We start from the raw sequence: 110,935 nt of genomic DNA on the forward strand, positions 1-110,935 counted from the left end.
TGCTCGCCCAGGCCTGGGACGGTGGCGGGGCACCCCTGCGACCCGTGCCAACTTTAGAGCAGGCGGCGATCGCGACCGGCCACATTATGCGCCAGGAAGACACCGACGGCCTGGTGCGCCAGCTTGAACCCCTACGGCAGGGCCAGCCGGCGCTGGCGGTGGCCGCGCTCCAGGCCTACAATCTGGTGGCCGCCTCAATTGCCCTCCCCGATCTTAGCCAGCCTCTGTGGCTCAACTGGCCTGGCCCAGCGGATCAAGTCAGCACCTATTCCTTTGTCGATGTGCTGCAAGGGCGAATTCCGACCCAAACCTTTCGCAACAAAATTGTGCTGGTGGGGGTCACGGCGGCTGGGCTTGACCCGTTAGTCACTCCCTTTGACCGGAATCCGCCCACCAGCGGGCTGTACCTCCACGCCACCGCCCTTGACAACCTGCTGCAGGGCAACTTTCTGCAACCCCTGAGCAGCCGTCGCCTGTGGTGGCTGCTGCTGGTCAGCAGCCCCGGCTTTAGCTGGCTGATGTCAGGCTGGAACACCCGCCAGCAGCTGATGGCCATGGCGGGCCTCTGCGGTGGGTGGGCCGTGCTGAGCCTGCTGCTGTTTCAAATGCACCTCTGGCTGCCCACCGCCGCCCCGGTCACGCTGTTCGTTACCACCGCCATTGCGGTCGCCCTCAGCGATCGCCTCCGAGAAGACTATCTGCTGCGCCGTCAGGTGGCCTACCTGTGGCACCACTACCACCAGGATCTGGTGACCGCTGCCCTATCCCCCGACCGTGCCCCAGATTCGCCCCCAAAGCCGCCGCTGCCTCGCACCCGGGGGGCGGTGTCCCAGGTGGTACAGCTGGCCGACTTGGCCCGGCAGCTGGGGCGATCGCAATCGATGCAAATTGCGATCGCCCGCACCCTACCCACGGGGCTGATCGCCTTTGACGGAGATGGCACCATCTGGTTTTGCAACCCTGTAGCCATCCAGCTGTTTCAGATTCAAGTGGGCAGCTCAGCCGATTCGGCCGTGGTTCCCCACTGGCTCAACTTGGCCCAGTGGCAGGTCAGTCTAGAAAACCTCAAGCTCGGGAATACTACCAAGTACAGCAACCTGTATCGGGGTAATCGCTGGTTTGACCTGAGCCTACAGCCGTTGCCAAATAACGCAATCCCCCCCCAATTTCCCCAGTCGTCCCCGGGTTTTCTGCTGCTGTTAGAGGAGATTACCGAGCACAAACAGGCCGAAGCTGCGCTGCAGCGCGCCAAGGAAGCCGCCCTTCGCGAGGCCGAGCGCAGTGCCGCCGCCAGCCGTGCCAAAGGCGATTTCTTGGCCCATATGAGCCATGAGTTGAGAACGCCATTAAACGTCATTCTTGGCTTTACCCAAGTGATTAGCCACGATCAGTCCCTTCATATTGACCACCGCACCCACCTCAAGATCATTAATCGCAGCGGTCAGCACCTCTTGGGCCTAATCAACGATGTCTTAGAGATGTCTAAAATTGAGGCCGGCAGAGTTCAGCTCAATAAAACCAGGTTCGACCTATATCACCTGCTAAATGATCTAGAAGCTATGGTGCGCTCAAAGGCCCAGGCCAAGCACCTGCGCCTGACCTTTGCACCTGCTGCCGATTTACCCCGCTACATTGCCACCGATGAAGGTAAATTACGTCAAATCCTGCTGAATCTGATCGGCAATGCCATCAAGTTTACAGAGGCCGGCAGCATAACTCTGCGAGTAAACCATGCCGCCGCCCCCCAGCCCGCCTCTCCTATTACCCTGAGCTTTGAAGTCGAAGATACCGGCATTGGGATTGCAACAGACGCCCTGGGTCAACTGTTTCAGCCCTTTACCCAATCTAGTTCAGGGCAGCATGCCCACGAAGGAACCGGGTTGGGGTTGGCCATCAGCCACACCTTTGTGCGCCTGATGGGGGGAAATATTATGGTGTGTAGCACCGTCAACCAGGGCAGCACCTTCAAATTTCACATTCAGGCAGATCTGGCCGAAGCTCCATCGCCGATGCCTTCACTGCCCAAAGGTCGGGTCATATCCCTGGCCCCTGAACAGCCCGCCTACCGCATTTTAATTGTCGAAGATCAGTGGGAAAATAGCCAGCTCTTAGTCAAATTGCTGACTCCCCTGGGGTTTGAGCTGCGCCATGCCAACCACGGTCAAGATGGCGTTACCCTCTGGAAACAATGGTGTCCGCACCTGATTCTAATGGACTTGCGCATGCCCATAATGGGTGGAATTAAAGCGACCCAAATCATTCGCGCCATTGAATACGACAGAGACATAAAAAGTAGTCCAGCCAGCCGAAGTATGCCAGGTCTAAACGAACCCGATCAAACCTATATAGGGGCGCCGCCGCTGCCTGGCCATGGCTCTAGCCGCACCAAGATTATTGCGCTGACCGCCAGCACCTTTGAGGAAACTAAAGCCAATGCGATCGCCATTGGCTGCGACGATTTTCTGCGCAAACCAATACAGGAAGACCTGCTGCTTGACAAACTATCTGAACATTTAAACATACGCTACCTCTATCAATCAGAAGACTCTGCTGAGACACCGACTGCTTCGGTTTATCCAACTATCTTGTCGGCCAAAGATTCAGCCAGCCTCTTTTTGGCTATGTCCAAAGAATGGACTCAAGAGCTGCATGACTTAGCCGTTAAGGGAGCCGACAGTCCTATCCTCAAGCTGATTGCCGAAATCCCCGATGAATATTCCTCCATTGCTCAGGTATTAACGTTCTGGGTAGAAAATTTCCAGTTTGAAAAAATTATTCAAATCACCCATACGAAGCCCTGATACACCACTCTCTATGGCAAAACGAGTCTAGAATGCGATTCAACTTTCCTCAAAAACTACCTTCCCATAGTCCCTGCAGAATGCCACTACGGCTGATTTTAGTAGTGCCTTTTGTCTTTCAAATTACTTTGGCTGTGGGGTTGACAGGGTGGCTCTCTTTCCGCAATGGAGAAGAGGACATCAGCAATTTAGTCGTTCAGCTCCAGCAGGAAATTAGCAATAAAATTGCCCACCATCTCGAAGATAAACTGGTCATTCCCATTAAAATTAACCAGCTGAACTCAGACGCGATCGCCATTGGCACCCTAAGTCTGGCAGATTTTAACGCCCTGGGAAGAACTTTCTATCAGCAAATGAAAATTTTTGACGTCGGCTACATTAACTTTGCCAATCCCCAGGGAGAATTTATTGGGGCTGAGCGTTTAGGCAGTGGCGAAATTTTGATGAATGAAACCCGGTATCCTTCCCTGTCAACCATGTCTGTTTTCAGGCTTAACGGCTACGGGAATCGCGTCGATTTAGAGGGCATTGTAGGCAATCAGCCTCCGGTTGTAGAAGAAGCTTGGTATGCGGATGCCGTCGCGGCTCAAAAACCTATTTGGAGCCGTATTTATCAGTGGGACGATAAGCCAGAGGTATTGTCCATTTCCTACAGCTACCCTATCTACGATGCTCAGTCCCATTTGGTGGGCGTGATTGGGGCCGATTTACTGCTTTCAGACCTAAATGATTTTTTGGTTAGCTTAAAATCTAGCGGCGCAATTTTTATTGTTGAGCGCAATGGATTGCTGGTAGCCAGCTCAGATCCAAAACCAAAACTTTTGCCAAACGAGAATAATGCGGAACGGCTAGCTGCTATCCACAGCAGCAATCCCTTAATTAGCGAAACCACAAACTACCTACACGATAAACTTGGCGGCCTTGATCAAATCAAAACTAGCACTCAACTCATATTTTCGATCGCCGGACAGGAAGAGTTTCTCCAGGTTACTCCTTGGAGTGACGCCTACGGATTAGACTGGCTCATCATTAGCGTAGTGCCAAAGTCTAGCTTCATGGAGGAGGTCTATGCCAGCACGAAAACGACTATTTTACTCTGTCTCTTGGCGCTCGTATCGGCTATTCTATTTGGCCTGATGACCTCCCGATGGATTAGCCAGCACATTCAGTATCTAGTTAAAAACACCCAAGAAATTGCTAACGGCAATCTCGACCAAACTATTGAAATTCAAGCCATTGAAGAACTAGACGATTTAGCTCAGTCCTTTAATCAAATGACCGCCCAGCTCAAAACATCCTTCTCTGAACTAGAAAAGCGGGTGGCTGAGCGCACGGCCAAACTGCTGGAGGCAAAAAACGCCGCAGAAGTAGCCAATCGTGCTAAAAGCGAGTTTTTGGAGTCGATGAGCCATGAGCTACGTACGCCCCTCAACGCTATTCTCGGCGTCACTCAGCTGGCTCAAAGAAACGCTTCTCTCGATCCAGAAGTTAAAGAGCAGCTGAAGGTTGCCGATCGCAATGGAAATTATCTGCTGTCGCTAATTAACGATCTGCTAGAGATTGCTAAGATTGGCAAGCATCAGATCGGCTTAGCTGGAAACAAATTGGATTATGGGCTAAGGTTAAATTCGGTTGATCTGTCCCCATTTTATGAAACATCTGTAAATTGGAACCTGAGGGCCTACTTAGCTCAAATGCCGCCGGAGTGGATTGAGCAGCTGAACGATGCTGCGGTCAAAGGCTTTGACCAAGATATCTTTAAGCTGGCCGACGGAATTCCATCGGATATTGCACCTTTGGCCGTTCATTTAAGGGCCTGGGCCGCAGACTTTCAATTTGAAATCATTATTGATTTGATTCAGACCTATAGGGAGAACGGTTCGGATCTGACTTGATTTTTTTATGACAACGGCTTTCATACCTGAACATCGTCAAAATTTGATTACAAATATAATATGAATAGTGATTTAAGGGATGGGCTGCGAGGAGATATTCTGCTGGTGGATGACACTCCAGACAATTTGCGTGTGCTGTCTGCTATGCTAACCAACCAAGGCTATGAAGTTCGCAAGGCTTTGAACGGGCAGCGGGCGATCGCATCCGTACAGTCAGACCCGCCTGACCTGATTCTGCTCGACATCAAAATGCCTGGTATGGATGGTTACGCCGTTTGTCAGAACCTCAAAGCAGATCCCAAAACCTGCGAGGTTCCGATCATCTTTATCAGCGCACTGGATGATGCCTTAGATAAGGTAAAAGCCTTTGCTGTCGGGGGAGTTGACTATGTCACCAAGCCCTTTCAGGAGATGGAGGTATTGGCCCGCATTGAGCATCAACTTTGTATTCAGCGCTTGAAGCAGCAGTTAATAGATCACAACCAAGAACTGGCCCGCTCTAATCGAGAACTCGAGCAATTTGCCTACGTGGTTTCCCACGATTTGCAGCAACCCCTACAGAGTATTACAGGCTTTGTTAAAATTCTTATTCTGAAGTATCAAGACAAACTAGACGACACAGCACTTAACTATCTCAACCGAATTTACAACTCTGGAAACCGCATGCAGAGGCTGATTCAAGATCTGCTGTCCTACTCTAAGGTGAGAGACCAGGCGGAAGAAATGCATCCGATTAATTTCGACATAGTGCTCAAACAGGTGCTCGACAATCTGGATGCTACCATTACCAGTAACCAGGTAGAGATAGTATCTGACCCCCTTCCCACAGTCCTGGGCCACGAAACTCAGCTGATTCAGCTTGTGCAGAACCTGATCAGCAACGCGATAAAATTTGTTGCCCCTGGGATTTTGCCTAAAGTTGAAATATCCGCCACTAAGCAAGCAAACGGCTGGCTCTTTGAGATCCGCGACAATGGAATTGGCATTGAACCTCAAAACCTTGAGAAGGTTTTCGATATCTTTCACCGGACTAAGTCAGCCAAAAACTATCCGGGCACGGGCATTGGCTTGGCCACCTGCAAAAAAATTGTGAGAAACCACGGTGGAAAACTTTGGGCCGCATCTCAACCGGGCATAGGTACAGCCTTCTTCTTTACCTTGCCAGACTATCCATAGGCCTAGACCGCCTGCCCGGCATTGGTGGCGTAGTCGTATTTAATGGCCAAATGCTCGGCTATTTTTTCAAGAATCACATGGGGCTTGAGGGGTTTAGACACAGCATCGTCGCAGCCGACAGCCCGAGCCGTAAGGTATTCTTTCTCGGCATTGTCCGTGAGGGCAATGATTTTGGTGGGCACGAACAGGTCTGCCGGGGTTTCAGGTAGGAGCTGATTTTGCTCTATGGTTCGGAGGCGGTGCGTCGTTTCGTAGCCGTCCATGGCTGCCATGTGAGCGTCTATCCAGATTAGGTGAGGCTGCCAATCGGCCCAGACATGGATGGCATCCTGGCCGTTGGTTACCACCTGGATCTCAAACCCAAGCGGCAGCAGCAGCGTCTGAAGCAGAACTCGACTGGTCCAGTCGTCTTCCACAATCAAAATCCGGCAGATCGGTTGACCAGGGGCCAGCGCCACCACCCGCCGCGCCCTCTGGGGTTTGGTTGCAGTGCCCTCCTTCGCCCTGCCGAGCATGCCGTCGACCATGGCAAGCAGGTGCTCACCATGGCTGAAGATATTGCTCAACCCGTCCCGTTGTTGGTCAGATAGGTTTGCTTCCCGGGAAAGCTTCTGGCTGAACTCCAAAATAGCGTTGATTGGGGTGCGTAGCTCATGGCTCAGGTTAGTGAGAAAGCGGCGACCAATCCGGTTGAGGGCTTCGGCGGATTCTTTGGCTTTGCAGAGTTCAGCCGTGCGGGCGGCAACCTGGCGATCGATGCTTTCGGCCAGGGTGGTCAGCCGCTGCACCGTCCAGGTGAGGCGCACTGCGGTGAACTGAGCGTTGATCAGATAGTCGTCGGCGCCCTGACTTAGCCAGATCGGGGCATCGTTCTCCTGAGTGCTCTTAAGCAGCACGATCACTTTAGCGGTGGGCCACTGGGCCGTTACGGCAGGTAAACTCTTGATTCCCGCACTGCTGTCCAGCAAAATTAGGCTGGGCGGATGGGTTGAGTCTAGATCAAAGCTATCGCGGCTTTCCCAAAATATTAGGCGATAGCGGCTTTTATCTCCTAGCCACTGCTGAAAGAGGGAGACATTCGCCCAGCCGCAGGCAATGCACAGAACTGTCGTGGGGGCTGTAACTGAGGAAGATTGCATAGGGTTATTAGGGACAGGGAGAGCATGGCCGACTTTCTAAAGACTTAGAAAAATCGGCCATGACACGTCCACTGATCTAGAAGGTCGACTTTCAGGAACTTTTACATCATGGCGGTCACCTGTGACAATCCTGTGAAAGCGAGACTCATTTTTCCGGGTTTTGAGTTCTGGCTGGAGCCGAGGGTATTGGGGTATGGCAGCGCGCAGCTTTTCGCCCATGGCGATCGCAGCAACAGCGCCCATCGGTAATCTAGCCTTTGCCGATGGCTTCTGAGCGGACCTTGATGGGTGCCGCCCCGATCTATAGCTGTAGCCAGTCTGGTTAAGACATGCCTCCTATGGGTGTTCAAACGTTTGAACGCCCATAGGGTTTCTGGATGTCCTAACCCATGTGACTATTGCCATATCTGATCTATCTATTGGCGGCAAATAGTAGCAAACCCTAAAAAGAGCGACAGCTTTGCCGCTAAAGGGTTATCCAAAACAAAGCCCCCGACCTGTTACAGGCCGGGGGCAATAGCTAGAGTGCATCTGCTGCTAAACCCAGCGACAGATGCAATTTTTGCGGGCTACTTTAGCCCCAGCTATGGAGCAGAGCAACGGTGTGATGGATAGAGGAACCGCGATCGCCGAGGACGACAACCAGCGGGAGACATAGCAAAAGAATTACTCTTCGCCTTCTGCGTTGCCATCGCTGTCGAGCTTGACCAGGCGAATATGCTTGTACCCAAGCTTAATTTCAAACTCATCGCCGGTCTTAAGACCCATCTCCTGGGTGTAGGCTGCCCCGATTACAATTTGACCGTTCTTGTGAACGGTAACGCTGTAGGAGGCTTCCCGACCCCGACCATCCTTAGACTTTTCTGGCTCCAGCTGAATGCCCTTGGCCGACAGCAAAGCGTCATAGAACTCAGCCAGGTTTACACGGGTTTGTCCGTCTTTGCTAACGGTATAGTAGCCGCATTCCTTGGCCAGTTCTCGCTTAGTCAGCCCGTCATTCTCTTTGACCTTAGCCAGAAGTTCCTTGCCTGTCAGAGATTCCTTATTTTTTACTGCCATAACCTAATTGTCCTACAGAGAATGCCAAAACTTTGGAATTTGAGAATTTACCACCTTATGCTGCCAGTCAGCCAGCTCTTTCCATTTTCGACAGCTTGGTTAGAACCTAGGGAAAGAAGACTGAGAACAGCCACAATGCTAAATCTGATTGTAATTCCTTATTTCTATTTAGGTGCAACTTTAAGCATGAATTTCTGCCGCAAATAACAACGCTAACCGTTCGAAGGCGCGTAGTGGGCTGACAAAAATCAATTTTAGCCTCAGCGTTCTGCACCTGATTGGCAGCGGCCAACGGGCGGAAATGCCTGTGACCTCGGCAGAAAATAGGGCAGGAATCGGTAGATTGTGGCGGCGGGGAGGAAAAATAGAGGGCGGTGTGCCCCGCGTTTTTGGGGCCTATATTTGGGCTGGGGAGAAGGGGCGATCGCAGGTTTTCTAGGCAGCCTTGGGGTCGACTGCTTGGCCTATTTCCAATGTAGGTTGAATGAAGCGCAGGGTCACCCAACACGAGCCGATCCTCAGATCCGGCCTGACCTCAGCTAGGCCAGAAAAGCCCGCCCTAGCTGGGGTCAGCGTGAGAAGATGACCTGAAAACTACTGCGTCAACACCGCTTTGTGGGTGAAAGCGCCCTCGCCATCGACATCATAGATAATCGGTACGCCCGTGGCCAGCTCTAGGCCGGCCACCTCATCTTCGCCGAGGCGATCGATATACATCAAAATCGATCGCAGGGAATTGCCGTGGGCCGCAACCATCACATTTTTTCCGGCCCTGAGTTCTGGCAAAATAGCCTGCTCAAAAAACGGCACCGTCCGTTTGACCGTATCGGCCAGACTTTCGCCCCCCGGCGGACGCACATCGTAGGATCGCCGCCACAGATGAACCTGCTGCTCGCCAAATTTTTGCGCCATTTCGGCCTTGTTCAGCCCCTGCAAATCGCCGTAGTAGCGTTCATCTAGGGCGGGGGAGCGAATCAGCTTTAGCTCGTCTTCGGGTTGACCGATGTGGTGGTCCCACCCGTGCCAGTCGGGTTCAGCCGGGTCGTGCCAGAGGTAAAGCATGCGCCCCCCGCGCACCTCATGGCACTCGGTCAAACACACGATCGCCGTTTCGATCGCCCGAATCAGCATGCTGGTGAAGCAGATGTCAACGGCGTAGCCCCCGTCGCGCAGCTTGCAGGAGGCGACAGTGGCCTCGGCTCGACCGCGATCGCTGAGGGGCACATCCACCCAGCCCGTAAACCTATTGGCTGCATTCCACAGGCTTTGCCCGTGGCGAATCAGAATGAGTTTAGCCATGGGGCCGCAGAGGAAAATTTAGGGGAAATTAGGGGTCAGGAGCATCGCCCCCCATGGGCTGAGGCAAGGGGAGCATGTCCATCCTCACCTTAGCCGATTGGGGGCGCTGGTCGGCTGCCCTAGGGCTGCATGGTAAACCACTGGCGGGCCAGCAGGCCGAGTTCGCCGCTGGCTTTGAGCTCTGCGATCGCCCGGTTAAACGGCTCCACGTAGGGCGATCCCTTGGGAAACGCGATCGCAACGGGCATGGGGGGCAGCTCTCCCAGCACGTCAAATTCCAGCGTGGGGTTGTTTTCCAGGTAGGCTTCGGCCACCAGCTCTTCTAAAAAGGCCACATCCACGGCCTGGGTGCGCACGGCGGCGACCATCTCGTTGACCTGATCAAAGGCCTTAATCTCAATGTCAGTCCCCGCCGCCTGCAGCGCCAGGGCGGACTGCTGCTGAATGCTGCCGCTCTGGACGGCGATCGTGGCCCCGGCCAGATCGGTGAGGGTGCGCAGGGGGTGCGATCGCCGCGATACCAGGGCCAGGCGCGATTCAAAATAGGAGTCTGAAAAATCTACCAGCGCGGCCCGCTCCGGGGTGGGGGTAATGGCGGCAATGGCAAAATCCAGCTCGCCCGACTGGAGCGCGGGCAGCAGATCCTCAAAGGGGCGCTCCTGCAGGCTGATCTCAAACCCCAGCCGCTGGGCAATGGCCTTGGCCACCTCAATATCAAACCCGACAATGCCGCTGGGCGGGTCGGCGGCGTACTGGTAGGCAAAGGGCACATAGTCCGCTTCGGTGCCCATGGTGAGGGCTGCCCCTGGGGTCGCCGGAGTTTGCCCGAAGCCGGGCAGGGGCGCCAGGCCCACCGCCAGGCCCGCCGCCAGCAGCGCCGAGCACACCCACCGACGGCGATACAACATAGAAAACACCGTCATGGGCAAGTCCTCCAGGGGCGACAATGGGGCCTGAACGGACGGATTATAGCGGCAGATAGCAATCCTGGTCTATATCACCAGCCAAGACCACGCCTCGGCTTTGACAAGGTCTATATAGAGCTATATCCGGGTGCGTCTGGATAAAAGATCCGCAGGCCAGAGGGCTCTACAGGCCCAATTGGGCTCAATTCGGGCAGAGGGGCCGTTTCTTGCCAGGGAATTTTGGCGGGGAATGGCCCTGACTTAAAGCGGGGGGGCATGGCTCACCCTACAGTAGATAAAGGGTTCTGGCGATCTTCGGGCGGCAATGGCAGGGCCATTCATCCACCAGTGGTTCTTAAGCTGGCGGGATGAGTGGCAGGGGCAACCTCGTAAACCCAGGGTCATCGAACAGCATGAGGAGAGACGGCTATGGTCAGGCGAATTTTGTCAGTGGTGCTGGGGGTCTGTCTCTGCTGGTCCCTCTGGGCGTACCAGGGCCGATCTCAGGCCAGCGGATCTGTGGCCGAGGGCCGGGGGGGCGCCGTCGCCACGGCGGATGCCCAGGCCACCCAGATCGGCATCGATGTGCTGAGGCAGGGGGGCAACGCCATTGATGCCGCTGTCGCCAGTGCCGCCGCCCTGGGGGTGGTAGAACCCTTCTACGGCGGCATTGGCGGGGGCGGGTTCATGGTGATCTATCTGAAGGACAGCGATCGCGTCATCACCCTGGATAGCCGCGAACAGGCCCCCGCTTCGGCCCAGGTGGACATGTTCCAAGACCCCGACAGTCCAACCGGGGCGGTGCTGCCCTTTTTCCCCAACCGCATTTCCTCGGGGGTAGCGGTAGGGGTGCCGGGCACGCTGCTGGGGTGGGACGAAGCCCTGCGCCGCTACGGTACGCTCTCGCTGGCGGAGGCCCTAGAGCCTGCGATCGCCCTGGCGGAGGCGGGCTTCGTGGTCGATGAAACCTTTGCGGGCCAGGTGGCCCAAAATCAGGCCCGGTTTGCGGCGTTTACCTCTACCCAAGCCTTATTTTTGCCCGGCGGTGCTCTCCCCGCCGTCGGCTCTCGCCTCAAAAACCCTGACCTGGCCAAGACCTACCGCCTGGTGGCAGAGCAGGGGGTGAATGCCTTTTACCGGGGCGACATTGGCGCGGCGATCGTTCAAACCGTGCAGCACCCGCCCACCGTTGCTCGCCCCCCGTTTCGCGTGATTCCCGGTGGCCTCACCCTGGCAGATCTCGATCGGTACGATGTGCGGGTGCGGCCCCCCACGGTGACCAACTACCGGGGCTACACTCTCTACGGCATGGGCTTGCCCAGCAGCGGCGGCATCACCAGCGGGGAAGTGTTCAGCATTTTGGCCGGGTTTGACTTAGGTCAAAGCAATTCGGGACCGGCAGACCTCGCGAACCGCGCTGAAGCCTGGCACCGGGTGATTGAGGCCGAGCGGCTGGCCTTTGCCGATCGCAACGCCTACCTGGGCGACCCAGAGTACGTCGATGTGCCCCTGCCCGGCCTGCAAAGCGCCGACTTTATTCAGACGCGGCGGGCACTGATTGGCGATCGCGCCCCCGACCCGGTTCAAGATTTCCGAGCGGCACCGGGCAATCCGCTGCCCTACCAGCGCGACCCCAGCCCAAGCCTGACCAGACTCCCACCCGTCGCCCAATCGCCAGGGCAGAGCGGCACCTCCACCACCCACCTGGTGACCAGCGATCGCCGGGGCAACGTGGTGTCCTACACCTTTACCATTGAGTCGATTGGCGGCTCTGGCATTGTCGTGCCGGGCTATGGCTTTCTGCTCAACAACGAGCTGACCGACTTCGACCCCACCAGCCCCCACCCCAACGCTCCGGAACCCGGCAAACGCCCCCGCAGCAGCATGGCCCCCACCATCGCCCGCAGCCCCAGCGGCGACATGTTGGCCTTTGGCTCCCCCGGCGGCTCCACCATCATCACCACCGTGGCCGGTATTGCCGTGAACTTGATCGACTTTGGCCTGACGCTGCCCGAGGCGATCGCCGCCCCCCGCATCTCCCAGCGCAACGGCGGCACCACCCAGGTCGACAGCAGCCTGGAGCAGACGGCGCTCGGCCAGGCGCTCATAGCCCTGGGACACGATCTAGAGCCTGTGCCCGAGATTGGGGCAGCCGTGGGGCTAATCAGCCGCCCGGACGGCTCCATAACCGCTGCCGCCGAACCAATTCGTCGCGGCGGCGGCACGGCGATGGTGGTGGAACGGTAGGGCGACCCGCAGCTCTGTCATAGGGTTTCTGGACGTCATAACCAACGTAACTATTGCTATATAGCAGCCGACGGGCAGGTTAGGACATTTCTCAGAGCCAGCGTTCGAACGTTCTCAACGCCTCTCAGCGCCCTAATCAGTGTCATAACTATCGTGACGAAGGCCATAGGTCTGGCGGCTTTAGCGCATAAGCAAAATTAATGCAAGAAAATGTTGCGGCTTTGTTACATATCTGTTACATTAGTTCACATAAAGAAACATTTAACCCCTAGGAGGGCCTGAGATGTTCACCACCACCCAACTCGACAACGGTACGCTCAACAACTACGCCGTCGAACCCGCCATGTACTTTGCGTCCTATCCCTCCCCAGAGCAGCAGCGAGGGTATGTCGTGCAGGCCACCGCCGCCGCCCTTTTTGTAGCTGGCCTGCTGCTGGTTTCCTTGGCCGTGAGCTAGACCCATACCGGGTTTGGCAAAGCTCTCGGCAATCTCTGCGAAAAAGTCGAAATGGTTGCCACTGTGGTTCTGCTAGTTAGCAATACTGCGATAACTAGCAGAACCACAGTATGAGCGGGCAGGCGATCGCCCTTCACTCCAAAGCAGTTGCGGGTTTCTGCAATCGCTCTGGAGTTGCCAGCAAAACGCGCCAGTCACTCATTCCCAGGCCAAAGCAAACGGGCAAAAGCTCGGCTGTCTGGCCTAGATATCACTGCTCCAGCGGCAAATCCGCCGATTTTTAACACCCCTGGTGGCTACCACTGGGGGTGTTTTGTAGCTAAAGAAATGCACTGTACCCAGCCAACCGCACGCCCCCTGGCACGGCTGGGCAGAAATCAGGCCACCGCTCCAACTTTCCTGGCTCCCCTGCTCCCCTGCCCCTCTGCCCTCCTGCTCCCCTGCTCCCCTGCTCCCCTGCTCCCCTGCCCCCCGCGATCGAAAACACCCAATAAACCTGTGCCGCAGCCTCCTACGTGACAAAGCCCAGCAGCATGTCCCAGAGTGATGCATTGTGTTCAGCGGCCTTGAGAATGTCGTCCCACAGCGGGGGTGGGGCCTGAATCAGCGTGTCTTGGATAATGATGTGTGCCCAGTCCAGCTGCATGGGGTCGGCCCCGTCTACCCCTGCCGCCTGCATTGCCCTCAAAAACTCTTCCGCAATCAGGCCGTAGCCAATGGTGGTGGGGTGAACGCTGTCGAGGCTAAACAGGCCCCCCTGAAGCCGGGTTGCGTTGTGGGTGTCAAACCTTAGAATGCTGGGCACCGGATTCAGGCTCAGTAGGGGATGGTCGGGGCGTCCGTGGCGCCGACAGTATTCAATTAGGGGCAGGCCGGGGGCATCGGTGCTGTTGTTGCGCTTGACCGCCAGGGTATCGAGCATGGCCCCGGTATCGACAATGGTCCACCCCTGGCCCTGGCGCCCCACAACCTCGCGAATGGTTGCGTTGAAGGCATCGACCCGCTGATCAATGGCAATCACCTGGGCTTTGGACAGGTGGCGACGCTGGGGCGGACTGTCTGTATTTTGGGCGGTGTCAAAAAACGAGCCGTAGTACTCAAAATACTTGCCGTCAAAGGCCCCTAAGCCCTGAGTGATGGGCGGAATGGTGACATGGGGTACGGTGCCCACAAATACCTTGGTCGTGGGGGGAATGATCTTGGCGACGGTCTCGACTAAAACGGCAAAATCTCGCTTAAACAGGTTCGGGTTAGTCAGGTTCCAGGCGCGGCGGGCCACGGGATCATTGAGCTGGCCGGTTTGCTCCAGCTTTTGCACATCCGCCTCGGTCATGTCTTTGAGGTCTAGGTTGACCACGGTGCCGAGGCAGTCGTTGGCCCCCAGCCAGAGAATGAGCGCATCGAGCTGCCCGTCTTGCTGCACGATCGCCTTGAGGTTGTGCAGCTGGGTCCAGGTGGCTTTTCTGTTGTCAAAATTGGGGTTTAGCACCTGCTTGGCGGTGCGGTACATGGGCGCCGAGGGCAGACCAAAAAAGTCGTTTTCGAGCCACCCCTCGTCGCGACGGATGGTTTTATCGCAGTAGGCCGAGGTGACGGTAAAGCTGTCCGCCACCCGAAAGCCCCAGACCGCCAGGTTGTGGTAGCAGCCGCCGTAGGAGGCGGGCCGCGATCCGGCCCCCCGCTCGTAGAGGTCTTCGACCCCGCCGACATACTGGTTGAGCAAGACCGGAAACCGCACCACCCACTCCCAGGCATCAATGTCCTGGCCCAGGGTCTGCTCCATCGATCGCAGTAGATCTTCAATATTGATGGGTAAACCGCTGCCCGCAAAGGTTGGAATAGGGAACTCGCTGGGCACCTTCAGGCCCATAGCCCTGGCCATCAGCGTGGGATAGGCCAGGTCGGTGCGGAAAATAGCGCCGCTTTGAAAGCCCTGGGTCAAGCTGTCGCCGATGGCAACAAGTTTAGCCATTGGGTTACGTCTCCTGAACGACTCAGTTTCGCAGCCGCCTGGGAACCAGATTTAGGGGCAGAGGGCCAGCCATTCCTAGACCTTGGGCTGCCGCCAGTTTCAGTTCAGCTCGCCCAGGCGGCTGGGGGGCCAAAACCGAAATACAGCGCGCCCAATCAGGTGATCTTTGGGCACAAAGCCCCAGTAGTGGGAATCGAAGCTCTTATTGCGGTTGTCGCCCAGCACCAGGTAAGAGTCGGGGGGAACCGTCACCGGCCCGTACTGGTAATCGGGTTTGGCGGCGATGTAGGGCTCCTTTTGGGGTTCACCATTGACGAAGAGCTGGCCGTTTTTGACCTCAATGACGTCGCCGGGCAGCCCCATCAGCCGCTTAATGAAGGCCTCTTTTTGGCCCAAAGACTCGGGGGGATGGAACACCACAATGTCGCCGCGCTGAGGATCGGTAAAGTCGTAGCTGACTTTATCGATGATCAGGCGATCGTTGATCTCCAGGGTGGGCAGCATCGACTCGGAGGGAATATAGCGGGCTTCGGCAACAAAGGTCCGCAGACCAAAGGCCAGCAGCACGCTCAGCCCCAGGGTTTCAACGGCTTCACGCAAGACCCCCTTAACCCTCGGCGCAGGGGAATTCTGAGGATCAGAAGGGGGGCTGTTGGCGTCGTTCATGGGCGGATAGGTAACTAGGTAGGTGAGCTAGAGAAACGGGGTGAGCAGGCATCGTCCAGAGGCCATGGCTGGCCAGGCCAAAATGCTGCCGACTAGATCTGATTCAATCTTAGGTGCCTGAATCCTATAGTAGCCCCGAGTGCCGTAACCGCGATCTAAGATTGAAAGCTGATCAGGGTCTGGGCACGATCTCGATTGGTAATAGTGCAGGACAGCACGAAACCATCTTCGTCGGTGATGATGCTGATGGTTTCGGGCAGTACAACGCGGTGGGCGTAGGTGGCTTCCCCCACCCCCTGGGGTCGTCCCACCGTCACAATCAGATCGCTGCCGTCGATGGGGCGATCGTAGGTAATGGAATACAGGGGAGTGTGACGCAGTACTTCAAAATCCCCCATCTGTTCATCTAGAAGCGTCAGCGTAATCAGGCGGCCCCGATTTTCGTCGGTGAGCTGCTCAAAAAATTCTGACCACACCACCGAGGGAATGTCGAGCTGATAGCGCTTGTAGGACAGGTCCAGCGGCATCCTTCACCTCCTAAATTCCAAAACGAATGGTCCCAATGATCTGCCCCAGCTTAAGAGCGAGCTGTGTCATTGCCGTGGCGATGATATGACGGCGAGGTGTTATGGGCCGGGGCTGAAGCGGTTTTTTAGGGCGAGTCTGGAGCCGCAATATCTCTGAAATGGCGCTGACACATATTCGCCATACCGGCTAACTACCGTTGGCACCAATTCGATCGCTTTCCTCTCACACTAAGGAAAAGACGCTATGGAAATTTCTGTGCGCGAACGCCAAATTCTGCCCACTGGCCTGCGCCCCAGCCAAAGGCCACCCCGGCAGGCTAGGCGCTTTGAGGTCCTGCGCCACGGCGAAATGGGCAAGCTTTTACTCGAAAAGGGTCGCTACCAAGAGGCCCTGGTCCAGGTCGAGCAGGCCCTGGCCCTCAACCCCCACGACGCTGAAAGCTGGTGCAGCCGCGCCGACGTCCTGGGCTGCCTGGGCCGCTACGAAGAGGCCCTGCAAAGCCTGGAGCAGGCCCAGGAGCTGGCTGGATTTGCTAGCGCGCGGCTGTGGGTGCAAAAGGCGGTGCTGCTGATTTTGCTCAATCGGCCCAAGCTGGCGCTGACCTGCTGTAACCAGGCCCTCTGGCGATCGCCCAGCCACACCCAGGCCTGGCTGTTCCGGGGCGTGGCCCTGCACGGGCTGGGCCGATTCAAAGCCGCCTATCGCAGCTATCAGCGCGTGCTCGAACCGGCTGCGCCATCCTCTGCCAACTCGATTCGGAAGCTGTGCCATGACCTTACCATTGATCACCAGGCTAGTTAATTTTGTGCAGGCGGAGTTTGGGGTATCCAATGCGGAGGTCTCCGCCGCCCTGCACCACGAGGGCGGTGCCGCTCATCTGCCAATTGTTCTCTGGCAGTATGGATTTATTAGCCTGCGCCAGCTGGAGCGGCTGTTTGACTGGCTGGAGGCAGAGCGAGTCCAGGTATAGTCGTAGTCACAGTCCTCCTATTAGTTAGGACATCCTTCAACCCTGCGAGCGCTCAAGTATTTGAACGCTCACAGGGTTGAAGGTTCGGTTGATTGCCCTAAGAATAGATGCCGCTGATGATGCATACAATTGCCAACGTGGTCAAAGGTTACGGTCCGGTGGGGCAGCTGGCATCCCCAGGGCCGGTGATTTTTGAGCTGGGGCCGATTACCTTTCGCTGGTACGGCCTGCTGATTGCCACGGCGCTGCTGCTGGGTATCGCCCTGGCCCAGCGGCTGGCCCAGCGGCGCGGCATTGACTCAGAGCGCATCGATGAACTGGCGATTTGGCTGGTGCTGGGGGCGCTGCCGGGGGCGCGGCTGTACTACGTGCTGTTTGAGTGGCAGCGCTACGCCGATCGCCCCCTCGACGCCCTGGCGATTTGGCAGGGGGGCATTGCCATCCACGGGGCCATTCTAGGGGGCGCGATCGCCACGCTGCTGTTCGCCCGTCGCCACCGGCTCTCGTTTTGGCAGCTGGCAGACGTGGTTGCCCCGCCGCTGGTGCTGGGCCAGGCCATAGGCCGCTGGGGCAATTTTTTTAACTCCGAAGCCTTTGGTCGCCCCACGGCGCTGCCCTGGCGGCTGTACATTCCCCCGGCCCAGCGCCCGCCGGGGCTGGGCGATGTGGCCTACTACCATCCCACCTTTCTCTACGAGTCGCTGTGGAACCTGGGGGTGCTGGGCCTGGTGCTGGGCCTATTTTTCTGGGGCCTGCACCACCCCCAACGGCTGAAGCCTGGCACTATCTTTCTGGCCTACTTTGCCGCCTACAGCCTGGGCCGCTTCTGGATCGAAGGTCTGCGCCTCGACAGCCTCATGCTAGGGCCGCTCAAAATGGCCCAGGTGGTCAGTTTGGGGGGCATTGTCCTGGCGGGGGCGGGGTGTCTGTGGCTGTATCAGCTCAAGCGCCCCCTACCTGACGTGGTGGCCACTGAATCCACGGCCAGCGGCTAAAACTGGCGGCGCGAAAAAATTAGGCTGGCTATAGCCAGCAGCAGCCCGGTATAGAGAACGCCGTAGAGGGCGTGGCCCAGCAGGACGGTGACGGAGGGCAGCAGTTCCATACCGTAGGCCGCTGTGTTGCGCAGGTTGAGGCGCTCCAGATCGGGCAGCACCAGGTAGAGCGTGTTGGTCAGGCGCTGTACTGCTGGGCTGTCGCTGAGCTGGCCAAAGGCCACCATATCTTTGCTGAGGTGCCCCATCAGGTAGACCGCAAAGGTCAGCAGGGTGGCGAGCAGTGAGCTGGTAAACACCCCAAATAAAATGGCCACCGCCACCAGCAGGGCTGCCTCTAGGGTCATAAACCCCAGGGCAATCAGAATGCTACCCAGGGAAAGGGATACCCCGCTAGCCCCCAGCACCAGCAGAAAGACCAGGCCCAGGGCGGCAATTAAGACCGCCAGCACGGCGGTGAGGCCCAGGTGCTTGCCCACAATAAACTCGGCCCGGCTGACGGGCTTGGCAATGAGCACAAGCACCGTGCGCTTTTCGATTTCTTTGTTGATCAGCCCGGTGCCCACAAACACGGCCACAACTACGCTCAGCAGGTGAATGGCCGCCAGCCCCAGGTCGATCAACATTTTGTTTTCGGCCCCGGCGGCGATGCCGGGCAGCAGCAGCCTGGCCATTACCATCAGCAGCGCAAACAGGGCCACCAGGTAGAGAATGCGATCGCGGATCACCTCCAAAAAAACCGTATGGGCAATTACTCCCACTCGAGATAGAACCATGGATTTCAAGCCCTTTTTTAACCTCATAGTGGCCTCGTAATGGCCTTATAACTGGCCCCTCAGCTAGCCGCTGGCCTGGGTTTCCCTAGGGTGCCCAGCCTGGCGCGGCGTTTCCAGATCGCAGGTAAGGTTAGACCACTGGGTCGTACTGTAGCCCGGCGAGGCATTTTCTGGAGCCAGGCCCGCTCGGCTGATGGGCATAAGCTGGCAGGTTTTTTCCAGGTAATAGCCATTGGGGCTGGCGGCTGGCCCCGACCAGACCGCCCACAGCTTGAGGGTGTAGCCATCGCCATTGGTGGAGGGCTGAAAGTCGAGCTGCCAGAGCGGATCTTCGAGCGGAGAGGTTTCGCTCATTTGGCTGTGCAGCTGCTGGCGCAGCAGCTGCCGCTGGCCCTCAAGGTTGAGCAGCCACCGCTCCACCGAGGGCCAGGGCTTGTTGTCGACCTCCTCGCGCAGCAGATCTTCGGCAACAGTCAAATGGGTTACCCCGGCGGACAGGGCCGTGGTTTGGCCCGGGATGCGATAGACAAAGGCGCTGTGCTCAACGCTGTCGGCGGCCAGACTGGGGTAGTCGTGCACCCAGGCTTGAATGCGGAAGTAAAACTGAAACCAGCTGCTAAACAGCAGGCTGAGGCAAAACAGCAGAGCCAGTTGCTGGCGCACAAAGGGCTGAGGCTTTTTGAGGCTAAAATCCCAGCTCACCAGGCTCGGCACGGCCACCACCGCAAAGGACACCAGGGGCCAGACCACCAGGGCAGGCTGGAGCCACCGGCCTCCCCAGGAGCCAAACAAAAAGATGCAGACAATCCCCCCCGACACCCAGGGCGCGATCGGAATACCAAAGGGGCGAACTTTGTTGGCCTCAAGGGCCCAGCCCACCCCCAGGGCCAGACAAATCCAGCTCAGGGTAGCCAACAGCCCCACCGTAAATTCCGTGGCGCTCACCGCCCGCGCCAGCAGCGACATCAGCCATGAAAACAGGCTGATGTAAATGACGGTCTGCCAGGCGAAGTAGCGCGGCGGCTTCAGAAGCTTGCCCAGGTCCTCTAGGGTTTGACGGAGAAAGCCTACCATCCCATGACCCCTGGCTGGTTGACCAGCAGCAACAGCAGCAAAATGGCCGTAAAGCTAATGGCATTAGCCTGTAGCACCGCTAACGCTCGCGGCGAATGGCCCCGCTGCCCTTCAATCTGGGCGCGTCGGGCGCGATCGTAGCGCTGGCGGCGGTTATCTTCGATCGCCTCGGGGGTTGTGTCTATGGGCTTTTGCCCCAGCAGCTGTAGCAGCCAAATCAGGCCCTGGAGCTTAATCCAGTAGGTGATAAAGAAGGCGGCGATCGCCGTTACCACCACCACCACCGGCAGCACATCGCGCCAGCTGTTCTCGTAGAAGCGGTTGAACAGCACATAGCTAATAATCTGGTTGCGCAGGTCCGGGGGCAGTACCGCCTCGATCGCCAAGAAGGCCACCCACCCCAGGCTGGTGGCCAGCAGGTTGACGGTGGCGGCGTACTGCATGCTGATGCGGTAGCCCAGGCGCAGCCGCTGGCGCAGCACCATGGCCTCTAGCACAATCGCCACCATCAGCAGCAGACTTTGAAAGGCGACCGCCCGCAGCGGCATAATGCCAGGTTCTGAGAGTACATCGTTCAGTGGCATGGGGCGAGTGGCAAAGGCTAGTTCCTAACCGGGGCGTCCTGGTGCACTATCAAGGGTATAACCTCAGCTGGGCTTTAGCTAAGATTTTAAAGCGGCCCTATTCACAACTACGCAATACGCAACACCCATGGTTAGAACCGGCATTGGTATTCGCACCGCTCAGCAGGGCAACGAGCGGCTTACGGGGCAAATCCACGTCTACGACGGCGAAGGTAAAGGCAAGTCTCAGGTGGCCCTGGGGGTGGTGCTGCGCTCGATCGGGCTGGGCATTCAGAATTTTTTAGAAAGCCGGGTGCTGCTGCTGCGGTTTCTCAAGGGGCCGGGCCGCACCTACGACGAAGACGCTGCCATTGAGGCTCTACAGCGGGGCTTTCCCCACCTGATCGACCAGGTGCGCACCGGCCGGGCCGAGTTTTTTGGCCCCGACGACATCACCAAGTTCGACCGGCAGGAGGCCCAGCGGGGCTGGGATGTGGCCAAGGGGGCGATCGCCTCGGGCCTCTACTCGGTGGTCGTACTCGATGAAATTAACCCGGTGCTCGACCTGGGCCTGCTCGATGCCGACGAGGTGGCCAAAACCCTGGCCAACAAGCCCGACCACCTGGAGATTATCGCCACCGGGCGCGGTGCCCCCCAGCCCCTGCTGGATGTGGCCAACCTGCACTCGGAGATGCAGCCCCAGCCTCAGGCCGAGGGCATTGAGGGCATTGAGGGCATCGAGATCTACACCGGCGCGGGCAAAGGCAAGTCGACCAGCGCCCTGGGCAAGGCGCTCCAGGCGATCGGCCGGGGCATTAGCCAAGACCTGTCCCACCGGGTGCTGATCATCCAGTGGCTGAAGGGGGGCAATGGGTATACCGAAGACGCGGCGATCGCGGCCCTGCGCAAAATCTACCCCAACCTGGTCGACCACCAGCGCTGCGGTCGCGACGCCATTGTCTGGCGCGGGCAGCAGCAGGAAATCGACTACGTCGAGGCCGAGCGGGGCTGGGAAATGGCCCGCACCGCGATCGCCTCAGGCCTTTACAAAACCATCATTCTCGACGAGCTAAACCCCACCGTAGATCTGGAGCTTTTGCCCGAAGAGCCGATTGTGCAGGCGCTGCTGCGCAAACCTCGCGACACCGAAATCATTATTACCGGACGCTGCAAAAATCGACCGGCCTACTTTGAACTCGCCAGCACCCACTCCGAAGTGTTTAACCACAAACACTACGCCGAAAAAGGCATCGACCTAAAACGCGGCGTTGACTTCTAAACAACTTGACAGCAGAGCATTTTAGGCCCTCGGCATTGATGATCACGACTGTCCTAAGCGTCTTGGTCGCAGCTATAAATTGGGGGCGGTATTCTAGATATTGGCCATGGCTACAAAGCAGGGTCGCACTGAGGGTTATAGCCACCGAGGGGTAGGTTAGGAATTTCTCAGAGCCAGCGTTCGAGCGTTTGAACGTTCTCAAAGGCTCTCAGTGGCCTAACTAACGAGACGAAGGCTATGTACCACCCAGGTTGGACTAGCCCATAGGTTGAGCCAGGGTGCGGTGTGATCTCCGTCAGCGCCAAGGCCCTGCTGGCTCACAATCTGGCTCCAGAACTATCACCAGTTAACCAGTACCGGCGTCACCCACCAACCTGGGCCTTCAGGCGAATATAGAGTCATCGAGACATCCCCCCGTCACCCAGGAGCCCCCAACGATGCAACTCACCTATCGCGGCCAGTCCTACGAAGCTTCTACCTCTAGCGTTGAGGCTACCCCCACTGGCGAAACGGCAACTTTCATGGGCCGTCCCTACGCCCGCAAGCAGTTTAGCGTCACGCAACGTCAGCAGCCCGCAGAACTCACCTATCGCGGTGTTCACTACGCCCGATAGACCACCGATTTCCTCCAAAACAACAACGACCCTCCTACCCCACTGGCAACAGCGGGGTTTTTCTTAGTTATAGCCATAGTCACGTTGGTTAGGACATCCAAAAACCCTATGAGCGTTCAGACATTTGAACGCTCGAACGCTCAAACGCTCAAACGTTCATAGGAGACATGTCTTAACCAGACTGGCCGCAGCTATAACGCCGCGCTAAACAACTGAAAAACCGAGGTTTCCCCGAAGATTGAGCCCGTAGATAGACGAATATGGGCGTCAATGCACGGATACTGGCCCTGCCCAGGGATAAATTATGAGTACGCCTTTATGATTACGGTTCATCACTTAAATAACTCGCGCTCCCAGCGGGTGCTCTGGCTGCTAGAGGAGCTTGAACTGCCCTACGAGGTCAAGCGCTACGAGCGTGACCCAGAAACGATGCTGGCCCCTGCCTCGCTGAAAAAGGTGCATCCCCTCGGCAAATCTCCGGTAATTACCGATGGCGACCTGACGCTGGCTGAGTCGGGGGCCATTGTTGAGTACCTGGTCGATCGCTACGGTCAGGGTCGGCTGGCACCTGCGCCCGGCACCCCCGAACGCCTGCGCTACACCTACTGGCTGCACTACGCCGAGGGCTCTGCAATGCCCCCGCTGTTGCTAAAGCTAATTTTCGACAAAATTGAGGAAAACCCCATGCCGTTTTTTGCCCGCCCGATCGCCCACTCGATCGTCAGCCGGGTCAACAGCTCGTTTATCGAACCGCAGATTACCCAGCACCTGGACTACATGGAAACCGAGCTAACCAAACATAAGTGGTTTGCCGGGGACGAATTTACCGCCGCCGATATTCAAATCAGCTTTCCCCTGGAGGCGGCCGCCGCTCGGGCCGGGCTGGATGCGAGTCGGCCAAACCTGCTGGCCTTTTTGAACCGAATTCACGATCGCCTGGCCTATCAGCAGGCCCTGGAGCGGGGAGGCGAGTACGAGCTTTTGAGTTGAGTAGAGGCCTGGGCTGCGGGGCAGGCCATAGCGCTGAACAGCCGTTTTGGGCGGGCTTCCCAACTTTTTCAGACATCGCGAGAGCCCGCACGCTTAATCGCCCCTCTCGACAGCGTGATTTGTGCTGCCAGAGCGCAACCCCTGGGCCGAGCGCAGATGGTTGTTTGGGCTTATCTGTTCTGCACCTGTGGCGGGGGTAGGCGATAATACCCTCGGTTTCTCTGCCCGCCCACCCATGCTGCAATACGTGCGATCGCGCCTGCTGCCCTACCTGCGCACCCAGGTTCTCCCCTCCAAGCCCGCCCAGCTGCTGATTCAAACCTGGCTCAAGTGGGATCGCGACAACGTCCCCGGCATGGCGGCGGCGCTGTCGTACTACGCCCTGTTCTCGCTGTTTCCGCTGCTGCTGGTCATACTCAGCGTCATTGGGGCGCTGGTGGGGCCAAATACCGAGGTGTTTGAAGCCATTCAAGACGTGATTGGGCGCTATCTGCCCCCGGAAGTGCACCACCTGATTAAAGACACCATCATTGCCCTCAACGAAAACAGCGTCGGGGCGGGGCTAATTGGGTTTGGCCTGCTGCTGTTCGCCGCCAGCACCATCTTTGCCATCCTCAAGCGATCGGTAAACAAAATTTGGGAGTCGCCCAGCCGCGTCAGCGAAGCCGGATCGCCCGTCAAGATGGTGACTTTTTTCATTCTCAACAAGCTGTCGGCGTTTTTGCTGGTGCTGGCTACGGCCCTGCTGCTGCTGGCCTCCCTGGTGTCGAATATCGTCATCAAGGTAGTTCTCGCCCTGGTCAACACTTTTCAGGAGACCTTTGCCCTGATCGAAATCGACGAGGCGATCCTCAGCCGCAGCCTGGAGGCGAGCTGGTCGTTTTTGGCGCTGGGCTTTGCGATCGCCGGACTGTTCAGAATTTTGCCCTCCATTAGGCTCTCCTGGCGCGACATCTGGCCGGGGGCACTGCTCACGACCCTGCTGCTGGCGGGGTTGCAGTGGCTGGTTAGCAACAGCGTGATTAGCCTGGGCAGCCGCTTTGTCTCCTACGGCGTGATCGGCAGCGTGATGATTCTCATGCTGTGGATTTTTCTGGCCTGCCAGATTTTCTTTGCGGGCTGCGAGTTTTCGTTTGTCTACGCCCATATGTTTGGCACCAGGCGGCGGGAGGCGAGGTTGGGAGAGTAGAGGGGATGGGGGGGATGGGGGGGATGGGATTGGGATGCTAGGGCCATGACGTTTCCGGTGTATTTGGGGGTGGGGGTTTTTAAGCTGCATCCCCATCTTGTGTTTGAGGTGGTGGCCTACGGGGTGGCGATGGCGCTGCTGCGCCGCAATGTGAAAAGCGACTCTATTCCTTTGAGCCAGCGCAGTTCTGTGGTGGTGGGTGGGCTGGTGGGGGCGCTGCTGGGGGCGAAGATTCTGGTGTTGCTCCAGCATATCGACCTGCTGGCGGCGGATTGGCGATCGTGGCTGCTGCTGGGGATGCAGGGCAAAACCGTGGTGGGGGCGCTGCTGGGCGGCTTAGTTGGGGTGGAGGTGACGAAAAAAAGGCTGGGTCTGAGGCAGTCTACCGGCGATGCCTTTGTGTTTCCGCTGCTGGTGGGCACGGCGATCGGGCGGGTGGGGTGCTTTTTGACCGGGCTGAGCGATCGCACCTACGGCACCGTTACCGCCCTGCCCTGGGGGGTGGATTTTGGCGATGGCTTGTCCCGCCACCCCACCCAGCTCTACGAAGTTGGCTTTTTGGTTTTGCTAGGAATTCTGCTGGTCTGGCACAGCCGCATGGATCGCCCTTCGGGAGAGCGCTTCCAGCTGTATCTAGTCGGCTATCTGGGGTTTCGATTTGTTGTGGACTTTCTCAAACCCGACTTTCACCCGCTGATGGGGCTAAGCTTTATTCAACTCGCCTGCCTGCTGGGGGTAGCCTACGGCCTGCGTCAGCTGACTCGACAGACGGTATCCGTTTCCTAGTGCTTTCCCCATGCCCACCCGCCCCTACCTGTTCTACGCCCTCACCAACAGCCTTTGCTCCCGCTGCCTGGGTAAGGTGGAGGCCAAAATTGTCTTCCAGGACGGGGGCGTGTACCTGCTCAAGCACTGCCCCAGCCACGGGCGCGAGGAGGTGCTGATCGCCGACGATGAGGATTATTACCGGCAGACCCAGGCGTTTATCAAGCCGGGGGATATGCCCCTGCGGTTTAACACCCCCATTCGCTACGGCTGCCCCTACGACTGCGGCCTCTGCCCCGACCACGAGCAGCACAGCTGCCTTACCCTGATTGAGCTGACCGATCGCTGCAACCTGAGCTGCCCGATTTGTTATGCCGACTCGGGAACCGGAGACACTAACGCTGCCCACCAGCCCCGCCTGCACCGCTCCCTGGCCGAAATCGAGCGCATGCTGGATGCGGTGGTGGCTAACGAGGGCAGCCCCCAGGTGGTGCAGCTCAGCGGCGGCGAACCCACCCTGCATCCCGAGTTCTTCGAAGTGCTGGATCTGGTCAAGGCCCGGCCTATTCAGCATTTGATGATCAACACCAACGGGCTGCGGATTGCTCAAGATACAGGCTTCTGCGATCGCCTCGCCCAGTACAAACCCGGCCTCGAAGTCTATCTCCAGTTCGACAGCTTTGAGGAGCATGCCCTGCGGGAGCTGCGGGGAGCCGATCTGCGCGCGACTCGCCAGCAGGCGATCGATCGCCTCAACGACCTCAACCTCTCCACCACCCTGGTGGTCACCGTCAAGAAGGGCCTCAATGACCACGAAATTGGTAAAATCATCGACTACGCCCTGGCCCAGCGGTGCGTGCGCGGCGTCACCTTTCAGCCGATTCAGGCGGCGGGACGGCTGGAGGGGTTTGAGGCAGGGCGCGATCGCTACACCCTGACCGAAGTGCGCCGCGCCATTTTAGAGCAAAGCCCTCACTTCAAGCCCCAGGATATTTTGCCGGTGCCCTGCCACCCCGACTCGCTGGCGATGGCCTACGCCATCAAGGTCAAGGGCCAGGTAGTGCCGCTAACGGGGATGTTCTCCACGCCGACCTTTGTGGAGATGATGCCCAACTCGGTGCTCTACGAGCAAGACCCAGCGCTCAGGCAAAAAATTTTCGAGCTGTTCTCCACCAGCCACTCGCCGCAGTCTTCGGCCAACGCGCTGAAGCAGCTGCTCTGCTGCCTGCCCCAGGTGCCCGTGCCCGGCGGCATCACCTACGAAAATATTTTTCGGATTATGATTGTGCAGTTTCTCGACGCCTACAACTTCGATGTCCGGTCGGTGAAGCGATCCTGCATTCACATCGTCCACCCTGACGGCCGCCTGATTCCCTTCGACACCTACAACCTGTTTTACCGGGAGGGTAGCATTGGAGCGGCTAAACTGGCCGAAATTCAGTCTGCCACTCCGGAACCGGTGCTATGACCCCCTCTGAACCCGACAACGAGATTCTAGAGATCGTTAAGGGCATGCTGCTGCTGCTGGGCTGCCATGCGATCGCCGCGGCAGTCATTTTTGGTCTGGGCTTTTTGGTAGCGTTGGTAGGGCAGGGCGGCTACGGCTTTGTGATGGTTTGGCTGGTCGGGGGCGTAGGCTTTTTGTTTTGGCAGCTGCTCTACGCCATTCCGCTCATCCTTAGACTCCGGCGGCGGGGGCATATGGCCATGGCTAAGGGCGTCATCATCGCTGCCGTGCTGACTGCCCTGGTCAACGGCACCTGCTTTGCTGCATTTTTTATGGGCGGGCTCTAAGCCAGGCAGGGCAAAGGACACTTTGCCGTGAAAAGTTCAGGCCCACGGCCGCGATCGCACCGCGACACTATGCCCGCCCTGGATCACCATTCTGCGCCTGCCGCTGGCGAAGCAAGCCTAAATCCTGCCGACTCACCCGCCCCTCATAGCAGCAGCCGAGTAGGGTAACCTCAGTTTGGGATAACGCTGTCCCCTCCTTGGAGGGGTGCCCGAAGGGCGGGGTGGGTTAAACCTACGGCAAAATACAAGCTTCTAGATAGGGTGAGTTGCCATGCTGGCATAGACAACCCACCCCTACCCCTCCCAAGGAGGGGACAGTGGGCCTGCTTTGCCAAGGTCTTTTCTTATCCCGAACTCAGGTTAGGGTAGGACATTTCTCAGAGCCAACGTTTAAACGTTCTCAACATCTCTCAGTGTCCTAACTTCCTAACTAGCGGGACGAAGGCTATATCTATTCCCCACAGTAGGCAATCAGGTCAATCTCCACGTCGCCATAGCCCGCCAGGGCCGTGACCCCTACCGTGGTGCGGCTGGGCTGCGGGGCGCTGCCAAAGTACGATTGGTAAATGGCATTGACCGTTTCGTAGTGGCGGAAATCGGTGACGAAAATACGCGCCATCACGACTCGGCCAAAGCCGCTGCCCGCGTGGTTGAGTACCATGGTCAGGTTCTCCATCACGCGGCGGGTCTGCTCCTCAATAGAGCCTTTGACAACCTTACCCGTATCCGGGTCTTCCGCCAGCTGCCCGGTGACAAACAAAAAATCTCCCGCCCGCACCGCGTGGGAGTAGGGGGCCACGGGAGGCAGTACGTTATCGGGCAGGGTGATGAACTCTAGCATGGGAGTTAATGGTAGAAACAGCCGCCCTATAGTGTCCCCTATATTGCCTAAGAGAGAGCCAACATCGAGGTTAAAACAAAATATCGGGGGCTAAATCGCTCAGATTGACGGTGTAGATACGACTGCGATCGCCGTCGTTGCTGCTCCAGAGGTACTGTGTGGGCGATCGCCCCTGGGCATCACGGGCAGAGCCTCGCGGCACCACCGCTGTGGGGCGCGGTAGGCCGGTCATGCGGTTGATCACCCGACCCTCGTCATTAATCAGCAAAAACTCTCCGTCCTGGCTGAGTAGGCCGTAGCCCACCGCGGTTTCAAACAGCCAGCGGGGCGCTATCTCAACCCGGTAGCGCAAAATTCTAAAGGGCATTAAATCTACAACCAGCACCGCGTTGGGGCAGTTTTCTTCTAAGGCTAGATAGCGGTAGGGCTGGCTGGTCGGCACCAAGTTATAAATGGGGACCGAGGCCGAAATAGCGCCCATATAGGTGCCTCGGCGAGTGACTCCATGGAACAGGGTGCGACTGCCCCGGCGCATCACCAGGGCTGCATGGCGGTTGTCCAGCCCAATCAGGGTAATCAACGCATCCCCCGGCTGGATGGAAAAAGCCGCCGTCACCGGGACCGATATTTTGACCACCTGGTCCGGCGGCATGGTCAGCTGGCGCATTGACACCTTCATCCAGTCGCCGTCCGCCGCCGCCGTGGCAAACCAGCGACCGTTGGGGGCAATGGCTACCCCGTTGGGGTCGATGCCCTGGGCAATACAACCCAGGCCGTGGGTCATCGACAGCAGGTGTAGGGACTCGGTAGTGACCAGGATGCCGCCCTGGGGAGTGGGTAAAAAAGCTTTTACCGGGGCCGATAGCGTAAACCCCTGGCTCTCTTGGGGTGCCGCCATGCCCTGCTTGGGCCAGTGGTAAAACCACACCTGCTGCTGACTACAGGTGACCACCAGGTGGCCCTGGTGGGGGAGGGCCACTAGACCCATGACCGTCGTCGGGTGGGGGAGGGCCACAAAGGGCAGATCTGAAGCCAGGTCAATCTCAGGTAGTGCCTTAGGAAAGGCTGGCTGAGCCAGCAGCTCCTGGGTCTGGTAGGTGTCGTATATTGCCATCAGATCGGCGCGCATTGCTCGGGCTGTGGCGTAGCGCTTTGGCAAGAGCTTTTGCAGGGCCTTGCGCAGCACCTGGCTGAGGGGCTCTGGCAGGTGCGCAGGTACGATTGGATGGCGGTTCAGGTGGGCGACCATCAGCTCCATGGGAGTGCCCGAGAAGGGGCGCTGACCCAGCCATAGCTCGTACAAAATGATGCCCACCGCATAGAGGTCGGCAGCGGGGGGGTGCTGATTGTAAAATCGTTCTGGAGCCATGTAGGCGGGCGACCCTGTATGGCCCACATCGGCTTCAGTCGCCTCCTGGCTAAGCCGGGCGATGCCCAGGTCGGACACTCGTGCCGCCCAGCCGCCCGGAGTTAGCTCCATGAGAATGTTTTCGGGCTTGATGTCGCAGTGCACAATGCCCTGGCGGTGGGCGCACTCCAGGGCGGCGAGTATGTCGAGGGCAAAGCCCAACACCTCTTGCACCGTGAGAATGGTATCGCTTTCGAGCAGCGATCGCAGGGTACCCGCCTCGCAGTAGTCGAGCACCAGCTGCCGTCCGCTGGTGGAGTGCTCAAGGGCGTGGCAGGTGACAATGCTGGGGTGCTCAAGGCTAATTAAAAACCGCAGCTCCCGCAAAAATTTGTGGGTGGATAAGCGGTCTTTGTGGAGGTCTTTAATGGCCACCAGCTCCCCGGTTTTGCGGTGGATGGCGCAGTAGACCCGGCCAAATTGCCCATGGCCGACTAGGCCTAGAATGCGATACTGCGATCGCCTGATCTGCCGGGTTAGGGCCACCGCTCGCTCACCCCTGCTGCATGAGGGTTTGCATAATCGCCTGGTGGGCCTGACCGTTGGCCACCATACCCTCTACGGGAGCAAGCCGCTTTTCTAGACCCAAAATAAAGCGATTGCAGTCATCGCCTTTGGCGGTGCAGCTGGTTTGTACGCAGCGCAGCTCGCGCCCGGTGAGCTGGGTAAAGAAAATTTCTAAAATGCCGCGCTCGAGGTCTCCCGAGGGCTTTTGGCCCTGGGGTGCGGCGGCGGTAAAGGGCGAATGCCAGATCTCTACGCCCAGAAAGCCGCGATCGCGGTAGGCAATATCCAAATGAATTTGGCCCCAGCCGTGGGTTTTCCAGCACTGCTGTAGCGACTGCAAAAATTCAGCCATCGACAGGTTGGCCAGGGGCTGCTTGTAGTAGTCAGCCAGCTCCTCGCAGAAGCGAGCGTAGAAGTTTTTGCCCCACCAGCGACCGCAGTTGTAGAGCACCAGTCCCGAAGCCTGGCCCGTTTCTTTTTCAAGCCCGGCATAAATAGCCTGTAGCAGCGGTTCGGGAATGGCCAGGAGGCGATCGCCGCGGCGATTTTCGAGCAGCCCCAACTCGGTCGAACCCCGCACGTAGAGATCCTGGGCAAAGTAGTTGCCGGGCAGCCGGCCATCAACGAGTAAATCGGCAACAGAAACCATAGGTAACGTCCTTTACAGGATAGAAGAGGTGGTGGTTAGACCCGACCAACGGGCAGCCCCAGGCGACGGCTCTGAATGGCTGAGCAGACTTAGAGCAACCCGGCGAGGGTAACGGTCTCGCGAGTGTTGAGCATTAGGTTTTGAGCTTTTTCAAGGCTGGGTTTGAGCAAGTTGAGCTGGGCTGGCGAAAACACCTTGCCCAGCTGCTGGTACAGCAGCTGAAACAGCTGCTGGTCGACGACCTGAGTCTCGTAGGCCTTAACCATTTCTGGCAGCCAGCCCTGGAGGCGATCTGCCACAAAACCATCGTCGTCGAGCAGCATGGCCATGGCAGCGTAGCGCAGCACCATCAGCCCGTTGCGCACGCTTCGCTCGACCAGAGGCTCGGCATGGCCAGCCTGCTGCTGCAGGGCATCGGCAATTGGCTGCATAATGGCAACTTCCTGGTCGCGCAGGGTGCGGTAGACCGCCATGCGCTCCGGAATCGAACTCACGTACTGGCTCAGGGTGCTGAGGTCGCTGGCATCGAGGTACTGCTTATCGGGCGAGTTAAATAGGGCGTCGAGCTTAAAGGTCATGGCAAAATCCTCTGGGAGGGGTGCAGGGTGGGTAGGGCTGTCTGCCTACGGGGCGTGGGTCGCCCATCACTGGGGTTAACCAAACAGGTCAGAGAACCCGTCTAGGGTCAAGTCGAGGTCGGAGGTTGCAGTAGCCGGAGCGGCCTCTAGGGGGGCGATGGGTACCCCAATGGTGGGCTGCCCGTCCCAGGCGATGTGCTCAAAGAAATCGCCAACGGTCATGGTCATCGTCGATTCTGACCGGGCCGCAGCCCCTAGCTTTGGCGCAGTGAGTACCGTCCTGCCGTCCCAGGGCACCGCCTGAAAGAAGGCTCGTACCGTTTCCTTCAGCCAGGGTTGAGCAGCCTCGGAGCTGTTCGTGGCGTGGGAGAAAGTGCTCATTGGCCGCCCTCCCCAGACCGCAGCCGCTTCTCAATGTCGCGGGCGTTGGCTCCTTCGTTCATCCAGAAGGCGGCGGCATCAATGCGCTCGCGGCCCCCCAGCAAAAACTTGCAGTAGGTCTCGCCCATGGAGTAGCACTGAATTTCAATGCAGCTCAGCTGCTTGCGGACCATTTCGGTAAAGAATCCGGCAAATAACCCGGCATACAGGTGGCAGACGGGCTTGCCGACATCGCCTAGAGTGCGGGCCACGGCGGAGTCAAACAGATTGATGAACATAAAGCCCTGTTTGCGATCGCTCATGTCCACTTCCCAGCGGCCCCAGCCCTGGGAAATATAGGGCCACCACCAGGTTTCCAGCAAAAACATCAGGTTGGCTCGGCGGGGGCTCATGGCAAACTCGCGCTCAAACCAGGCCTCAAACTGAAGCGAGTCAATTTTGCCCCACTCCAGCCCAACGGTGTACATAATGGCCGCCGACGCATCGCCGACTTCTTCTTGCAGCCCTTCTAGCAGGCCAATGATAAAGTCTTCGCTGGTGAGTACGTTGCGGGTATCATTCCAGTCGGTAATAGTGCCGTATTCACCATTAAATTGAAAGAAATCCCGCAGGGCATAATGGTTATGCTTTTGGGGAAGTTTTTGGCGCAGACGGTGGGCGGTCTCGGTGGTCATAACCATGATTGAACAGGCCTTGTAAGACTGTTTTCAGTGATAGGTGTAATGTGCCCAGGCCCACGCAGGATTAACAGTCCTGCGGTGCGATCGCGGCCCCAGTCAGTCTTACACCCACGCTTATAACTATTGCAGCTAGGTACTTTTGGCCTACCGACCCCACCGCCGAGCGATACAAAACGTAGTAATAATGCCGCCGTTGAAGATACAAGCCGAGCCAGTTTCAGCTGCTCCGGCGCGCGGCAAATTTTGGCTCTATTACAGTCGGCAATCAGCCGGCTCGGGCGCGATAGGGTAATTACAGATGCAGCCAGGCCCCGCTTTCACCGCCCCACAGGAATTGCCCAGACAGCCCCAAGGGATATCTGGGCAACAATATAGCGATGCCCTTCAGGTTCTAAAAACCGCGTTTCAGCCCTAGGCAGACTCGCCCAAAATGACTCGGCTAAGCTCCAGGATGGGCAAAAATAGCTTTAGCTCTTCGCTGTTGAGATACTGACCCATCACCTCTTGCATGGCGGTATAGGTAAGCTTGCAGCTCTCCTGGGCGCCAAACGCCCGCATGATGGTCTGAAACCACATCAGCAGGTTGTCTTTGAACCGTTCAGGGTCATCTAGCAGCAGGGCAATAGCGCTGTAGCGGAGCACCCGCACAGTATCTCGCTGCCATTTTGCGGCCAAATCAGGTCCACCTACCCCAAAAATATCTGGCTTTTGAGCCTTAATCCGAGCCATGACCTGGGCAATTATCTGCTGCTCAGCCTTTTGAATTTTTTGGTAGGCCCGCAGTCGGGTGCTCACCGATGACAGATATTGCTGAAAAAACATCAGCTCTTGGTCGGAGGCGTAGCGGCCATCCGTAGCTTGTACCAGGGCTTGAACTTGGGTGAGCATCGGTAAAGTCTCCTCGGGGCAGGGCTAGGTTTAATGTGCCCATTTGTTGCGAAATATAAACAAATCTTTCTCGGCAAAATATAGAGCCGAGATCTCAACTGCTCTAGGCCTGCTGGACGCCCAGGGAATTGGGCCAGGGCACCGCACTACTGCGCATTTTATAGCTCTCCCGGAAAGCGCGGATCCATCTATCGGGCCTGCAATAAAACTTAAACCCTCTGCCGCCGCGAGACCCAAAGACTCGTAGTACTCTGGTGAACATGGAATAACCCCCTATCCAAGTCTGGCCATGGGCTTTCTGCGATTTGCCTTGGCTGGGGTTTGGCCTGGGCAAGCTGCCATTAATATTGATTTTCAAGAGGGCATTGTTCATGGTTCAACGTGGTTCTAAAGTTCGCATTATGCGCAAAGAGTCGTACTGGTATCGGGAAGTTGGTACCGTTGCCACCATTGACCAAAGCGGCATCAAATACCCCGCGGTAGTGCGCTTTGACAAAGTAAATTATGCCGGTATCAACACCAATAACTTTGCGCTGTCTGAGTTGCAGGAAGTTGAAGCTCCCAAAGCGGCCAAAAAGGCTGCCTCCTAGGCCTTTGGCCCTCGACTTGAGCAATTCATCCGTCAACCTAACGCCTTGGGTTTCTAGCTCTATTCGCTAGGTTGACGGTGATCCATACGGTTTCAAGGCCTGTGCTTTAGCATGGGCCTTTGTTTTGCCGTGGTGGGCCGTTACCCTGCGGGCGGTTGTTATAGTTCAGAGACAAACCTTGATGGGCTGTGACCCAGAGCTAGACTGTGCCAGAACTACCTGAAGTTGAAACCGTGCGGCGCGGGCTGGCGCGAGTGACACCGGGCCATTGGCTGGAGGGTGGCCAGGTTTTGCTGGCCCGAGCGATCGCCCATCCTGCCAATGAGGCCGCCTTTTTAGCGGGTATTACCGGGGCTGCCCTGAGCGCCTGGCATCGCCGCGGTAAGTATCTGCTGGGGCAGCTGACCCAGCCTGACGGTAGCCCTGGTGGCTACCTGGGAGCTCACCTGCGCATGACGGGGCAGCTTCTGTGGCTCGACCCCAAAACCCCGGTGCAGCCCCACTGTCGGGTGCGGCTGTGGCTCAGCGATAACCACGAGCTGCGCTATGTCGATCAGCGCACCTTTGGTCGGCTCTGGTGGGTGCCCCCCGGGGTCGGCCCCGAAACAATCATGACGGGGCTGCGCCTCCTGGGGCCAGAACCCTTTGACGACAGTTTTTCGGTGGCCTACCTGCGTCAGCGCCTGGCCCACAGCCGCCGTCCGATTAAAAACGCCCTGCTGGATCAGGCGCTGGTGGCGGGCATTGGCAATATCTACGCCGACGAGGCGCTATTTTTGAGCGGCTTGCGACCGCTTACCGCCAGCGATCGCATTGGTTCCCAGCGCCTAGAGCGCCTGCACAGCGCCATCCGCACTGTGCTGACCACCAGCATTGAGTCGGGGGGCACAACCTTTAGCGACTACCGCGACATCTACGGCATCAACGGCAACTACGGCGGCGTTGCCTGGGTCTATAACCGCGATGGCGAACCCTGCCGGGTTTGCGCCACCCCCATCCGCCGTCTCAAGCTGGCGGGGCGATCGGCCCACTACTGTCCCCGGTGTCAGCGATAGGCAGGGCCGCGATCGGGCGATTTCGTGTAAAGTAAGGCTGAGGTTGATAGCAAGTAGATCTATGGCAGCAACGTTGAAGCGGGGCGACCTGGTGCGGGCCGTACGCGAAAAGCTAGAAAAAAGTCTGGAGGCCACCGCCAGCGACAATCGGTTTCCGCCCTACCTGTTTGAAACTAAGGGCGAAATCTTAGACACCAATGATGACTACGCTCTAGTTAAGTTTGGAGAAGTGCCTACCCCAAATATTTGGCTCCGCCTCGACCAGCTAGAGAAGGCTTAGGCGGCAGGAGCTAGCGCTTCACGTGGCCCAGGGGCAATCTTTGCCAGCAGGCCAAGTGCCTTTAAAAACAGAATTGCGTAGCACAGCATGCCTGGCTATCGATTCTAGATAGTCAGGCATATTGCTAAGGATGCTCAACTGCAAGAGCTTATGCGTCCTAAAGTTCAGAGTCGACGGGCAGACCGCCGGCCTCGCTTGGGGTTTTAATGTCGGTGGACATTACGGCTGAAGCCTCGGGGATGGGAAAGGCCGGCCGATCGAGGGCAATTTGCAGGGTCTCCGGTTCGGCAAGGGCGGCCACCCGCCAAGACGGACTTCCCATGCCCGTCCCCGACAATAGGTTGATAACGCCAATGGCGGCCACCCCAGCCGTAGCCATAGCGGCCAGCCTAAGGCGGTGGTTGAGGCAGTGGAACACACCGACCAGGGTCGCTTCTGCGTTGCAGTCTGGAGACATGCTTTGACTGCGCATTCCCTGGCGTAGGGCAAGTAAACGATTGTAGAGCCTGCGTGTCCCATCGTCGTTTTGGATCCAGCACAAGACCTGCTGGCGCTCCTCGGGGGTGACTTCGCCATCTAGGTAAGCGCTGAGCAACTCGAAGCGATCGCGCTTAGTGGCATCTAAGTCGTGGCAACAGGGTACCACTGGAGCCGAAGACTCATCTACATTGGTGCCCCGGCGGGATGAAGGCTGAACGTGGCTAGGCGTGTAAGGAAAGGTAGTCATACCAAAAACAACACCTGGAATAAGCAACTAAACAACGACCAAGGCAAAGACAGAACCCGCTCGGCCAAAACGCTGAGTCAGGTATTTCTACTGCCGGTATTGATCATAATGCCAACACTCTAAAATCGGTAACCTCTAAGGATTATTTCTAGCTAGTAAAACACATATCCTTAGGCATAGGGTCTATGGCTTGACCTCAAGACAGATTCCTGAAACAGATATCTTTCGAGGAAAGTTCTTAAACACCCTGTAATTTTTCCCTGATGGGAGTTGGCAAAGCACCCTGTGAATGCGGCTTTGGCAACTGAACTAGCCTAGATAGGGTTGGAGATCGGCCTGCAAGCGCTGACGGGCACGGGCAATGCGAGACTTTACAGTTCCCAAGGATACCCCGGTCATCTCGGCAATCTCTTCGTAGGACAGCCCTTGAATCTCCCGCAGCACAATGGTGGTACGGAACACTTCGGGCAAATCGGCAATGGCGCGATGCAGCTGATCGTAAAACTCCCGCGTCATCATGGTGTCTACGGGGCCGGGAGCGTTGGCGGGGACATCCCAGTCAATGGTGCCATCTTCTAAAGTGAGCGGGGCATCAAGGGAAAGGGTGGCGCGGGTGCGCTTGCGTCGCCGCAATTCGTCGTAGAACAGGTTTGTGGTAATACGGCCTAGCCAGCCCTTGAACTTAGCCGGATCGTTTAAGCGGCGCATATTGCGATAGACCCGAATCCAGACCTCCTGGGCCAAGTCAGCGCGATCGGGCCAGTCGGGGGCCAGGTGGTAGAGCAGCTTGTCTACGTGACTTTGGTAGCGGCGCAGAAGTTCGGCGAACATGGTTCGCTCGGGCCGGAGTCGCTGCTGGCAAAGGGCTACCAGTTCTGTGCTGGTCAACTGTTCAGGCTTGACAGCAGACTTAGGGGCACTAAGGGAAACAGGCCAGGTCGAGAACATGGATTGACTCATATCTTTTAGTAGTAGGCCGACATTGCATGGCCATTGGCGAGCCGCGGAGGGCTAATGCCAGATGGCGCTGTGGCTCCAAAGACAGGCGTGGTTAATGTGAAACATTGTGACGAAGAGCGTTCTGTTCTATGGTCCCCCTTGTGCCTGTGAATTGTCTGTCACACCGTCGGCGGGCAGGAAGTGGGTTTACGGGCAGCCAGATTGACCTTCGAGTCCAGTCGCGGGAGTGATATAACAGATTAGAAGCGCTGCCTAGACGGCAGTCATCCTCCTTTGGAGAGGTGGCAGAGTGGTCGAATGCGCCCGACTTGAAATCGGGTGTGCGCAAGCACCGTGGGTTCGAATCCCACCCTCTCCGTACTGTTGATTAGATTGTTCAAAACTGGGCCAGGCGATTTTGTTGAGCCAGGATTGCCCGATCGCACTCGATCGCACTCGATCGCAACAGTCGCCCCCCGGCGATCGCCCGGTTCAGCCGCTGGCTACAGTTGGGTTGGGGGCATGGGCAAGGCTGGGGCGCGATCGGGGAACAGCAAATACGCGCTGCACGGCCTGGGTGCGATCGCCCTCGGATTCTCCCTCAGCCAGCGTCCACAGGGTGTCGTAGAAGAAAAACGACACTCCGGCAAAGCCCATGCCTCTGGCAACCTGCACCTGCTGCTGGATCAGCGCCATGGGTACAGGTCGATCTTTCAATCCAGTGAGAATGCCAATGCCCGTGGGAATGTGGCGGCGGGCCTGCTGAAGGTCGCGATCGCGGAGGGCGCTGCGAAAGCCAGCAACGTTATCCCGGTAAACCTGAACGATTAACTCTTCGATGTACCCCATCTCTCGCCAGCGGGGCCAGTCTTGCAGGTGTTGGGTGTAGGCCACGGCGGCTGGGTTGGGCGAGACCGACAGCACCGCGTTCGGTCGCCTGGCTTTTACCGTCCAAAACACCCGATCGACCAGGGCGGTAATTTTTGCGGCTCGCCAGCGCGTCCATTCGGCATCGTAGGGGTTGGAGGGTGGAGGTTGGCCCCTGTGCTCTTGCCGATACAGGTCAATCGTGTAGGGGTCGTAGCCAAACGCCACCGGCAGGCTGAAGTGATCATCCAGCTGTAGCCCATCCAGGTCATAGTTATCCACCAGCTCGGCCACCAGGTCGAGGATAAACTGCTGCACCTCTGGGTGAAATGGGTTGAGCCACACCCGCGAATGCCTGCCTTCCAGATCCAGGCGGGCGGTGGGTAAAGCCCCCTGCTTTTGGGTCAGCCAGTCGGGATGGCGCTGGGCCAGAGGAGAGTTGGCCGGGGCCATAAAGCCGAACTCAAACCAGGGGATAACGCTGAGATTGAGGTCTTTGGCCGTTTGGATTAGCTCCAGCAGCAAGTCGCGATCGCCCTGGGCAGATTCCAGGGCCTCGTTGCGCCCCTGGTCTTCTAAATCGGGATAGAGGCCCTGCTTGTAGCCCGTGGCCCATTCCCCCACCTGGCTGGGATAGAGGGTATAGCCCCAGCTCCACACGGCTGGGTAAAGGGTGTTGAAACGGTGGCTGGCGAGCTGCCGCAGCGTTTCGTTTACCGCTTGCGCTGAAAAGAGTACCTGGCTGTCCACATTCGTCAGCCATACCCCTCGAATTTCGCTGGGTGCACTGGCAATGGCCTGGGCAGGCGGCAGGGCAACTAAACTTTGAGCCATCCCAATTAGCAGGGCCGTCAGCACAGCAAGGCCCACATAGCAGAACCGTCCCATGGCGTTTCCCAATCATCACTCTCGGGGTTTCTCTACTCAGTTACCAATTAAGACCAATAGCAGCTGGGGTTTTCGCGGCTCTTAAGCCTGATAGTCAACTGGTACAGCTTGAGAAACAGTCGGGCTTGGAAAAACGACTCAGTTTTGAGCGCAGCGGGTGAAGCCGAGCACCATGGATAGCTGGTCTTAGAGTGGCGTTTGGAATGGGATTGGAGGGGATTAGGGATAAATCTGAGGATAGTCGCTGGGCTCTACAAATTCCGCTGGCGAATCACTGCATTCCTGATATCGAAAGGTCGCCAGCTTCAGTTCACTCCCCGTCCACTGGTACTCGGCTAACGAACCACAGTCGCCCACGCCCCGCGCTTTGCTAAACACCGTCAGCAATCCCTGTTTGGGGTCAAACTCTACCAGCCCTGCCACGGTGGCCTCGCTGGTGCGATCGAACTGCCCCGCCTGATTGGGGTAAAACACATCCAGCTTGAGCGGCTGTAGGGTGCCATCGGGCTGGTACACCACGTAGGCATAGACCGCCTGATAGGCCGCCAGGGTGCATTCCAGCTCGACCAGAGCGCGATCGCCCAGGGGGTAGACCTGAGACCCCGCCCGGGCCGCCTCGGGCTGAAAGAAGCCATCGCAGAGGTTGAGGCTGGCCTCCTGGTCGTACACCGTCTGCAAGATCGTATCGGCGGCTGGCAGATCGCTCTGGGCAGCGGGAGCGGTTTCAGGTTCCTCCGGGGCAGCCTCGGTGGCCGGTGGCGTATTGCATCCTGCGATCGCGATCGCGACCAGCGCGACCACCAAGCTGAGAGGACGGGTCAGTGCCTGGGGCAGAGCGGTGGCAATGGCCGTTGCGCTGTCCATTGCGCTGCGGATTGTGGATTCTCTCACGCTGGTCTCCTGGGTGCGATCGCAAGCTGTGTCCTATGCCCCAGCCCTAGCTGAGGGGGTCTGGGCTGGGTTAAAGAGATATGGCGCTGCTCTAGCGGTCTGCCTCAGGATCCGAGCTGCTTCCCAGGGCCGCCGGGGGCGAGGCGCCATGGCCCAGGTTTTGCAGCGTTTGGGTGAGGTCTAGGCCGGTGGTTTGCTTCAGCTGCTCCATAAAGGCGGCCAACTTGGTGGCGCTGCCGCCGCGCCCCGGATCGACTACGGTAATGCTGTCTACCTGCACGTCGGGCACGGTGGCGACCAGGTTGGCCAGCAGCGACTCCAGCTTTTGAAACAGAAAGATTTCGCGGGCGTGGTCGCCTGCGGCTTTCCAGGTGGTGGCCAGCTCGCGGATGCCCTCGGCGCGGGCGCGACCGTCTTCGACGATGCTGGCGGCGTCGCCCTTGGCGCGGGCCTGGGCCTGCTGACAGGCGGCGATCGCCGGGGCAATCACGTCGGCCTGGAGCTGCTGCTCGACCTGGTTGCGGCGCTCGCGCTGAACGGCAAAGGCGGCCTCGGTGCGGGCCACTTCGGCGGCAATTTCGGCCTCGGCTTCGGAGATGGCGGCCTGGCGCTGGCTGAGGGCATTTTGCAGGCGGCGATCGGCATCGGCGCGGGTGGTTTCAATTTTGGCCTCGATCTGGCGCAGGGAGGTGCGCTTGAGGTTTTCGGCCGCCTGGAGGGCCGACTGGGCCTTGGCTTCGGCTTCGGCAATGCGGGCGTCGCGCTGGAGGTCGGCCTGCTGCTTCCGGCCAATCGAGTTGAGGTAGCCGACATCGTCGGAGATGTTTTGAATTTGCAGGTTGTCGAGAATCAGGCCGAGCTGGGCCAGGTCGTCGTCGGCTTCATCCAGCAGGTTGCGCACAAAGGCCATCTTGTCTTCGTTCACCTCCTCCGGGGTGAGGGTGGCGAGCACGCCGCGCAGGTTGCCTTCCAGGGTTTCGCGGGCAATTTTTTCGATCTCTTCGCGGCTTTTGCCCAGCAGCCGCTCGATCGCATTGTGGATCGCCGGTTCTTCACCGGCAATTTTGATATTCGCCACGCCGTCGACATTGAGGGGAATGCCGCCCTTGGAGTAGGCGTTGGCCACCTTCAGCTCGATGATCATGTTGGTGAGTTCCATGCGGAACGTCTTTTCGAGCAGGGGTTTGCGAATGCTGCTGCCCCCCTTCACCAATCGGTAGCCCACCCGGCGACCATCGCTGACCGTGCGGCGATCGCCCGAAAAAATCAGCACCTCGCTGGGCTGGCAGATGTAGTAGAGGTTTTTAATAATCAGCAGCAGGCTGCCGGTGGCCCCAAACATCACCACCAGCAGGGTAAAGATCAGGCTCATAGGGTATTCTCCGTGGGGGGGATGAGGGGGGATGGGGGAGATGGGGGAGCGGCAGGCGGCCCAATGGGAGACGAAAGCGCCGCCAGGGGAATGCCGAGAATTTGCTCAGACTGGTGCAGAAACTGCTTCACCATTTCGGGGTAGGCGTTGAGCAGCGATGCGATCGCCCTGCCGTCGCCGTTGTCGATCACATTTACCTGGCCCAAATGCAGCCGACCGGGGATGCGCCCCGCCTCCTTCAGCACCATTTCCAGCTGCTGCACCAGAAAGATTTGGGAGGCATCCACCCCCGTGTCCTGCCACACCTGCACCAGCATTTGGCTGGCCTGGGCCGAGGCCCTGGCGTTTTCTTCCAGGGTGGCGGCGGCGCCCCGGGCCTGAAATTCCTGGGCTCGCTGCTGGGCCTGGGCGGGCAGCACCTGCTCCACTTCCAGGCGGGCCTTTTCCAGCTGGGCGCGAATGGCCTGGAGTTCGCGCTGGGCGCGGGCGCGGGCCTCGGCGGCGGCGGCCTGGGTGCGCTCCTCTTCGATGCGGGCCTGCTTTTCCACCTCGGCGGTGATCCGCCGCAGCTCGTTTTCCTTTTCTTGAATTACGGTGCGGGCCTGGGTTTGAGCCACCTCGGCCTGTTTGCTGCTGTCGGCCTCAATCTGCTGGGCCTCGGCCACGGCGTTGGACTCGGCAATTTCGGCATCGCGCACCACGTTGGCAATCTGCCGCCGCCCAATCGAGTTGAGGTAGTCAACATGGTCAGCGACGCTCTGAATTTTCAGGGTATCGAGCTGCAGGCCCAGTTTGACCAGGTCGTTGCGCACGTCGCTGGCGATGCGCTCGGCAAACTCCAGCCGGTCTTCGTTCAGCTGCTCGGGGGTGAGGGTCGCCACCACGCCGCGCAGGTTGCCCTCCAGGGTTTCCCGCGCCACGCGGGCAATTTCCTCGCGACCCCGGCCCAAAAAGCGCTCGATCGCATTGCCCACCAGGGTTTCATCGCGGGCAATTTTGACATTGGCGATCGCCTGAATATCCAGCGGCGTACCGCCTTTGGAGTAGGCGTTGGTGACCTCAATCGGCACCGGCATGGTGGTCAAATCCATGGTTTTGACCGTTTCGAGAATGGGAATGCGAAAGGTGCGCCCGCCGTAAATCACCCGGTAGCCCGTGGTCTGCCCATCGGGGCGGCGGTACTTGCGCCCGGAGATAATCAAAATTTTGTTGGGGTCGCAGATCTGCACTAGGGCGTTGACCCCCCAAATGGCGATCAAAATAGCGAAGATCAGCACGGCGATCGCCCCGCCCCCCAGGGCTCGCCCCCCGCTTTGCCCCACCACCGGAGCAGGCGGCATTACCGCTGCGATCGCCGCCGTATCAGCCCTGTGGATTCCATTCGCCATACATACCTCTTCCTTAGTTCTCAAGCTCTAGCGCTAGCCCCATCACCCCATCACCCCATCACCCCATCACCCCATCACCCCATCACCCCTCTACCCCTCTACCCCATCACTCCATCACTCCATCACCCCCTCCGCCGCCGCCACCCACAGCTTGTCGCGCTCCAGCCCCACCACCAGCACCGAGTCGCCGCGCTGAAACTCCCGCTCCTCCTGGGTCATGGCCAAGAAGCTTACCCTGGAGCCGCTGAGGCTGAGGTACACCTTGCCTCGGCTGTGGGCATCGAAGGGAATTTCCACCGTGCCAATCTGGCCCGTCAGATCCTCGGGGCGAATCAGGCTGCTAACCGACTGCCGCCCCAGGGCGCGCAGCACCAGCGCCGCTACCAGCCCGCAGAAAAAGCCCATCAGTACGGCAATTAGCGCCCCTAGCCAGCCCGGCGGACGGGGCTGCACCAGCTGAAGCAGCAGCCCCGTGAGGCCAAAAAAGCAGAGGGCAAAGGTCCAAAACCGCAGGCTGAGGAAGGGCAGCCACCAGCGCGATCGCAGAGCCGTCAGCGTCTGGTCAATTTGGGTGCCCGCGTCAATGTCGTCTACGTGGTCGGGGAAATGGATATCGATATGATCGGGGAGATGGGCATCGACATCAAAATCACCGGCAATATGGGCGCCGTCTAGACCGCCGACGGCGGCAAGCAGCACAAAAATGCCTCCGACAATAAAGCAAAGACCATAGATCACCATGGGTTAGCGGCACCTCAAGGGTTGGCCGATATGTTAGTCTCCGTTGCCAGGGTACTCTCGCTGCCCTGACCTACGCCCGTGTTCTTCACTCTCCTTAATTAGGAAAGCCCAAAATTAGGAATAGAAAGCCCTAGTACTCGGAGGCTGAAATATGTCGACTGTTCCAGCTCGCTTGGCTCCCTAGCGCCCCTGCTCCCTCGTGATTGACAATAGTCGTCACACTTGTGCCGCAATCTACTAGCCAGACTCAAGCTGGTGCCCAAAGCATGGGGTAATTGGTTTGGGTTGTTCGGGTGGTTTTGTCAAAGGTATGCAGGCAGATTGGGCCTGGTCAGGCCTCTAGGGCAGCCTTGAACGCTGGCTTTTATCTCTCTTCGGGTAGATTGATATTTTTGTAACGAGCATGAAAACTGGCTGGTATTGATGGGCGCTATGATTGCTTATCTATAGGTCAACGGGTTGAAAAGGTGCTTTGGGCATCTGGCAGGACTTAGACAGCCCAGAATTGGGTATCTCGTTTCGTTGTGGACAGGCCGAAGCAGCTGCAATTCGCCCGACGGTTTTCCACTTCTAAGGCCCAGATTGATTAGATGCTGACGATCCTTAAGCTCATGGCTCACGGGTGGGTTACAGGAGGGGAAAACTATCGATGACGCAGCATCCACAATCGGCTGGCCAAGGGTTTGGGGGCGGGGGCGAAATGGGCGCCCTGATGCGTTCCTACGATTGGTCAAAAACGTCGTTTGGGGCTGTGGAACAATGGCCGCAGAGTTTGCGATCGGCCCTCAGTATTTGCCTCAACTCCCGCTTTCCGATCGCCATCTACTGGGGGCCAGACTGCCTGCTGCTCTACAACGACGCCTGGCGTCCCATTGTTGGCGACAAGCACCCCTGGTCGCTGGGCCGCCCCGCCCAGGACGTCTGGCCCGAAATTTGGCAGAACATTGGCCCAGAATTTGCCAAGGTGTTTGCTACGGGGGAGGGCATTTTTTACAGCGACGAGCTGCTGGCGATGCATCGGTTTGGCTACACCGAGGAATGCTTCTTTGACTACACATTCAACCCCATTCAGGGGGAAAGCGGCAGGATTGAAGGCATTTTTAACGTGGTCAGCGAGACCACCTACCGGGTTTTAAACGATCGCCGCGCCCGACTGCTGCGGGAGCTGGCCTCTAAAACGGCAGCGGCCAAGACCGTTGAGGAAACCTGCACCCTGATGGCGGCAGCGCTTGACTCTGACCCGGCTGACATTCCGCTGGCGCTGCTCTACCTCGTCAACGATGAGGGGAGTGCCCTCTGCTTCTGCGGCGGCACCGAGTCGGCCCTGGGGTTGGCCGCCGCGCCCCGGCGGGTGCCCCTACAGCCAGCAAAAGCAGAGGGCACGACGCTGACGGGCTGGCCGATCGCGCAGGTGGCGCAAACGGGACGACCCCAGACCGTTGACGACCTGGTAACGCGCTTTGGCGTGCTGCCGGGCAGCCCCTGGCCGGAGCCGCCCCAGGAAGCCAGGATTTTGCCCGTTGTGGTGCCTGGGCAGGCCAGCGTAGCGGCGGTATTGGTAGCGGTGGCCAGCCCCCGCCGTCGGCTGGATGACAACTACCGCGACTTTTTTGAGCAGCTGGCCGGGCAGCTGGCCACGGCGATCGCCAACGCCCGCTCCCACGAGGAGGCGCAGCGGCGGGCGGAGCAGCTGGCCGAACTCGATCGGGCCAAGACGGTCTTTTTTTCAAACGTCAGCCACGAGTTTCGCACCCCCCTGACCCTGATGCTGGGGCCGGTGCAGGAGGCCCTTCAGCACGCCCAGGATGACCAGCAGCGCGATCGCCTGGAGCTGGTGCAGCGCAACGCCCTGCGCCTGCAAAAGCTGGTCAACACCCTGCTCGATTTCTCCCGCATTGAGGCAGGCCGGATTGAGGCCGTCTACGAACCCACAGACCTGGCGCGGCTGACGACGGACCTGGCCGGGGTGTTTCGCTCTGCCATTGAGCAGGCCGGTCTACAGCTCTTTGTGGACTGCGCTCCCCTGCCCGAACCCGCCTACGTGGACCGGGAGATGTGGGAGAAAATTGTGCTGAACCTGCTCTCCAACGCCTTTAAGTTCACCTTTGAAGGGGCGATCGCCGTTACCCTACGCCCCGGACCAGACCACATTCGGCTGGAGGTGAGCGACACCGGCACGGGCATTCCCGCCCCAGAATTGCCCCACATTTTTGAGCGATTTCACCGGGTGCAGGGGGCCAGAGGACGCACCCACGAAGGCTCGGGCATTGGGCTAGCGCTGGTGCAGGAGCTGGTAGAGCTGCACGGCGGCACCATTGGCGTCACCAGCCAGGTTGGCCAGGGCACCCAATTTACCGTCACCCTGCCCACAGGCTACGCCCATCTGCCCGGCGATCGCCTCAATGCCCCCCGCACCCAGCCCTCCACCGCCACCGGAGCCACCCCCTACCTAGAAGAAACCCTCGCCTGGCCCCTCTCCCCCACCTCCCCAATCTCCCCTACCCCCCCAACTCCTCCCCCCTCACCCCCACTCCCCTACTCCCCACTCCCCCACTCCCCCACATCCTCCTGGCCGACGACAACGCCGACATGCTGGACTACGTCAAACGGCTGCTGAGCCAGCGGTACCAGGTGCAGACCGTGAGGGATGGCCGGGCGGCCCTGGCGGCCATTCAGCAGCAGCCTCCCGATCTGGTGCTGACCGATGTGATGATGCCGGTGCTAGACGGCTTTGAGCTGCTGCGGCAGCTGCGGGCAGACCCCCAAACTAGGGATCTGCCGATCATTCTGCTGTCGGCGCGGGCAGGGGATGAGTCCCGCCTTGAGGGGCTGACCGCCGGGGCCGACGACTATCTCATCAAGCCGTTTTCGGCCCAGGAGCTGCTGGCGCGGGTGGAGGCCAGCCTGAAGCTGGCGCAGCTGCGCCAGGAGTCTCGGGCCATGCTCCAGCGCAGCGAGGAGCGATCGCGGCTGGCCGTTCAGGTCGCCCATCTGGGCACCTGGCACTACGACCCCGCCACCAATCTGGTCGAGCTAGACGCGCGCATGCGCGACATTTGGGGCGAGCCCGCCGATGGGCCGCCGCTGCCCCTGCACCAGGTGGTCGCGCGGATTCACCCGGAGGATTTGGAGCGCATTGCCGGGGCCGTGCGCACGGCCCTCGATCCAGCCTCGCCGGGCACCTACGAGATGGACTACCGAATTGTGTGGAACGACGGCACCGAGCGCTGGATCGCCGCCAACGGGCAGGCCCTGTTTGCGGGGGAGGGAGAGGGGCGACGGGCGGCTGAGTTTTTAGGCACCGCCCTAGACATCACCGAGCGCAAGCAGACGGAGCTGCTGCTGGCAGAGCAGACCCGCCTGCTGGGCCAAGTCGCCGCAGGCTGCCCCCTAGACGACTGCCTGCTTGCCATATGCACCACCATCGCCCGGCTAAATTCGCGGGTGCGGGCCTGCTTTCTGCTCACCGATGGACAGCAGCAGTTTTCTCGCCCAATTACCCCTCACTTTCCGCCGTCGTTTAGGGACGAGCTGAGGGATACCCCGATCAATGAACTCTGTATCGGCACCTGTGGCGAGGCGGTGTGTTCTGGTCAGCCCATTACCTGTGCCGATATGGCCAACGACGATCGCTGGTCGCCAGGCTGGCGAGAGGTTTGCCTGGCCCACAACATTCTGGCCTGCCACTCGACCCCGGTGCTGGGCGTAGATGGGCTGGCCTTCGGCTCGCTGATGATGTGTTTTGAGCAGGCCCGACTGCCGACGGCGTGGGAGTATCAGCTGGCCGACTTTGGCACCCAGGTCGCCAGCATTGCCTTCGAGCGCGATCGCGCCAGCCTGGCCCTGCGCGACAGCGAGCACCGCTATCGCACCCTGTTTGAGTCGATGGACGAGGGCTTTTGCATTTGCGAAATGCTGTTCGACGCCGACGGCAAACCCGTCGACTATCGCTTTTTAGAGATCAACCCGACCTTTGAAACCCTGACCGGGCAGCAGCAGGTGGTCGGAAAAACGGCGCTAGAGCTGTCGCCCGACCTGGATCCCTTCTGGATTGAGACCTACGGCAGGATTGTGCTGACCGGAGAACCCCAGCAGTTTGAGCACGAGGCGCCGATTATGGACCGCTGGTTCGACGTCAGCGCCTTTGCGATTGGGGAACCCCAAAGCCATCGGTTTGCCATTCTGTTTACCGATATCAGCGATCGCAGAAAGGTAGAACGCGAGCGGGAACGGTTTCTGGCGGTAGGCTCAGACCTACAAGTAATCACCGGCAGCGACGGCTATTTTCAGTGGGCCAGCCCCACCTTTGAGCGGGTGCTCGGCTGGACGGCGGCGGAAATGGTTGGGCGCCCGTGGGTCGAGTTTGTCCACCCCGACGATAGGCCGAAGTCTGTGGGAGAAACGGACAGCCTATTTCGCGGCGACAAGACCCTGGCCTTTGAAAACCGTTATCGGCACAAAGACGGCTCCTACCGCTGGTTTCTCTGGAATGCCCAGCCCTACCTCGCCGACCAGGTTGTCTACGGAGCCGCCATCGACATCACAGACCTGAAGCAAACCGAAGAAGCCCTGCGGCAGCGCGAAACCGAGCTGCGATTGGTGACCAACGCCGTGCCCGCCCTGATTACCTTTATCGACGCCGACCAGCGCTATCGCTTCAACAACCAGGGCTACGAAGACTGGTTTGGCCAGTCCACCGAAGATATCTACGGCAAGCACATCAAGGACGTGGCGGGGGAGGCCGCCTACGAGCAGGTGCGCCCCTATGTCGAACGGGTTTTGGCCGGGCAGCAGGTCACCTTCGAGCGGGCTGTTCAGTTCAAAGATGGCAGCAACCGCTACCTGAGCGTTACCTACGTGCCCCGCGTCAGCGACCAGGGCCAGGTAGAGGGGTTTGTGGCGCTGATCAACGACATCAGCGATCGCAAGCAGGCCGAAGCAGCCCTGCGCCAGAGCGAAGAGCGCTATCGCTATCTGGTCGAGTCAATTCCCCAGCTGGTGTGGACAGCCAATGCCGAGGGGGCCATTATCGACGTCAATCAGCGCTGGTCTGCCTTTACGGGGCTCACCCTCGACCAGATCAAAACCCAGGGTTGGCAGGCCGTGGTTCACCCCGAAGACGCGCCCATCCTGGGCCAAAACTGGGCCGCCGCCCAGCAGACCGGCACCAACTACCAGGCCGAAGGCCGCATGCGCCGGGCCGACGGGGTCTACCGCTGGCATCTGCATCAAGCCGTACCGCTGAGAACCGCCCAGGGGCAGGTGAGCAAATGGTTTGGCACCGCCACCGACATCGAAGACCAAAAACAGCTCGAGCACCAGCGCAGCCAGCTCCTGAAACAGGAACAGGCCGCCCGCGCCGCCGCCGAAGCCGCCAGCCGCACCAAAGATGAGTTTTTAGCCGTGGTTTCCCACGAGCTCAGGTCGCCCCTCAACCCGATTTTAGGGTGGGCAACTCTGCTGCAGCGGGGCACCCTGGATGCCACCAAGACCCAGCAGGCCCTCGCCGTAATTGAGCGCAACGCCAGACTGCAAACGGAGCTGATCGACGACCTGCTCGACGTGTCTCGCATGCTGCGCGGCAAGCTTGAGATCAACGCCAGCACGGTCCATTTAGCCGCTACCATTCGGGCTGCCATCGACACCGTGCGCCTGGCCGCCGAAGCCAAATCGATTCAGCTCGACACCTGCCTCGACGATGACATCGGCCTGGTGTCGGGAGACGCCACGCGCCTCCAGCAGGTGGTTTGGAATTTGCTGTCCAACGCGGTTAAGTTTACCCCCGCTGGCGGACGGGTGGAGGTGCGTCTGGCCAGGGGCGCCAACCACCAGGCCGAAATCATCGTGACCGACACCGGCAAAGGCATTGTGCCTGAGTTCCTGCCCCTCATTTTCGACTACTTTCGCCAGGCCGATAGCGCTACGACCCGCCAGTTTGGCGGCCTGGGCCTGGGCCTGGCGATTGTGCGGCACCTGGTCGAGCTGCACGGCGGCACCATTGAGGCCAAGAGCCCTGGGGAAGGGCTGGGGGCCACCTTTACCGTGCGGCTGCCCACCCTGCCCACCCAGCCCGACTCCTCCAGCGAGGCCCAGCCCAAAGACCTCTCGCCAGGCTTGCAGGGAACCCGCGTTTTGGTGGTCGATGACGACACCGACACGCGCAATTTCGTCACGTTTTTGCTGGAACAGGCCGGGGCCAAGGTCGTCTCAGTCGCCACCGCCGTAGACGCGCTGGCCGCCCTGGGGCAGGCTCAACCCCAAATTTTAGTCAGCGACGTGGGGATGCCCGAGATGGATGGCTACATGCTGATGCGCCAGATTAGAGCCCTGCCCGCCGAGGCCGGTGGCCAGGTTCCGGCGATCGCCCTGACCGCCTATGCCCGCGAGTCTGACCAAAATCAGGCCCTAGCCGCTGGTTTTCAGCGGCATATTTCCAAGCCGGTGCAGCCCGCCGCCTTGATTCAGGCGATCGCAGAGTTGATTCAGTGATTGCAGGCATGGGGCTACCATAGCTTTATGACCCGTCTCTTTCCCTGCCCCTACCTCAGCACCACAGTTGAGCTTTCTGCCGAAAGAGAACAGCACATCGCCACCAACCACCCGGGTACACTGCCAGACTACTTAGAGCAGCTCCATGAAACCCTTGCCAATCCAGACCAAATCCGCAGCAGTGAGCGAGATGAGTCAGCTCTCTTATTTTCCAAATGGTTTGCCTCAATTCGCACAGGGCGACACCTTGTAGCTGTGGTAGTTGGCGAAGCCAACAGTTCAAGGCGTTGGATCATCACCGCCTATACAGCCCGTAAATTAGCTGGAGGTCAAGTCCTATGGCAGAAAAACTAACCTTTCGATACGACAAAATCGGCGACATTCTCTATATCGGCAACTGCAAGCCTTACCCCGAACAAGAATCAGAAGAAATTGGCGATGAAATTGTCGCTCGTCTAAATCCTGACTCTGGCGAGATCGAAAACCTGGAAATTTTATTCTTTTCTCAGCGGTTTCTCAACACCGACCTGCTAGAGCTACCGATCATCGCCAATCTGCGGCTGGCAGCATCTTAACGGCTTACCTCCTATAGCGATGACTACGTATACCTGGCGCTAGACATTCAATGAATCGGTTGGGGAATTAGGCTAGTTGAGCTGGGCGCGAAAGCGGTTGACGCTGATTCCCAATAGCAGCACCGCAAACGCCACCAGGGTAAAGACCTCGGGCAGCAGCGCCCCGATGCCCACGCCCTTGAGAATGAGGCTGCGGGCGATGGTGACGTAGTGGCGCAGGGGATCGAAAAACGACAGGGTGCGAAAGAAGGCGGGCATGCTCTCGATCGGGGCGATCGCCCCCGAGAGCTGAATCAGCGGCACATTAAAAAAGAACGAGGTCAGCACCACCTGCTGCTGGGTGCGCGAAATCGTCGCCAGCAAAATTCCGATGCTGATGCAGACAAACACGTAGACCCCCGACAGGGCCAAAAACAAAAAATAGTTGCCGCGAAAGGGCAGGCCGAAGACTAGGCGAGCGATCGCAGAGGCCAGCAGCACATCCCCCATCAGCACCACAAACAGGGGCGCGATCTTGGCCCCCAAAATTTCCCAGCCCTGGGCCGGGGTCATCAACAGCTGCTCCAGGGTGCCAGTGTCTTTTTCGCGAATGACGGTGGTGGATGACACCAGCGAGCCGGTCAGGGTCAGCACCACGCCAATCACCCCCGGCACAAAGAACCAGCTGCTGAGCAGGCCGGGGTTGTACAAAAACTGCGCCGACACCTCAACCGGCACCTCCGGCCGCATTCCTGAACCGCGCGCCAGGTTTTGCCCGTAGCTGTTGATGATTTGCTGCATGTAGCCGCCCGCTATCCCCGCCGTGTTGGCGTCAACGCCGTCGATTAGCACCTGCACATCCACCGATTTGCCCGCCGCCAGGCGATCGCCAAAGTCGGGCGGAATCACCAGCCCGGTGGAAACCTGCCCCCTGCGCACCTGCTGCCCCAGCGCCCCCACGCTGGGCTGAAACGACTGCACCTCGAACACATCGTTGGCCACCAGGGCCGCCACAAACTCGCGGCTGCTGGGGCTATTGCCGTAGTCCACTATCCCCAGGCTGAGGTGATCGACCGCCGGATTCAGGGCCAGGCCAAAAATCAGCAGCTGCACCGTGGGCGGGAACAGCAGCAGGAAGATGATCTGGCGGTTTTTGAGGATCTGCCGGATTTCTTTCAGCGTTAGCGACCAGAAGCGGGAAGTGGGGAGGGGCATAGATGGATAAGTAAATGGGTGAATGGGAGAGGAACCGAGTACCTTTTGCTTGGCGGTTGCTATACCGGTTCAACTTGGTTGGGCTATAACCTGTGTGTAAGACAGAAAAGCCAGTTCCAATGAAAAAGCGGCAGGTAGGGCGGTACGCTATGCAAACCACAACACTTTATAACCAGGATTTCTACGCTTGGACGCAGCGCCAGATAGAGCTATTGCAGGCCGGACAGTGGAACCAGGTGGATATTGAAAACTTGATTGAGGAGTTAGATTCGTTGGGCAAGCAACAGCGTCAGGAGTTGCGCAACCGTATGGGGGTGCTGCTGGGGCATCTGCTCAAGTGGCACTATCAACCGGTCGGGCGATCGCGCTCCTGGACTGGGACAATCCGAGAGCAACGGCGGCGCATTAAAGAACATTTGGCCGATAACCCCAGCCTAAAACCCTATTTCTCCGAAGCGATCGAGCGAGGCTATCAGGATGGTTTAGATCTAATCGAGAGAGAGACCTCCCTTGACCCTAAGCAACTGCCTCAATCATGCCCCTTCTCCGAAGCTGAGATCTTCGATGAACCGGTGGAAATGGAGGAATAACCAACTTTTACAGGATCCGCCCTGGCTACCCCTGGGTGGGCTGGGCAAGACGGATTTAGTATTAGCTCTAACATGTCCTAATCCTTAAACTGCATGCGGTGAAGAACTCGGGTGGCGACGCGGAAGAAGAAGCCGCCGATCAGGGCGATCGCCAGCGGGGCGTACCACACCCCAATCCAGCCGGTGCCGCGCACGAAGGCGTCGCGGGTGATATCGATGAAGTAGCGGGCGGGGATGATGTTGGAGACCAGCGACAGCGGGAAGGGAATATTCTCAATTCGGTAGATGAAGCCGGAGAGCAGCAGGGCGGTGAGAAAGCCCGCGATCGCGGTGCCCTGTACCGCCCCGGTCTGGTTTCCGGCCCTGGCTCCGACCAGTAGACCGAAGGCGACCGCTGCGCCCAGGTAAATTACGGTACCGACGATCAGGGTGGTGGGGTCGCCGCGAAAGCGCAGGTTAAACAGCAGCGTGGCCACCAGCATCACCACTAGGGCTTCGCCGAGGCCCACGATCACGTAGGCCAGTTCTTTACCCAGCAGCCACTCCACCGCGCTGAGGTCAGAGGCGTAGACCTGCACGATGGTGCCCTGCTCCTTTTCGCGCACCAGGGCGATCGAGGCCAGCATCGACGGAAACACCCAGAGAATGACGCCGAAAATGCCGGGCACAATGTAGAGCGCCTCGCGGCGGCCAGGGTTGAACCAAATCCGCAGGTGGGGCTGAATGGGCGAGGCCGCCTGCGCGGGCACCAGGCCGCTGCTGCGCAGAAAAAACTGGGTGGTGGCCCGCAGGCTGTTTTGAATCACGCGGGCGTTGTTGACATCGGTGCCGTCGATTAGCGCCTGCACGGTAACGGGCTTGTGCGACTTAATCCGGCGCTCAAAATCGGGGGGAATGACGACGGTGGCTTTGGCATCGCCGCGATCGAGGGCGGCGGTGGGGGTGGTGCCCTCCAGGGGGGTGGGCACAAACTGCTGGGTGGCAAACAGCCGCTCGACGTAGGTGCGGCTGAGGAAGCTGTTGTCAAAGTCCTGCACAGCCAGGGGAATATTTTTGGCCTCCAGGCGAATGGCAAAGCCGTAGATCAGCAGCACCGCCAGGGGCAGCACAAAAGCCAGGGCCACGGTGAGGCGATCGCGGCGAAACTGGTTGAGTTCCTTCAGGCACTGGGAAAAAACGCGCTTCATGCCCCCTCCGCCCGCTGCACAATACCGATGAAGGCGTCTTCCAGCGAGAAGGGGATGGGTCGGGCCGACTGCACCTCAATATCGGCCTCAGCCAGCCAGCGGTGGATCTCGTCGAGTTCGCGCTCGGGATGGTCGAGCACCAGGTGGAGGCGATCGCCAAAAATGGCCACCCGCCAGGGCTCCAGCCGCTCTTTGAGAAAGTCTGAGGCGGCCTGGGTCTGGCCCGACACCAGCTCGATCAGCTGCCCGGGCTGGCTGGTCTTGATGCCGCTGGGGGAACCCTGGGCGACGATCACCCCCGCCACCATGAAGGCCATGGTGTTGCAGTTTTCCGCTTCTTCTAGGTAGTGGGTGGTGACCAGAATGGCGGTGCCGCGCCGGGCAAAGTCGCGAATTAGCCGCCAGAACTGCCGCCGCGCCAGGGGGTCTACGCCGGAAGTGGGTTCGTCTAAAAACAAAATATCCGGCTCGTGCATCACCGAGGCCCCAAAGGAGACCCGCTGCTTCCAGCCCCCCGGCAGGCTGCCGGTGGTCAAGTTTTCGCGCCCCGCCAGGCCGCAGGTTTCGAGCACCCAGTCGATTTTTTCGCGCCGCAGCTTTTTGGGCACGCCGTAGACGCCGCAGTAAAACTCCAGGTTTTGCAGAATGGTGAGGTCGTCGTAGAGGGTAAATTTTTGGCTCATGTAGCCAATCCGCGATCGCACCTCCGAGCGGTTGAGATCGCTGGTTTGCCCGGCCAGCTCGATCTCGCCGCCGCTGGCGGGCAGCAGGCCGCAGAGCATTTTAATCGTCGTGGTTTTGCCCGCCCCGTTGGCCCCCAGCAGGCCGTAGATTTCGCCGTAGCGCACGGTAATGTCAACACCTTTCACCGCCTGAAAACTGCCGAAGGTTTTTTGCAGCCGGTGGGTATCGATCGCTCGTCCGCCCTTCTCCTTGCCCGAGCGGTAGGCCGGAAACTCCAGGTAGGCCGGATCCAGGCCCTGCTGGCGCAGCTGGTTGACAAACACATTCTCCAGGGTGGGTTCATCCTGGCGCAGGTCTTTGAGGGCGATGTCGTGCTGGGCCAGCACCGCGCGAATCTGCTGGTCGCCCCGCTCGGCATCGGTGACCATGACGTCGAGGCGATCGCCAAAGGTCTGAATATCGACGATCGCAGAGGCATCCCCCGCTGTCGCCGCTCCCTTAGAAAGGGGTCTCTCGGTACCCCGGTTCAAGCCACCCCCCTTCCCAGGGGGGGCAGGGGGGATCGCTTCTGAGGCAATGCTGTCCGAGGGATCCCCCGCTGTCGCCGCCCCCTTAAAAAGGGGGCTCTCAGTACCCTGGACTTGACTCAAAGCCCTTTCTGCTTCATCCAGCGACTCCGCTCGCACCTCCATCCGCCGCAGCCCCAGATTGTCCCGCAGCTCCTGCACCGTGCCGATCTGCTGAATTTCTCCGGCGTAGATCAGGGCGATGCGGTGGCAGCGCTCGGCCTCATCCAGGTAGGGGGTGGCGGCCACCACGGTGACGCCCTCCGCCGCCACTGCCGCCAGCAGGTCCCAAAACTCCCGCCGCGACACCGGGTCAACTCCGGTGGTGGGCTCATCCAGCAGCAGCACCTGGGGCCGGGCCACCAGGGCGCAGCAGAGGGCCAGCTTTTGCTTCATGCCGCCGGAGAGCTGCCCGGCCAGGCGATCGCGAAACCGATCGAGGTCTACCCGCTGGAGTAGAGATCTGGCGCGGGACTCAAACTCGGCCCCTTCCACCTGGCGCAGCCCCGCCGAGTAGCGCATGTTTTCTTCAATGCTGAGGTCGGCGTAGAGGGAAAATTTTTGGGTGACGTAGCCGAGATCCAGCCGGGCGTTGCGGGGCGCGGTGCCCAGCACGTTGACCTCCCCGCTGGTGGACTCCATCACCCCGGCGAGAATTTGAAAGGTGGTGGTTTTGCCCGCCCCATCGGGGCCAATCAGGCCAAAAATTTCCCCTGGCTGCACCGCAAAGTCGATGCCCTTGAGGGCTTCGACGGCTCCGTAGCGCTTGCGGAGCGACCGGACAGCGATCGCGCTTGTCTGGGCTGCGATCGCGGCGGGCGGTTGAGACAGCACCATCACTTTTCCTCCGCCTCGTCCAGCAAAATCTCGCCGTCGGCGGGCATGCCCGGCTTGGCAAACCCGCTGGGGTTCTCAATCGCCAGCTTGAGGCCAAACACCTGGGTGACGCGATCGTCCTTAAAGTAAATGTTTTCGGGCGTAAACGAGGCCTCGGTGTCCACCGCTGTCACCGTGGCATCGAGCGGCTGATCGGGGGCGGAATCCAAAAACACCCGGGCCGCCTGCCCCACACTCACCTGCCCCAACTCGCCTTCGGGAATGTAGCCGCGCAGGTACAGGTCACTCAAATTCACCACGGTCAGCACCGTAGTGCCGGTGGAAATCACCTCCCCTGGCTCCACGGTGCGGTTGAGCACCACCCCGGCAATCGGGCTGGTAATGTCCAAATCGTTGAGTCGGGCCGCAATTTCGGCCTGGGCCGCCTGGGCCTGCTTGAGGTCGGCCTGGGCGGCGGCAAGCTGGGCGCTGGCCTGCGATCGCTGGGTTTGCAGCCGGTTGATCTGGGCCGTGCGAATGTCGGGGTTTAGCCCGCTGGTCTGGGCCTGGGTCAGGGCACCCTGGGCCGCGCTCACCTGCTGCTGGGCCGCCGCCACCGAGGCCTGCCGCGCCGCCAGGGTTTCCTGGGCGGTCTCAAACTGGGTTTGGGCCTGGTCATACTGCTGCTGGGCGATCGCCCCTTGAGCCACCAGGGCGGCAAAGCGATCGCGATCGCTGCGGGCCAGCTCTAAGGATGACTTCGCCTGCTGAACCTGGGCCTGGGCCTCGGCCAGCTGAGCCCGCGCCGTGGCCACCGAGGCCTCTGACTGGTTGATGCGCCCGGTGGAATCGCCCTGGGACTGCTGGAGGGTGAGCTGGGCCTCTTTAATCTGGCTGTCGACCACCGCCATCTGGAGCTGGGCCTGGTTGACCTGCTGCTGAGCCGCCGCCACCTTAGCCTTGGCCGCCTCCAGCTGGGCCTTTAGCTCGGCATCGTCAAGGCGCGCAATCACCTGCCCCGCCTGCACAGTGTCTCCCTCGCGCACCGTTACCTCGGCAATGCGTCCGCCTACCTTGGCGCCCAGATCGGTGTCGTAACCTTCAATGCGCCCGCTCAGCTGAATGGCGCTGTCGTCGGGGCGGGTGAGCCAGTAGCGAAGCCCAACCCCTGCCGCAACCAGCAGCAGCGCCAGGGGAATCAAAAATTTCAGCTTTGATTTCAGCCCTTTTTGGGAAGATTTTTCTGGGGTAGATGGGGCCGGCGGTTGCGGCTCGGCACCAGATTGAGGCGGGGCCAGCTGAGTCATGGCGAACGTCCCTGAACAGCAGATATTCAAACTATACGGTGTAGTATAGATCGAAAAGGCCCTGTGTCTAGTGCAGTGACTTGCCTGCCAGCATCAATCCTTGGAGATCGCGGTTATGGATACCCTGTCAGCCTTAACTCCGGCGGCAAAACTGAAGCGAGAGCAAATTTTGCAGGGGGCGCTGCAAATGTTTTTGCAGGAAGGCTTTGAGGGCACCAGCATGGATCGGGTGGCGGCGGCGGCAGGGGTCTCCAAAATTACGATTTATAAACACTTCCAGGATAAAGAAGGGGTGTTTAAAGCCCTGGTGGAGCGGGTGACGGCCCAGCGCTTTCAGACTGTATTCGGCAACCTTTCCTTTGCCGACGACCCCGAGGTGGTGCTGCGCCACCTGGCCCACAACCTGCTGGATATGATGGCCATCGACGAGGAATACATTGCCTTCCTACGGCTGATCATTGGCGAGTCGGGGCGGTTTCCTGAACTGGCTCAGCTGTTTATTCGCGCTCTGCCCCAAAAGGTTTGGGCGCTGCTGGGCAACTATTTTGCGGCCCATCCTGAGCTTCATCTCAGCGATCCCGAGGCGACCGCGCGCATCTTCATGGGGGCGCTGATGAGCTACGTGCTGACCCAGAAAATTCTCCACGGCCAGGCGATCGCGCCCATGAGCCCAGACCTGATGATCGACTGCCTGATCGACACTTTGATTCAGCCGCCATGCCAGGGCAGCGCTTGAAGGGTTTGCTGGGCCTCGCACCTCTAGGTCGGGGGGCTACAGCGCCTTTTCGACCCGTCTCAGGGCGGTAATCACGCTGAGCAACCACAGCAGGCCCACCACCATGCCGACTAGAACATCGCTGGGCCAGTGGGCGCCCAGCACCAGGCGCGAGCTGATGATCATAGCCATCCAGGTCACCATGGCCAGCACAATCAGCAGCCTTTCGGCGCCGCTGCGCGAGGCCCGGCACCACAGGTAGGTGAGCAGTCCGTAGACCGTAATTACCACCACCGTATGGCCCGACGGAAACGAGTGCAGGCCCGAAGCCGCCACCCCGCCCGCGATTGAATCCGGGCGATCGCGGTTCCAGTAGCCCCAGCCAATCCACACCAGGGTAAATTGCAGCCCGTAGGCCGCCGCCATGGTGGCGGCCAGCACAGGGCGCGATCGCGCCACCATAATGCCGATAAATACGCCCACCACCGGCAGCATGCCGAGCAAGTTTCCCGGCGATTCCCAGGTAATGGCCCGCGAAAAGCTCAGCGGTAGGCGATCGGCCAGCAGGGGCGACAGGCGATCGTCCCAGGCCTGTAGCCCCCGGTCAGCATAGGCTTCGGCCCCAACGGTAAGGGCCAGAGTGGCCAGGGCACACAGCCCAAACCCCAGGGCTAGCGTGCCTGCCCATCGGCGCCAGACCTTTGATGGCACCTGGCGGCTGTCTCGCCAAAACCGATACCAACCCCGTCTCAAAACGTGAACCGTTACCCAGCGCGCCATAGGACGTTCAATTACCAAAGGTCGCAATTAATATCGGCTAGTACTCAAAGGCGGAAATATATCGACTATTCCAGCTCGCTTGGCTCCCTCGCCCCCCTGCTCCCTGGCGATTGGCAATAGTCCCCATACTTGTGCCGCAGTATACTAGCTAGATCTGGCCAGAAAATGTGCGGTGGCCTCCCGCCGTAGCCCTAGGAAAGCCCGCCCAATTTCAGGGGATTTCTCGGCTGATTAAGGAGAAATGCGGCGATAGCGGGCCTGAACTTCCAGGTGCAGACCGTAGGCGACCAGGCCAAGGGCAACAACGCCCATGAGCCAGGCACCGTAGGGGCGCTGTTGAATAGCCTGGAGCGCCCCCTCGGTGGTCTTGGCCTGGCTGGGGTCAGACCAGTGGGCCGCCTCAATGAAAAAGTAGCCGACGATAATAGCCACAACCCCTTTAGCTGTGAGGCCAAATCGTCCGATGCGGGTCACCCATCGTTCGGTATTTGGACTCATTTGAGATAGCTTGAGCTTGCGGCGAAACTGGGTGGAATAGGCGCGATAAAAGCAGTAGAAACCGTAGGCCGCACTTGCCACTCCAACGGCGGCAACCAGCCACCGGCCAAAGGGTTGAGACAGCAGGGTAGCCGTTTGCTCCTGGCTGCCGGAGCCGCTGCTGCCTGAGGAATGGCCGAAGACTATCTTCAGCGCCGACAGGGCCAAACCACCGTAAATTAATCCACTCACCGCGTAGGAAAGGCGTCTGCCGATGGCCCCCGCGCCGCTGTCCTGGTTTTCGGGGTCTTTGATGGCCTGCACAAACCGCCAGAGCACGTACCCCAACAGCCCCAGGGCAACCAGAAAAAGCATCAGCTTGCCAAAGGGTTGCGATGCGATCGCCTGAAACGCGCCCTCGGACCCCGTTACCCGGCCGCCCCAGTCGAACGCCGCCATCACGGCCAGCAGCCCAACGATGATGTAGACCAGTCCTTTGGCCGCATAGCCAAATCGCGCCAGCCGCTCAATCCATTTCTCTGGCTGCTGTCCATCGGGGGTCAATTCTTGAATGTCCATGGGCATCGTCCTGGTAGCACCTAGTCCGCTCGATTACTTCAGTGATTGGAACCCGCCAAAGGACATAGATCCGTCGGCAAATGTGCAGCAATCCTTTCGAAAACGTGAGCACAGTAGGCTGAAAGTAATAGATTTATAGCCCTTAGAGAAACCTGAACCATCCTTCTGGCGCTAGAGCTTTTGCGGAGCCCGTCTCTATCTTTTGATGTTTTGTCAATCACAAAATACGAGTAGAAGGATGCCAAATAGGAGCAGCAGAGGGCTTTGGGGCGACGGCAGCAACCTAAAGATGACTCCATGGGTAGAAGCAAGGCAAGTTCCTTTTCCGTAGACTCCTCATAGATAGGAAAAAACAAGAGCGCAGAAGCAGGCTATTGTCTTTGCTTTTACATGTTTATTTTGTCTGTGTCGTCCTAGGGCAGATTGTCCTGGGTGTTTAGCTCACCGAATCTAGCTGACTGGATTCTAAAGCGAAAATACCTGCGGAGCATACCCCTAAGCCGAGCTAACCGCTGTGATTAAAACTAGGAGTTTGCTATGTGGAGTATCTTTTTGTCTGGCCTAGCCACGGCCTTGAGTCTATTAGTCGCTGATTTAATAGTCCCCGGCATCACGATCGATACGATTACAGCAGCGGCGATCGCTGCCGCCGCCGTGGGCATTGTCAATGCCTTCGTAAAACCGTTCCTACAAACCCTGACGGTGCCGATCAACGTCGTCAGCTTTGGAGCCTTTTCCCTAGTCGTCAACGGCCTATGTCTGTGGATCGCGTCCTTAGCCGTGCCGGGATTCTATGTGCGAGGCATTCTAGGATTTTTGCTGGGGCCGGTCGTAATTTCCGCAGTCAGCACGTTTTTGGACAGCTACCTCGACAAAAAAGCCCCTGCGTTTATGAAGGAGCGCTCTGAGCTAAATCCCGGCGGCAGCCCATCTCAGCTATCTGTGAAAGAAAGAGCTGAACTCAGTGCCGACGGGAATTCTCAGGGTTAGCAGTTAGGGCAAACCCCAATCCTTTTCCGCCGCTTGATACTCCAGAATTTTAAGGTCAAAGCTGATGAGCCGATATTCTGTTTCTGCAAAACTGCTGGCACTGTTTTCTGGAGTGTCAATTCTCTCCTTTGGGGTGAGCTATCAAGCTGCAAAGATTTGGATCAGAGGCGGTGCGCTGCCCCTAGCTGAACGTGCACAGGTGATGCAGACCCAGCGATCGCTGACGGGTCTTCCCATCAAACAGGTTGAGCAATCTTTAGATCAGGCCAGTTTTCAGTTTCTGACCACGTCGGCTTACAGTTTAATTACCCCTGCTTCTGATCAACCTGCTACAGCCGAAGCCGCCAGCCTTGTCAGTATGGCAGGGGGATAGTCCTGCAGCAGCCCGCAGCAAAATGATGCAGGCTGACCTCTAAACACTCGGTTCAAAAAGTCAGCCCGGTTAAAAGATGTTAAAGCTTGGCTAGCAGCACATCTTTGGGTTTTGACCACAATTAGGTGCCGCTAGCCTGCCTAAATCATTAGTTTCCCTAGCGTTTAACAATAATCCAAACCGCGTGGATAATACCGGGGATATAGCCCAGAATTGTTAGCAAAACGTTGATCCAAAACTGGAGTCCAATTCCCTCCTGAAGAAACACCCCCAGCGGCGGTAGCAAAATGGCTACTAAAATCCTTACAAAATCCATGGGTTATCCTTTAAGACTTGATCATCTGCTTCTGATTAAATGCCAAGCCTGACGGGGTTTCATCTTTCTACAGACAGAAATTTGCCGTCAGAGAAACTTTAGACATAGAAATAAATAGTTGATTCGATCCGCTTAGATCGCCTTGCAGCAGCGCTAAATGTAAAAAAACAATATCTAAAGGATTTTCGTTGAAATTTAACCAGTGGATAAGCTTACTAGTACTGGGGGTTTGCCTTTACATATCCTGGCAAATTCGGAGCGTGCTGCTACTGGCTTTTGCGGCTGTTACGTTTGCCGTTGTGCTAAATCGCGCCGTCAGGCTGCTTCAGGAAAGGATTCCCGATCGCAGAGCAGCAGTGCTAATTTTGACGAGTTCTGTATTTTTAGTTGTAGCAGCCCTAGGGGTCATTATTGTGCCCCCATTTTTTAATCAGCTACAAGACCTGCTTGGCCTCACCAGTCAGATCGTTGATCGGGCGCAGGTCTGGATTGAAAAACTGGGCGGGATGATTCCAGGATTTGCTATTCAAGACCTCCAGGGCGTGGAAACCATCCTTAACCAGCTGCGAACCGCCGATTTGGAGATGATGTTTAGCCGCTTCTTTACCTGGTTTTCAAACACCCTAACCATCGTACTCAACCTGCTTTTGGTCACGGCACTGATCATTATGATGCTGCTAAACCCAAAGGCCTACCGGGGAATGTTTCTCAAGATCTTTCCTTCGTCCCGCCGAGGGCAGGTAGATCGAGTGCTAGACGACTGCGAGGGCGCGATCGCTGGCTGGTCTATTGGCATTCTGTTTAATATGACGGTCATCGCCACCATGAGCATGGTCGGCCTCTGGATTTTGGGCATTCCGCTGGCCTTTGCCAACGGCCTGCTGGCCGGGCTGCTCGCTTTTATACCTAACATTGGCCCGGTTTTGAGCGTAGTGCCCCCCGTGGCGATCGCCCTGCTGGAAGGCCCCTGGAAGGCGCTTGCAGTCGTAATTCTCTACGTTGTGATTCAGCAGGTTGAGAGCAATATTTTAACTCCGCTGGTGATGAAAAAGCAGGTTTCCCTGCTGCCGGCCATGACGCTGCTGTCTCAGGTCACATTTGCCGTGTTCTTCGGATTTTTGGGGCTACTTTTGGCCCTGCCGCTGACCCTGATCATTCAGCAATGGCTGAATGAATTTTGGGTAAAAGACTTTCTAGATCAGCACTAATGATCAGCACTAATACTGCCAGGCAGAAGTGAGAAGGCCCTGAAACTTTTGATGAAAAGCGATCGCGCCCCCTTGGAGGCCTGCAAACAGATACGGTAGTATCGGCAGTGAACTTGAGCAACTGGGAGAACTGGGCCAATGTTCCATCTCTACTTCGGGGCGTTTGATATTGTTCTCTATCTGGGAGGCATGTATGGCGCGATCGCCCTTTCAAAGGCCCTGTGCGACCAGCTAGACGCTGCCGACGTGAGCCAGAGCGCCACCACCGAAACCACCGTTGCCCCTATGCAGCCCATTGCGCCCCACCTGGTCGCCCCCGCCACCAAGCGCGAAGAGGTTGGCGTCAAAGTGTCGGTGAAATAGGGCTGTCAACGCTCGGTTGAATATCCCCGCTGCCAGGAGTTACGGGGCCGCTGCTGGGGGACGTCTGCGCTAGTTCAATTTTTGCCAGCCGGGTATGGTGCCCCGGGCCTTTGGGCCGCCATCATTTGACTCACCCCATTGTGCAGCTTCTGCTAAATGTCTGCCAAAAACGCCCGGGCGCCAGACAAGATGATAATGATGGAGTTAGAGGGACGCAGTAAGCAAGCTACAGCCTTGATTTGGGGCCGCGATCGCCCGCCTGTGGGCCAAATTTGCCCTCTGGTGCGCTACTTTTTGGGTTTTGTGCCAATGTAGGTAGCTGGCACAGCACTCTAGCGAACAAGTAGGGTCGGTAGAATGAGGAAACAACTGGCGCGGTTTGGGCATTGGCGACGCGCATGGGCAATGGCACACCACTGGATCAACAGCGCGGCTATGCTCGATTTCTTTAAATATCGAGTGGGTCAGTCGGCCTGGACTCAGCTGATTGGCCGCACCCTGATGAAGTGGCAGCAGGACGACTGCCTCGAGATGGGAGCCGCCCTGGCCTATTACGCCTTGTTTTCAATGTTTCCGATGATTCTGGTCTCGCTGAGCATTGTCGGCTTTTTGATCGGCCCCAACACCGTCGCCTACAATGCCGTGCTCGGCTTTGCCCAGGAGACCCTGCCCCCCGACGCCTTCCCCATCGTGCAGACGACGCTGATCCAGTTTCACACTGGCAGCACCAGCGCCAGCATCGTCGGTTTCGGCATTTTGCTGTTCACCTCCAGCGGTTTTTTTGGGGCGCTGAGCCGCTCCTTCGACAAAATGTGGCACACCAAGCCCCGCCACCACCGCTTCGACGGCGTTGGGGAGGTGGCGTTTATCTTTTTGTGGCGGCGGTTTCTGGCCTTTTTGCTGGTGATGGGAGCCACCGGGCTGATCTTCGTGTCGCTGCTGAGCAACATCGCCATTGACACCGTGACCAAGGTTTTGGAGGGCGTCAACCAGTGGGTGATAGTGATTGGCATCGATCAGGTGCAGTTGCTGTCTTGGCTGCGGCTGGGCATCTCTTTTGTCACCCTCACCCTGGTGGTAATGGTGCTCTACAAAACCCTGCCCAGCACCCGCGTGGCCTGGCGAGATGTGTGGCTGGGGGCGCTGCTGACCGCCATGCTGTGGCTGATTTTGCAGCAGCTGATCAGCAATAGCGTCATCAGTCTGGGCAGTCAGTTTCGCTCCTACGGAGTCGTGGGCGGAGTAATGGTGCTGATGCTGTGGATTTATCTCACCAGCCAGATTTTCTTTTTGGGGGGCGAGTTTACCTACGTGTACGCCCACCTGTTTGGCAGCCGTAAGGGCCAGAAGAAGAAGCTGACCGCCAAGGTTGGGGGCCAGTGAAAGGGGTAGCCCAGTAAGTGGTTTAATTTATAGAGCAGTTACGGAGTTGGTTGGATGGCTACAGCGCAGCGTGGGGTAACGATTTGGTTTACGGGGTTAAGCGGGTCGGGCAAGTCGACCATTGCCCGCGCTCTGGAGGCCGAACTGCGTCAGCGGGGCTGCCAGCTGGAGGTGCTCGACGGCGACATTGTGCGCACCAACCTGACCAAGGGCCTGGGCTTTAGCAAAGAAGACCGGGACGAAAATATTCGCCGCATCGGCTTTGTCTCTCACCTGCTCACCCGCAATGGCGTGGTGGTGCTGGTATCGGCCATTTCGCCCTACCGCGAGGCGCGCGATACGGTGCGCGATCGCATCGGGGATTTTGTCGAAGTCTTTGTCGATGCCCCCCTGGATGTCTGCGAAGATCGCGACGTCAAAGGCCTCTACAAAAAGGCTCGAGCGGGCGAAATCAAGCAGTTCACCGGCATTGACGACCCCTACGAAGCCCCCCTCAATCCCGAGGTGCACTGCCACACCGACCAGCAAAGCGTAGAAGAAAGCGTGGCCCAGGTGATTGGCACCCTGGAAGCGATGGGCTATCTGGCCGCCGCCGCCGTGGCCTAACCCTCCGGCTCCCCAGACCGGTTTTGGAGCCGGGGGCAGGGGTTAATTGACTGACAAACGTTCTGATGTAGGTTGGTGTTGAGCGAAGCGAAACCCAACGCCAGATCCAACGCCAGTAACGGATTTGTTGGGTTCCGCTAAAGCTGACCCAACCTAAGGCAGCATAAGGGTTTCAAGGGTTTTGTCAGTCAACCAGGGGCGGAGGTTTCCCGGCGGGCGTAGCTGACCAGGTAGTCGTGCACCAGCTGGTAGCGATCGAGGGGAATGTCGGGCAGCAAAAACACCAGGCCCGACCCCACCAGAATATCGAGCACCAGATCGAGTTGGTCAGACTGGTACTTGGCCCCGCGCAGGTTGAGTTCTTCCTCCAGGTCCTCGCGGCTCTTTTGGGGTCGGTAAGAGCGGCCTTCGCGATCGATGTCGGTGAGCAGGTACAGCACCCTGTGGGCCAGGCTGACGTTTTCTTCGCCGCAGTCATCGAAAACCGTGCCCAAAAAATTGTGCACCAGGGTTTCTTTAGGGTGGTTGCCCAGGGCCAGGTAGCCGGTCAGGGTGGTAATATCCTGGCGCTGGAGCTGCGCCCCCACCACCTGTAGCTCAATCGGGCGCACCTCGCCGATCGCCGTAGCCAGGTCGGCCACCAGGCGATCGATCAGGGCAATTTCGAGGTAAAAGTGGGCATCGTCGGTGAGGCGGCGAATTAGCGCCCTGGCGTCGTCGGCCCTGAGGTTGCCCAGGTAGTAGCGGTAGTCGCGGCTGAGAATATCGTTGTTGAGAATGTCGAGGTCGAAGCCGCGCTCGATTTCGAGCAGGTAGTGGAGGTAGTCCTCCCGCAGGGCCAGCACCACCTTCAGGTAGGGGGCGTTTAGACAGTCGATTAAAAACGCATAGAAATCGCGCCGCTGAAACAGCTCTACCGCCTCGACAAAAAATTCCTCAAACTGGTCGAAAATTAGCACAATTTGCCGATAGCTCTGCTCGGTAAGGGTTTTGAGCCGGGCAATCAGATCGCTCTGGTCGATGGGGGCCGCCGGGGGAATGCCGTCGCTGGCGTTCTGCTGGTGGAGGGCGTGGGCCAGGGCCTGGTTGACCTCATCGGGCCAGTCGCGGTAGCCCTTGACCAGCACCGCCAGCGTCGATCGCCCTTCCGGAAACGACTTGCCCAGGGCGGGCACCAGCCCGGCGTAGAGAATGGAGCTTTTGCCCACCCCCGACGGCCCGTGGATGATGATCAGCGGGTAGCGGGCCTGCTCTAGGCGATCGGTCAAGGCCTCCACATCCACCTGGCGACCCGAGGCCTGAATTTCGGTGGCCAGCAGCACCTGGTTCGCCCGATCGCTGGCGGTGGTGGGGTAGTCCTGGGGCTGAATTTCGCCTGCGCCGATGAAGGCCCGCAGCCGAAAGCGGGTGTCGACCTGGCGCTGCTTGAGCTTGACCCCAAAGGCCGCCCGGTAGCTTTTGCGCTGGTAGTACTGCTTTTGCAGGGTTTGCAAAATGCTGCGGTAGAGGGGTAGATCGGCTATGGGATCGGTGTTGAGATAGGCGTCTTCGAGCAGGGCAATGGCGGCGTTGGGCTGGTTCTGGGCAATGTGTACCCGCCCCAGCAGGTAGAGGTACCAACCCCGCTGGTACTGGTTGGCCACCGTCAGGTCTGCCGCAGGCGCGGCGGCGCTGTCTGGGTCGGGTTCAGCGATCGCCCCTGCCCTGGCCGCCCCCGCCCCGATCGCCCCCGCGATCGTCAGAATCTCTAGCGCCCGCTCGGCCTGGGTTTGGGCGGTGGCGGCATCGCCCTGGGCCAGAGCGACCTCCGCCAGGTAGCCGTGGTCGCGGGCCAGGCGCACGGGGTCCTGGCGGTGCAGCGTCAGGCCGGTTTCGGCGGTGCGGGCCAGGGCGGCCCAGGCCCTCAGCTTTTGCTGCACCTCCGCCAGGGCGTGGATGAACTTGCCCACCAGATCGGGCTGCTTCAGGTCGCGAAAGATGCGCAGACAGGCAGAAAAGTAGCCTTCGGCCTTGTGCAGCATGCGATCGTACACCACCCGCTGCAGTACCGCCTGGCTGCGGCAGGTGGCCCCCAGGTAGAAGAGCAAAACAGCCTGTTTTTGGCGGGGGGTGGGGGGTGAGGGGGTGAGGGGGTGGTGAGGGGATGGGATGGGGGGATGGGGGGATGGGGCGTGGGGGAATTTTTGCCAGTAGATCAGGCTTTGCTCAAAGTGGTAGCGGGCGACATCGAGATCGCTGCGGCCCAGGGCGTCGCGGCCCTTGAGAAAATCGAGGCTGGCTTTGATTTCGTTGTCGAGGGGGGCCTGGCTTTGGGCGATGTCGGTCAGGGCAAACTCCAGCTCGGTGCGCAGGGCCGAACCCTGGCTGTAGGCCGAGGCTTCGGTGTGGTGGGGGCTGTCGTCGCCCAGGGTGAGCATGGTGGCAAACAGGTCGTTGGCGCTGGCGTGCAGGGAGTAAATCAGCTCGCCGGGGGGGTACTCAAAGGCAATGGGGGCGGCGGCAAAGCTCTTAAAGTCTGGGGCGTGGCGGTTGAGCAGGGCCAGGGTGCGATCGCTCACCCACAGCACCACCGGGAACGGCAGCGCCTTTGGAAATGCGTTGCGCCCCAAGTTGGCGGCTTTAAACACCGCCGTCACATTCTGCACCTGCTCTAGCCCCGTCACCATCAGGGCGGCGGGCGGGTCCGCCAGGGGTTCGGCGGTGAGCGCCTGCAGCAGCGTGGCCATATGGACGGGCAGCGATCGCTCTAGCAGGGGGCGCTCGGCCAAAGCCGCCGTGGTTTGCAGGTGGTCCACCACCAGGTGCTGCAAGCGCGAGTAGTTGCAGCGGGCCAGCACTAGCGAAAACCGATGGGGCCTGAGGGTAATCGCCCGCTGAAGCTCCGCCAGAGAGAGCTGATTGTGGGCCAATATTTCGGCTGGGCTAGCGCCGCCAGCGACACCGCTCATGGCCGGGGCTGCTGGGCCAGCCAGCTGCGGTAGCGATCGGTTTCGGCCAGCAGCGGGTTGAGGCCAAACCAGCGCCCCTGGGCATCGCGGTACTCGTACAAAAACAGGCTGCGCACCAAAATGTTGTAGTCTTCGTCGCCCTGCACATCCTGGCGCGAGACCGCCTGCAAGATCAAATCCCACTCCTGGTCGCTGATCAGGCCCATCAGGCTGTCGCGCTCGTTGCGAATTACCGCCTCCAGGGTGTCGCGCAAAAAGGGCGGGTCCTGCTTGCGCAGGCAGCCGTCCAGCAGCCGAATCAGGTTGCGCATGTGGCCGCCGCTGACCTGGCAGAGGCGATCGAGGGTGGCGATGTCGTCAAAGACTTCCCCCACCGCATCGATGCGCTGGTTTACGTTCAGCTCGGGAAAGGCGCGAATCAGCACCATCTGCCGCAGCAGGGCCATGCCCGGCTGGTCGGGGTTACCCTTGCGATCGTGCACCGGCACCATGGGCAGCACCATGGGGTTGGTGCCAAACCGATTTGAGAGCCGCACCAGATCGTTCGAGAACATCAGCTCCAGCGGAATGGTGTAAACCAGGTGGCAGTCGAGCTGCTTGAGCTGTTCGCCGCGATCGACAAAGATATACTCCGACTGCAACCGGCCTTGGGAGCGCAGGGCGCTGTCGATGCGATCGAGGTTGTCCATGATCACCACCAGGCGGTTTTTGCCCTGCTGCTGGAGGCGATCGTTGGCCGGGGTCAGCAGCTCGTCATTGATGGCGGTGATAATGCTGCGGGTGCGCGGCTCCAGGTATTGGCGCAGCTGACTGCGCATGTCGGGGCTTTGCTTGGCCGAGGCGGTGATGCTGGCAATGCCCGCCGAAAAGCTCACGTCAGAGATTTCCATCGGGGTGCGCAGGGTATCGGCCAGGTTTTGAAACAGGCCTTGCAGGTAGGTGGGCCGGGTGGCAATGCCAATCTTGTCGAGGTGCTGGCTAATGTTGTGGGCAATGCTGAGCAAAATGTCAGAAATTTCCACATCGGCCATTTCCAGATCGCGGTCTGACTCAAAGTAGACCACCTCATAGCTGCGCCGCACCAGCGCATCTTGCAGGCGAAACAGCTCCGTCGATTTGCCGCAGCCAATGTGGCCCGTAAAAAGCTGCGTGGTGGGGCGATTGCGGGCCAGGCGGGCGATTTTGCGCTCTAGCTCCTGCACAATGTCGCCGCCGCGCACCGCCGAAAAGTCAATGTAGTAGCGCTTGCCCCGCAGCGGCTGGGTGGGGTCGCAGGCGTCGTAAAACTGCTGTAAATCCAGCATGGGTTATGGCCGTAGGGTTGCCTCCAGGGTATCGCACCGACGGCACGCTTATCTATCCTTCAGACGGCCTTCAGACGACCTTCAGGCGGCCACCAAAAGATTGATCAAATCGGCTTTCTTCAGCTTTGAAAGCCCTTCTATATCGCGTTTTTTGGCCATGGCCTTGAGCTGCTGCGTATTCAACGACTCCAGCAGGGCGCGATCGGTAACCACCTCAGGCAGAGGTTCTGGGGTCAGGTAAAATACTTGCTCCAGCGCTTTGAGCTTTTTGCCAGCGGTAATGCGGCAGCCCAGCTTGGTGATCGGCTGCAAGTTTTTCCAATACTGGCGGGGGGCATCGTCTAGGCGGGCCACCAGAGAAGCCTGGTTAACCCCTTTAAGGGGGCTATCAGCCTGACTCATGAGGTAGTCGATCGCCGCTGCAATCTCCTCCCGGCTGGCGGCAGAGAGGTTAGTTTTAGGCAACGTTTCCTGGGCCAGGGCCTGGGCGATCGCAGCCGTTTCGGGCGCATCGTCGGCAATAATGCACCACACTTCCTCTAGTCCAGCCTCGGCGGCAACGGCATAGATAAACGCATTGCCAATCACCTGATACTGGTCGGGCGCAGTTTCTTTGACAATTAAAGGAACCCAGTTGCGTCCCTCGGGGCCGAGCTGGCTCGCCGCAAATTGAATTAGATATTCGTGGGCCTCAGTGGGTTCGCCAGGTTCAATTTCATCAAAGGGCAGACACATCAGGTTGCCAACATCTGAAAGGCTCATTAGAGAAAGTACTCCTTCACAAGATTTAAATATTGCTCACGAGCAGGCTTGAACGCAAAAGCCGCAGGCATATGCATAAAATCGGCCCTAGAAATGCAGGCCATATAGGGAATGGAAATCATCTTACAATTCTCATGCCCCTTGCTAGATTTGGGATAAAAATAGGGCTTTAGATCAAAACCATTGTGATTTATTTTTGCGTCTTGGATGATTTTGGCAATTGCTTGACGCATAAGCAGAATGGCTGGACTAGTGGGCTTAAAAGTATTATTCATGAAAATTGGCAGTGCAATAGGGCCAGATTCGCCAAATTGCTGCCGTTCTTTTTGCATCTCAGGAATAAACTGAGTGATAGCTGTTCCTGCATTTTGTAGAGAGTGTAAATTATCGTGCCGTGCTGGGATCAAAACAGCGTCAGCAGCAAAAATAGCTTTCTTTGCAAAAAGCCGCCAATTAGGAGGAGCATCAATAAGGATGTAGTCATAATCATCTTGAACTGATTTCAGCACTCGCCTTAAAGCATGCAGCTTAAGATGCTGACTAAGCTTAGCTTCGTCAAATAAATTTGCTAGCTGCTCATCAGCGAGAATAATATCGAATGATGGAGGCTCTTTAACTCTTGGATGTTCTAATTTATGCTCTGTGATAACTTCTCGGATGTTAGGATCTTTGCTCTTAAGAATGTTAAGAAATTTACCCTGAAATGGTGCTAGGTTAAGTGCATCACCCAAATCACTTTGGTTGGGATCAAAATCTACAATAAGCACTCGCTTTTTCAGGAGGGTTAAAGTTGTAGCTAAATTTAGTGTTGTAGTGGTTTTTCCTACGCCACCTTTATTATTGTAAATCGCAACTATCAGTGCTCGACTTGGGCTTTCTATACGCCGCCTCAAATCTTTGATGATACTTTTGACATCATTGTCTAGCGACAGGCAAGGTGTTACTGGATAGACTACCTTGCCATGCTTGTGGAATAACTGAACATGCAGCGAATTTGTTATAATTCCCCACTTCACAGATTTAGAGGCTGGTGCCAGAAGATATTCTTTAAGCTGTTGAGATGCTTCTCGATAATGAGTATGATTTGAATCTTCTAAGTTTTTAGATCGTCCCTTAACCTCCACGTAGAGATAAGGATGCTTCAAGCTTTGCGAAAAAATGTCTTCACCAATATTTTTGCGGGCAGCATAGTCAACTTTAGGCTTTTTCCCGACTGGGAATTGGCTAAATCTTTCGGAATGCCCAAAACCTAAAGCTTCTAAAAATGGTGGAGCAAATGACTCCATTACTTGAGCTTCGGCAGCATCTGGCTGAAGATGTTGTAGGGCTTGCTCTAAATTCATGTGTAGATCGCATGGCTTTAACCCCACGTACATGGGGGAATCTCCGGCACCAGAACATCCGGGGCAGAGTTTATGAAAGCTTTATGCAACTATTTTTAGCTAAGAGTCGTCTTGCGGGGCCGCGATCGCCCCATGCACCCATACCAATCGACCCAGCGCGATAAGATAGGCCAGGTCAGTTACTCCATAGAACTTCATGTCTATTTCCAAAGCCGAGACCAAGCAGCTCCTAGAGCGAATGATATTTGACGCCACCGATCCTCAAGACTGGGTGCAGGATGTGTGGGGCCTCAGTCCGCTAATGGGCGACAGCGCCGCCAAGCTGCTAGAGGCCTTCTACATCCTCATCGACTGCTGCCCCGACGAGCAGCTCGACAACATGGTCAAGGGGCTATATCGCGATCGGCTGGAATTCTAAGAATTTTGGATTGGGGATTTTGGATTGGAGATTTTGAAGTTCAGCAGCGATTCTCTCCCCCATCGCCCCCATCTCCCCACCTCCTTATCCCCCTATCCCCCTATCCCCCATTTCCCCTCCACCGCCCGCTGCCGAATCAGCTCAAACACCGCCCGTATGCCCATCGCTTCGCCGCCCTCAGGGCGTCCAGGCAGGGTACGCACATTCCAGGCCATCAGGTCGAGGTGAATCCAGGGAATTTCGGGCCGGGTGAACTCCTGCAAAAACAGGGCGGCGGTAATTGACCCACCAAAGGAGCTGTTGGAGATGTTTGAGAGATCGGCTACCGAGCTGTCGAGCATGGCGCGGTAGGGCTGGTGCAGGGGCAGTTGCCACAATGGGTCATCCACGGCCAGCCCGCAGGTCAGCAGGGCATTGGCCAGCTCGGGCCGGTTGCTAAAGCAGGCCGGTAGCTCCGTGCCCAGGGCAATGCGGGCGGCTCCGGTCAGGGTGGCAAAGTCGACGACGAGCTGGGGGGCGGGTTCTTCGCAGACGGCTTCCCAGAGGGCATCGGCTAAAATCAGGCGGCCTTCGGCATCGGTGTTGCCGACCTCCACTGTTAGCCCCCGGCGCGAGAGCACCACATCCAGGGGATGAAGCGCGTTTCCGGCAATGCTGTTTTCGACGGCGGGGATCAGCACCCGCAGGCGCACGGGCAGCTGCAAGCCCATGACCATCTCGGCCAGGCCCAGGGCGTTGGCGGCGCCGCCCATGTCTTTTTTCATCAGCTTCATGCCAGCGGCGGGCTTGATGTCGAGGCCGCCCGTGTCAAAGCAGACGCCCTTGCCCACCACCGTCACCCTGGGGTGATCGGGGTCGCCCCAGGTGATGTCAAGCAGCCGTGGAGCCTGGGTATAGGCGCGCCCCACGGCGTGGATGAGGGGGTAGTTTTGGGTCAGCAGGTCGTCGCCCGCGATCGCGCTCAGGTTGGCAAGGTGGCGATCGCACAACCGCTGGGCCGCCGCCTCTAGCTGTTCTGGCCCCATATCGCCCGCCGGAGTGGTGACCAGATCGCGCACCAGGGTGGTTGCCGCAACGGTGGTGTTGACATAGGCCGCGTCGGCGCTGGCGGGGGGCAGTAGCTCGGCCCCAGGGCTTGGGGGCTGGCGCTTGTACTGGCTGAAGCTGTAGCGGCCCAGGCACCAGCCCAGCCAGAGCTTGGTGGCAATCTCGGCGGGCCACTGATCGGCCAGAGCATAGGTTTGGGGCGGCAGGGTTTTAGCGAGATTGCCCAGGGTCCAGGTATCGACCGGATCGGGCCTGCCGACTAAAACTTTGGCCAGGCTGCCCTCGGCCCCTGGCACCAGGCAAAAGCTGTTGGGCTCGGCCTTAAACCCAGTCACCTGGGTCCAGGCCTGGCTGTCGAGGTGGTCTTTGGCAAGGTCGGTCTGGTCTACCAGGTAAATGGGAATCGGCGTTGACAACGGTTATCCTCCGGGAGTGGCACCCAAATCAATCAGTCTATCGAAGTTTTGGCTCCGGGGTAAGCCCAATGCTGAACAGGACCCGCCAGCCTAGGCAATTTAGTCAGCCCAGACCGGAGGCCTGAAGGCTCACGCTCTGGCGCCGGGCAGTTGCCAGTAGCGGTAGCTGCTGTAGGCCATGGTCAGCACTCCGGCGGCGATCGCCGATTCATCCACCTCAAATTTGGGGTGGTGCAGCGGGTAGTTGACGGCGCGATCGGTAAAGCCCACCCCCAGGCGAAACATGGTGCCGGGGGCGTGCTCCAGGTACAGCGAAAAATCTTCCGCCCCCAGGGATGGCTCGTGAATAATTTGCAGGCGCTCGTTGCCTAAAGCCTCGCTGACGCAGCGGGCGGTCAGCTCCGTCAGGGTAGGGTCGTTGAGCACCGAGGGGACTCCCCGGCGGTAGTTGACCTCATACTTGGCTCCGTAGGGTTGGCAGACCCCGGCCACAATCGACTCGATCCACCGGGGCAGATGGTTGCGGGTGTCGGGATGGAGCGATCGCACCGTGCCCAGCAGCCTGACCGTATCGGCAATCACGTTGGGGGCGCGCCCTCCCTGAATTTGGCCAATGGTCAGCACAATCGGATGGAGTGGGTTTTGGGTGCGGCTAATCGCCTGCTGCAAAGTGGTGATCACTTGGGCAGCAATCCAAATGGCGTCGATGGCCTCGTGGGGGCGCGCCCCGTGGCCCGACTCACCCACAATGATAATTTCCAAGTCATCGGCGGCAGCGGTCAGCGCCCCGTAGCGAATTCCGATGGCGCGGGCGGGCACCGAGGGATAGGCGTGCAGCCCTAAAATTGCCGATACCCCGGCCATTACCCCGTCTTCAATCATCCAGCGGGCGCCCTGGGCCGTTTCTTCCGCAGGCTGAAACAAAAACCGCGTCGTACCGGGCAGCGGCGCGGCCAGCTGGGCCAGCACCATCGCCGTCCCCAGCCCTACGGTGGTGTGTACATCGTGCCCGCAAGCGTGCATAATACCCGACTGGTTCGAGGCAAAGGGCAAATCTACCCGTTCAGCCAGGGGTAAACCGTCCATATCTGCTCGAATAGCCAAAATCCGGGGGTCTTCACCGCCGGGCAGCTCGGCTACCACTCCGGTTTTCCCGACCAGCTCCTGCACTCGGAGCCCGCAGGAGGACAGCACTCCTGCCACATAGGCGGCGGTTTTATACTCCTGGCCACTGAGTTCGGGATGGCTATGAAGATGACGGCGAATTTCAACTAGACGCGGTGAAATCGCGTCAACAATAGATTTAATCTGGCTCAGCATGGGTTAACACGGTTGGTAATCGCCACGTTTAGCCTAATGCAGCCAGGCGGTGATGTATTGCACCACACCAATCCGCGCCGCGATAACCTTGAGTTCAAGCAAACTTCCCTGCAAAGCTCCTGGCCTACTTGTTCGGCGGGACAAAGGGATCGGTGGCACCGTTGCCATTTCCGTTGTTGCCGCCGGGGCCAACGCCATTGTTGTTGCCGGGGTCACCGCCCACTCCGACGCCCACGCCGTTGTTGCCGCTACCAACCCCAACGCCAACACCGACGTCAACTCCGCCGCTGCCGACGCCAACACCAGCCCCAACATCGACCCCGCCGCTGCCTGCACCAGCTCCGGCCCCGGCCCCAACATCGACCCCGCCGCTGCCAGCCCCAGCCCCAGCCCCGGCCCCAACATCGACCCCGCCGCTGCCAGCACCAGCGCCGCTACCTGCTCCACTATTCCCAGAGGAAATTGGCGATGGCCCAGGAATCCCTCCAGGGCTGCCGCCCTGGCTAGGAGGCATAGGCGTGGGAACACTGCCGCCAGAACCCCCAATGGATGTGGGCGGCTGCGCGGGCTGTGACCCGACTGTAGGCACCGAGGGAATTGTTGTAATGAGGCCATCCCCTGGGGTGAGTACCCCGCGCAGGATTGAAATAGGAGCCCCGCCAGAGCTGGCGGGAGACAGGCCCCAGGGCTGTTCAGAGGCAATATTGGCGTTGCTACCCATGCCAATCAGGTCTGGGTTGAGGGTAATGGCGTCTGTAAAGGGAGTTTGCTCCTCCAGCGCCTCTAGGGTCTCCTGGCGCACGCCTTCAAGAGCTGGCCCAAGGGGAGATTCTGCGTTGGGGTTATCTAGCTCAAGCCCCTCTACTAGCGGACTGGTTTGGTAGAACATGGGCAGGTCAAACTCAACCACCTGCACCTGATTATCTTGAATCAGGGCCATTTGCCCGCCGTAGAGGGAGTACTCAGTGGCTCCGCAGGTGTCAGAACCGCCGCAGCCGCTGGTGGTGATGGTCATCGGCCCGGCAGGATTGTTCGTGAGGGCCATGACGACGGTTAAATCGCTGTCTGGGATATATCGAACCACCACAGCAGAACCCTGAATGCCGGTTACCGCGCTGGGAGTTTGAACATTGGTGCGCCCCTGCCCTGGCGGAATGAGCAGCAGAACGGTGCCGTTGGTGAGGCGAAAATTGCGGGTGTTGGGCACAAACCGAAAGGTGGCCCGCTCACCAACTCGTGCCAGGGAGCCATCGTTAAAGCGCAGGTCGGCTTGGGAAGCGGCGGCGGTGCGCAGGGCATCGCCGATGGCGAGGACGTCGGAAATTCTGGCGGTTCGGGCCTGCCGTCCGCGGGGGATAAGCTCCACCCGGTTGCGCAATGCCTCGACATCGGCCCGAGTCAGGGAAACGCTGGCCTGGGCGGGTAAGCCAGCCAACACCAGGGCAATTAGGGAGGCTAGCCCAGTAACTTTAGGGACAAAATGCTTAAGGCCCTGCTGGGCAAATTTGCTGGTGTTCAGCATGGCATAACCGCAATAACAGCTTCTCAGTTTCTAAGCGCTTCCTGCCAGAGGCAATCGCCCTGGGAAAAACCACTGTCAGCAACACAGGAACACAACCCATTCAGCAGGTAATAGGTACCTTACCTAGTATCTTCTAACGCTTTAATAACAGATCCGTAAGAAAGTTATAAAGTTCCTCGATAACATCTTACTTCATCTTTATATAGGGAATATACGGATGACTCCGTAGCTATGGGCAGATTGTTTCACAGCGTGAACGGTGCCAGGGGCGCAATGTCGGGGTTCTGCCCGCCAATCTGATTGGTGCGCAAGACCCACAGCGCGGCACCGTGACTGAGACAGAGTTGAGTTATGGTGTCGCTGGCTTTGCGGGGCAGCATGGTGCGCCAGCTCAGCAGGCCCCGTCCCAGGGTTTTCAGCGGAAAGTCTGACAGGTTAGTGCCCAGGGACTCGCGCTCGTCGGCCCAGTCGGCTCGGGCGCTGCCGAAGGGAAGGAGCCTTTGCTGAATGGCGTGACGCAGGTTGAGGAGCTGCTGGAACTGCTTGGCCTGGTCAGGGTTTTGGGCCTCCCAGGCGTTGAGAGTGGCCCGGTGGGCGATGATGGCGGCCTCTAGGTGGATGGCGCTGGCGTACATGGCCTGGTTGGAGTCCTGGGCGCAGTTGTTGGCGGGGCCAACGTAGGTGACCCCAGTGCCGTCGCCCGTGCGGTAGCGGGCGGTCATGAGTTCTAGCTCCAGGCGCAGGTCATCGAGGGCTGACCAGGGGTGGCCTTTGAAGTCGAAGGGCTGGGTGTAGGCGGGCAGCTTGATCAGAATATCTGATACGGGCCGGGTGCCCATAAACCCCCACTGGCGATCGCCTATGTACAGCGACCAGTCTAAGGTCCCTGCTACCAGGCCGCGGCGGTTGTGGGTGTAGACCTGGTGGTAGTGGATGTCGAACTGAAGCTCGTCGGTCAGGGGCTCGCGCACCACCGTGGCAATGCCGTAGGCAAAGTGACCAAAGTAGATGGGGCCTTTGGCGGCGGGTTCGCGCTGCTCGCCCCCGATACCGCCGTAGATATGGACCACCAGGGCCTGGTCGTGCTCGCGCCACTGGGCGATCGCGGCCTGCTCAGAAGGGGTTTTGGGGTCAATCAATACCGCCTCGGCGGTGCCCTTTTTCTGCTCCAGGTTTTGCCACGAGTCGTGGCGCAGGTATTGCCGCCCCTGGCGACTGCTGGTAATGACGCGATCGGGCTGGAGCTGAAACAGACAGCGGGGCCGCAGGGCTTGCACCACAAACTCGCCGCTGTGGGCCTGGGCGCCGTAGATATACCAGCCGGCGCTGTTTTGGGGCGCTCGCTCGATGCCTGCATTCGTAAAGGCTGCCACCCCGTTGTCGTCGAGGACTACGGCGGGCAGGCGCACGGTTTCTGCCAGCCCGTCAAAGGCCTGGGTGTCTGGGTTGTAGTGCACCACACGGTAGTGCTCCAGAGCGCCATCGACCGGACCTAGAAACTGCACCAGAGCCTTGTAGAGGCCAGAGATTTGAATCGGCTCGTGGGCGATCGTGAGGGCAATGGCCGCCTGGGCTGCCGCATTCGCCCCCGCTGTGCTCTCGACAATCACGGGGTCGGGCAGCTTGACCACAATGTCGTCCACCGGGTGGGCACCGGCCAGGGATTCGAGCGGGGTGACCAGCCGCCAGTGGTTGAGCCGGGTGGGCAAAATCAGCCCCTGGCGATGGGAGTCTTCGGCCTCGGCGCTGAAGTGAATGTCGCGGGTAACGGCCTGGAATCGTTTTTTGAGGCTCGATTCGCCCCGCCAGCGCAGGGGCACGCGCTGGCCCAGCCAGGCGCAATAGGCTGGGGGAGTATGGAGCAGTTCCAGCCATACGCCGTCGATGTCGGGGCGCTGCTCCAGCTCGGGCAGCACCAGCCGCCCCACCCAATTGCCCACGGGGCAATACCAGGGCAAAGGCGGGGTTTGCTGCACCGGATAGTAGCTGGCATGGTTGAAGGGGGCGCTCTGAAAGCGGTAGTAGTTGCCCAGCTGAACCACCTGAATTTTTTGAATATCCAGGTGCTGGCGCAGGTCGCCGACCAAAATGTCGAGGGTCAGGTCCAGGGTTTGCTGTAGGTGGCTGCGCCCGTCGGGCAACATCGCCTGGTCGTCGAGCACCCCCCCAGGGGTCTGGTGGCTGACCGGCCCCAGGCTGATAAAGGTGATTTTGCCCTTGCGCTTGGCTCGGTTCCAGTAGGAGAGGGGGGCGATCGCCCAGCGCCGGGGAAACATGATGGGTCCCAGTCGTTCCACCGGGTCTTTGGTGCCCACCAGATGGTAGAGCTGCTCGGCCTCGGTGGCCCGACTGTTGCCGCTGATCACCCCGGCCAGGGAAATCACCTCAATGGGTGCCCCCAGGGCCTGCTTTAGAAAGGGCAAAATGCCCAGGGCAATCTGGCCGCCGCCGCTGTAGCCAATCAGCGTGAGGGGAACGCCTCCGGCCAGGGGATAGCCGTGCTGCACCAGGCTTTCGTAGACCCGCTGGGCCACCCCCTGGTTGTAGATGGGACCAAAGCGCTGGTCGGCAGACACCGCCACAATCAGAATATTGCGCACGTTGATAATCATTCCCACCCAGGGGCCGAGGCGCTGGGTCAGAGACTCGATGCCGCGCCAAAAGAAGGCCAGGGGGCGATCTTGGGTGAGCGATCGGTTTAGCACCGAGTAGGGAATTAGCCCCTTCACCAGGGCGATATCGGCGGGGAGGTGTTGGCCCAGGTCGTCGAGGTAGCGGGCGACGGTGGGCTGGTAGTCGGCAGTGGCCTGGTTGATGCCGTCGAGGTAGACAATGAACCGCCGTGGCTCGGCCCGTGAATTGGCGGGGGCAGCCTCGGGATCGTCCACGGTCTGGGGAGTTAGGGTATCGACCCCATCGCCGTACCAGCCCGCCCACCAGCCCAGGGCCTCCAGGGGGGCCAGCATGGCGGCCACCAGCAGGGCGATCGCGCCAATCCAGATCAAGTCGGCCAGCCAGCGGGCCGGACGGCTCTGGCCGTGCCAGATCGTAACCACCGCCCGCAGGGGTTCCAGGCTGAGGGCCACTAGCAGCGCTAAGATCCCCAAACCCAGGTAAACCCACAGCAAGTCCAGCCGTCGCGATCGCCGCTGGGACAGCTCCGCCAGGGCCGGTGGCGATGAATTTGGCTGGGGGGTGGCATGGGGCTGGGGCGGCGGCGCGATCGCCCTGGCGGCAGAGGCTTTGGGCAAAGCTTCGGAAGCCTCTGGCCCCAGGGGATGGGCCGCGATCAGAGTTTTGAGCTGGCCTCGATTGACGACCAGCTTTACCCCAGCGGTGCGGTTGGTGAGCCAGCGGCCCAGGTTGACTATCGGCTGCCCCACGGTCTGCTGCAGCACCAGCAGCACGATCCAGCCCAGCACCACGTGGCCCACCGCCTGAACGGCGGTGAGGTGGGCCAGCACCGCAAAGCCCACCACTACCGCCAGCAGGTTCCACACCAGGAGCAGCCGCAGCACCGGCACCCCCAGGTAGGGCATCGCCCCAAAAAAGCTAAACACCAGGGGCAGATAGCTAAAGGCCAAACTGTCGGTCACCGCCTGCCAGGGAATTGACTGGTCTAAAAACCAGCGGCTAGCCAGCCAGATGCTCAGCGCCCAAAACAGGTAGCCCGCCACAAACAGCAGCGCCGCCAGCACCAGACTCAGCACAAACCGCAGGGGTTTGACCTGGTTGACAAACAGAATGATGCTCTGGGCCACCGCTTGCGATAGTCCGGCCAAAAACACCACCGCCAGGGCCAGACTGTCTACGGTGTCGGCGGGAAACTGGCGCAGGGCCAGAAAGGCCTCGGGATTGAGGCTTAAAATTCCCCCCAGCACCTGGCTGAGGGTGTCAAAATTCAGATCATTCATGGCTGATTGAGGTGGCTGCCACAGCGGCGGCGAGGCTGGCTGCCGCCTGTTTGAGAGGCCCCAGCAGCGCCAGGGGAATGCGCAGATGGTTGAGCCCCACCGGAGCATCGGACTGTTTTTTGGGGCGATGCCCTACCTGGCTGGCAGGTTTTGGCTCCGGGGGGCCGTGGTAGTCGCTGCCGCCGGTCATCAGCAGCCCGTAGTGGTGGCAGTACTCCTCTAGCCGCCGTACGTCGCTGGGGCTGTGGTGAGGATGATACACCTCAACCCCCATCAGCCCCAATTCGACCAGCTGAGGCATCAGGGCATCGACGGTGGACCCCTTAAACAGGCAGGGGTGGGCCCACACCGGCACCGCCCCACAGTCTCGCAGCAGCTGAATGCCCTCGGCGGCAGAAAATTTTTCGTAGGGCACAAAGGCCGGGCCGTGGTCGCCCAGCCAGCGGTCAAAAGCCTCTCGCCTGCTGGCCACGTGGCCAGCCTTGACCAGGGCAGCGGCCAGGTGGGGGCGACCAGGGGCCATGGTGCCCGACAGCTCGGGCAGCTCGATGGGAAAGCCCAGTTCGGCCAGCTTGTCGGCCATCAGCCTGGCCCGGCGGCGACGGCCTGCAATGCGATCGCCCAGGGGCGGCTCCAGGACCGCCCGATCGGGGTAAAAGCCCAGAATGTGGAGCGATCGCCCATTCTCCACCGTGCTCAGCTCCACCCCTGGCACCACCTCCAGATCGTCCCCGGCGGCGGCGATCGCCTCATCCCACCCGGCCAGGGTGTCGTGGTCGGTAATGGCCAGCGCCTTTACTCCGGCGGCGATCGCCGCCACCACCAGCGCTGCTGGAGTCAGGGTGCCGTCTGAATAGGTCGTGTGGTTGTGCAGGTCGAGCATTGCGGTGGGGGTGACTATTTTTCTCCCATTGTGCCGTACAGCCTGCCTACGCCATCCCAGAATTCTGTCCCATAGCCCGCTCAATGGCCTGATCGATGGCTTGCTCTACCAGGGTTTTGGCTTTTTCATCGAGGGTCAGCCAGTTGACCTCGCCGTCGTCGTAGAGCAGCGTAGCGTCTACGGTGGCTGGGCGCAGGGGCCGATAGTCGCTAAAACATACGGCAAAGCAAAGCTCCCACACGTCCAGGGTGGCGCTGCGGGGTTGCGCGCCGGGGGCATTGCCTGTGTTTTGGGTGAGCCGCAGCTCGTAAGCCGGGGAGGGGGCGGGCAACTGGCTGAGCTGCTGGCGAATATCCTCGGCCTGCGGGGGGGAGGCCTCCTGGAGCTGAGCGGCCAGATCGCGCACCTGCTGCCGCTGCTCGGGGGTAGTATCGCCCGGCCAGCGCACCTGCTCCAGGTAGTCGCTGCGCCAGTTAATGGTTTCGGTATGCTTACGGATGTTGTCGACGACGCGAATCAGGCAGGGCTGCATCAGCTGGGCGGCTTGGGTTTCGTCGGTGGGGGTGGCAAAGGTCAGCATGGAACCGGCTGTGGCAGCATAGGGAAAACATCACGGTGCGCTGCTCTGGCCCGATCGGGCAAAATTAGGAGACAAAACCAGTGCGGCGACGCGTGACAGCATTTTAGCTGACCCCTGGCCGCCCCGATGGCCAGCGCCCGGTGCCAAACTACGCTAGATTCCCCCGCCCCGTAATCTGACCTGTAACCTCCTGAGGACGGTATGCCCCTGCGGCCTTTCCACAATCCCGGCGCTGGGTTTGAGTATCGCCTGCTGATGGCTCTGGTTCTGGCTGGGGCTGCGATCGCCACGGTGCTGTTGATCCAGCTCCTGCTGCCCTGGCTGGTGGTCGCTGGGCTGGTGGGCGGCGCAGCCTGGTTCTGGCGGCGGCGCAAGGCGCGGGAAATGGCCCTGCACCAGGTGTTTTATGCCCAGCTTGCCGCCCATCAGGGCCGCCTCAGCGTGCTCGACTTTGCGATCGCCGCTCAGATTACCGGCAGCGAAGCCCGCCAGTTTCTCGACCAGCGGGCCGAGGAGTTTTGGGGTGATTTTGAGCCTACCTCCACCGGGGATGTGCTCTACACCTTTCGCTCGCCGAACACTGTAAAACCACCCGTTCCGGTGTCGCCCAGCGCGACTAGGCCCCTCACCATCTCCCTCACCGCCGCCGACCTGACCCAGCGACTGGGCTGCTCCAACGGCGATTTAGTGCGCCACCACGGCCTGGCCGATTTTGAGCATTGGAGCCGCGATCGCGACCCCGACGGCTGCGGCTGGCGCTACGATGCAGAGCGCGATCGCTACTGGCCCGTGCGCTAAGCCCTGGCCCAAACCACAAATCTTTGGCATAAATCTTTGGCCAAATCCTTTACAAAGTGACCACCGTTTCTGAGCATAGTAAAGGTCTTTCACCGCAGACCCTTTCGCAACAAACCCTTTTACCCCGCTTAGGAACAGGTATCTATGGAACGCACTTTTTTGATGATCAAGCCCGACGGCGTCCAGCGCGGCCTGGTCAGCAACATCATTGGCCGGTTTGAGACCAAGGGCTTTACCCTGGTGGGCATGAAGTTCATGGCCGTCTCCCGCGAGCTGGCCGAAAAGCACTACGACGTCCACCGCGAGCGCCCCTTCTTTGCCGGACTGGTAGACTTCATCACCTCCGGCCCGGTGGTGGCCATGGTGTGGGAAGGCGAGGGCGTGATTGCCTCGGCCCGCAAAATCATCGGCGCAACCAAGCCCCTGGAGGCTGAACCAGGCACCATTCGCGGCGATCTGGGCGTGACCGTGGGCCGCAACATCATCCATGGCTCCGATGCCCCCGAAACCGCCCAGGCCGAGATTGCCCTGTGGTTTAGCGATGCTGAACTAGTCAGCTGGGAACCCGCCGCTAAGGGCTGGCTTTACGAGTAATAAATCTCCCCAGGCCAAGCTACAAAAGTATGTAGCCGCAGTGTCCCATGCCCCGAAGGCGTGGGATACTGCGGCATGAAACCTCGATCACAAACGGCTTTGTATTGCTACGCCTCTGCTAATGGTGGCAAAGCATGGGCGCAGCAGAAGAAGTATCGCCTAAACGACCTTCAGGTCTTTAGCCATAACAGGGTAGCCCAAGCGCTCTACACCAGCTTGGACTACTCGCTTAAGCAGTGCTGGTGAAAACCTTGAGCTTGGACAATGAAGTGCAGCAATAATAGAAAGAAAGTTTGCGATCGCTACAAGAAAGAGCAATTCCAGGATTAGGGCAGTCTTTACTCCGCTTGAGATGTAACGGTCATTAAAGCTTCACCTCAACCTTAATCTTTCAGAGCCACCATAGGCATAAATGGTCATAAATGGTGACGTGATCCTCCGCGGTGCCCCTGGTTATTGTCAGAACGCTAGTTTCTGAGAATTGCGGAGTTTTAATGCCAAGCTCTAAAGCCATACCGCCCTCTTACAGCCTTACATTGTAAAGATTCCGGAATTTGGCGGGCACCTTGGGAAGGATAGAACTGAGTTGCACCATCTCTCAACAGGTTGGAGAACCCTATGAAGAAAGCCATCTACTGGTTAATGGGAGACAAAGCCGGGCGCACCATCGTCGGCACCTGGAACTGGCTGTGGGGCATCCCCGTCGAGTCGGGCGGCAAAGTGGCGGTGTCGGTGGCCGAAGAATCGCTCCAGTCAATGCAGGAGTCGGTGCAGAAACTAGCCCAGGCCGTGGCTATGCAGGTGGGTTCCTACGAGCGGGCCAAGAAAAAGTACGAAGAAAAGGCCCAGGAGCTGAAAAAGTACGAGCAGCAGGCCGGGTTGGCCCAAAAATCGGGTAACGAAGACGCCGCTCGCCTGGCTATGACCAAAGCCATTCAGATCGAGCAGCTTTTGCCCCAGCTTGAAAGCCAGGTGCAGCAGGCCGAAAAGTTTGTCACCGCCTCCAAGGACAAGCTCAACCGCGAGCGGCTTAAGCTTGAGCAGTACAAAACCGACATGCAAAACATGAAGGATCTAGCCGAGATCAACAGCGCGCTGGAATCCATCGCCCAGGTCAACAACGAGTTCGATATTGGCTCGGCCCGCTCCTCCTTTGAGTCGGCCAAGAGCGCCGTCGAGGGCCGTCACCTGCGCAGCAACGCCATGGCCGAACTCTCTGAAAACCCCAACGAAAAACTGGCCGCAGACCTCGATCAAATGACCATCGACGATGAAGTCTCGCGCCGCCTGCAAATGCTGGAAGGCACTACCCCCAAGGAGTTGGCAGAATAGGTTATGGCTAATGACAACATTTCGGCTAAGCGCAGCGGTCCACCGCCCATTGTGTTTATTTTGCTGCTGCTCGGGCTAATCGGTGGGGCCTACTGGTTCTTTGTGCAGCGGCCAAAATCGGCTACGGTGGTGCGCCCTGGGGTAGAGGCACCCCAACCGGGTAACCCTGCACCAGAGGGCACGGCAGGGGCACCCGCAAACTTTTCCCTCCAGCCTAATGTTGCGGCTGGTACTGTGGTCGATATCGATGGCTCGACCAGCATGGTGCAGATTAATGCAGCCCTAAAGTCTGGGTTTGAGCAGCAGTATCCGGGAGCTGTGGTCAACCTTGCCGCCGCTGGGTCTGAGAATGGCATTCAGGCACTGCTGGTCGGAGATGTGGCGATCGCGGCTTCGTCTCGGCCACTAACGGCCTCTGAGCAGGCGAATGGTCTGGTGGCGGTGCCTGTCACGAGCGATCGCATGGCCCTGGTGGTTGGCAACGATAACCCTTTCAAGCGGGGGCTTTCCACCGGGCAGGTGGCCCAAATCTTTCAGGGGCAGCTCACCAACTGGGCCACTCTGGGCGGGGCAGATACCACTATTCGAGTCATCAATCGCCCTTCGGTGAGCGGCACCCATGTAGCGTTCAAAGAGCTGGTGCTGGGCGGCGGAGAGTTTGGCACTACCCCCAATATCATCACCCTTAACCGCGACGCCACCACGCCTATGCTGCGAGAGCTAGGTACCGACGGTATTGGCTATGCCACTTACAGTCAGGTCGCCGACCAGCAGACTGTGCGAGTGGTACCCATCGATGGCGTCACTCCAGAGGCCCCCAACTACCCCTTCCAGCGAGAGCTCTACTACGTCTATAAAGACGCTAACAGCCCAGCGGTGCAGGCATTCTTGGGCTATGCGCTATCGCCCCAGGGGCAAGAGGCGATCGCATCAGCGGGCAATTGATGACAATTTTGGAGTTTAGATTGCTGATTTTGGATGGGCAATGTAGCTGTAGCCAATCTGGTTAAGGCATGTCTCCTATGGACGTTCAAACGTTTGAACGTCCATAGGGGTGCTAGATGTCCCAGCCAAAGTGATATTGCTGTAGCACCAGACTTTCACAATCCAAAATCTAAAATCGCCAATCTAAAAATCGAATTGCTTCAGCGTTGGTACCAGGCCGCCAGGGCCAGGGCCAGGGCATCGGCGGCATCGTCGGGCCGGGGAATGCGATTTAGACCCAGTTCGCGGGCTACGGCTTCCTGCACCTCGACTTTTTCCGCATTGCCGTAGCCGGTCAGGGCCTGCTTGACCTGGGCGGGGGTAAACTCCACGTAAGGCAGGCCGTGCTGGGCTAGCACCAGCATCACCACCCCGCGGGCCTGGGCCACTAAGATGGTATTGGCCATGCGGTAAAAAAAGAATTTTTCGATCACCACCAGATCAGGTCTGTACTGGTCGAGCAGGCTGTTCAGGTCGGTATAGATGGTGCAGAGGCGATCGCCCACCGGAGTTTTGGCCGGGGTTTCGATCACGCCAAAATCAACCACCTTGACGCCTTCCTGAGCGCCAGGGGCAGGAGCCGCATCGGCCGACAATCCTTCAATTATTCCGAACCCTAGAATAGCCAATCCTGGGTCAAGGCCAAAAACGCGGTGCCCCATGGAAGGTGCTAGCGTGCCCCTACTGGCTGCCGCCCGTTCATCGTCGCTTCATCGGGGTCGGCCAGGCCAAACACTTTGCAAAATACTTTCTCGACCTTGTAGCCCGAGTCAATGGTCTCCAGGGGGTCTTTGCGCAGGCGGTGGCGCAGGCACAGCACAATCACCCGCTGGATGTCGTTGAGGGTGACTTCGGTGCGGCCCTCGTAGGCGGCGATCGCCTTGGCGGCCCGGTTGGTGACAATGTCGCCCCGCAGCCCGTCCACATCTAGCTCCGAGCACACTTCGGAGATGCGCACCCGATCGTCGTAGTCGAGAGTGACCGAGGCCAGCCGCTTTTGGGCTTCGACCAGCTTGGCCTGTAAGGCCTCCTGCTCGGTCTGGTGCTTGGCCAGATAGGTAGCGGGGTCGGCGTCAAACTCCGAGCGCTGTTCGACAATCTGCACCCGCAGTTCGGGGTCGCGCACGGTGCGAATTTCGGCGTGCATGCCGAAGCGATCGAGCAGCTGGGGCCGCAGTTCCCCTTCCTCGGGGTTGCCAGAGCCCACCAGCACAAACTGGGCCGGGTGGCGAATGGAGATGCCCTCGCGCTCGACGGTGTTCCAGCCCGAGGCGGCGGAGTCGAGCAGCACGTCAACCAGGTGATCGTCGAGCAGGTTGACCTCATCGACGTAGAGAATGCCGCGATTGGCCTTGGCCAGTAGGCCCGGTTCAAAAGCTTTGACCCCCTCCGAGAGGGCTTTTTCGATGTCGATGGTGCCGCAGACCCGGTCTTCGGTGGCCCCCAGGGGCAGATCGACCATGGGCACTTTTTTCAGCGCCACGGGCAGATCGTCGGTGCCGCGCTCGGCCCACACATCACGATCTTGGGGGGATCGGCTAAAGGGGTCGTCGGCGACCACCTCGATCTCCGGCAGCAGGTCGGCCAGGGCGCGAATGGTGGTGGATTTGCCGGTGCCGCGATCGCCCATAATCATCACCCCGCCAATCTTAGGGTCAATCACGTTCAGCAGCAGCGCCAGTTTCATGTCGTCCTGGCCAATCACGGCGGTGAAGGGAAATACCGCGCGGCGGGCGGGGGCAAAGGTGGCGGGCGGGGTCGCAACAGTAGAATTCACAGGCGTTTCTAAAGATGACGGCAAAATTTAAGACTGTCTTCCATTGTGCCACAGTACCTGCATCCCTTTAGGCAAGGCGATCGCAAACCCCAGGATTCTCCGTTTGTAGCTTTAACTCTGCTCTGCCACCGGCGGGCTCAGCCGTCCGCAGACACGCGTACCCTTCGACTCTGCTCAGGGTACGCGCAGTCAAATCACAGCGCCAGGAGTTGGTCTAGCGCATCCAGCGCTTCGCACTTGGGCGGTGGAGAAGCCGATCGCGATCCTGGGGAGGGCAGTCCCTCGCCATAGGTTGGGAGGTAGCTTTCGCGGGCAACATGGGCATTGCCAGGCTCTGGCGGGAGACCGTGGAGATAGTCGTCGCAGTAGCGGCGAAACACGGCCTCTACGGCAGCGCGGGCATTTTTGAGGCCCCACTCGGCGGCAATGCGATCGGCTTTTTCGAGCACGTCCTGGCTGAGGCGAACCTTGTTGTCCTGGCGAGGGGGGCGGCCCGCCGGAGAGATTGGGTCTACTTGGTGGTCATGCATAGTTGGGTATCACCGGTCGTGAGAAATAAGCCGCGAACGTTGGCAAACTGGGGATCGCCCATGACGGCGAACAGCTCGTGCCCTTGCAGGCGATCGGCAATCAGGTGGGAACCGCCCCCGGTCACCAAAAACCTAGTCACCCTGGGCATGTACGGCGTGTACTGGGCCTTCACGGTCTGAAAAATACCCTTAAACCAGGGGTCGAGGTATTCATCGAGCCAGTCGGCCCAGGCCAAGCCGGTATCGGCATAGACGTGGTCAATGCGAAAGCCATCCATGACAATGCAGGGGTCGGCACTGCTGCCCAGCAGATCGGTAAGGCGGTGGTCAAAGCTAATGGCGGTGGCCAGTTCGTAGGTGCCGCCGCGATCCATGATATTTTCGTCAATCACTTCGCCGTCGGCATCCACCAGCCGGGTGAGCCAGGTGCCGCCGCCGATATCGACGACAATAGTGTAGCCCTGGCCGGGAATGATGCCCTGGGCCTTGGCGTAGTGGTAGGCTCCCATCCCCTCGCGATCGACCTCGACCGATTCGACATGGACGCGAAACTCGACATCGTTGCGAACAAACTCATGGACGCCTAGCAGCTGAGCCTGGATGTCTTCGCCATTGCGGGCCGGGTCGGGGGTAGAAACATGGAGATTCAAACTGTAGTTAGCCACGTCGCCAGCCAGGGGTTCCAGACAGGCATAGAGGTGCAGCTTGGCCAGCTCGACCTTGTTTTCAATTACGGTTTGCTGCTGACGGCGGTACTTGTAAGCCTGGGCACCGAAATGGTAGCGGCGGCCGTCGGGCAGCTCGATCAGCGGAGAGGCTTCGGAGAAGCTGACGGCGTCACGCCCCCGGGGCAGTTGATAGCGCACCGAGCGAATGGCTCTGGGGTGGCCACTGCCGGTAAAAAACTTGAGATCGTAGTTGCCGGCATCGAGGGCAAGCACCGGGGTGGTGGCGCCGATCGCCTGGGTGCCGCGAGCCTTCGAAGACCGGGTCGCACCAGAACGGCTGCGGGGAGCGGTAGTCGTGGTCATAGGAAACTCTCGTGGGGGATATCAGGTCAGCGTGGGGCAACGTCTCAACCCTGGGTGGGAACGGATGTACCCATCAGTACGCATGAACCAATAATAATGCACCTGTACTGTTCTGGCAAGGATATAGCATGGGTCAGCATTCCTTAAAGTTTTTGGGGTGTTTGGTGGGGCCGAGGGCGATCGCCCTACAGTCTCTAGTACATTCTCTTTCAATCAACCCTCTCTCTTTTGCCCTTTTGTTTTTGAGTGGAGGCTCTGGCATGGACGGTTGCACGGTTACAGATCTAACGGTTCACAGTAAGCGCAACTGCCTTCAATTTGGCCCTGAGCAGATGGAGGCGCTACAGCGCACAGGGGTGTCGGTGTTGCTCGGAGTGGGTACAAACATCGTCAAAATTCGCTCGGGCTCCTTTGGCTACGGTACCGATACTCGGCACAATGAGCCGGTGGTGCTGCTCTGGATCTACGGCGGTAGGGTAATCAATCAAAAGACCAACGTGGCAGTGAGCGCCACCTGGGTTTCCCTCAACGGCTATGACGACGCCCTGGTAATGGAGGTCGTCGAACCGGCTACCCTCTGCGCCTTTTTCTTCGACACGTACTTAGACAACAGCGACGAAGAACTGATCCTCTCGGTCGTGCGGATTTAGCGGAGCGGGTAGAGACATTCCCCATGGCAACAAAACCTATTCATCTGACTCGGGCTGTGGCGCTGCTGCTGGCAACGGCGGCAGCAGGTCCGATCGCGGCGGAGCGACTGCTGGCCCAAAGCCCTGCGCCGCCACCATCCCCTGCGCCAGTAGCTGCCCAGCTGCCGGCGGGTACGGTGCTGCGGATTGACGGTTCCAGCAGCATGCTGCTCACCAATAAAGACCAGCGCGATCGCTTTTTAAAGCGATTTCCCAGTGCCTCGGTGGAGCTTGGCAGCAGCCGCACCTACGAGGCTATCCAGGCCTTGATCAACGGAGATTTGGATATTGTGGCGGCGGGGAGGCCCCTGACCGCCGCCGAGCGCAGCCAGGGCCTGGTGGAGGTGCCCATCCAGCGCGAAAAAATTGCCATCGTCATCGGTTCCCAAAACCCCTTTGACGGCACCCTCAGCTTTGAGCAGTTTGCCCATATGTTTCGCGGCGAAATTACCAACTGGGACGAGGTCGGCGGCCCCGCCAAACCCATTCGCATCGTCGATCGTCCTGACTTTAGCGACACCCGCCTGGCCCTGAGTCGATACACCGTTTTTGCCGATGATTCCTTTCGGATCGGGGCCACCGCCGACCCGGTTGCTGAGGATGACACCGAGGCCGTCGTCGAGGCCCTGGGGGATGACGGGATTGGCTACGCCGTTGTCTCCCAGGTGCAGGGCCGCCGCGACGTACGTATTTTGGCTATGCACAAGACCCTGCCCAACGACCCCCGCTACCCCTACTCCCAGCCTCGCGCCTACGTCTACAACGCCCAAACCCCAACCCCGGCGGCGCTAGCTTTTATCGCCCTGCTCAAGCAGAAGCCAGATCCAGCGGCCTCCACGGCCAGCCCGACCGCCAGCCCATCGACCGCCAGCCCGTCGACTGCTAGCTCATCGACCGCTGCCGAAATTTCCCAGGCGACGCCCACGCCAGCGCCCGCCTCACCGGACGGGAATAGCGCTGGGCTAACCCCTGCGGCGGACGGGGCGGCAAAGTCGCCTCCGGCCAGACAGTTCCCCTGGTGGCTGCTGGGTATTCCCCTGCTGGGTGGGCTACTGTGGTGGCTGCTAAAAGAAGATCCCAAAACCCCGATCGCGGCACCCGTGCCTCCGCCTGCGGCGGCCGATCTCCCCAGCCGAATTATCCTCACCCCCCGCCACTGCCGCCTGGCCTACGCCTACTGGGAAGTAGCCGACCAGGCTCTGAGCGAAGCGCGCGCCTGGGGCGGGCGGGATCTGGTGCTGCGCCTGTTCGAGGTCGGCGATGGGCAGGACATGCCGGAACCCACCCAGAACGCCGATCCGGCCCGGCCTGGCGAGGCCGAACGCCATCTGCCCGATAGCCTTGAGCAATACGCGGTCAGCGAAGAGCAGTGCGATTTACACCTGCCCATTCCCCTGGACGATCGCGACTACCAGGTTGAGCTGGGCTACGTGACGGACGACAACCGCTGGCTGTCCCTGGCCAAGTCGGCCCCAGTGCGCGTGCCCCCTTGCCCTGGGCCGGGGGAGGCGGCGCAAAATAGCTCCGGAGCGGCGATCGAAACAGTCCCCGTGGCCCAATACGACGTTTCCGCCGTGGGTTTTCAGCCGCCGCCTGCCCGCAGTCGGCCCGCCTACGGGGTGGAGGAGGCCGACGGCGATCGCGAGGATCTGGGCAATCTGTCTGAAGTAGGCGATGAGACTGCCGATGGCCCCTGGCCGTCCCTGGCGCGATCGGCCCCAATTTCCATGCCGGCTGGGGCCGTCTCCGTCGCGCCCCAGCCGGCGGCAACCGCCCCCTCCGGCACCTGCGCCATTGAAACCCTAGCGGTACACAGCCGCCGCAACGCCGTCTCGCTGGGCGGCAGCCAAATGCAGTACCTGCAAGACCAGGTGGGAGCCAACTACAGCCTCGACCCTGGATTCTATATTCTGCGGGTAAAAAGTGGAGCCTTTAACTACGGCGACAATACCCATCCCGGCGAACCCTGGGTGCTGCTGTGGATTTACGGCGGCCAAGTCTCTAACCTCAAAACTGGCGTGTGGGTAAACGGTACCTGGTCAACCCTCAACGGCTATGCCGATACCCTTTCCCTCGAGGTCGACGAACCAGCCCAGCTCTGCGCCTTTTTTATTGATACCTTTCCCGAAAACAATGCCAACGCCGTTACGTTATCGGTGATCAGACTGTAAGCATTGGATCCTGATTAGATTTTGATCAGCTGGCAGTGGCAATCTGAATTCAAGGCTAGGCCCGGCCTTTGGGGATCATCAAAAACCACTGTCGTGTTGCAGGCGTGTTGCAGGTCACATTCCATCACAATCTTTCCTGATCCCCCTTGTCAAGCGGTACCCTCAGGCTCACACTATAAATGTGAAGAAGGTCAAAGCGGCCAGTTTGTGGGGCTTATCGAGGGAAACTTGTGAAATCAGTTCTGGCTATAATCTTAGGCGGCGGTGCTGGCACTCGTCTCTATCCACTGACCAAATTTCGGGCTAAGCCAGCGGTTTCCTTAGCGGGCAAATATCGCCTAATCGATATTCCCGTCAGTAACTGCATCAACTCAGAAATTAACAAAATCTATGTGCTAACCCAGTTCAACTCCGCTTCGTTGAACCGGCACATCGGTCGCGCCTACCAGTTTTCGCAGTTTACCGAAGGCTTTGTGGAAGTGCTGGCGGCCCAGCAGACCCCCGAAAGCCCCAGCTGGTTTCAGGGTACCGCCGACGCCGTGCGCAAGTACCTGTGGCTGTTTGATTCCTGGAACGTGGAAGACTTCATCATTCTGTCCGGGGATCACCTCTACCGGATGGACTACAGCCTGTTTGTAAAGCGCCACCGGGCAACCAACGCCGACATCACCCTGTCGGTGGTGCCCATTGGCTATAAGCAGGCCTCTGACTTCGGCCTGATGAAGGTGGACGGCACTGGTCGCGTTGTTGACTTTAGCGAAAAGCCCAAGGGCGAAGCCCTAGAGCAGATGAAGGTCGATACCACCTCCCTGGGCCTGAGTCCAGAGCAGGCTAAAGAGAAGCCTTTTATTGCTTCGATGGGCATCTATGTATTTAAAAAGCAGGTGCTGATCGACCTGCTGCGCAAGAACCTCGACCAAACTGACTTTGGCAAAGAGATCATTCCCGCCTCTTCTCGCGACTACAACGTCCAGGCCTATCTCTTCGACGGCTACTGGGAGGATATCGGTACCATTGAGGCCTTCTATGAGGCCAACCTGGCCCTAACCCAGCAGCCTTACCCGGACTTCAGCTTCTACCACGAAGACGCGCCGATTTATACCCGTGCTCGCTATCTGCCGCCCAACAAGCTGCAAGACTGCCAGGTCACCCAGTCGAGCATTACCGAGGGCTGCATTCTCAAAAACTGCCGCATTCATCACTCGGTGGTGGGACTGCGGCAGCGCATCAACGCCAACTGCGTCATTGAAGACTCGCTGCTGATGGGGGCCGACTACTACGAACCGCTTTCGGAGAGCAGTCAGCATCTAACTCGGGGCAAGATTCCCATGGGCATTGGCGAAGGCTCAATCATTCGCCGCGCCATCATCGACAAAAATGCCCGCATTGGCCGCAATGTGCAGATTGTCAATAAAGACAATGTGCAGGAGGCCGAGCGTGAAGATCTGGGCTTCTACATTCGCAGCGGCATTGTAGTGGTGTTGAAAAACGCGGTGATTCCCGACGGCATGATCATCTAGCGTCCAATTTTGGGTGACGGTAGGTTTCGGTGGGGGCAGGCGGTTCGGCGAACATGGGCGGCGACGCTGCACCTTTGCTGCTGCTGGTGGGTATCCCTGGCAGTGGTAAATCCACCTGGGCCAGGGAGTTTGTCGCAGCCCACCCCCGCTACCGCACTGTGTCTACGGATGCCATTCGCGCCGAGCTTTACGGGAACGAAGCCGTTCAGGGTGACTGGCGGCAGATCTGGCGTCGGGTGATGACCCAGTGGCGGCAGGGGGTTGAGGCCATAGGGCGGGGGAATCTGGAGGGTGTTATCTACGACGCCACCAACGCGCGGCGACGACAGCGGCGAGCGGCGATCGCCGCCGCCCGCCAGATCGGCTTTACCCCTATCACCGTAGTTTGGTTCGATCTGCCTCTGAGTTTGGCGCTAGAGCGCAACGGCAGGCGATCGCGCCAGGTGCCCATGGCCATCGTTGCCGCTATGCACCGCCAGCTCCAGGGGGCACCGCCATCGACGGGGGAGGGGGTAGAGCAAGTTCTGGTTTTGCCGACAGATTCGTATCCTAAATCACTATCTCGATCCTCCGACCCGCTACGCTAATGCCGGGGGATCGCGGTGGTGTCTGGGTTTTATCGCTCCGGGGTTCACCCTGCATCTAGCCTCTATCGGATTTGCCCATGAACGCCCGTGCCGTCGCCGCCGTCAGCCTTTGTTTGCTGCTGTTTACCGGGTGCCGCCCGGCCCCAGCTCCGCCCCAGACCGAAGCCGGAACTGAGACCCCCGCCGCCGCGGCCAGCGACACCCTGCGGCTGCTCTACTGGCAAGCCCCCACCATTCTCAACCCCCACTTTTCGAGCGGCTTCAAAGATTCTGAAGCCAGCCGCATTACCCTCGAACCCCTGGCCAGCTTTGATGCCGAGGGCAATATGGTGCTGTTTTTGGCGGCAGAAGAACCCACCCTTGACAACGGCGGCGTGGCCGCCGACGGCACCGCCGTGACCTGGAAGCTGAAGCCAGGGCTGAAATGGTCGGACGGTGAGCCTTTCACCGCCGAGGATGTGGCCTTTACCTACGAATTTCTCGTCAACCCCGAGGTAGCCACGGTCAACGCTGGCACCTACACCACCGTTAAGGGCGTAGAAGCCATCGACGATACCACTGTCCGCATCACCTTTAAGCAGCCAAACCCAGCCTGGTACCTGGTCTTTACGGGCACCGAGGGCATGGTGCTGCCCAAGCACATGTTTGCGGCCTACAACGGTGCCAACGGCCGCGAAGCTCCGGCCAACACCATGCCCGTGGGCACTGGCCCCTACCGGGTCACGAGCTTTACCCCCGGCGATGTGATTATTTTCGAGGCCAATCCCAACTACCGCGACGCCGATCGGCTTGCCTTTAGCCGCATAGAGCTAAAGGGCGGTGGCGACGCCACCTCGGCGGCGCGGGCGGTGCTGCAAACCGGCGATGTGGACTATGCCAACAACCTCCAGGTCGAGGCGGCTGTTCTAAAGCAGCTGCAAGCGGCTGGGCAGGGGCAGGTGGTCACCAATTTTGGCTCCCTGGTCGAGCGAATTATCTTCAACTTTAGCGATCCCAACCAGGCCACGGCCAGTGGCGAAACCTCTAGCGTCGAGTTTCCCCATCCGTTCTTTAGCGATCCCCAGGTGCGCCAGGCGATCGGTCTGGCGATCGATCGCGACACCATTGCCGCTCAGCTCTACGGCCCCACCGGCCAGCCCACAGCCAATTTTCTGGTCGCCCCCTCCCCCTTTGCCTCCAAAAATACCAGCTATGACTATGATCCCGAAGCTGCCGCCGCGCTGCTCGATCGGGCGGGCTGGGTTGACAGCAACGGCAATGGCACTCGTGATAAGGACGGTCAGGAGATGGAAGTCGTCTTTCAAACCTCGGTGAATCCGGTGCGCCAAAAGACCCAGGAAATTGTCAAGCAGTCCCTGGAGCAGCTCGGTATCGGCGTGCAGCTAAAAAGTATTGACGCCAGCGTCTACTTTTCAGGGGATCCGTCCAGCCGCGAAACCCTGGAGCGCTTCTCCGCTGACCTGCAAATGTTTGCCACCGGCAATACCAACCCCGACCCCGGCTCGTACATGCAGACCTACACCTGCGACGAAATCGCCCAAAAGGCCAACAACTGGTCTAAAAGCAACTATGCTCGCTACTGCAATCCGGCATACGACGCCCTTTGGCAGCAGGCAGCAAAAGAGCTAGACCCCAAGGCCCGCGAAGCCCTGTTTATTAAAATGAACGATCTATTGATCAAAGACACCGCCGTACTGCCCATCGTCCACCGTGCGGATGTCTCCGGCGTCAGCAACCGCCTCACCGGTATCAGCCTTACTCCCTGGGACCTTACCACCTGGAACATCGCTGACTGGCGCAGACCGTGAGGGGTAATGGAGTGATGGGGTGATGGGGTGATGGGGTAGGTAGAATGCAAAATTAAAACAGCAAACCTTTGAACTCTCCACTCCCTCACTTTCCTACTCCCCCACTCCCCCACCTTCCCGACCTTCCCCATCTCCCCTCCCCGTAACTCCCTCACCTTCCCCATCTCCCTCACTCCCCTACCCCATCTCTCCCCCACTCCCTATGCCCGAAATCCGCTTCCAAATCCAATGGCCCGACGGTAGCCAAGACACCTGCTACTCCCCGTCCCTGGTGGTAAAAGACTACTTTGAACCCGCCACCGCCTATTCCCTGGCCGATTTTGTGGAGCGATCGCGCACTGCCCTGACCATTGCCAGCGATCGCGTGCAGGCGAAGTACGGCATGCCCTGCGGCCTGGCCCTGGGGCAGCTGCGCCAGATCGAAGCCACTGCCAGCCGCTATGACCAATTGCCCGGCCCCACGGTGACGGTACTCCAGTTTTTGGAATAGCTCGCGGATAAAAGAAATTTTTGGGGCTGTTTGACAAAAACACCCCCAAGCCGCAATATAGAGATCGCCCAATTCATGGGCCTGTAGTTCAATTGGTTAGAGCACCGCCCTGTCACGGCGGAAGTTGCGGGTTCGAATCCCGTCAGGCCCGTTTTAGTTAAAAGCATCCGCAACTTCCGCCGTTTCGGCGATCGTTGCGGGTATGGGCATAGCCCAGGCTGCGCCTACGAATCCCGTCAGGCCCGTTCAAATTCATAGAAAGTATGGGGGTGTGAAAGTAGCATTCACACCCCCATACTTTTTAGGTTGAGGCTAGGCGGTCATTTCAGAGCCGGGGAGTTAGACTAATTAAAAGCCTGTCCGGTATCTGGGGATACTGGCCCTGGGTATAATCTCGCCGAGTTAAACCGTCTATGTCCCTACGTTTTTCTGGTAAGCAAGCGTCCCTGGGTTCGCGGGCTGGCGCTACCGCCACTGGCCTAGTAACGATCGGCTGGGTGCTGCTGCAAAGCCTGATGCCGCTGCCCCCTGCTCTGGCTGATGCCAAACCCGACGGATTGACCTACGGCCAGTTTTTGCAAAAAATTGATCAGGGCCAGGTGCAAAAGGTAGACCTAGACGAAGCACGGGGGATTGCCTACGTCACCCTGGATGGTGCAGCTAAAGACGCTGAACCTCAGCAGGTTGCGTTGTTTTCTGGAGAGCGCAACACAGATCTGATTCAACGCCTGCGGGAAAACGATGTCGATGTTGAAATCCGCGATTCCTCTGGCAGTGGCGCCCTGGCCTGGTTGGCTACCAACTCGCTGCTGGCGCTCATTTTAATTTTTGGGCTGCTGCTGCTGCTGCGGCGATCGGCGGCGGGGGCTGGCAACGCCATGAGCTTTGGCAAGTCTAAGGCCCGCTTTCAAATGGAAGCCAAAACTGGCGTGGTGTTCGACGATGTCGCCGGTATCGAAGAAGCCAAGGAAGAACTGCAAGAGGTAGTCACCTTCCTGAAAAGCCCGGAGAAGTTCACCGCCATTGGGGCACGTATTCCCAAAGGGGTGCTGCTGATTGGCCAGCCGGGGACAGGTAAAACGCTGCTGGCTAAGGCGATCGCAGGCGAAGCCGGGGTGCCATTCTTCAGCATTTCTGGCTCTGAGTTTGTCGAAATGTTTGTGGGGGTGGGGGCGTCGCGGGTGCGCGATCTGTTCCGCAAGGCCAAGGAAAACGCCCCCTGCATTGTCTTTATCGATGAAATCGACGCGGTGGGTCGCCAGCGGGGCGCGGGCATTGGCGGCGGCAACGACGAGCGCGAGCAAACCCTCAACCAGCTGCTCACCGAGATGGATGGGTTTGAGGGCAACAGCGGCATTATCGTGATCGCGGCCACCAACCGGGTGGATGTGCTGGACCTGGCCCTGTTGCGTCCGGGCCGATTTGACCGCCAGGTGGTGGTCGATCTGCCCACCTATAAGGGGCGGCTGTCAATTTTAGAAGTGCACGCCCGCAACAAAAAAATTGAGCCCGATGTATCTCTGGCCGCTGTGGCGCGCCGCACCCCTGGCTTTTCCGGGGCGGAGCTGGCTAACCTGCTGAACGAGGCCGCCATTCTCACCGCCCGCCGCCGCAAAGAGGCCATGGGCATGGTCGAGATTGAAGACGCGATCGATCGCATCACCATTGGCCTCAGCCTTACCCCTCTGCTTGACAGCAGCCGCAAGCGCATGACCGCCTACCACGAGGTCGGCCATGCCCTGCTCACCACCCTGCTGACCCACTCCGACGAGCTGAACAAGGTGACAATCATTCCGCGATCGGGCGGCATCGAAGGGTTCACCCAGTCGTTGCCCAACGAAGACATCATCGACAGCGGCCTTTACACCCGAAACTGGCTGATCGATCGCATTACCGTAGCTCTGGGGGGCTTCGCCGCCGAGGCCGAGGTGTTTGGCGACGACGAAACCACCACCGGGGCCAGCGGCGACATTCAGCAGGTGAGCAACCTGGCCCGCCAGATGGTTACCCTCTACGGCATGTCTGAGCTTGGCCCAGTGGCCCTAGAGAGCATGGATAACCAGGTGTTTTTAGGCCGCAACCTGATGCCCCGCAACGAGGTGTCCGAAGAAATGGCCAGCAAAATCGACGCCCAGGTGCGCGGCATTGCCCTATCGTGCCTCGATCGCGCCCGCGCCCTGCTGCGGGAAAACCGCGTTTTGATGGATCACCTGGTGGATGTGCTGCTGGAGCGCGAAACCGTCGATGGCGACGAGTTTCGCCAAATTGTCAGCCAGTACACCCAGATTCCTGAGAAGTTTTTGGTCAAGGCCGGGGCAACGTCCTAAGCTCAGATAGCGAATATATTCGAGGATCTTGCTGCTTTTTAAGGGTTTAGGCCCTGTGCCCCTACCTGAGGGTATCTTTTTTCCCAAAAATCTCCCTAAAATCTCTACCCTGCCTCTATCCCTGTGGGGTGATTCGGCTAGGGTAGCTAAATCGGTACAACTAGAGAGTTATGGCGAGGGGGCGCTGCGTTCAGCCAATAGCGCCCCTAAGCCGACTTTCTCGTCCGACTTAGGAGACTGACCATGAATTCTATTTTTGCCTGGGTACGTAATCTAGCGATCGCGCTTTCCTGCCTGTTGGTGTTGATGACTGCTACCCCTGCCTTGGCCATGGGCAGCACCCCTAGCCGCCCCGACCAGGGCACCGTTCAGCTCGACGGTGTATATAACGAGTCTGAGAAAGCCGTGCGACCCGAAAATGCGCTCGATGGCGATAAGGTCGCTGACCGCGCCAACAAGGGCCTAAACGAAGTGCAGAAAGATGCTGACACCAGCCAGATGAACCACCCCGGCAACTCCAGCCAGGCCACCTCGCCCATGGAGCAAATCAAAGACGCCCTGAGCAGTGTAGCCAAGTAAGCCTTAGCATTTCGCTCAGCATCTCGACAGACATTTCAACAGACCTTCCTGCCGCCGTTGGCCAGGGAGTAGCGCGGTAAACTAGGAGGGTTTTCTCCTGGAGCCGGCTACCCCGGCCAGCGGTATTTTCTATGGCGCTTGCGATCGCAGACCTGATTTCCAAACTCGAAGCCTGGGCCGATCCCGTCTGGCAAGAAAGCTGGGACAACTGCGGCTGGCAGGTGCAGCCCGGCATTCTCGACCAACCTGCCCATGTGCTGGTCTGTCTCACCCCGACCCGGTTGGTGATGGCCGAAGCGCTGCGGCTGCGGGAGCAGGGCACCATGGTAAACCTGATTTTGGCCCACCACCCGCTGATTTTTAGCCCCCTTAAGGCCATTACCCAGGGCGACCCCGTGGGCGATATGGTGCGCCAGGCGATTACCCACGGCATTGGCATTTACACCGCCCACACCAACTTTGACCAGGTGCAGGATGGCACCGCCGACCTGCTGGCCCAGGTGCTGCGATTGCAAAACCCAGAGCCGGTCGTGCCCACCCAGCCCGGCATTGGCTACGGGCGCGTGGGCGGTCTCCACCCAGCCCTAAGTCTGCAAAGCCTGCTGGATTTAATTCAGGCCAAGCTTGCGCCGCCGCAACTGATCTATTCTCCTGCCGCCAACCTGAATCAGACCATTAGCCGGGTGGCGGTGTTGGGCGGCAGTGGCGCTAGCTTTATGGGGGCGGTGGCCAAAACCGGAGCGCAGGCCTACCTAACCTCCGACTGCAAGTTTCACCAGTTTCAGGAAGGGCGCGATCGCAATCTGGTCCTCATCGACGCGGGCCACTACGCCACCGAGCGCCCCGCCTGCGCCCGCCTGGTGGAGATTGTGGCTGGGTGGGGGGCCGAATGGGCACAGCTCAGCACCCAGGACGAAGATTTTCGCCAGTTTTGGGGCTGAGACTATAGTTAGAGAAACTGCTCCAGCCCTAACATGCAAAAAATCCTCGTTCTTGCGGCGAACCCCAAAGATAGCAGCCGCCTGCGCCTCGACGAAGAGCTGCGCGATATCGAAGAAGGGCTGCGGCGATCGCGGCACCGCGACCAATTTACCCTCGCCCAGCGGCTAGCGGTTCGCCCCCGCGATGTGCAGAGGGCCATGCTCGAAGAAACGCCGCAGATCGTTCACTTTTCCGGCCACGGCGACGGGGCCGAAGGTCTGGTGTTTGAAGATGAAACCGGGCAAGCCAAGCTGGTCTCTGGAACGGCCCTAGCCGGATTGTTTGAGCTATTTGCTGACTCCAACAACATCCCCGACCCGGTACACTGCGTGGTGCTAAACGGGTGCTATTCGGCGGTGCAGGCGGAAGCCATTGCCGAGCATGTGCCCTACGTGGTGGGCATGACCAGAGCGATCGGTGACAGAGCCGCGATCGAGTTTGCCGTTGGTTTTTACGATGCGATCGGGGCCGGACGCACCGTCGAGTTTGCTTTTAAGCTCGGCTGCGCTGCCATCTCAATGGCAGGCAATTCCGAAAATGCCACCCCTATTCTCATCAACAAAAAGCCCGCCCCTCCCCCATCTCCCCCACCTTCCCCATCTCCTCAAATCCCCCAGGGCCGCACCGAACTCTACCAATTCCTGCTCAACCTCCCAGATGCCCAGTTCAACCAGGTGTTGTTTGCCCTCAACCCGCCACCGGGCAACATTTCCCCTGCTCAAGCGCCCCGTGGACAGCGCGTACCCGAGCTGTTTACCTGGCTGGAGAGCATCGGCCCAGGGCTTGAGGCGCTCAGAACATCCCTGGAGAATCTTTTAGACCCTCGCTAGCCCCTCCAGTAGAGCAGCCCAGACTGGAGGGGCACAACCGGGATTCACCACAGCGCAACATTGGCGTAGAGCAGTCGGTGGAGCACTCTAACCTGGTGACTGGCGACGGCAACCGTATCGACCAGTCGCGCACGATTAATAATTACTATGGGCTACCAGAGACTAAACCCGCCCCCACCCGCAACGACCGCAACGAGAAAACGCTAATTGATGCGGTGTGGACCGAGGTAGACGATCGCCTGCGGCAGTCGCTGCACAATGCGATTTTGATTCGCCTGGATATGGCCGAGCAGCGCAGCCAGGTGAGCCGCCCGTGGGATAGTGAGCTGCGAACCGCCGATCAAAGCGCTAAAACCCTGCCCCCCAACACCCCCATTGCTGAGGTGTTTGATCGCCGTGATGTAGGCGGCAAGCTGCTTATTTTGGGCAACCCCGGTGCAGGTAAAACCACCACCATGCTCGACCTGGCGGCAACCCTGGTACAGCGGGCGAATGACGACCCAAGTGAACCGATGCCCGTAATGGTGAACCTGTCGTCGTGGCAAAGCGCTAGGCAGAGCTTTACCGACTGGTTTTTGAATGAGCTAAAGCTGAAGTACGGCGTATCGGCCAAACTGGGGCAAACCTGGCTTCAGGAGAAAAAACTGCTGCCCCTGCTGGATGGCCTAGACGAACTGCCGCCCTCCCGCCAGGAACCTGTGGTGCAGGCCATCAACACTTGGCTGCAAACCACCGAAGAGGGAGCACCGCGCCTGCTGGTGTGTAGCCGCATGGAAGAATACGAACTCTACGCTAGCAAGCTCGACCTGAATGGAGCCATTTGCCTAAATCCGTTGACCGATGAACAGCTACAGGATTACTTGGCCTCCTTGCAAATGGAAGGCTTGTGGGAAAAGCTAAAACACGACGACGACTTGCTAGGGCTGGTGCGGACCCCGCTGCTGCTGAGCGTGTCGATTTTGGCGAATGATGCAATCGATCTGGAGCAGTGGGAACAGCTAGACACCACTCAAGAACGGCTCAATTATTTGCTTGATGCCTATATTATACGGCGGCTGCACGTGCTGATAAACAGCAAAAATAAGCAGCCCATCACACGACAAGTCAGACATTGGCTAGTTTGGTTAGCACGCCAACTAGAAATCAATTCTCAAGATGAATTTTCGATCGAGGAAATGCAGCCCCACCTACTCTCAAACAGACTTCAGAGAATAAAGTATGTCTCCATGATAAGTTTCATCTATGGAATTAGCGTTACTGCTTTAGGATGCGTAGTTGCCGACCCAAGTTCTTCCATCTTATTGGGAATATTATCGGGCACAGTAGCATGGATACTTGGATATACTAAGAAGCAAGATGTAATTCAATTTCTTGGAGGTATTACTTTATCAGGTTCTCGGATTGCAAGAATACTAGGGCATCTGCCAAGCTATTTATTATCAGCATTTGGCCGAGCCATAGTTACTGGTATATTGTCTACTATATATTTAGAATCATTGTTTATATTTGTGGTTTTGATTAAATCAGAGGGGAATATTTTCCACGCATTAAACTCGACTTATTTCGCAGTCGACAGCCCCCTACTATTACCAACAATTTACTCTAACCTCATTATCTCGACTATAGTTTCTCTATGTATGCTTGTTTTAGTTGAGATAGTATCCAATCTTGGAAAAGAGATAGACGTTCCCAAGTATCCGAATGAAGGCTTTTTTCGCTCCTTGTTAAATATTATTCCAGTTTTATTTTTGACCTTTGTATACTTTTTCGTCCTCGTATTCTTATTTTCAGTAAACCTCTTTAGTGAATTAAATCTACCATTTTTTCAGTCCTTTTGTAAGATTTTTTTGGCTGTTCTCCCAAGCATAATTCTATTTGGAATATTTATGGGTGGCGGCATCGCTTGCATGAAGCATTTCTCTCTTCGTCTCGTTCTTTACCGCACCAATGCCATTCCCTGGAACTATGCTCGCTTTCTCAACCACTGCACCGATCGCCTCCTATTGCAGCGCGTCGGCGGTCGCTATCGGTTCATTCACCGCCTGGTGCAGGAGCGCTTTGCCGCCATGCCGTTGACCAAGTGAAAGCACTACTACACATAGGCGCGAAAAAACGCTGTTAGCTCCCGCCAGGCCGCCTGAGCGGCAGCGGGATCGTAGGAAGCCCGCTCGTGGCAGAAAAAGCCGTGGTTGGCGTTGGGGTAAACCCTCAAGGTGTAGGCCTTTTTGTAGGCCTGAAACCGGGTTTCGATCTGCCGAATGCGATCGCGCCCAATATATGGGTCCTGGCCGCCAAAAAACAGCAGCATCGGCACCGTAATATCTTTTATTGCCTCAATCCACTCGTCCAGCACCATGCCGTAAAAGGGGGCCACCGCCGCGATGTGCGGCGAAAAGCGGCAGGCGGACAGAAACGTCAGCCCGCCCCCGAGGCAAAACCCCGTCACGCCGATGCGATCGGCATCCACTGCTGGGATGGCCCGGAGGTAGGCGATCGCAGCCCACAGATCCTGCTCTATCGGCGGGCCAAAATCGAGGCGATACATTCTGGCCATCGCCGCGTCCACCTGGTCGTAGCCAAAGGTCGTGGGGGGCTGTTCGCGGTAGTAGAGGTCTGGGGCCAGCACCACGTAGCCCTCGCTGGCAATGCGAACCGCCACCTCTCGAATGTGGCTGGTCAGGCCAAACGCCTCCATCAGCAGCAAAACAGCAGGCAGGCAAGTGGCCGCCGTGGGTCGGCACAAAAAGGCGGGCATCGGCCCATCTGGGGCCGCAAGGGTCACATCAGCTGATTCGATTGGCATGGTTGTTTCTAGCAAAACGTCTGGGCAAATCTGTGGTCAGCTTAGAAATTGGGCTGGCTCAGACGCTAGAAAAAAACCGCACACTTTTAGGACATTCCTGCGATCAGCGTTGGCGAAACTGGCTGGGCGTAGCGCCGACAAAGCGTTTGAAGCACCGAGCTAGATGGCTTTGATCGCAAAAGCCGACCCGAGCGGCAATGTCCGCCAGGCCCAGCGGGCTGTGGCGCAGCAGCGACTGGGCGCGCTCCACCCGCTGCTTGAGAATGTACTGATGGGGCGTGATGCCCTCGCTTTGCTTAAACAGGCGGGCAAAGTAAGCCGGGCTAACCTGGGCGATCGCCGCCAGCTCCACCAGGGTCATGGGCTGGGGCAGGTGGGCTTCGATGTAGTCTTTCACCTGCGCCAGTTTTGCGGCAGACAGCCCGCCGCCATAGCTAGAGAGTTTGGGCTGGGTGGCGCAGTGGTGGCGCAGCAGGTGAATCACCAGGGCCGTGGTCAGGCTATCCACCAGCAGGTGTCCCCCCAGTCCCCCAGCGGTGACTTCGGCGGCGAGGGCAGCAACGGTGGCCTGAATCAGCGCGTCGGACCCGGTCATAAAGCGAGGCAGCAGCTCAATGCGATCGGGGTTTACCCAGTCCTGCCCCACCTGCCTGAGCAATTCGGGTTCCAGCGCCAGCACCATAAACCCAGCAGCGGTATCCCAGCTACAGCGGTGGGCTACCGCCGCCGGGATAATGGCAAAATCGCCTGCCCGCCGCCTTTCCGGGCTTCGTTTGCCGTCCAGCCAGCGATCGCCGGGGGCGCAAAGACCGGCTGTATCGGGGAGACCTAGGGCGATCGCATGGAGCCGGTGCTGGTGCTCCGCCGTCGAAAATCGGGGCTGCTGATACAGTTCCAGGTGAACATTGCTCCAGCCCGTGCTAGAGAACACCGCAGACCTGGGCAGCAGCTGCTGGGCCGCATTTTGCTGCCGATGGTCGAGCACGGTAATCGACTCTGGCGCAGGCATCCCTGACTCGGCAAGGTCGCGTTTCATGGCGGCAACTGAAGCCCTATTACAATAGATTTATCGTAAATTCATCCCGGTCAATTCGTCCTGGGGGCCAGTAGACGGCGGTATGCGTTTCTGGGCTATGGGCGATCGCTATAGGGCAATGGGGCTGGGGAGCCAGGGGAGTTAGAAGGTGGCTTGATTTCCGTTTGGCGGTGCTAGTCGTAGAGACGACAGCGGCTGAAGTCCACCTGCGGCCCGGTAGAGAGCTGCACCAGGCTGCGCCCAGCCGCTAGAGCCGCTTGGCTGGTCGGGTAGGTTTCACCATCGGTAAGGCTGGATAGTTCGGGGGTAATCACCCAACAGTGGTAGCCTGCGGCCCGATGGGTAACCGCCACCACCCAATCCGGGAAGGCGATGAGCACAGTTAAGCTTGGTTTGGTCATGGGCCTGACCCCCTCTAGGTTGGAGGTTGAATCTCATCTATCCAGCTCATCTATCCAGGCGGACTTATCCATACAGACCGGATAACGACCTATCTGGATAACTACCTATTGCTATTGAGTGCAATTGTACTATACTAGTTCCCTAGAGACAACTGTCCCAGGGTTCAGGGGTCTTGTTCCTACCGTACCGAGGCGATTATGGCGGCGAAAAAAGGCAAAGAGCAGACCGAGAAAGACAAGGCGCTGACCATGGTGCTGGGCCAGATTGAGCGGAACTTTGGCAAAGGCTCCATCATGCGTCTGGGCGATGCCGCCCGTATGAAAGTAGAAACAATTTCGACCGGAGCGCTAACCCTCGATCTGGCCCTGGGCGGCGGGTTGCCTAAGGGGCGAGTCATTGAAATCTACGGTCCTGAGAGTTCTGGTAAAACAACCGTGGCCCTGCATGTGCTGGCCGAAGTGCAGAAGTCGGGCGGAGTAGCTGCCTTTGTCGATGCAGAGCACGCCCTCGACCCGATCTATGCCGCTGCCCTGGGGGTCAACGTGGAGGAGCTGCTGGTCTCCCAGCCCGACACCGGAGAAATGGGCCTGGAAGTGGTGGATCAGCTGGTGCGCTCCTCGGCCATTGATGTCGTGGTGGTGGATTCCGTAGCGGCCCTGGTGCCCCGGGCTGAGATTGAAGGCGAAATGGGGGACGCCCACGTGGGACTTCAGGCGCGGTTGATGAGCCAGGCGCTGCGCAAAATCACCGGCAGCATTGGCAAGTCGCAGTGTACGGTCATCTTCCTCAACCAGCTGCGCCAGAAGATCGGCATCTCCTACGGCAACCCCGAGGTCACCACTGGGGGCAATGCGCTCAAGTTTTACGCTTCGGTCCGCCTCGATATTCGCCGCATTCAAACCCTCAAAAAGGGAACCGAAGAGTACGGCATCCGCGCCAAGGTCAAAGTGGCCAAGAACAAGGTGGCCCCCCCCTTTCGGATTGGGGAGTTTGACATTCTCTTTGGCCAGGGCATCTCTACCATGGGCTGCCTGGTCGATCTGGCCGAGCAGCATGGGGTGATTGTGCGCAAGGGAGCCTGGTACAGCTACGAGGGCGACAACATCGGCCAGGGCCGCGAGAATACGATTCAGCGGCTGCAGGAAGATGCCGCCTTTGCCCAAAAAGTTGAGGCCCAGGTGCGGGAGAAACTGGAGATTGGCGGTACAGCACCGGAGGGCGCCGAGGTAGATATTGAGGTTGAGGATGAAGCCTACCTAGACGAAGACGAGTAAAGGCCGCGAGCCGCAGTCCTCAATTCACCCCAAAACCCCACAATAGCCGTGGCTATAGCTAAAATTTTGATGCTATAGTGCGGACTTTGTGCGTTTGGGAAGGCGGGCTAGGGGATGGAATTTGAGGCGATCGCGCAATCCTTAGCAGAGGCAGGCCGCTTCTTGGCCAGCCAGGGCTGGGCACCGGCCACCAGCGGCAACTACTCGGCCCGGCTGGCCGATGGCTCGGTGGCGATTACCGTATCGGGGCGCGACAAAGGGCAGCTCACCCCCGCCGACATTATGGTGGTTGACCTCCAGGGGCAGCCCCTCAGTTCCGGTAAGCGATCTTCGGCAGAGACGCTGCTGCACACCAGCCTGTACCAGGCTTACCCAGAGGTGGGGGCGGTGCTGCACACCCATTCAGTGAACTGCGTCAGCCTGTCGCGCTGGCTGCTGGCCCGAGGCCAAAACAGCCTGGTGTTAACAAACTATGAACTGCTTAAGGCACTGCCGGGAATTACCACCCATGATGGAGAAGTTGCCATTCCCCTGGTGGCCAACAGCCAGGATATGGTGTCTCTAAGCGAGGTGGTGCTGGCCCGACTCAGGGTGGTGCCGTTGCCTGTGGGCTACCTGATTGCGGGCCACGGACTGTATAGCTGGGGGGCCACGCTGCCCCAGGCCCGGATGGCCACCGAGGCGCTGGAGGTGCTGGTGAGCTGCGCTCTGCAGGAGATTTTGCTCAGCCAAAGGTAGGCCCAGGCACCTGCTCTTTACTTGGATGATTTGACCTCAAGGACACCGACGCTATGACGCTACTTCGCATTTTTAGCGACCAGGATGGCGCGACGCTGCTGGATGAATACCGCGATCCGGAGGCGATCGCGGCCACCTTAGCCAAGGCTGGCGTGCGCTTTGAGCAGTGGCAAACCCAGGCTCCCCTGCCTCCGGACGCTGACTCTGAAGCCATTCTCACCGCCTACGCCAAAGACATCGATCGCCTCAAGCGCGAGGGGGGCTACGCCACCGCCGACGTGATTCGGATGCACCCTCAGCACCCCCAAAAGACTGAACTGCGGCAAAAGTTTCTCGACGAGCACATCCACAGAGAAGACGAAGTGCGCTTCTTTGTCGAAGGGCAGGCGGTGTTTTATCTGCACCTAGGCGATCGCGTCTACGCAACCCTCTGTACCGCAGGCGACCTGATTGACGTGCCCGCCAACACCCCCCACTGGTTCGACATGGGTGACGCGCCCCAGTTTGCCGCCATTCGCCTGTTCTGCAACCCGGAGGGCTGGGTGGCCCACTTTACCGATAGCCCCATTGCCAAAGGGTTTCCTGATTACCATGCCTTTGTTTAATCAGCGTCCCCTGGGGGCGATCGTGCTCGATATCGAAGGCACCACCACCGACATTGCCTTCGTCAAAAACACCCTCTTCCCCTACGCAGAAGAGCGGCTAGAGGCCTTTATGGCCGATCTGGTGCCCACCGCCGAAGGGCAGGCCATTTTGGCCCAGGTGCGAGCCGAGGTGGGTATCCCCGACCTGGCCATAGATGCCTGCATTGCCCAACTGCTGGCCTGGGCCAGGGCTGACCAAAAAGTGACCCCCCTCAAGGCGGTGCAGGGCGTGATTTGGGAAGAGGGCTACCGCAGCAAAGCCTACTACAGCCACATCTACGACGATGCCGCCGCCCATATCCAAGAATGGCATCGGCGGGGACTGCCGCTCTATATCTATTCGTCGGGATCGATCGCGGCGCAAAAGCTGCTGTTTGCCCACACCATAGTGGGCGATCTCACCCCCTGCTTTAGCGGCTACTTCGACACGACCACCGGGGCCAAGGTAGATGGGGCGTCCTACACCGCCATTGCCCATAGGCTAGACATGGCCCCAGGGGAACTGCTGTTTTTGTCCGACCATGGGGGTGAACTGGCGGCGGCGCGCCAGGCGGGCTGGCAGGTGTGCGCGGTGCAGCGCCCCGGCACCCCAAATTTTGCCCCAGACCTACCCGTCGTGACTCATTTTGGAGAACTGCCCATTGACTTTAGCCATTGACTCTAGCTGTTGTTAAATTCTTTCTTCATCAGCACAGCTTCGGGGCGGTAGCCCAGGCTGCTGTAGAGCGCCTGGGCGGCCCGGTTGTGGCTAAACACTTGCAGGCTAATCTGCCGGTGCCCCTGCTGCGTGGCCCACTGGTGCGCCACCCCTAGCAGCCCAGTGGCAATGCCGCGCCGCCGATGGTTGGGGGCTACGTACAGCAGCAGCACGTAGGGGTGCAAAACGCCGCTGCGCTGGTCGGTGGCCTGCCCCAGCCAGAGACCAGCAGCAGGGGCGGGGCTGTCGGCTGGCATCACCCACCAAAGAGGGGTGTCGCGCCCTAGGTAGCGATCGACGGTGGCGGCCAGGTGGCCGATGGGCTGCTGGGGGTCAAGCTCGGCGTAGGTGCGCTCCATAAACTTGACCACGGTGGCGCGATCGAGGGTGGATCCCGATCGCAGAGCGTAGCCCGGTACCGCAAAACGTTGCTCAGGAAAAAATTGCTCAGGTTCCATCCGCCTCCAGCGATGCAATGACGCCTGCACCTGGCTGATCCTATCGTCGCCGCTGACTTGCTACCAGGTGGTTTGGCGGGGGTAGCGCTGAAATAGCTCGTCGCGAGTGGCGATCGCCGCCGCCTCAATCCGGCTTTGGGCAATCAACAGGCGATCGAACGGGTCCCTGTGATGCAGAGGCAGTTGTTCGAGGGCCAGGATATGAGAAAACTCGATTGGCAATAGGATAATGCCATTCTCATTTTGCTGCTGAAGAACAATATCGGCCAGATTATCCCTGAGTGTTAATTTACCGAGTTGGCTCTTGATTTGAATTTCCCACAGGCTGGCAAGACTCAGCAGGACTTGACTGTCAGGGTTTCTAAGAAGGGTGAGCACCTTTTCTGAAATCTTGGCTGGACTGCTGTCCCACCACATAAAAGTGTGGGTATCGAGTAAAAGTTTCATTCTTCACCCAGCCAAAAGCTGTCTGGCAGCGGTTCGTCAAAATCGTCGCTCATGACAAATGCTCCCGGATGCAGGCCAGGAATTCGCTCTTTGGCAGCGGCAGGCGACTGGTGGCGAAGAAAGGCGGCGAAATCTAGGACAGTCTGCTGCTGGGCTGGGGTGAGGGCGCGCACCTGTTCTAGCAGCGATCGCTCAATGCTGGTGGCTACTTCTCCGCCGACAGTCTTCTCGCTCATGGTCTGCCTCCCTGGGTAAAGATCCTGTGCCTGAGGTTAACTGCGTTCAGCCTTCCAGAATGGTCTCAACGGCTAAGGTCAGCTCTGAAAACATTGACGACTGCACTAAACTCTGGCCCCGGTATTCTGTAGCCTCGTACCATCCTTCTAGCAGAATGCAGACAGTCACTTTGCCTATAAGCGGGTCTACGATCCAATACTCTGGAATATCGAGCACGCTGTATTCTGCGCGTTTTGCCCGATAGTCGGTGCTTTTGGTAGATTCGCTGACTACTTCCACTACCAGTAGCGGAGGTGGCTCGTTTAGCCGAATGACGGCCTCGCGGTCTTGCAGAGCCTCCCATTGATCTAAAGCCAGCACTGATACATCAGGGATTCTTACAGTGTCCCAGCGATCGCTGCGAGGGCTTTGCAAGCCTACCGTGCCAGCGAGAGCAAGCCAGGGATTCTGGGCGCGATCGGCCTCACGATCAAAGATCCGCTCCAGGCGCTTAATAATGGCTCTATGCTTACCCGTACCCAGACCCATCGGCAGCAACGCTCCATTGACCAGCTCGTAGCGGCGATCGCTGCCGTCGTCAAAGGCTAAGTACTCATCTAGAGTGGAATGGCACTGACATAAGAGAGCAGAAAAGGCTTCAAGCGCTTGATCTGTAAAGATCGAAGCGTCGAAACCCAAAACCATGTCTCTATGATGCCGAATCGTGCGGATGTCCTCAAGGAGAAATACCAAAACAGTATCGGTCTACCCTTTGCCAAGGTTCTACCGGAAGCCGAAGTCCAGGCTGTAGTGGACGAACAAGGCATCGCCTATCGCCAAGTGCTCTACACCCCAATGGTAGTGCTGTGGAGTTGGATCTCCCAAGTTCTTGATGTCGATGGCAGTCTCAGCCATGCGGTCAAGCGGGTGGTGGCCTGGATGAGCCTGGCGGGCTTAGAGCCGCCGTCAGCCGATACCGGGGGGTACAGTAAAGCGCGTAAGCGCCTGAGCGAGTCCATTTTCCCACCCCTACTAAAGCGAGTGACGAGGGCGTTACAACGGAAAGTATCCCCGGAACAACGGTGGTGTGGTCGCCGAGTCAAGGCCTTTGATGCCACGACGGTCTTGATGAGTGATACCAAGGCCAATCAAGCGGCGTATCCCCAACACAGCAATCAGAAGACGGGCTGTGGCTTTCCGCTGTTGAAGCTTCAGGTGTGGTTTTGCGTGACTACGGGAGCGGTCTTGGAGGTAGCGATGGCTCCTTTTCGGGTGAGTGAGTGGCGCTTAGCCCGCCAACTTTACCAGACCCTGCGCCCAGAGGATGTGGTGGTGGCCGATTCGGCCTATGGCACCTATGTGGATCTGGCCTGGGTCGCGCTGACGGGAGCCGATGCCGTTTTTCGCAAGCACCATCAGCGCCGCTGCGATTTCAGGCGTGGCAAAAAGCTTGGGATTGGCGACCACATTGTCCGGTGGCAACGCCCCAAGCAATGCCCCGACGCCCTCTCGCCTGAGGAGTTTGAAGCCTTACCCGAGTCGATTGAGGTACGCGAAGTCTTTCTCTCCATTCAGACGCCTGGGTTTCGACCGACCAACATCGTAGTGGTGACCACCCTGATGGACGCCAAGCGGTATCGCAAAGCTAAATTGGCCGAACTCTATCACCTCCGCTGGCAGGCCACCGAAGTCAATCTCAGGCATCTCAAGACCACCTTAGCTATGGAGATGATTGCCGCCAAAACGCCCGCTATGGTGACCAAAAGCATTTGGGTTCATCTGTTGACCTACAATCTGCTGCGAACCCTCATGTGGGAGGCGACTGCCGACTCTGAGGTCGACGCGTTACGGCTCTCCCTTCAGGGCACTCGGCAACAATTTAATCACTTCCGACCCGAGTTTCTCCATCTCGCTCCATCCCAGCAACAGCGAGGCTACCAGGCCTTGTTAAGCGCTGTGCAAGAGCTGATTGTTCCCTTTCGCCCCAACCGTTCAGAACCCCGAGTCGTCAAACGTCGTCCCAAACCGTTCCCGAGAATGCAGGAACCCCGCTCAGTCCTGAAAGCTAAGCTGGTAGCTTGATAGGGCTTACGTCAGTGACATTCATCTAGAGTGAAGCGCTGAGTGGTCGTAGTCATGGCGTACGCGTACCGCTGGTGATTCAATTATGACATTCCCAAACCGATAGACGTGCCTTACCGGCATACAGAGACAGCCTGGGCTAGCCTCTTTTTTCTGGTCAGAGAGAAACGAAGTTGCTAGGCTGAGGTGAGTTTGCTCAGCGTTGGTACTTCACTATGGCAGCCCAGTCTAAAACCCTATTTGAGCAATTTTTGGCCCCGATTTTCTCGCACCTGATCGATCGCGATGCCCTGGTGCGCCTGCGGGACAGGATTGATTGGGAAACTGGGGTGGCCGAGTTCACCAATCCCCAGGTGGTGTACCCCAACTACTACAAGACCAGCAACTTTCACGGCATCAAAAACGGCTACCTGAATATAGACGCAGCTCTCACCTACGACCCCATTACCCAGTACGTGCTGCCCCCCGGCGAAACCTGGGTCCGCGAGAGTCTGGTGAAAGCAATTAAGGGAGAGCCTCGCCGCCTTCTCGATCTGGGCTGCGGCACGGGCACCACTACGTTAATGCTGAAGCGCCGCTTTGCCAGTGCAGAGGTCATCGGCCTGGATCTGTCGCCTCAGATGCTGGTGATG

The 110,935-nt window shown here is 58.8% G+C and carries 104 protein-coding genes and 2 tRNA genes (2 of these 106 running past the window's edge); 54 read left to right on the forward strand and 52 right to left on the reverse strand.

Going from position 1 to position 110,935, the window contains the following annotated elements:
- The 3 genes from LEPTO7104_RS0102620 to LEPTO7104_RS0102630 all read left to right on the forward strand — a co-directional run.
- Positions 1–2,801: the 3' portion of a CHASE2 domain-containing protein gene (locus LEPTO7104_RS0102620; protein ID WP_017296990.1), read on the forward strand. Its footprint begins 358 nt before the window's first position; the window shows 2,801 of its 3,159 coding nt (coding positions 359–3,159); its start codon lies beyond the left edge, outside the window; it ends in the stop codon at positions 2,799–2,801.
- A gap of 80 nt (positions 2,802–2,881) precedes the next feature.
- Positions 2,882–4,696, forward strand: a complete 1,815-nt coding sequence (locus LEPTO7104_RS0102625) for a PDC sensor domain-containing protein (RefSeq protein WP_017296991.1) — start codon at positions 2,882–2,884, stop codon at positions 4,694–4,696.
- Between the two features lie 60 nt (positions 4,697–4,756).
- Positions 4,757–5,872, forward strand: coding sequence for a response regulator (locus tag LEPTO7104_RS0102630; RefSeq protein WP_017296992.1), 1,116 nt, complete (start codon positions 4,757–4,759; stop codon positions 5,870–5,872).
- Between the two features lie 2 nt (positions 5,873–5,874).
- On the opposite strand, the gene LEPTO7104_RS0102635 is transcribed toward LEPTO7104_RS0102630, so the two are convergent.
- The 4 genes from LEPTO7104_RS0102635 to LEPTO7104_RS32465 all read right to left on the reverse strand — a co-directional run bounded on the left by LEPTO7104_RS0102635 (position 5,875) and on the right by LEPTO7104_RS32465 (position 10,292).
- On the reverse strand, positions 5,875–7,011 hold the full coding sequence (locus LEPTO7104_RS0102635; RefSeq protein ID WP_017296993.1) for a response regulator: 1,137 nt from the start codon (positions 7,009–7,011) through the stop codon (positions 5,875–5,877).
- A 666-nt stretch (positions 7,012–7,677) separates the two neighbouring features.
- Positions 7,678–8,070 carry an AbrB family transcriptional regulator gene (locus tag LEPTO7104_RS0102650; RefSeq protein ID WP_017296996.1) on the reverse strand — a complete coding sequence of 131 codons (393 nt, stop codon included), beginning with the start codon at positions 8,068–8,070 and terminating at the stop codon, positions 7,678–7,680.
- A 594-nt stretch (positions 8,071–8,664) separates the two neighbouring features.
- A complete protein-coding gene (locus tag LEPTO7104_RS0102655) occupies positions 8,665–9,369 on the reverse strand; it encodes a 2,3-bisphosphoglycerate-dependent phosphoglycerate mutase (protein ID WP_017296997.1) in 705 nt (234 codons plus the stop codon).
- Positions 9,370–9,488: 119 nt separating this feature from the next.
- A complete protein-coding gene (locus tag LEPTO7104_RS32465; protein ID WP_017296998.1) occupies positions 9,489–10,292 on the reverse strand; it encodes a transporter substrate-binding domain-containing protein in 804 nt (267 codons plus the stop codon).
- A gap of 411 nt (positions 10,293–10,703) precedes the next feature.
- On the opposite strand from LEPTO7104_RS32465, the gene ggt reads away from it, so the two are divergent.
- Both ggt and psb34 read left to right on the forward strand, forming a co-directional pair.
- Positions 10,704–12,521 (forward strand): gamma-glutamyltransferase, encoded by a 1,818-nt coding sequence (gene ggt / locus LEPTO7104_RS0102665; protein ID WP_026072309.1) that lies wholly within the window; start codon positions 10,704–10,706, stop codon positions 12,519–12,521.
- 283 nt (positions 12,522–12,804) lie between these two features.
- The gene (gene psb34 / locus LEPTO7104_RS39830) at positions 12,805–12,978 is read left to right on the forward strand and encodes a photosystem II assembly protein Psb34 (RefSeq protein WP_017297000.1); all 174 of its coding nucleotides are present in this window, start codon (positions 12,805–12,807) and stop codon (positions 12,976–12,978) included.
- A gap of 511 nt (positions 12,979–13,489) precedes the next feature.
- On the opposite strand, the gene LEPTO7104_RS0102675 is transcribed toward psb34, so the two are convergent.
- From LEPTO7104_RS0102675 to LEPTO7104_RS0102685, 3 genes are all read right to left on the reverse strand, one after another.
- Positions 13,490–14,950: a hypothetical protein gene (locus LEPTO7104_RS0102675; protein WP_017297001.1), complete on the reverse strand. Its 1,461-nt coding sequence runs from the start codon at positions 14,948–14,950 to the stop codon at positions 13,490–13,492.
- 99 nt (positions 14,951–15,049) lie between these two features.
- Positions 15,050–15,616: a signal peptidase I gene (lepB, locus tag LEPTO7104_RS0102680; RefSeq protein ID WP_017297002.1), complete on the reverse strand. Its 567-nt coding sequence runs from the start codon at positions 15,614–15,616 to the stop codon at positions 15,050–15,052.
- A gap of 155 nt (positions 15,617–15,771) precedes the next feature.
- Positions 15,772–16,143: a DUF5335 family protein gene (locus tag LEPTO7104_RS0102685; protein WP_017297003.1), complete on the reverse strand. Its 372-nt coding sequence runs from the start codon at positions 16,141–16,143 to the stop codon at positions 15,772–15,774.
- Positions 16,144–16,387: 244 nt separating this feature from the next.
- Here LEPTO7104_RS0102685 and LEPTO7104_RS0102690 point away from each other — a divergent pair, with 244 nt between their 5' ends.
- From LEPTO7104_RS0102690 to lgt, 3 genes are all read left to right on the forward strand, one after another.
- Positions 16,388–16,945, forward strand: coding sequence for a tetratricopeptide repeat protein (locus LEPTO7104_RS0102690; RefSeq protein WP_017297004.1), 558 nt, complete (start codon positions 16,388–16,390; stop codon positions 16,943–16,945).
- Positions 16,914–17,114 (forward strand): DUF2949 domain-containing protein, encoded by a 201-nt coding sequence (locus LEPTO7104_RS0102695; RefSeq protein ID WP_026072310.1) that lies wholly within the window; start codon positions 16,914–16,916, stop codon positions 17,112–17,114. Before LEPTO7104_RS0102690 ends, LEPTO7104_RS0102695 begins: the two co-directional genes overlap by 32 nt.
- Before the next feature lie 116 nt (positions 17,115–17,230).
- Positions 17,231–18,109, forward strand: a complete 879-nt coding sequence (gene lgt, locus LEPTO7104_RS0102700) for a prolipoprotein diacylglyceryl transferase (protein ID WP_225886918.1) — start codon at positions 17,231–17,233, stop codon at positions 18,107–18,109.
- Here lgt and LEPTO7104_RS0102705 read toward each other — a convergent pair.
- The 3 genes from LEPTO7104_RS0102705 to fraC all read right to left on the reverse strand — a co-directional run bounded on the left by LEPTO7104_RS0102705 (position 18,106) and on the right by fraC (position 20,543).
- Positions 18,106–18,885: an ABC transporter permease gene (locus tag LEPTO7104_RS0102705; RefSeq protein ID WP_017297007.1), complete on the reverse strand. Its 780-nt coding sequence runs from the start codon at positions 18,883–18,885 to the stop codon at positions 18,106–18,108. The two genes, lgt and LEPTO7104_RS0102705, sit on opposite strands and share 4 nt — an antisense overlap.
- A gap of 63 nt (positions 18,886–18,948) precedes the next feature.
- On the reverse strand, positions 18,949–19,959 hold the full coding sequence (locus LEPTO7104_RS0102710; protein WP_017297008.1) for a DUF5357 family protein: 1,011 nt from the start codon (positions 19,957–19,959) through the stop codon (positions 18,949–18,951).
- Positions 19,953–20,543, reverse strand: coding sequence for a filament integrity protein FraC (gene fraC, locus LEPTO7104_RS0102715; protein ID WP_017297009.1), 591 nt, complete (start codon positions 20,541–20,543; stop codon positions 19,953–19,955). The genes LEPTO7104_RS0102710 and fraC overlap by 7 nt, the downstream gene beginning before the upstream one ends.
- Positions 20,544–20,670: 127 nt before the next feature.
- On the opposite strand from fraC, the gene LEPTO7104_RS0102720 reads away from it, so the two are divergent.
- The 7 genes from LEPTO7104_RS0102720 to LEPTO7104_RS0102750 all read left to right on the forward strand — a co-directional run bounded on the left by LEPTO7104_RS0102720 (position 20,671) and on the right by LEPTO7104_RS0102750 (position 27,153).
- On the forward strand, positions 20,671–21,801 hold the full coding sequence (locus LEPTO7104_RS0102720; RefSeq protein WP_017297010.1) for a cob(I)yrinic acid a,c-diamide adenosyltransferase: 1,131 nt from the start codon (positions 20,671–20,673) through the stop codon (positions 21,799–21,801).
- A gap of 437 nt (positions 21,802–22,238) precedes the next feature.
- Positions 22,239–22,415, forward strand: a complete 177-nt coding sequence (locus LEPTO7104_RS37825) for a DUF4278 domain-containing protein (RefSeq protein ID WP_017297011.1) — start codon at positions 22,239–22,241, stop codon at positions 22,413–22,415.
- Positions 22,416–22,733: 318 nt separating this feature from the next.
- Positions 22,734–23,405, forward strand: a complete 672-nt coding sequence (locus LEPTO7104_RS0102730; RefSeq protein ID WP_017297012.1) for a glutathione S-transferase — start codon at positions 22,734–22,736, stop codon at positions 23,403–23,405.
- 235 nt (positions 23,406–23,640) lie between these two features.
- Entirely contained in the window at positions 23,641–24,594 is a 954-nt protein-coding gene (locus LEPTO7104_RS0102735) for a YihY/virulence factor BrkB family protein (protein WP_017297013.1), read from the forward strand.
- Between the two features lie 45 nt (positions 24,595–24,639).
- Positions 24,640–25,380 (forward strand): prolipoprotein diacylglyceryl transferase, encoded by a 741-nt coding sequence (locus LEPTO7104_RS0102740; protein ID WP_017297014.1) that lies wholly within the window; start codon positions 24,640–24,642, stop codon positions 25,378–25,380.
- 10 nt (positions 25,381–25,390) lie between these two features.
- Positions 25,391–26,827, forward strand: a complete 1,437-nt coding sequence (locus LEPTO7104_RS0102745; RefSeq protein WP_017297015.1) for a radical SAM protein — start codon at positions 25,391–25,393, stop codon at positions 26,825–26,827.
- A complete protein-coding gene (locus LEPTO7104_RS0102750) occupies positions 26,824–27,153 on the forward strand; it encodes a hypothetical protein (RefSeq protein WP_017297016.1) in 330 nt (109 codons plus the stop codon). The genes LEPTO7104_RS0102745 and LEPTO7104_RS0102750 overlap by 4 nt, the downstream gene beginning before the upstream one ends.
- A gap of 451 nt (positions 27,154–27,604) precedes the next feature.
- On the opposite strand, the gene LEPTO7104_RS0102755 is transcribed toward LEPTO7104_RS0102750, so the two are convergent.
- The 7 genes from LEPTO7104_RS0102755 to LEPTO7104_RS0102785 form a co-directional block, all read right to left on the reverse strand.
- On the reverse strand, positions 27,605–27,994 hold the full coding sequence (locus tag LEPTO7104_RS0102755) for a RidA family protein (RefSeq protein WP_017297017.1): 390 nt from the start codon (positions 27,992–27,994) through the stop codon (positions 27,605–27,607).
- Positions 27,995–28,064: 70 nt separating this feature from the next.
- Entirely contained in the window at positions 28,065–29,888 is a 1,824-nt protein-coding gene (locus LEPTO7104_RS36600; protein WP_017297018.1) for a serine/threonine-protein kinase, read from the reverse strand.
- A gap of 7 nt (positions 29,889–29,895) precedes the next feature.
- Positions 29,896–30,558 carry a V4R domain-containing protein gene (locus tag LEPTO7104_RS0102765; protein ID WP_017297019.1) on the reverse strand — a complete coding sequence of 221 codons (663 nt, stop codon included), beginning with the start codon at positions 30,556–30,558 and terminating at the stop codon, positions 29,896–29,898.
- 89 nt (positions 30,559–30,647) lie between these two features.
- The gene (locus tag LEPTO7104_RS0102770) at positions 30,648–31,136 is read right to left on the reverse strand and encodes a globin family protein (protein WP_017297020.1); all 489 of its coding nucleotides are present in this window, start codon (positions 31,134–31,136) and stop codon (positions 30,648–30,650) included.
- Positions 31,137–31,211: 75 nt separating this feature from the next.
- Positions 31,212–31,517 carry a hypothetical protein gene (locus LEPTO7104_RS0102775; protein ID WP_017297021.1) on the reverse strand — a complete coding sequence of 102 codons (306 nt, stop codon included), beginning with the start codon at positions 31,515–31,517 and terminating at the stop codon, positions 31,212–31,214.
- Positions 31,514–32,191, reverse strand: coding sequence for a V4R domain-containing protein (locus tag LEPTO7104_RS0102780; protein ID WP_017297022.1), 678 nt, complete (start codon positions 32,189–32,191; stop codon positions 31,514–31,516). The genes LEPTO7104_RS0102775 and LEPTO7104_RS0102780 overlap by 4 nt, the downstream gene beginning before the upstream one ends.
- 417 nt (positions 32,192–32,608) lie before the next feature.
- On the reverse strand, positions 32,609–33,085 hold the full coding sequence (locus LEPTO7104_RS0102785) for a globin family protein (RefSeq protein WP_017297023.1): 477 nt from the start codon (positions 33,083–33,085) through the stop codon (positions 32,609–32,611).
- A gap of 371 nt (positions 33,086–33,456) precedes the next feature.
- On the opposite strand from LEPTO7104_RS0102785, the gene LEPTO7104_RS0102795 reads away from it, so the two are divergent.
- From LEPTO7104_RS0102795 to ndhO, 3 genes are all read left to right on the forward strand, one after another.
- Positions 33,457–33,675 carry a photosystem I reaction center subunit IV gene (locus tag LEPTO7104_RS0102795; RefSeq protein WP_026072314.1) on the forward strand — a complete coding sequence of 73 codons (219 nt, stop codon included), beginning with the start codon at positions 33,457–33,459 and terminating at the stop codon, positions 33,673–33,675.
- 206 nt (positions 33,676–33,881) lie between these two features.
- A complete protein-coding gene (locus LEPTO7104_RS0102800; RefSeq protein ID WP_017297026.1) occupies positions 33,882–34,730 on the forward strand; it encodes a DNA-formamidopyrimidine glycosylase in 849 nt (282 codons plus the stop codon).
- A 61-nt stretch (positions 34,731–34,791) separates the two neighbouring features.
- Positions 34,792–35,010: an NAD(P)H-quinone oxidoreductase subunit O gene (ndhO, locus tag LEPTO7104_RS0102805; protein WP_026072315.1), complete on the forward strand. Its 219-nt coding sequence runs from the start codon at positions 34,792–34,794 to the stop codon at positions 35,008–35,010.
- A 157-nt stretch (positions 35,011–35,167) separates the two neighbouring features.
- Here the strand turns inward: ndhO and LEPTO7104_RS32475 are convergent, their stop codons facing one another.
- Both LEPTO7104_RS32475 and LEPTO7104_RS0102815 read right to left on the reverse strand, forming a co-directional pair.
- Entirely contained in the window at positions 35,168–35,737 is a 570-nt protein-coding gene (locus LEPTO7104_RS32475) for an anti-sigma factor family protein (RefSeq protein WP_017297028.1), read from the reverse strand.
- 309 nt (positions 35,738–36,046) lie between these two features.
- Positions 36,047–36,697 carry a sigma-70 family RNA polymerase sigma factor gene (locus LEPTO7104_RS0102815; RefSeq protein WP_026072316.1) on the reverse strand — a complete coding sequence of 217 codons (651 nt, stop codon included), beginning with the start codon at positions 36,695–36,697 and terminating at the stop codon, positions 36,047–36,049.
- Positions 36,698–36,972: 275 nt separating this feature from the next.
- On the opposite strand from LEPTO7104_RS0102815, the gene LEPTO7104_RS0102820 reads away from it, so the two are divergent.
- Positions 36,973–37,055 (forward strand) — tRNA-Ser (locus LEPTO7104_RS0102820).
- A 113-nt stretch (positions 37,056–37,168) separates the two neighbouring features.
- On the opposite strand, the gene LEPTO7104_RS0102825 is transcribed toward LEPTO7104_RS0102820, so the two are convergent.
- From LEPTO7104_RS0102825 to LEPTO7104_RS0102845, 5 genes are all read right to left on the reverse strand, one after another.
- Positions 37,169–38,431, reverse strand: a complete 1,263-nt coding sequence (locus tag LEPTO7104_RS0102825; RefSeq protein WP_040695251.1) for a glycoside hydrolase family 10-like protein — start codon at positions 38,429–38,431, stop codon at positions 37,169–37,171.
- Between the two features lie 219 nt (positions 38,432–38,650).
- On the reverse strand, positions 38,651–39,295 hold the full coding sequence (locus LEPTO7104_RS36605) for a DUF1176 domain-containing protein (protein WP_017297031.1): 645 nt from the start codon (positions 39,293–39,295) through the stop codon (positions 38,651–38,653).
- A 118-nt stretch (positions 39,296–39,413) separates the two neighbouring features.
- The gene (locus tag LEPTO7104_RS32485) at positions 39,414–40,694 is read right to left on the reverse strand and encodes a flotillin family protein (protein ID WP_017297032.1); all 1,281 of its coding nucleotides are present in this window, start codon (positions 40,692–40,694) and stop codon (positions 39,414–39,416) included.
- Positions 40,691–42,034: a flotillin family protein gene (locus LEPTO7104_RS0102840; protein WP_017297033.1), complete on the reverse strand. Its 1,344-nt coding sequence runs from the start codon at positions 42,032–42,034 to the stop codon at positions 40,691–40,693. Before LEPTO7104_RS0102840 ends, LEPTO7104_RS32485 begins: the two co-directional genes overlap by 4 nt.
- A 162-nt stretch (positions 42,035–42,196) precedes the next feature.
- A complete protein-coding gene (locus tag LEPTO7104_RS0102845; RefSeq protein WP_017297034.1) occupies positions 42,197–42,823 on the reverse strand; it encodes an OB-fold-containig protein in 627 nt (208 codons plus the stop codon).
- 649 nt (positions 42,824–43,472) lie between these two features.
- Here LEPTO7104_RS0102845 and LEPTO7104_RS41490 point away from each other — a divergent pair.
- From LEPTO7104_RS41490 to LEPTO7104_RS0102860, 4 genes are read left to right on the forward strand one after another with little or no spacing between them, the layout of a single operon-like run.
- On the forward strand, positions 43,473–45,440 hold the full coding sequence (locus tag LEPTO7104_RS41490) for a GAF domain-containing sensor histidine kinase (RefSeq protein ID WP_083886992.1): 1,968 nt from the start codon (positions 43,473–43,475) through the stop codon (positions 45,438–45,440).
- Positions 45,413–49,312, forward strand: a complete 3,900-nt coding sequence (locus tag LEPTO7104_RS39265) for a PAS domain S-box protein (protein ID WP_017297035.1) — start codon at positions 45,413–45,415, stop codon at positions 49,310–49,312. Before LEPTO7104_RS41490 ends, LEPTO7104_RS39265 begins: the two co-directional genes overlap by 28 nt.
- 27 nt (positions 49,313–49,339) lie before the next feature.
- Positions 49,340–49,666, forward strand: a complete 327-nt coding sequence (locus LEPTO7104_RS37865) for a hypothetical protein (protein WP_071527357.1) — start codon at positions 49,340–49,342, stop codon at positions 49,664–49,666.
- Complete coding sequence (locus LEPTO7104_RS0102860) at positions 49,651–49,887, forward strand: DUF2283 domain-containing protein (protein WP_017297036.1); 237 nt, start codon at positions 49,651–49,653, stop codon at positions 49,885–49,887. Before LEPTO7104_RS37865 ends, LEPTO7104_RS0102860 begins: the two co-directional genes overlap by 16 nt.
- Positions 49,888–49,959: 72 nt before the next feature.
- On the opposite strand, the gene LEPTO7104_RS0102865 is transcribed toward LEPTO7104_RS0102860, so the two are convergent.
- On the reverse strand, positions 49,960–51,081 hold the full coding sequence (locus LEPTO7104_RS0102865) for an ABC transporter permease (RefSeq protein WP_017297037.1): 1,122 nt from the start codon (positions 51,079–51,081) through the stop codon (positions 49,960–49,962).
- 149 nt (positions 51,082–51,230) lie between these two features.
- Here LEPTO7104_RS0102865 and LEPTO7104_RS0102870 point away from each other — a divergent pair, with 149 nt between their 5' ends.
- Complete coding sequence (locus tag LEPTO7104_RS0102870) at positions 51,231–51,671, forward strand: DUF29 domain-containing protein (protein WP_026072317.1); 441 nt, start codon at positions 51,231–51,233, stop codon at positions 51,669–51,671.
- A 77-nt stretch (positions 51,672–51,748) separates the two neighbouring features.
- On the opposite strand, the gene LEPTO7104_RS0102875 is transcribed toward LEPTO7104_RS0102870, so the two are convergent.
- Genes LEPTO7104_RS0102875 through LEPTO7104_RS0102885 form a run of 3 tightly spaced genes read right to left on the reverse strand, consistent with a single transcriptional unit; the run spans position 51,749 to position 56,231 of the window.
- Positions 51,749–52,858, reverse strand: coding sequence for an ABC transporter permease (locus LEPTO7104_RS0102875; RefSeq protein WP_017297039.1), 1,110 nt, complete (start codon positions 52,856–52,858; stop codon positions 51,749–51,751).
- Positions 52,855–54,945: an ATP-binding cassette domain-containing protein gene (locus LEPTO7104_RS0102880; RefSeq protein WP_017297040.1), complete on the reverse strand. Its 2,091-nt coding sequence runs from the start codon at positions 54,943–54,945 to the stop codon at positions 52,855–52,857. Before LEPTO7104_RS0102880 ends, LEPTO7104_RS0102875 begins: the two co-directional genes overlap by 4 nt.
- A complete protein-coding gene (locus LEPTO7104_RS0102885; protein ID WP_017297041.1) occupies positions 54,945–56,231 on the reverse strand; it encodes an HlyD family secretion protein in 1,287 nt (428 codons plus the stop codon). The genes LEPTO7104_RS0102880 and LEPTO7104_RS0102885 overlap by 1 nt, the downstream gene beginning before the upstream one ends.
- A 115-nt stretch (positions 56,232–56,346) precedes the next feature.
- On the opposite strand from LEPTO7104_RS0102885, the gene LEPTO7104_RS0102890 reads away from it, so the two are divergent.
- A complete protein-coding gene (locus LEPTO7104_RS0102890; protein WP_017297042.1) occupies positions 56,347–56,967 on the forward strand; it encodes a TetR/AcrR family transcriptional regulator in 621 nt (206 codons plus the stop codon).
- Between the two features lie 36 nt (positions 56,968–57,003).
- Here LEPTO7104_RS0102890 and LEPTO7104_RS0102895 read toward each other — a convergent pair whose 3' ends face one another.
- Positions 57,004–57,726, reverse strand: a complete 723-nt coding sequence (locus LEPTO7104_RS0102895) for a phosphatase PAP2 family protein (RefSeq protein ID WP_071527170.1) — start codon at positions 57,724–57,726, stop codon at positions 57,004–57,006.
- Positions 57,727–57,957: 231 nt separating this feature from the next.
- Entirely contained in the window at positions 57,958–58,782 is an 825-nt protein-coding gene (locus LEPTO7104_RS0102900; protein WP_017297044.1) for a DUF1206 domain-containing protein, read from the reverse strand.
- Positions 58,783–59,319: 537 nt separating this feature from the next.
- On the opposite strand from LEPTO7104_RS0102900, the gene LEPTO7104_RS0102905 reads away from it, so the two are divergent.
- A complete protein-coding gene (locus tag LEPTO7104_RS0102905; protein ID WP_017297045.1) occupies positions 59,320–59,772 on the forward strand; it encodes a phage holin family protein in 453 nt (150 codons plus the stop codon).
- Between the two features lie 64 nt (positions 59,773–59,836).
- A complete protein-coding gene (locus tag LEPTO7104_RS0102910) occupies positions 59,837–60,145 on the forward strand; it encodes a hypothetical protein (protein ID WP_017297046.1) in 309 nt (102 codons plus the stop codon).
- Between the two features lie 157 nt (positions 60,146–60,302).
- Here the strand turns inward: LEPTO7104_RS0102910 and LEPTO7104_RS37870 are convergent, their stop codons facing one another.
- Positions 60,303–60,461: a YqaE/Pmp3 family membrane protein gene (locus LEPTO7104_RS37870; RefSeq protein WP_017297047.1), complete on the reverse strand. Its 159-nt coding sequence runs from the start codon at positions 60,459–60,461 to the stop codon at positions 60,303–60,305.
- 188 nt (positions 60,462–60,649) lie between these two features.
- On the opposite strand from LEPTO7104_RS37870, the gene LEPTO7104_RS0102920 reads away from it, so the two are divergent.
- The 4 genes from LEPTO7104_RS0102920 (at position 60,650) to cysC (ending at position 64,021) form a co-directional block, all read left to right on the forward strand.
- Complete coding sequence (locus LEPTO7104_RS0102920; RefSeq protein WP_026072320.1) at positions 60,650–61,669, forward strand: AI-2E family transporter; 1,020 nt, start codon at positions 60,650–60,652, stop codon at positions 61,667–61,669.
- A 138-nt stretch (positions 61,670–61,807) separates the two neighbouring features.
- Positions 61,808–62,032: a hypothetical protein gene (locus LEPTO7104_RS0102925; protein WP_017297049.1), complete on the forward strand. Its 225-nt coding sequence runs from the start codon at positions 61,808–61,810 to the stop codon at positions 62,030–62,032.
- 405 nt (positions 62,033–62,437) lie between these two features.
- Positions 62,438–63,415 carry a YihY/virulence factor BrkB family protein gene (locus LEPTO7104_RS0102935; RefSeq protein WP_017297051.1) on the forward strand — a complete coding sequence of 326 codons (978 nt, stop codon included), beginning with the start codon at positions 62,438–62,440 and terminating at the stop codon, positions 63,413–63,415.
- Positions 63,416–63,469: 54 nt separating this feature from the next.
- Positions 63,470–64,021: an adenylyl-sulfate kinase gene (gene cysC, locus LEPTO7104_RS0102940; protein ID WP_017297052.1), complete on the forward strand. Its 552-nt coding sequence runs from the start codon at positions 63,470–63,472 to the stop codon at positions 64,019–64,021.
- Between the two features lie 188 nt (positions 64,022–64,209).
- Here cysC and LEPTO7104_RS0102945 read toward each other — a convergent pair whose 3' ends face one another.
- The 4 genes from LEPTO7104_RS0102945 to LEPTO7104_RS0102960 all read right to left on the reverse strand — a co-directional run bounded on the left by LEPTO7104_RS0102945 (position 64,210) and on the right by LEPTO7104_RS0102960 (position 70,378).
- The gene (locus LEPTO7104_RS0102945; protein ID WP_017297053.1) at positions 64,210–66,969 is read right to left on the reverse strand and encodes an ATP-binding protein; all 2,760 of its coding nucleotides are present in this window, start codon (positions 66,967–66,969) and stop codon (positions 64,210–64,212) included.
- On the reverse strand, positions 66,966–68,273 hold the full coding sequence (locus tag LEPTO7104_RS0102950; RefSeq protein ID WP_017297054.1) for an AAA family ATPase: 1,308 nt from the start codon (positions 68,271–68,273) through the stop codon (positions 66,966–66,968). The genes LEPTO7104_RS0102945 and LEPTO7104_RS0102950 overlap by 4 nt, the downstream gene beginning before the upstream one ends.
- Positions 68,274–68,354: 81 nt before the next feature.
- Positions 68,355–69,035, reverse strand: a complete 681-nt coding sequence (locus LEPTO7104_RS0102955; protein WP_017297055.1) for a Rho termination factor N-terminal domain-containing protein — start codon at positions 69,033–69,035, stop codon at positions 68,355–68,357.
- A complete protein-coding gene (locus LEPTO7104_RS0102960; protein ID WP_026072321.1) occupies positions 69,035–70,378 on the reverse strand; it encodes an AAA family ATPase in 1,344 nt (447 codons plus the stop codon). The genes LEPTO7104_RS0102955 and LEPTO7104_RS0102960 overlap by 1 nt, the downstream gene beginning before the upstream one ends.
- Before the next feature lie 196 nt (positions 70,379–70,574).
- Here LEPTO7104_RS0102960 and LEPTO7104_RS0102970 point away from each other — a divergent pair, with 196 nt between their 5' ends.
- Positions 70,575–70,796 (forward strand): hypothetical protein, encoded by a 222-nt coding sequence (locus tag LEPTO7104_RS0102970; protein WP_017297058.1) that lies wholly within the window; start codon positions 70,575–70,577, stop codon positions 70,794–70,796.
- A 92-nt stretch (positions 70,797–70,888) separates the two neighbouring features.
- Here the strand turns inward: LEPTO7104_RS0102970 and LEPTO7104_RS0102975 are convergent, their stop codons facing one another.
- The 6 genes from LEPTO7104_RS0102975 to LEPTO7104_RS32510 form a co-directional block, all read right to left on the reverse strand.
- A complete protein-coding gene (locus LEPTO7104_RS0102975; protein WP_017297059.1) occupies positions 70,889–72,259 on the reverse strand; it encodes a leucyl aminopeptidase family protein in 1,371 nt (456 codons plus the stop codon).
- A 129-nt stretch (positions 72,260–72,388) separates the two neighbouring features.
- Positions 72,389–73,579, reverse strand: a complete 1,191-nt coding sequence (locus LEPTO7104_RS0102980) for a M20 family metallopeptidase (RefSeq protein ID WP_017297060.1) — start codon at positions 73,577–73,579, stop codon at positions 72,389–72,391.
- 124 nt (positions 73,580–73,703) lie between these two features.
- The gene (locus LEPTO7104_RS36610; RefSeq protein WP_017297061.1) at positions 73,704–75,101 is read right to left on the reverse strand and encodes a FecR domain-containing protein; all 1,398 of its coding nucleotides are present in this window, start codon (positions 75,099–75,101) and stop codon (positions 73,704–73,706) included.
- 245 nt (positions 75,102–75,346) lie between these two features.
- Positions 75,347–79,015 carry a hypothetical protein gene (locus LEPTO7104_RS0102990; protein WP_017297062.1) on the reverse strand — a complete coding sequence of 1,223 codons (3,669 nt, stop codon included), beginning with the start codon at positions 79,013–79,015 and terminating at the stop codon, positions 75,347–75,349.
- Complete coding sequence (locus tag LEPTO7104_RS0102995) at positions 79,008–79,898, reverse strand: PHP domain-containing protein (RefSeq protein ID WP_017297063.1); 891 nt, start codon at positions 79,896–79,898, stop codon at positions 79,008–79,010. The genes LEPTO7104_RS0102990 and LEPTO7104_RS0102995 overlap by 8 nt, the downstream gene beginning before the upstream one ends.
- Before the next feature lie 46 nt (positions 79,899–79,944).
- Positions 79,945–80,478, reverse strand: coding sequence for a hypothetical protein (locus LEPTO7104_RS32510; RefSeq protein WP_017297064.1), 534 nt, complete (start codon positions 80,476–80,478; stop codon positions 79,945–79,947).
- Positions 80,479–80,679: 201 nt separating this feature from the next.
- On the opposite strand from LEPTO7104_RS32510, the gene LEPTO7104_RS0103005 reads away from it, so the two are divergent.
- The 4 genes from LEPTO7104_RS0103005 to LEPTO7104_RS0103020 all read left to right on the forward strand — a co-directional run bounded on the left by LEPTO7104_RS0103005 (position 80,680) and on the right by LEPTO7104_RS0103020 (position 84,147).
- Positions 80,680–81,276: a hypothetical protein gene (locus LEPTO7104_RS0103005; protein ID WP_017297065.1), complete on the forward strand. Its 597-nt coding sequence runs from the start codon at positions 80,680–80,682 to the stop codon at positions 81,274–81,276.
- A gap of 144 nt (positions 81,277–81,420) precedes the next feature.
- Positions 81,421–81,870, forward strand: coding sequence for a nucleoside-diphosphate kinase (gene ndk, locus LEPTO7104_RS0103010; RefSeq protein ID WP_017297066.1), 450 nt, complete (start codon positions 81,421–81,423; stop codon positions 81,868–81,870).
- 618 nt (positions 81,871–82,488) lie between these two features.
- On the forward strand, positions 82,489–83,202 hold the full coding sequence (locus LEPTO7104_RS0103015) for a PspA/IM30 family protein (protein ID WP_017297067.1): 714 nt from the start codon (positions 82,489–82,491) through the stop codon (positions 83,200–83,202).
- 3 nt (positions 83,203–83,205) lie between these two features.
- Positions 83,206–84,147 carry a phosphate ABC transporter substrate-binding protein gene (locus tag LEPTO7104_RS0103020; protein WP_017297068.1) on the forward strand — a complete coding sequence of 314 codons (942 nt, stop codon included), beginning with the start codon at positions 83,206–83,208 and terminating at the stop codon, positions 84,145–84,147.
- 200 nt (positions 84,148–84,347) lie between these two features.
- On the opposite strand, the gene ruvC is transcribed toward LEPTO7104_RS0103020, so the two are convergent.
- The 4 genes from ruvC to LEPTO7104_RS0103040 all read right to left on the reverse strand — a co-directional run bounded on the left by ruvC (position 84,348) and on the right by LEPTO7104_RS0103040 (position 87,524).
- Positions 84,348–84,848, reverse strand: coding sequence for a crossover junction endodeoxyribonuclease RuvC (ruvC, locus tag LEPTO7104_RS0103025; protein WP_026072322.1), 501 nt, complete (start codon positions 84,846–84,848; stop codon positions 84,348–84,350).
- An 8-nt stretch (positions 84,849–84,856) separates the two neighbouring features.
- Positions 84,857–85,963, reverse strand: coding sequence for a magnesium chelatase ATPase subunit I (gene bchI, locus LEPTO7104_RS0103030; protein WP_017297070.1), 1,107 nt, complete (start codon positions 85,961–85,963; stop codon positions 84,857–84,859).
- Between the two features lie 194 nt (positions 85,964–86,157).
- A complete protein-coding gene (locus LEPTO7104_RS0103035; protein ID WP_017297071.1) occupies positions 86,158–86,493 on the reverse strand; it encodes a hypothetical protein in 336 nt (111 codons plus the stop codon).
- Positions 86,475–87,524, reverse strand: coding sequence for a ParM/StbA family protein (locus LEPTO7104_RS0103040; RefSeq protein ID WP_017297072.1), 1,050 nt, complete (start codon positions 87,522–87,524; stop codon positions 86,475–86,477). Before LEPTO7104_RS0103040 ends, LEPTO7104_RS0103035 begins: the two co-directional genes overlap by 19 nt.
- A 260-nt stretch (positions 87,525–87,784) precedes the next feature.
- Between LEPTO7104_RS0103040 and LEPTO7104_RS0103045 the strand changes: the two genes are divergently transcribed.
- The 12 genes from LEPTO7104_RS0103045 to LEPTO7104_RS0103100 all read left to right on the forward strand — a co-directional run bounded on the left by LEPTO7104_RS0103045 (position 87,785) and on the right by LEPTO7104_RS0103100 (position 101,590).
- Positions 87,785–88,174, forward strand: coding sequence for a hypothetical protein (locus tag LEPTO7104_RS0103045; RefSeq protein ID WP_026072324.1), 390 nt, complete (start codon positions 87,785–87,787; stop codon positions 88,172–88,174).
- Between the two features lie 23 nt (positions 88,175–88,197).
- A complete protein-coding gene (locus LEPTO7104_RS0103050; protein WP_017297074.1) occupies positions 88,198–90,384 on the forward strand; it encodes a substrate-binding domain-containing protein in 2,187 nt (728 codons plus the stop codon).
- Between the two features lie 230 nt (positions 90,385–90,614).
- Complete coding sequence (locus LEPTO7104_RS0103055; RefSeq protein WP_017297075.1) at positions 90,615–91,904, forward strand: glucose-1-phosphate adenylyltransferase; 1,290 nt, start codon at positions 90,615–90,617, stop codon at positions 91,902–91,904.
- A gap of 53 nt (positions 91,905–91,957) precedes the next feature.
- Positions 91,958–92,491 carry an AAA family ATPase gene (locus tag LEPTO7104_RS0103060; RefSeq protein ID WP_017297076.1) on the forward strand — a complete coding sequence of 178 codons (534 nt, stop codon included), beginning with the start codon at positions 91,958–91,960 and terminating at the stop codon, positions 92,489–92,491.
- Between the two features lie 77 nt (positions 92,492–92,568).
- On the forward strand, positions 92,569–94,299 hold the full coding sequence (locus LEPTO7104_RS0103065; protein WP_017297077.1) for a peptide ABC transporter substrate-binding protein: 1,731 nt from the start codon (positions 92,569–92,571) through the stop codon (positions 94,297–94,299).
- A gap of 202 nt (positions 94,300–94,501) precedes the next feature.
- Complete coding sequence (locus tag LEPTO7104_RS0103070) at positions 94,502–94,789, forward strand: MSMEG_0570 family nitrogen starvation response protein (protein WP_017297078.1); 288 nt, start codon at positions 94,502–94,504, stop codon at positions 94,787–94,789.
- A 77-nt stretch (positions 94,790–94,866) separates the two neighbouring features.
- A tRNA-Asp gene (locus LEPTO7104_RS0103075) sits at positions 94,867–94,940 on the forward strand.
- Between the two features lie 262 nt (positions 94,941–95,202).
- Positions 95,203–97,116, forward strand: coding sequence for an ATP-dependent zinc metalloprotease FtsH (ftsH, locus tag LEPTO7104_RS0103080; RefSeq protein WP_017297079.1), 1,914 nt, complete (start codon positions 95,203–95,205; stop codon positions 97,114–97,116).
- A 243-nt stretch (positions 97,117–97,359) separates the two neighbouring features.
- Positions 97,360–97,695: a hypothetical protein gene (locus LEPTO7104_RS0103085; protein WP_017297080.1), complete on the forward strand. Its 336-nt coding sequence runs from the start codon at positions 97,360–97,362 to the stop codon at positions 97,693–97,695.
- Positions 97,696–97,826: 131 nt separating this feature from the next.
- The gene (locus LEPTO7104_RS0103090) at positions 97,827–98,636 is read left to right on the forward strand and encodes a Nif3-like dinuclear metal center hexameric protein (RefSeq protein ID WP_017297081.1); all 810 of its coding nucleotides are present in this window, start codon (positions 97,827–97,829) and stop codon (positions 98,634–98,636) included.
- A 33-nt stretch (positions 98,637–98,669) separates the two neighbouring features.
- On the forward strand, positions 98,670–99,506 hold the full coding sequence (locus LEPTO7104_RS32515; RefSeq protein WP_017297082.1) for a CHAT domain-containing protein: 837 nt from the start codon (positions 98,670–98,672) through the stop codon (positions 99,504–99,506).
- 77 nt (positions 99,507–99,583) lie between these two features.
- A complete protein-coding gene (locus tag LEPTO7104_RS0103100; RefSeq protein ID WP_017297083.1) occupies positions 99,584–101,590 on the forward strand; it encodes an NACHT domain-containing protein in 2,007 nt (668 codons plus the stop codon).
- An 8-nt stretch (positions 101,591–101,598) separates the two neighbouring features.
- On the opposite strand, the gene LEPTO7104_RS0103105 is transcribed toward LEPTO7104_RS0103100, so the two are convergent.
- The 3 genes from LEPTO7104_RS0103105 to LEPTO7104_RS0103115 form a co-directional block, all read right to left on the reverse strand.
- Positions 101,599–102,309: a dienelactone hydrolase family protein gene (locus LEPTO7104_RS0103105; RefSeq protein ID WP_017297084.1), complete on the reverse strand. Its 711-nt coding sequence runs from the start codon at positions 102,307–102,309 to the stop codon at positions 101,599–101,601.
- A gap of 103 nt (positions 102,310–102,412) precedes the next feature.
- The gene (locus LEPTO7104_RS0103110; protein ID WP_017297085.1) at positions 102,413–103,345 is read right to left on the reverse strand and encodes an AraC family transcriptional regulator; all 933 of its coding nucleotides are present in this window, start codon (positions 103,343–103,345) and stop codon (positions 102,413–102,415) included.
- 173 nt (positions 103,346–103,518) lie between these two features.
- Entirely contained in the window at positions 103,519–103,746 is a 228-nt protein-coding gene (locus LEPTO7104_RS0103115) for a hypothetical protein (RefSeq protein ID WP_017297086.1), read from the reverse strand.
- A 198-nt stretch (positions 103,747–103,944) separates the two neighbouring features.
- Between LEPTO7104_RS0103115 and recA the strand changes: the two genes are divergently transcribed.
- The 4 genes from recA (at position 103,945) to mtnC (ending at position 107,061) form a co-directional block, all read left to right on the forward strand.
- Positions 103,945–105,021, forward strand: a complete 1,077-nt coding sequence (recA, locus tag LEPTO7104_RS0103120) for a recombinase RecA (RefSeq protein ID WP_017297087.1) — start codon at positions 103,945–103,947, stop codon at positions 105,019–105,021.
- A 114-nt stretch (positions 105,022–105,135) separates the two neighbouring features.
- The gene (locus tag LEPTO7104_RS0103125) at positions 105,136–105,759 is read left to right on the forward strand and encodes a methylthioribulose 1-phosphate dehydratase (protein WP_017297088.1); all 624 of its coding nucleotides are present in this window, start codon (positions 105,136–105,138) and stop codon (positions 105,757–105,759) included.
- A gap of 53 nt (positions 105,760–105,812) precedes the next feature.
- Complete coding sequence (locus tag LEPTO7104_RS0103130) at positions 105,813–106,364, forward strand: 1,2-dihydroxy-3-keto-5-methylthiopentene dioxygenase (protein WP_017297089.1); 552 nt, start codon at positions 105,813–105,815, stop codon at positions 106,362–106,364.
- Positions 106,351–107,061 carry an acireductone synthase gene (gene mtnC, locus LEPTO7104_RS0103135; RefSeq protein WP_017297090.1) on the forward strand — a complete coding sequence of 237 codons (711 nt, stop codon included), beginning with the start codon at positions 106,351–106,353 and terminating at the stop codon, positions 107,059–107,061. Before LEPTO7104_RS0103130 ends, mtnC begins: the two co-directional genes overlap by 14 nt.
- Positions 107,062–107,063: 2 nt before the next feature.
- Here the strand turns inward: mtnC and LEPTO7104_RS0103140 are convergent, their stop codons facing one another.
- From LEPTO7104_RS0103140 to LEPTO7104_RS0103155, 4 genes are read right to left on the reverse strand one after another with little or no spacing between them, the layout of a single operon-like run.
- On the reverse strand, positions 107,064–107,558 hold the full coding sequence (locus LEPTO7104_RS0103140) for a GNAT family N-acetyltransferase (protein ID WP_017297091.1): 495 nt from the start codon (positions 107,556–107,558) through the stop codon (positions 107,064–107,066).
- Between the two features lie 60 nt (positions 107,559–107,618).
- Positions 107,619–108,005 (reverse strand): type II toxin-antitoxin system VapC family toxin, encoded by a 387-nt coding sequence (locus LEPTO7104_RS0103145; RefSeq protein ID WP_017297092.1) that lies wholly within the window; start codon positions 108,003–108,005, stop codon positions 107,619–107,621.
- Positions 108,002–108,241, reverse strand: a complete 240-nt coding sequence (locus LEPTO7104_RS0103150) for a DUF2281 domain-containing protein (RefSeq protein ID WP_017297093.1) — start codon at positions 108,239–108,241, stop codon at positions 108,002–108,004. Before LEPTO7104_RS0103150 ends, LEPTO7104_RS0103145 begins: the two co-directional genes overlap by 4 nt.
- 46 nt (positions 108,242–108,287) lie before the next feature.
- Complete coding sequence (locus tag LEPTO7104_RS0103155) at positions 108,288–108,926, reverse strand: Uma2 family endonuclease (RefSeq protein WP_017297094.1); 639 nt, start codon at positions 108,924–108,926, stop codon at positions 108,288–108,290.
- A gap of 6 nt (positions 108,927–108,932) precedes the next feature.
- Here LEPTO7104_RS0103155 and LEPTO7104_RS0103160 point away from each other — a divergent pair, with 6 nt between their 5' ends.
- Positions 108,933–110,303, forward strand: a complete 1,371-nt coding sequence (locus LEPTO7104_RS0103160) for an IS4 family transposase (RefSeq protein ID WP_083886984.1) — start codon at positions 108,933–108,935, stop codon at positions 110,301–110,303.
- A gap of 215 nt (positions 110,304–110,518) precedes the next feature.
- Positions 110,519–110,935: the 5' portion of a class I SAM-dependent methyltransferase gene (locus tag LEPTO7104_RS0103165; protein ID WP_017297095.1), read on the forward strand. The gene runs 450 nt beyond the window's last position; 417 of the gene's 867 nt are visible here — the first part of the coding sequence; the start codon lies at positions 110,519–110,521; its stop codon lies beyond the right edge, outside the window.

The sequence above is a fragment of the Nodosilinea nodulosa PCC 7104 genome, assembly GCF_000309385.1.
Taxonomy (GTDB): Bacteria; Cyanobacteriota; Cyanobacteriia; order Phormidesmidales; family Phormidesmidaceae; genus Nodosilinea; species Nodosilinea nodulosa.

Excerpts from the sequence above, each read along its gene's own strand:
- LEPTO7104_RS0102625 (WP_017296991.1), top strand. The coding sequence starts at position 2,882 with ATGCCACTACGGCTGATTTTAGTAGTGCCTTTTGTCTTTCAAATTACT.
- LEPTO7104_RS0102630 (WP_017296992.1), top strand. The coding sequence starts at position 4,757 with ATGAATAGTGATTTAAGGGATGGGCTGCGAGGAGATATTCTGCTGGTG.
- LEPTO7104_RS0102635 (WP_017296993.1), bottom strand. The coding sequence starts at position 7,011 with ATGCAATCTTCCTCAGTTACAGCCCCCACGACAGTTCTGTGCATTGCC.
- LEPTO7104_RS0102650 (WP_017296996.1), bottom strand. The coding sequence starts at position 8,070 with ATGGCAGTAAAAAATAAGGAATCTCTGACAGGCAAGGAACTTCTGGCT.
- LEPTO7104_RS0102655 (WP_017296997.1), bottom strand. The coding sequence starts at position 9,369 with ATGGCTAAACTCATTCTGATTCGCCACGGGCAAAGCCTGTGGAATGCA.
- LEPTO7104_RS32465 (WP_017296998.1), bottom strand. The coding sequence starts at position 10,292 with ATGACGGTGTTTTCTATGTTGTATCGCCGTCGGTGGGTGTGCTCGGCG.
- ggt (WP_026072309.1), top strand. The coding sequence starts at position 10,704 with ATGGTCAGGCGAATTTTGTCAGTGGTGCTGGGGGTCTGTCTCTGCTGG.
- psb34 (WP_017297000.1), top strand. The coding sequence starts at position 12,805 with ATGTTCACCACCACCCAACTCGACAACGGTACGCTCAACAACTACGCC.
- LEPTO7104_RS0102675 (WP_017297001.1), bottom strand. The coding sequence starts at position 14,950 with ATGGCTAAACTTGTTGCCATCGGCGACAGCTTGACCCAGGGCTTTCAA.
- lepB (WP_017297002.1), bottom strand. The coding sequence starts at position 15,616 with ATGAACGACGCCAACAGCCCCCCTTCTGATCCTCAGAATTCCCCTGCG.
- LEPTO7104_RS0102685 (WP_017297003.1), bottom strand. The coding sequence starts at position 16,143 with ATGCCGCTGGACCTGTCCTACAAGCGCTATCAGCTCGACATTCCCTCG.
- LEPTO7104_RS0102690 (WP_017297004.1), top strand. The coding sequence starts at position 16,388 with ATGGAAATTTCTGTGCGCGAACGCCAAATTCTGCCCACTGGCCTGCGC.
- LEPTO7104_RS0102695 (WP_026072310.1), top strand. The coding sequence starts at position 16,914 with ATGACCTTACCATTGATCACCAGGCTAGTTAATTTTGTGCAGGCGGAG.
- lgt (WP_225886918.1), top strand. The coding sequence starts at position 17,231 with ATGATGCATACAATTGCCAACGTGGTCAAAGGTTACGGTCCGGTGGGG.
- LEPTO7104_RS0102705 (WP_017297007.1), bottom strand. The coding sequence starts at position 18,885 with ATGGTTCTATCTCGAGTGGGAGTAATTGCCCATACGGTTTTTTTGGAG.
- LEPTO7104_RS0102710 (WP_017297008.1), bottom strand. The coding sequence starts at position 19,959 with ATGGTAGGCTTTCTCCGTCAAACCCTAGAGGACCTGGGCAAGCTTCTG.
- fraC (WP_017297009.1), bottom strand. The coding sequence starts at position 20,543 with ATGCCACTGAACGATGTACTCTCAGAACCTGGCATTATGCCGCTGCGG.
- LEPTO7104_RS0102720 (WP_017297010.1), top strand. The coding sequence starts at position 20,671 with ATGGTTAGAACCGGCATTGGTATTCGCACCGCTCAGCAGGGCAACGAG.
- LEPTO7104_RS37825 (WP_017297011.1), top strand. The coding sequence starts at position 22,239 with ATGCAACTCACCTATCGCGGCCAGTCCTACGAAGCTTCTACCTCTAGC.
- LEPTO7104_RS0102730 (WP_017297012.1), top strand. The coding sequence starts at position 22,734 with ATGATTACGGTTCATCACTTAAATAACTCGCGCTCCCAGCGGGTGCTC.
- LEPTO7104_RS0102735 (WP_017297013.1), top strand. The coding sequence starts at position 23,641 with ATGCTGCAATACGTGCGATCGCGCCTGCTGCCCTACCTGCGCACCCAG.
- LEPTO7104_RS0102740 (WP_017297014.1), top strand. The coding sequence starts at position 24,640 with ATGACGTTTCCGGTGTATTTGGGGGTGGGGGTTTTTAAGCTGCATCCC.
- LEPTO7104_RS0102745 (WP_017297015.1), top strand. The coding sequence starts at position 25,391 with ATGCCCACCCGCCCCTACCTGTTCTACGCCCTCACCAACAGCCTTTGC.
- LEPTO7104_RS0102750 (WP_017297016.1), top strand. The coding sequence starts at position 26,824 with ATGACCCCCTCTGAACCCGACAACGAGATTCTAGAGATCGTTAAGGGC.
- LEPTO7104_RS0102755 (WP_017297017.1), bottom strand. The coding sequence starts at position 27,994 with ATGCTAGAGTTCATCACCCTGCCCGATAACGTACTGCCTCCCGTGGCC.
- LEPTO7104_RS0102765 (WP_017297019.1), bottom strand. The coding sequence starts at position 30,558 with ATGGTTTCTGTTGCCGATTTACTCGTTGATGGCCGGCTGCCCGGCAAC.
- LEPTO7104_RS0102770 (WP_017297020.1), bottom strand. The coding sequence starts at position 31,136 with ATGACCTTTAAGCTCGACGCCCTATTTAACTCGCCCGATAAGCAGTAC.
- LEPTO7104_RS0102775 (WP_017297021.1), bottom strand. The coding sequence starts at position 31,517 with ATGAGCACTTTCTCCCACGCCACGAACAGCTCCGAGGCTGCTCAACCC.
- LEPTO7104_RS0102780 (WP_017297022.1), bottom strand. The coding sequence starts at position 32,191 with ATGACCACCGAGACCGCCCACCGTCTGCGCCAAAAACTTCCCCAAAAG.
- LEPTO7104_RS0102785 (WP_017297023.1), bottom strand. The coding sequence starts at position 33,085 with ATGCTCACCCAAGTTCAAGCCCTGGTACAAGCTACGGATGGCCGCTAC.
- LEPTO7104_RS0102795 (WP_026072314.1), top strand. The coding sequence starts at position 33,457 with ATGGTTCAACGTGGTTCTAAAGTTCGCATTATGCGCAAAGAGTCGTAC.
- ndhO (WP_026072315.1), top strand. The coding sequence starts at position 34,792 with ATGGCAGCAACGTTGAAGCGGGGCGACCTGGTGCGGGCCGTACGCGAA.
- LEPTO7104_RS32475 (WP_017297028.1), bottom strand. The coding sequence starts at position 35,737 with ATGACTACCTTTCCTTACACGCCTAGCCACGTTCAGCCTTCATCCCGC.
- LEPTO7104_RS0102815 (WP_026072316.1), bottom strand. The coding sequence starts at position 36,697 with ATGAGTCAATCCATGTTCTCGACCTGGCCTGTTTCCCTTAGTGCCCCT.
- LEPTO7104_RS0102825 (WP_040695251.1), bottom strand. The coding sequence starts at position 38,431 with ATGGGACGGTTCTGCTATGTGGGCCTTGCTGTGCTGACGGCCCTGCTA.
- LEPTO7104_RS36605 (WP_017297031.1), bottom strand. The coding sequence starts at position 39,295 with ATGGACAGCGCAACGGCCATTGCCACCGCTCTGCCCCAGGCACTGACC.
- LEPTO7104_RS32485 (WP_017297032.1), bottom strand. The coding sequence starts at position 40,694 with ATGAGCCTGATCTTTACCCTGCTGGTGGTGATGTTTGGGGCCACCGGC.
- LEPTO7104_RS0102840 (WP_017297033.1), bottom strand. The coding sequence starts at position 42,034 with ATGCCGCCTGCTCCGGTGGTGGGGCAAAGCGGGGGGCGAGCCCTGGGG.
- LEPTO7104_RS0102845 (WP_017297034.1), bottom strand. The coding sequence starts at position 42,823 with ATGGTGATCTATGGTCTTTGCTTTATTGTCGGAGGCATTTTTGTGCTG.
- LEPTO7104_RS41490 (WP_083886992.1), top strand. The coding sequence starts at position 43,473 with ATGACGCAGCATCCACAATCGGCTGGCCAAGGGTTTGGGGGCGGGGGC.
- LEPTO7104_RS39265 (WP_017297035.1), top strand. The coding sequence starts at position 45,413 with ATGCTGGACTACGTCAAACGGCTGCTGAGCCAGCGGTACCAGGTGCAG.
- LEPTO7104_RS37865 (WP_071527357.1), top strand. The coding sequence starts at position 49,340 with ATGACCCGTCTCTTTCCCTGCCCCTACCTCAGCACCACAGTTGAGCTT.
- LEPTO7104_RS0102860 (WP_017297036.1), top strand. The coding sequence starts at position 49,651 with ATGGCAGAAAAACTAACCTTTCGATACGACAAAATCGGCGACATTCTC.
- LEPTO7104_RS0102865 (WP_017297037.1), bottom strand. The coding sequence starts at position 51,081 with ATGCCCCTCCCCACTTCCCGCTTCTGGTCGCTAACGCTGAAAGAAATC.
- LEPTO7104_RS0102870 (WP_026072317.1), top strand. The coding sequence starts at position 51,231 with ATGCAAACCACAACACTTTATAACCAGGATTTCTACGCTTGGACGCAG.
- LEPTO7104_RS0102875 (WP_017297039.1), bottom strand. The coding sequence starts at position 52,858 with ATGAAGCGCGTTTTTTCCCAGTGCCTGAAGGAACTCAACCAGTTTCGC.
- LEPTO7104_RS0102880 (WP_017297040.1), bottom strand. The coding sequence starts at position 54,945 with ATGGTGCTGTCTCAACCGCCCGCCGCGATCGCAGCCCAGACAAGCGCG.
- LEPTO7104_RS0102885 (WP_017297041.1), bottom strand. The coding sequence starts at position 56,231 with ATGACTCAGCTGGCCCCGCCTCAATCTGGTGCCGAGCCGCAACCGCCG.
- LEPTO7104_RS0102890 (WP_017297042.1), top strand. The coding sequence starts at position 56,347 with ATGGATACCCTGTCAGCCTTAACTCCGGCGGCAAAACTGAAGCGAGAG.
- LEPTO7104_RS0102895 (WP_071527170.1), bottom strand. The coding sequence starts at position 57,726 with ATGGCGCGCTGGGTAACGGTTCACGTTTTGAGACGGGGTTGGTATCGG.
- LEPTO7104_RS0102900 (WP_017297044.1), bottom strand. The coding sequence starts at position 58,782 with ATGGACATTCAAGAATTGACCCCCGATGGACAGCAGCCAGAGAAATGG.
- LEPTO7104_RS0102905 (WP_017297045.1), top strand. The coding sequence starts at position 59,320 with ATGTGGAGTATCTTTTTGTCTGGCCTAGCCACGGCCTTGAGTCTATTA.
- LEPTO7104_RS0102910 (WP_017297046.1), top strand. The coding sequence starts at position 59,837 with ATGAGCCGATATTCTGTTTCTGCAAAACTGCTGGCACTGTTTTCTGGA.
- LEPTO7104_RS37870 (WP_017297047.1), bottom strand. The coding sequence starts at position 60,461 with ATGGATTTTGTAAGGATTTTAGTAGCCATTTTGCTACCGCCGCTGGGG.
- LEPTO7104_RS0102925 (WP_017297049.1), top strand. The coding sequence starts at position 61,808 with ATGTTCCATCTCTACTTCGGGGCGTTTGATATTGTTCTCTATCTGGGA.
- LEPTO7104_RS0102935 (WP_017297051.1), top strand. The coding sequence starts at position 62,438 with ATGGCACACCACTGGATCAACAGCGCGGCTATGCTCGATTTCTTTAAA.
- cysC (WP_017297052.1), top strand. The coding sequence starts at position 63,470 with ATGGCTACAGCGCAGCGTGGGGTAACGATTTGGTTTACGGGGTTAAGC.
- LEPTO7104_RS0102945 (WP_017297053.1), bottom strand. The coding sequence starts at position 66,969 with ATGAGCGGTGTCGCTGGCGGCGCTAGCCCAGCCGAAATATTGGCCCAC.
- LEPTO7104_RS0102950 (WP_017297054.1), bottom strand. The coding sequence starts at position 68,273 with ATGCTGGATTTACAGCAGTTTTACGACGCCTGCGACCCCACCCAGCCG.
- LEPTO7104_RS0102955 (WP_017297055.1), bottom strand. The coding sequence starts at position 69,035 with ATGAGCCTTTCAGATGTTGGCAACCTGATGTGTCTGCCCTTTGATGAA.
- LEPTO7104_RS0102960 (WP_026072321.1), bottom strand. The coding sequence starts at position 70,378 with ATGAATTTAGAGCAAGCCCTACAACATCTTCAGCCAGATGCTGCCGAA.
- LEPTO7104_RS0102970 (WP_017297058.1), top strand. The coding sequence starts at position 70,575 with ATGTCTATTTCCAAAGCCGAGACCAAGCAGCTCCTAGAGCGAATGATA.
- LEPTO7104_RS0102980 (WP_017297060.1), bottom strand. The coding sequence starts at position 73,579 with ATGCTGAGCCAGATTAAATCTATTGTTGACGCGATTTCACCGCGTCTA.
- LEPTO7104_RS36610 (WP_017297061.1), bottom strand. The coding sequence starts at position 75,101 with ATGCTGAACACCAGCAAATTTGCCCAGCAGGGCCTTAAGCATTTTGTC.
- LEPTO7104_RS0102990 (WP_017297062.1), bottom strand. The coding sequence starts at position 79,015 with ATGAATGATCTGAATTTTGACACCCTCAGCCAGGTGCTGGGGGGAATT.
- LEPTO7104_RS0102995 (WP_017297063.1), bottom strand. The coding sequence starts at position 79,898 with ATGCTCGACCTGCACAACCACACGACCTATTCAGACGGCACCCTGACT.
- LEPTO7104_RS32510 (WP_017297064.1), bottom strand. The coding sequence starts at position 80,478 with ATGCTGACCTTTGCCACCCCCACCGACGAAACCCAAGCCGCCCAGCTG.
- LEPTO7104_RS0103005 (WP_017297065.1), top strand. The coding sequence starts at position 80,680 with ATGCCCCTGCGGCCTTTCCACAATCCCGGCGCTGGGTTTGAGTATCGC.
- ndk (WP_017297066.1), top strand. The coding sequence starts at position 81,421 with ATGGAACGCACTTTTTTGATGATCAAGCCCGACGGCGTCCAGCGCGGC.
- LEPTO7104_RS0103015 (WP_017297067.1), top strand. The coding sequence starts at position 82,489 with ATGAAGAAAGCCATCTACTGGTTAATGGGAGACAAAGCCGGGCGCACC.
- LEPTO7104_RS0103020 (WP_017297068.1), top strand. The coding sequence starts at position 83,206 with ATGGCTAATGACAACATTTCGGCTAAGCGCAGCGGTCCACCGCCCATT.
- ruvC (WP_026072322.1), bottom strand. The coding sequence starts at position 84,848 with ATGGGGCACCGCGTTTTTGGCCTTGACCCAGGATTGGCTATTCTAGGG.
- LEPTO7104_RS0103035 (WP_017297071.1), bottom strand. The coding sequence starts at position 86,493 with ATGCATGACCACCAAGTAGACCCAATCTCTCCGGCGGGCCGCCCCCCT.
- LEPTO7104_RS0103040 (WP_017297072.1), bottom strand. The coding sequence starts at position 87,524 with ATGACCACGACTACCGCTCCCCGCAGCCGTTCTGGTGCGACCCGGTCT.
- LEPTO7104_RS0103045 (WP_026072324.1), top strand. The coding sequence starts at position 87,785 with ATGGACGGTTGCACGGTTACAGATCTAACGGTTCACAGTAAGCGCAAC.
- LEPTO7104_RS0103050 (WP_017297074.1), top strand. The coding sequence starts at position 88,198 with ATGGCAACAAAACCTATTCATCTGACTCGGGCTGTGGCGCTGCTGCTG.
- LEPTO7104_RS0103060 (WP_017297076.1), top strand. The coding sequence starts at position 91,958 with ATGGGCGGCGACGCTGCACCTTTGCTGCTGCTGGTGGGTATCCCTGGC.
- LEPTO7104_RS0103065 (WP_017297077.1), top strand. The coding sequence starts at position 92,569 with ATGAACGCCCGTGCCGTCGCCGCCGTCAGCCTTTGTTTGCTGCTGTTT.
- LEPTO7104_RS0103070 (WP_017297078.1), top strand. The coding sequence starts at position 94,502 with ATGCCCGAAATCCGCTTCCAAATCCAATGGCCCGACGGTAGCCAAGAC.
- ftsH (WP_017297079.1), top strand. The coding sequence starts at position 95,203 with ATGTCCCTACGTTTTTCTGGTAAGCAAGCGTCCCTGGGTTCGCGGGCT.
- LEPTO7104_RS0103085 (WP_017297080.1), top strand. The coding sequence starts at position 97,360 with ATGAATTCTATTTTTGCCTGGGTACGTAATCTAGCGATCGCGCTTTCC.
- LEPTO7104_RS0103090 (WP_017297081.1), top strand. The coding sequence starts at position 97,827 with ATGGCGCTTGCGATCGCAGACCTGATTTCCAAACTCGAAGCCTGGGCC.
- LEPTO7104_RS32515 (WP_017297082.1), top strand. The coding sequence starts at position 98,670 with ATGCAAAAAATCCTCGTTCTTGCGGCGAACCCCAAAGATAGCAGCCGC.
- LEPTO7104_RS0103105 (WP_017297084.1), bottom strand. The coding sequence starts at position 102,309 with ATGCCAATCGAATCAGCTGATGTGACCCTTGCGGCCCCAGATGGGCCG.
- LEPTO7104_RS0103110 (WP_017297085.1), bottom strand. The coding sequence starts at position 103,345 with ATGAAACGCGACCTTGCCGAGTCAGGGATGCCTGCGCCAGAGTCGATT.
- LEPTO7104_RS0103115 (WP_017297086.1), bottom strand. The coding sequence starts at position 103,746 with ATGACCAAACCAAGCTTAACTGTGCTCATCGCCTTCCCGGATTGGGTG.
- recA (WP_017297087.1), top strand. The coding sequence starts at position 103,945 with ATGGCGGCGAAAAAAGGCAAAGAGCAGACCGAGAAAGACAAGGCGCTG.
- LEPTO7104_RS0103125 (WP_017297088.1), top strand. The coding sequence starts at position 105,136 with ATGGAATTTGAGGCGATCGCGCAATCCTTAGCAGAGGCAGGCCGCTTC.
- LEPTO7104_RS0103130 (WP_017297089.1), top strand. The coding sequence starts at position 105,813 with ATGACGCTACTTCGCATTTTTAGCGACCAGGATGGCGCGACGCTGCTG.
- mtnC (WP_017297090.1), top strand. The coding sequence starts at position 106,351 with ATGCCTTTGTTTAATCAGCGTCCCCTGGGGGCGATCGTGCTCGATATC.
- LEPTO7104_RS0103140 (WP_017297091.1), bottom strand. The coding sequence starts at position 107,558 with ATGGAACCTGAGCAATTTTTTCCTGAGCAACGTTTTGCGGTACCGGGC.
- LEPTO7104_RS0103145 (WP_017297092.1), bottom strand. The coding sequence starts at position 108,005 with ATGAAACTTTTACTCGATACCCACACTTTTATGTGGTGGGACAGCAGT.
- LEPTO7104_RS0103150 (WP_017297093.1), bottom strand. The coding sequence starts at position 108,241 with ATGAGCGAGAAGACTGTCGGCGGAGAAGTAGCCACCAGCATTGAGCGA.
- LEPTO7104_RS0103155 (WP_017297094.1), bottom strand. The coding sequence starts at position 108,926 with ATGGTTTTGGGTTTCGACGCTTCGATCTTTACAGATCAAGCGCTTGAA.
- LEPTO7104_RS0103160 (WP_083886984.1), top strand. The coding sequence starts at position 108,933 with ATGATGCCGAATCGTGCGGATGTCCTCAAGGAGAAATACCAAAACAGT.